The organism is Vibrio sp. RC586 (genome assembly GCF_000176715.1).
In the GTDB taxonomy this organism is placed as follows: domain Bacteria; phylum Pseudomonadota; class Gammaproteobacteria; order Enterobacterales; family Vibrionaceae; genus Vibrio.
The window spans coordinates 1-115,343 of sequence record NZ_ADBD01000007.1 but is presented as its reverse complement, the minus strand read 5'-3'; the positions used below and the strand labels follow the sequence as shown (position 1 = coordinate 115,343).

The following is a 115,343-nucleotide window of genomic DNA, read 5'->3' as shown; positions in this document are numbered from 1 at the left end:
AACGTTATTTTGAACGTGAAGCGATGCTGGCTTTGCGTAATTGGAAATACCAACCGAAAATTGTTGATGGTAAAGCAGTGGTTCAAACCGGGCTGACGGTTCGACTGGAGTTTAAGCTACAAAAATGAAACGACGAATCTTAAGTTATCTTCTTCTGTCCTGTTTATCCGTTGCAAGTCATGCCGCAGAGCTAAGCCCGTTTACGGCCAGTAAAGTCGTCAAGGCGAACCAGCTGGCACAAGAAAACAAGGTTAAAGAGGCGATTCAGGTTCTTAAGCAAACAGAACTGAGCAGAAGCTATGACCGTGCTTACGTTGCCCGTATGCTTGGTGTGTTCTACTGGCAGAATGAGCAAGTCCCTGCGGCGATTTCATCACTTAAATTGGCGGTAGAAAGTAATGAGCTGCAAGATGAGCAAGCTTGGTCAACTCGGAAAATGTTGGCTGATCTACAGACCAGCCAACAAGAGTATCGTCCGGCGCTGAAGCATTACTATGTGCTGTCAGAATCTATTCCAGCAAATCAAAAAGGCGATGAGCTTTGGCTGAGAATTTCTCAACTGCATTTTCAGTTGCAAGAGTGGAAATCTGTCCTGAAAGGGATTAAGCAGTACGCCCAGTTCCAATCGCAAGATGCCGTTTTGCCTCTTTCCCTACAATTGGGAGCAGAGCTCAATTTGGAGCTGTGGAAACCTGCGATCACCACTTTGAAACGTTTGTTGGTACTGGAGCCGCAAAATAGTGCTTGGTGGCGTCAACTGGTGAGCCTAGAGCTGCGTGTTGGGTTGAAGAAAGATGCACTCAGCACTTTAGCCCTCGCCAAAATGCAAAAGGTCGAACTCAATCAGCAAGATTTACGATTGCTGGCTCAGCTCTACGCGCAAAATGGGGTACCAGAGCGTGCAGCTCGAGTGATGGAAACCTTGGAAGAGGCGGAAAGCAATCTACAACTCATTACCGAACGAGCCATTTATTGGCAACGCGCTAAAGAGTGGGATCATGCCATTAAAACCTGGCGTTTAGCTTCCACGAAAGACGCGAAATATCACTGGTATGTAGCGCAGCTCTTATTGCAAGAAGGGGACTATGAGCAAGCTTTAGCTGAACTTGATCAAGTCAAAGAGCGTGATAGACAAGCGCAAGTCGCGTTAGCGAAAACTCGAGCACTCTACAAACTGAATCAATTAGAGGCAGCCTTACTACAGGCGAAGAGAGCGGAAAGCATTCAAGCTTCTGAAAGTGCCAAGCAATGGATTAAATACTTGTCCCAATTACGACAAACACAATCGATACAGGACTCTTAACTATTTCACTATGACTTGAACATTGTTCTGTAATTTGGTGTTTACTCTATAAGTAGATTTGATGAACTGTTTCGCATCGTCAAAACTTCACACTTTCACTGAGCCGCATCCCTAATGAAAATGTTTCAGCATTCTCATTAGGGACTTGACCATGCTGATTCGCTTAACTTTGACTGCTGTTGCAATACTCTCCTCGCAGCACACTATGGCTAATGACGGACCATTAGCTTTCATCCCCATTACCTTTGCTAACGACTATCAACATGGCATCAATATTTACGATTATTGGAAAAGTGAAAAGCTGGATGGCATTCGAGCTATTTGGACTGGAAAACAGCTCGTTACACGCAATGGCAATCCTATTTCAGCTCCCGCTTGGTTTATAGAGTCACTTCCGTCATATCCTCTTGAGGGCGAGTTATGGGCAGGACATGGAAATTTTTCGCTGGTACAACAGACCGTATTGGATAGTCAACCTTCGGAACAGGCATGGCGGAGAATCCAGTACATGCTATTTGATATGCCAGAAGCCGCAGGCGATTACAGCAAGCGTTACTACAACCTTGTGTATTTAGTCGGAAACCTGAATAAAAAACATATCAAATACATCGAGCACACGCCCATCAAGTCGGAGCAAGAATTGCTTAGCTACCTTGACAACATCAGTGGGAAATCGGGTGAGGGCGTGATGTTGCGCAAGATTGATGCTCGTTATCAAGCTGGACGTAGCAACGATCTCCTCAAACTAAAAAAATACCAAGATGCGGAAGCGACTGTGATTGGTTATCGCCTTGGCTCAGGCAAATACAAAGGGAAGATGGGTTCGATTTTAGTTCGCACGTCTGATGGGGTTGAGTTTTATATTGGCAGTGGTTTTAACGATGAGGAAAGGGAAAACCCACCTAAAATAGGTAGCTTGATTACTTATCGTTTCAATGGTCTAACAACAGAAGGTAAACCGCGATTTGCTCGCTATGTTCGAGAAAGAGTCAATTACTAATTTGCGCTCACAGTAATGTGGCAACGCTTGAAAAGTGGTTACCAATAACAAGAACAGTAAGCGTTTTAGGCACATTCATATCCATATCCCGTAGTAAAAAGGCCAGCATATCGCTGGCCTTCATTTTCATCGGTGACTATTTGGCCGCAAGGTGCAACTGTTTGTCATCACTCTGTTTTTGAATCCAATGCAGACGTTGGCCTAGCATCAAAGCTGCTGCAGAAAGCCCGATGATAAAGCCAAGCCAGAAGCCTTTCGCACCTAATGGCTGTTCTGTCAGCCAACTTGTCATACCTAAAATATAACCCGTTGGCAAACCTAAAACCCAGTAAGAGATAAAAGTGCGGTGGAAGATTGCTGTCATGTCCTTATAGCCACGCAATGACCCTGCCGCGACGACTTGTACTGCATCCATACATTGATAGATGGCTGCCAACAACAATAATTGCATTGCTAGAGCAACCACAACTTGGTTCTCTGTGTAGAGTAGTGCAATTTGTTCACGAAACAGCACAGTCAGCAAAGCTGTGATGCAAGCAGTTGCCAAGCCCGTCATCAAGCCAACATTGGCGGCAATGGCTGCGCCTTTGGTATCTTGCTCCCCCAGTTTGTGTCCTACACGAATGGATACAGCTGCCCCAATACTCATTGGAAACATAAACACAAGTGAAGAGAAGTTTAGGGCAACTTGGTGGGCGGCGACTACTGTTGAGCCTAAAGGTGCCACCATCAGTGCCACTACTGCAAATAGGGTCACTTCAAAGAACAGTGCTGCAGCAACGGGAAAGCCCAAACGGAACAAACGAATCAATTCTTTAGGCTGTGGTTTATGGAAAGTGGCAAACACTTTCACATGCGCTAAACGTTTAGAAGTCGTAATGTAAAAAAACAGCAAGAATAGCATGATCCAGTACACGATCGCGGTTGCTACACCACAACCCACACCACCTAGCGTGGGTGCGCCAAATTTGCCATACACAAAGATCCAGTTCAGTGGAATGTTAAGCAACAAACCAATAAAACCAATCACCATTGCAGGTTTAGTCAGTGACATACCATCGGTGAAACTGCGAAGTGCTTGAAACAGCAAATAGGCAGGTACGGCAAACATTACAGCGTGCATATAGCCAATGGTTTTGATCGCCATATCGGCTTCCACATTCATAAACTGAATGATGAACTGGGTTTGAAATAGTACCGCAACGATGGGAATTGAGACCAAAAGCGCAAGCACTAACCCTTGATGCACTTCGAATGGAATTTTATGTTGACGGCCAGCACCATTGAGCTGCGCAACGACAGGTACGAGTGCCATCAATAGACCCACACCAAACAGAATGGAAGGTAGCCAGATACTCGCTGCAATTGATACCGCAGCCATATCAATGGCACTCACACCGCCGGCCATAATGGTATCGACAAAGCCCATACCTGTTTGCGCGACTGAGGCAATCAGCACTGGAGTCGCTAATTTAATTAAATTTGATGCTTCTTTTTTGTAACGATGCACGAAGTTCTCCAAAGAGGAAGGAAAGCAAAGGAATTTTAGCTGCGGCGAGCTGGGGATACTCAACACATGGCAATGGAGGGAATGATAATGAAATGTCGCAATAAGCTCCATGAAAAACTGATGTAAATCACAGATTGTTTAATGATGACTGAGCTTACCAATCAGTGTATGCCAATACCTGTTGCCATACTGAATGGAAAAGAGCGCCTTAGTTGGCGCCCTTATGCTCTTTTTATCTTCTATTCGATAAAAAGTGGCTGATCAGAAAATTTGTTCATCGTCAGCATCAACAGAGAGTTCAATGGTGTCGTGTAACTCATCAACCATCATATTGAGATGTATAGCATGGCAGCACGCAGGGCAATCATCATAAAACTCCTGACTCCCGTTCGAAGCATCCAAAGTCAAACGAATACCGTGACCACAATGTGGGCAGTTAACTGACTTTTCCGTGAAGTTTCTCATATCTCTATTCCTTACGTCCTTTGAGATACAGTAATACTAAGCAGGGAAGTTTCTTAAAGAGAATAATTAAGTCTAAATTTTGAAGATAGACAAAAAAATCAATGGTTGGCATTCAGACTGCGAATGCCAGCTCGGGAAAGCAATTGCCACAACTGATGGTTTAGTAAGATAAGATTTTATCTAACAACTTCTGCGCTTCGTCTAAGTAATGTCCACCAAACTGATTGTAATGATTGAGTACATGATAGAGGTTGTAGATATCTTTACGTTCTTCATAGCCCCAATCCAGTGGCCAAACACTCTCATAACCTTGGAAAAACTCAGGCTGGAAACCACCAAACCATTCTGCAAGTGCAATATCACACTCTCGATCACCCCAATAACAAGCAGGATCAAAACACAAAGGCCCTTGAACTGAATTGGCAACATTACCAAACCAGAGATCGCCATGCAGAAGTGAGGGGCGAGGAGAGTGGTTGGATAGTCGAGTTTTTATCAGCTCCACAAACTCATCAATATCAATTAAATGAATGCCTTTCTCTTGCAGCAATTGCAACTGCCAACCGATGCGTTGTTCAGCAAAGAACAATGCCCACTTTTTGTGCCAAGGGTTCGGTTGAACGGTAGCGCCGATGTAGTTATCGAAATCGAAGCCATACTCTTTTTGATCCCCCCAGCGATGTAAACTGGCGAGCTGAACACCAAAATCGAAACTTTTCTCAGCGTCATCCAGTGGCTTGATGGCGAGGTAGTTAAGCACTAGGTAAGCATGAGTTTTGCTTGTACCGTGCACAATATAATCAGGAACTAGCACGGTATTGGAATCTCTCATTACACGTAAATTTTCCACTTCAGCTTCAAATTTACTTAAGAATTCACGCTGGTTGGTTTTCACAAAGTAACGATCAACACCGTCGCTGACCATAAAGCATTCATTAATGTCACCTCCATGCACTTTTTCCTTTTCAACTAGGTGAAAATCCTTGCCCATTTGTACGGACAATTGCTGAATAATTGCTGGCCACATAATTCAAGCCCTCGGCTTTTGGTAAGGGATACATGCTAGTGTATGTCAAGCTTGCCAATATGAAAGTTTATGAACGCACATAAATCCTATTTGATTAAAAATTGCAGAAACAGATGCAGTCAAGTGTGATTTAACTCATAAAATCATTAAGTTCACTTTCGTACTATCTTGAACAAGTTGAGTGATGAAAGCGTAAAAATATTTTTTTGATATTGAGTTAAACCGAGCCTCAATTTGTGGGTTTTAGCTCATAATTACTCAGGAATGAGCGATTTCATTGGACTTGTGATGGAAAGTGCAGCAACTGGCACCTGCCATCTGTGAAAATGGCTATTCATGTCTTAGTATTAAATAAGATAGTAACTAACTGGCGAACAGTAGCAGTAAAGCGGAGAACGAATGTGGTTGTAGAAACCGATGGATATCTGGCCCTGATTGAACATCTCTCTTTCAATATGGATGTTTTCACTCAGGAAGGGGATACGGGAAGCGAAAGTGTTGAAGATGTCATCACGGATATGGTGGCAAGCAACATTATGGCTATTTTTGAACAAAACCCAGAGCTTCATTCCAGTGTCCGCTTCCAATTACTCAAAGAAGCAGACTCCGTAGTTGAAGATCTGGGTGAAGTGCTTGCTGGTGTTTGGCATCGCCCAGCAACTAATGAGCAAATCGTGTTTTTGGACGAATATATCGCACTAGTGAAAAACTTGTTCGATTCAGCCGTCGCTCATTACGACTAATGCTTGTGCATTAATTGGACATCAAAGGCGGATTCTCAATCCGCCTGAAATGCCAGAATTTTGAAGCCCAATAAGGATTGTCGATACGTGAAATGATCACGCCCTTTGATGTTGAAGCGTGCATGAACTGCTTATCTCCCAAATAAACGCCAACGTGGATGTTGGTACGGGATGTCTTGAAGAAAACCAAATCCCCATATTGCGCTTGCTCATAGGTAATTTTCTGACCTGTTTGCGCTTGAGATTGTGTTGTACGTGGCAAATCGAGTTGCCACGCATCTCGGTAAGCAATTTGTACAAAAGCGGAACAATCAATCCCATTTTTACTTACACCACCCAAGCGGTACGGTACACCACTCCATTCGGTAAAAACATTTGAAAAACTCGGAGTAGAAGTATTACTGAAATCAGGAGTTACCGATGATGAGTCCGGTTCTGAAGGGGGCGTTGAAGTACATCCCACAAGCAGTAACAGAAAAAAAACAGAACAGGTTTGTTTCGCCGTCAACATGAATCACCTTATTGACAAAAAAATGGAATAAACAACCATTCCCTAAAAAACATTTGTCTTCAAATTGAAGAGGATAGTTAAGCTAAGGATGGTGTTTCTGGACATAACCATACTGATGATTAGCTTATCTGTCACCCGTTTACGTTGCATACAGCAGGTTAGCGCGCAATTTACTTCGGTTGCTGAGTAAGCTTTAGCCTATATAGAGTATGCCAATCTCCACTAGATTGATTTAGCGCTCACGAAAGGGCTGAGTCAGCATTTTATCCAACCACTGTTCCCGTGTTTTACGAAACAGTGGCAGACCTATTTTCATCTGTTCATGGCCCATTTCAGGCTGCGCAATATAAGTTCTAAACAGTCGATCCCATATGGAGAGGAAAAAGCCAAAGTTAGAGTGGGTTTCGTGCACTAATACGGAGTGGTGGACTCGGTGCATGTCCGGTGTTACCACCAATAACCGTAACCATTGATCGATTTTGTAGGGCAGCTTGGCGTTACTGTGGTTAAACATCGCGCTCGCATTCAGTAGCACTTCAAAAACTATTACCGCAATTGGGGATACACCCAATAACGTCACCGCACCAATTTTAATCCATGCGGAAATGATAATTTCGAGCGGATGAAAACGGCTACCAGTTGTCACGTCGATGTCTTGATCCGCGTGATGCATACGGTGCAGACGCCATAGCAAAGGAATGCGATGAAATAGCAAGTGTTGCCAATAAATCACAGCATCCAACAGGATAACGGAAACAATCACAGCTATTGTTGGCGGAATGTCTAACCAGTAGAGCAAACCGAATTGACGGTTTTCTGCCCACTGTGCGGCGCTAAAAGCGAGGAAAGGCATCAGCATAGAAAGCAAAACGCTATTAAAGCTTACTAATCCAAGGTTGTTTAACCACCGAACTAGCTTACTTTGTGAAAGGTTTTTCCGCGGATAATTGGATTCCCATAATGCGCAGATCACCAATACAGCGAAAAAAATGGCTAATCGAATAAGCTCTATAGATCCATTCATGTTGCTTTCCTCGCACATACTTTTTGCATGCAAACTTTACTGGCGCAAAACCCAAGTGGTCAGTAAAATCGCTGCCATTTTTGAGCCAGTCGTTTGCACCATGAGAATTCACGCGTTTCATCACTTATATCAATATCGTCTAGAACGTTCAACCAAGCCATTTTTAGCACGGGGTGGCAAGATAAAACGTTGTCCTTACTGTCTGGTTGAGTTGACACACTGTTTGTGTGCCCATCAGCCTGATATTGAAAGCCAAGTGGCGGTACTGCTGATTGTCTCTGAAAACGAAGTGTTTAAACCGAGCAACACAGGGCGTTTGATTGCGGATACGGTGAAAGAGACCCATGTGTATCAATGGAGTCGTACTGAGCCAAACCCAGAGATGCTTGCGCTACTCAGTCATCCGGCTTACTACCCAGTACTGATTTTTCCTGCTGATACGGAAGAGGACAAATCCCGCGTGTTAAGCCCGATCCCAACTGAGTTTGCCGGTAAAAAACCGCTGTTGGTGCTGATTGATGGTAGTTGGCGCGAAGCGAAACGCATCTTTCGCAAATCTTCGTATCTTGCACCATTACCTTTGGTATCGGTGGAACCGGAACGCTTATCGCAATACATCATGCGTAAATCGGAAAACGAACAGTACTTGGCAACCGCAGAAGTGGCCAGCTTAGTGTTGGAAATGTTTGGTGATCGACTCTCAGCAAACACTTTATCGCTGTGGTTCGATGCATTCAAAGAAACATACCTGACCTGTAAATCACGCAATAAGCCGAGTATTACTAAACCCGCATTGCAACGATGGATTGCACACCAGCAAAGCGAGAGCTGCCTCTAAACTTGATCGTGAAGCTGAATACTTATTGCGCAATTAGTGGCATTCGCAGGATAAATAAGTGGTTTGTCACGGACTGTTGGCACAGCCTTGTGGATAATATGCGTCACTTTTATGTTTTTTATTTTTCCCCAAGGCTGGGATAGGAAATTGAGGAGAGAAGGCCATGTATTACGGCTTTGATGTTGGCGGAACCAAAATTGAATTTGGTGCGTTCAACGAGCATTTAGAGCGTGTAGCAACTGAACGTGTACCAACACCGACCGATGATTATGCAAAATTAATCGACACTATCGCTGGACTGGTACAGAAATACGATGCTCAGTTTGGAGTGGAAGGCACTGTTGGTCTTGGTATTCCGGGAATGGAAGATGCCGATGATGGTTGCGTATTGACAGTGAACGTACCTGCTGCAAAAGGCAAACCGCTGCGCGCTGATCTGGAAGTGAAACTGGGTCGCACTGTAAAAGTAGAAAACGATGCTAACTGTTTTGCACTCTCTGAAGCTTGGGACGATGAGCTAAAAGAAGCCACCTCTGTCATGGGGCTGATTTTAGGTACCGGTTTTGGCGGCGGATTAGTCTACGAAGGCAAAGTATTTTCAGGCCGTAATCACGTTGCTGGTGAAATTGGTCACATGCGCCTACCGATTGATGCCTGGTTCCATCTTGGTGAAAAAGCACCATTGCTCAGCTGTGGTTGTGGTAACAAAGGTTGTATGGATAACTATCTTTCTGGCCGTGGTTTTGAGCTGTTGTATGAGCACTACTACGGCGAAAAGAAAAAGGCGATTGAGATCATCACCGCACAGAAAGAGGGTGAAGCCAAAGCCGTTGAGCACGTTGAGCGCTTTATGGAGCTGCTGGCGATCTGTTTCGGTAACATCTTTACCGCAAACGATCCACACGTTGTTGTGTTAGGTGGTGGTTTGTCAAACTACGATCTGATTTATGAAGAGATGCCAAAGCGTGTGCCTAAGCATCTGCTCTCTGTTGCGAAATGCCCGAAAATCGTTAAAGCCAAACATGGCGACTCAGGCGGTGTGCGCGGAGCGGCTTTCCTCAACATTAAATAAGTTGAAGATCAACAGAATAAATTAAGGGCTTGCACTGCAAGCCCTTTTCCCTTTCTACTTGAAGTTGCAGCGGTGTTGGCGGCGTTCATTCACCCCAATCACATAGTTTGTCTATGCTCATGGGGATTCACTCGCTTGCCGACTACCTGCAACTCCAAGTAGTTTGGGTATCAGTATTTTAAAATTACAGCTAAAGCATATTGGCTTAGCGAGTCGCTTTTGGTTTTTTGCCTACACCAAAATTCTCTTTCGGTTGTAGCGTGATGATGCCAAAACCGAGCTTTTTAAAGTGGTTATCACGGAAGTTGCGTACCGATTTGGTATCTGAAATCGCTTCCAGCTGCATCTCCATCTTCAGAAATTCAGTCAGGTCAATGCCCTCAGCTTCGGCAACCGCTTCATGAATGTTGTGATGCTTTTCGTATGAGAAAGTCAGCGTTTTCTCTTGGTTTTTGTAGGTGTAGATGATGGTACGAGCCATGTTTCTCTCTCAACGCTAAATAAACGGGCTAGATTCTGCCTTGAAGTGGGATGATTGTCACGCTTTCCCCGACTTTTACCGTGTCAATCGCCGGAGCAATTTCAATCAAGCAGTTCGCTTCACTCATTGAGCGCAAAATTCCCGAACCTTGTTTGCCCGTGGTACGTACTGTCAGTTGACCTTGCGTATTAAAAGCGTAAACCCCACGACTGAACTCAGTTCTGCCTTGGCGAGAACGCAAATCTTCCAACGCAATCGCATTGACTTTCAGTGGTTGCCAACCTTGTTCACCTTGCATTTTACGCAGGGCAGGTTCAACAAAATTGATGAAAGAAACCATTACCGCGACAGGGTTGCCCGGTAGACCGAAGAAAGGTTTTCCAGCAATCTGGCCAAACGCCAGTGGGCGTCCCGGACGCATATTGATGCGCCAAAAATCTATTTGCCCCAGTTTCTCTAGCGCGGATTTGATGAAATCGGCATCGCCCACAGAAACCCCGCCGGAGGTGATCACCACATCAGCCTGTTTTGCCGCTTGCTCAAGCACTTGCATCATTTTAGCCTCGTCATCTTCAATGATGCCGAGATCGATGACTTGGCAGCCGAGCTGTTTGAGTAACCCCGTCAGGGTGAAACGGTTGGAATCAAAAATAGAGTTGGGCTCAATGTCACCACCGGGCGCTTGTACTTCATCGCCGGTCGAAAAAATCGCGACTTTAAGCGAGCGAAATACGTCTGTGTGCGCAAAACCCAGTGACGCCAACATGCCCATTTCTGGAGAAAGCACACGCTGGCCAGAGTGAAACACCGCTTGGCCTTGCGCCAAATCTTCACTTGCTTGGCGTACGTTTTGTCCTGCTTTGATTTTGGCACCCGCAAAACTCACCACATCGCCGTTTTGCGTAGCTTGCTCACGCATAACCACTGTATCGGCACCTTGTGGCATGGGGGCGCCAGTCATAATCTTTACCGCTTCCCCGAGTCCAACCGTTTTCGAATATTGACTGCCCGCTAACACTTCCGCCACTACACGGTAGCTATCGCGTTCAAGATCATCACTGCGCAGCGCATAACCATCCATCGCTGAGTTGCGATAGGCGGGTACATTGATCGGAGAGTGTACTTTACGCGCCAGTACGCGTTGATAGCACTCTTGAATCGCTACCGATTCTGTCTCTGCCAAAGGCAAAATGAGCGAGAGGATCTTCTCGCTGCCTTGCTCCACAGAAAGAAAAGCAGGGGATAAGGTGTCGCAGCATGCCGCCGCACTGTTTTTTGAATCTGAACCTACAGATTGCTGCGTTTTCTGTTCATGCCACTTCTCAACATAATCCAAAACGAAATCAGCGATCGCATCGAGATCATTAATGTGCATTTGCGGCAGAGCCGTTTCTACCGTTTCATCGGCAGCAATCGCAATGATGTTTTCATCGTGAGGGTAAAGCCAAGGCTTACCCACTTCAGCGCGGTGCAGTTCAATTTTTGGAAAAGCGATATTTTTACAGCCTTCAACCAAAATGACATCCAGCTTCTCGGCATCAAATCGAGTCAGCAGATAATCAAGCTCCGCTTCGGCATCGGGTGTTTCGGTCATCAGTGCATGACGGTTACGTGAAGCAATCAGCATTTGAGATGCCCCCGCTTTACGTAAGCGATAGCTGTCTTTGCCCGGCTTATCTACATCAAAATCGTGATGTGCATGCTTCAGTAGGCCAATGCGCAAGCCAGCCGCCGTCAGTTTAGGCAGTAGGGCTTCTAGCAGCGTCGTTTTTCCGGTTCCAGAATAGGCAGCGAAACCGAGTAATGGCAGGTTAGGGCGTTGAGGATTCTGGTTTGCAGAAGGAATCATGGGTGTAACGCTCCAAATTGCGCCAACTCTTGTGGCGTATTCAAATTAAAAAAACAGCTCGGTGCATCGCTAAAATCGACATAAGAGGTATGGCATTCATCGTAAAGCAAGATGATTTTGCGATCGCCGCGGGCTAAAAAGGCGCTGAGTTTGGGTAACACGCGTTTACGAAATAGGGTAAATACGGGTTGCTGATGTTCACCATCATGGGCCACTAAGATATCGCTCTCAGGTTTGACAGCCTGACAGAAGCGGGCAACTAAATCATCGCAAATTAACGGGCTATCACAAGGGACAAAACCGACCCAATCGGTTGGAGCATGACTTAAACCTGCATGAATACCACCTAAAGGGCCGGGGTAATCAGGAAACTCATCGCTGATCACGGGCGCAAATTGCGCGTACAGATTTTGGTTGCGGTTAGCATTGATGAGCAAAGTAGGGGTTTGCGGTGCCAGTTTATCGATCACATGTTGAATCAGTGGCTGACCATTCAACTGGATCAGCCCTTTATCCTGTCCCCCCATGCGGCTGGCTTGCCCGCCAGCGAGAATAACCCAGCTAGTGTCCGAGGTTTGAAGAGTGGGAAGTGTCTGTGTGGTTGTCATTTTTTTCTTTCACAATCTGCAGCAAGGGCGACTCTGTCAGTTGGCGATCTTTAATCCACCACTGTTTTTTACACAGCGCCGTGAGGGCGTTGGTTTGGTGGCTAGTGATCACAAGGCTGGAGCCGCGCTCTAATAAATCTCGCGCCATTATAACTAATCTCTCAATAGATTCCTGATCCAATGACGCACTCGGCTCATCCATCAGCAAAATGGAAGGCTTGAGGATCCACGCTCGTGCCATCGCCACACGCTGTTTTTCTCCACCTGAGAGCACAGAAATATGCTCATCGGCCAGCGTTTCTAATCCCACCATACGCAGGGCTGTGATCACTTGCGCTCGTTTTTCATGCGCAGACAAGCCACTGAAACGAATGCCGTACACCACGTTTTGATAAACCGTGTCATCAAACAGATAGGGGCTTTGATGAAGATAGACAACTTCTGAGGTCGCGGAAGTCAAAAACAAGCGTTGCCACCAAGGTTTTCGGCCAAGTACCTTGCCGCTGCTCGGTTGTAATAGGCCTGCGAGAATTTTCAACAGGGTGGTTTTACCTACGCCATTGTCGCCCTTCAGGTAAATGGCATCATTGGGGCCAATGGAGATCTCTGGAATATGAAATAACACGCGATCTTTAAAACGCATGGAAAGCTGCTGTGCGGTAAGTTTGATCGTCATTATTTGCCTTATGTTCTCAAATAGCCTTTACCCCGTAGGGAAGAGAGCAGAAAATTTAGCCCTAATGCCAACGCGAGTAGTACCATACCAAGCGCAACGCCTTGAGCAAAAGCGCCTTTATTGCTTTCCAATGAGATAGCCGTTGGGATGTTGCGGGTCAAGCCCATGATATTCCCGCCCACCATCATTGAACAGCCGACTTCGGTCACGATACGGGAAAAACCCGCGATGGTGGCGGCCATTAAAGGAAAGCGCGCTTCCCAAACTAAGGTTGCAAAGAGTCTAGGAATGGAAGCGCCCAGCGTCATTGACGTTTCGAGTGAGCGACGATCGGTCGATTGCAACGCACCATGCATCATGGCAACCAGAATCGGAAAACAGATCAGTGCTTGGCCTAAAATCATCGCTTGCTGGGTAAACAACATCTTCCAATCACCCAACGGGCCTGCGCGCGAGAGCAACATGTACAGCAGCAAACCGATCACTACAGTCGGAACCGCTTGCAAGGTGTTGATCAGCGAAAGCAGAGTCCATTTACCGCGAAAGTTGGTGTACGCCAACACAAAAGAGAGCACCACGGCAGGCACAAGTACCAACGAAATCGCAGTCAGCGAAACGCTAAAGGAGACCGCAACGATCTCCCATAGTTTAGCGTCTAGACTCACCAACAGATGCAATGCATCTAGGGTTGTTTGCCAAAGACTCATGAGTGATTACTGTTTGTCCGCATTGGCAACAAAAAGTTGTTGGCCATTCACTTTGTAATCGTTAATCAACTGCTGACCTTTAGGGTTCACCAGCCAATCACTGAATACTTTAGCGGCTTGGTATTGAGTTGTAGGGTAACGCTCAGGGTTGACAATGATCACTTGGTAAGGGTTAAACAATTGCTCATCACCTTCAAACAGCACTTTGAGATCCAGCTTATTGTTGTAAGCCAGCCAAGTGCCACGGTCGGTTAGGGTATAAGCCTGCATTTCAGACGCCATGTTCAGCGTTGGACCCATGCCTTGACCAATCGAACGGTAGCCACCAAAGTTCGGTTCAATGTTGTTTTGTGCCCAAATGCCGAGCTCTTTTTTGTGTGTGCCGGAATCGTCACCGCGTGAAATAAACACCGCGCCGCTCTTAGCGATATTTTCAAACACTTTCGCGATGTTCTTTTCATCGGAGATTTTGGCAGGATCACTGTCTGGCCCAACCACCACGAAATCGTTGTACATAAGTTTACGTGGTAGGACACCGTAACCCGCTTCAACAAAACTGGCTTCGGCTTTAGGTGCATGGGTCATGACTAGATCCACATCGCCGTTTTCGCCCATTTTTAGTGCTTTACCTGTACCAGTAGCAATCACATCCACTTTATAGCCCGTATCTTGCTCAAATTTGGGGAGCAAGTAATCCAGCAGACCAGAATCGTAAGTGCTGGTCGTAGTCGCAAGACGGATGCGAGTGTCATCGGCACTGGAAGCTGAGTAACTGACTAAGATGAGTGAAGCAGCCGCGAGGGTAAAGGTCGTTTTTTTCATTGTGAATTCCATGACTGAGTTGATTGTAGGTTTAATCAAGTGACATTCGTGTGTCACCTAATGAAATCAATTGCTGTTTAGTGTATGCGAAAGGGGGATATAGCAAATGGGATGCCAACATCATTCTGAGTAATTCAGGATAAAATTCCCCCCCAAAAAGTAGGCTGATCAGGAAAATTTGTCTAAATTGAGTGACAGATAAATAGTGGTGGGACAAAATGTCGCAAATTAATCATAACCAATGTAAGGTTAATTGAGTCGTTCTGTCTCAATGCTTTATGGAATGTCCTTATGTCACAAGCCTTGGATCTCAACCAAACTCATTTATACCAACCATTTTCTGTTTTAGTCGTCGATGATGAAGTCGGCATGCAAATGGTGCTTAAAAAAGCACTGAGCAAATGGTTTTCGCGTGTGGATTCAGCAGGCAGCATTGAAGAGGCGGAAGTACTGCGTTGCCAGCAACATTACGACTTGCTGATTTTAGACATCAACTTGCCCGGACGCTCAGGCATTGAATGGGAAGAAGCCTTTACCGACCCAGATCACCGAGCGGATGTGATTTTTATGACGGGTTATGCGGATCTCGATACTGCCATCAGTGCTCTCAAATTGGGAGCGAGTGATTTTATCCTCAAGCCATTTAACCTTGAGCAGATGCTGCAAGCAGTACAACGCTGTATGAATAAGCGCCTGAATGAGCGTTTGCAATATGCTTTGCAGCGTGACTTTCAACGCCACTGTACTACGCAAATCATTGGCAGCTCGGTACAAACTGAGTTACTGAAACAGCATATTGTTCAGTTTGCTCCGTCACGCGCTTCCGTGCTGATTGAAGGTGAATCGGGGACTGGGAAAGAGTTGGTTGCGCGCGGCATCCATGAAGCAAGTGGTCGCCAAGGTCCTTTTGTGCCAATCAACTGTGGTGCGATTGCGCCAGAATTGCTGGAAAGTGAACTGTTTGGGCACACCTCTGGAGCATTTACCGGCGCGAAAAAGAGTCGTGAAGGGCTGTTTCGCGTTGCTAACGGGGGCACTCTGTTTTTGGATGAAATTGGCGAAATGCCACTGACCATGCAAGCTTCCTTATTACGAGTGCTAGAACAGCGTACTGTTCGTCCGGTTGGATCGGAAAAAGAGGTGAGTGTGGACGTGCGAGTGGTGGCCGCCACCAACCGCAATCTGCAACAAGAAGTCGAAAATGGCCGCTTTCGCGGCGACCTTTACTATCGGCTTAATGTGTTGAAAATCGAAGTGAGCCCACTGCGTGAGCGCAAGCAAGATCTGCATGAACTGTTGCCGTTTTTCACCAAAATGCTCTGTGCGGAACTGGGGATGCCAATGCCAAAATGGGCGTATGAAGATATCTCTTCGATGCAAGATTATGATTGGCCGGGCAATATTCGCGAGTTGAAAAACTTGATTGAACGCTGCTTGTTATTGGGTAAACCGCCAGCTCATTATTGGCGGGAGCTAAATGGCCTACCGATTCATGTAGAACTTGAGGTGACAATGTCACCAAGTGTCAGTGCAGAGGCATCTTCTGGTGACGATGTCACGGAGTCTAGCTTGGGATATCCCAATGACTGGCCTTTACGCGCTGTGGAAAAAGCACATATTCAGCAAATTGTGGCCTTGTATGACGGCAATAAATCTGCGGCGGCGCGTGATTTAGGTGTGGCACGCAAAACCTTAGAACGTAAATACAAAGAGTGGGAAAGCGAGGATATCAGCCATGAAAGCTAAATGGGCTTTGTGGCAAAAATGGCGACACCGTTTTAAAACGACAGTGCGCTATCGGCTGTGGATTTTGACGTCAGCGCCGATTTTTCTCACTTTGCTGGCGTTGATTGCGATCACTATTTACTGGTCACTGCACTACACCTGGAACAGCGCTTTAATTGATGTGTCTGAGCGGTTAGGTGTCGCACAAAATAGTGTTGCGTTGCTGCAACAAAAACAAGCTAATCATGTTCGTGCGTTTGCTGAGTCGTACGATTTTCGCAAGCGTCTACAAGATCCGGAAACCCTCAGTACATTGCCACGTTGGGTACAAATACAAAAAAGCCGCTATGGTTTAGATTTTTTGAATTTTGAGCGAGTAGATAGTATCGAACAGAAGTTTCGTTACCTCGATCTCACCAAGAGAGAATCCTTCTTCGATGTGCTTAATGCTGATGAACTAGAAAAGCTGGATCCAGACTTAGCGAAGCAAGCACAAATCCCGATTCTTAATTCTCAGCAGATCGAAACTCGGGGATTGGTTAGCCGTACAGTGATTCCAGTGCGCAACGAGTTCGGGGACATTATTGGTTTCTTGGATGGTGGTTTACTGCTTAATAACAGCACAACTTTAGTCGATCAAATTCGAGATCTCATCTACCCAAGCCATCAAGATCAACTTCGTCCGACTGGCACTTTAACTCTGTTTTTGGATGACTTACGCGTCAGTACCAACGTGCCACTGGATAGTTCAATTCACGCAGGTCGTGCCATTGGTACACGAGTCTCGGCTGAAGTGTTTAATCAAGTCCTTAAAGAAGGTGAACGATGGGTCAATTTAGCGTATGTGTATGATGCTTGGTACATCACCGCATATCAGCCAATTTGCGATCAATACAATAACGAAATCGGCATGCTGTACACCGGTTACTTAATGTGGCCATTTTTAAAAGCTTACGTGACCAATATTTTAGAAGTCGGGATCACTACGCTATTCCTGTTGGTGATTTCAGGTTTATTTGTTTATCGCGGCTCTCGCGATCTGTTTCGTCCTATCGAGCGCATTCACCGTGTAGTGAAAATGGTGCAACTTGGTAAAAACCAACGTATCGGGCAACTTGGGCTCAACGATAAACATGAACTTGCACAGCTTGCGAAGCAATTCGACAACATGTTGGATCAGTTGCAGCAACGAAATGAAGAAATCGTGCAAGCGGCGCATGTGTTAGAAGAAAAAGTGCAGTCACGCACGGCCAGTTTGCAAGAGAAAACCGCGCAGTTGGAACACCACATTACGTTGCTTAATCAAGCTCGCAATAAGTTGGTGGTGCATGAAAAGCTTGCGGCACTTGGTGAGCTTACGGCTGGGATTGCCCATGAAATTAACAACCCTACTGCGGTCATTCTTGGTAATACCGAGCTAATTCGCTTCCAGCTTGGGGATGACGCCAGCAAAGTTGAAGAAGAGATTGATGCCATATTGTTGCAAATCGAGCGGATCCGAAACATCACGCGCAGCTTGTTGCAATACAGTCGCCAAGGTGGAGTGCAGGACGAAATCACTTGGCAGCACGTCAACCCGATCATTGATGAAAGTATTACCTTAGTCAAAACCGGCTCTAAAAAGCGCGATATTGAATTTGTGCTTGAGCTGAAAGCGCATAATTCGGTGGAGGTGAATCGTCATCAACTACTGCAAATTTTGGTTAACTTGCAGATGAACGCGATTCACGCTATGAACGGCAAAGGCCGCATCACGATACGCAGTGAAGATTGGATTGAAGAGGGGCAAAACCGCGGGGCGGTGATCCACATTGAAGATCAAGGTTGTGGCATTAAGCCGGAAAACCTCAAACGCATTTTCGATCCGTTTTATACACCACCAAGCGTGAGGGAACCGGGCTAGGGCTTTCGGTTTCACAAAGTTTGCTCAGCCAATCCGGTGGAGAGATGAAAGTGAGTTCAGAATTGGGTGTCGGCAGTACATTCAGCATCTATTTACCTTCCAAAAATGAAGCCAAGCTTCGCGAGACGTTACTGATTCAGTAAGCCCAGATTAAAAAATGTCGGTTATTGTGTATGTGATAACCGACTTTCTGGCGAGTTATGCAAATCAGGGCTTGTAGTCTGGGCGCTGAACAAGTAACGTTGCGCAGATTTTTCTATTTGTGATCCCCGTCAGCTTAATTTGGCCACCGAAAGTGCGCCGTTTTACGTGGCGGGAATGTTAACGCACTAAGGTACAGGCTTTGATTTCTACAGCGAATATCACTCAACAATTTGGCGCTAAGCCACTGTTTGAAAACATTTCAGTTAAGTTTGGCGAAGGTAATCGCTACGGTTTAATCGGGGCAAATGGTTGTGGTAAATCCACCTTCATGAAAATCCTCAGTGGAGAGTTGGACCCAACTGGCGGTAACGTGAGCTACGATCCGAACGAGCGCGTCGCTAAACTGAATCAGGATCAGTTTGCGTACGAAGAGTTCACCGTAATTGACACCGTTATCATGGGTCACAAAGAGTTGTGGAAGGTAAAACAAGAGCGCGACCGCATTTACGCTCAGCCAGAAATGACTGAAGAAGATGGTATGCGTGTTGCCGATCTCGAAGTTGAATTCGCCGAGATGGATGGCTACATGGCGGAATCCAAAGCGGGTGAACTCCTGCTAGCGGTAGGTATTCCATTAGAGCAACATTACGGCCTGATGAGCAGTGTGGCTCCGGGTTGGAAACTGCGTGTGTTGCTGGCGCAAATCTTGTTTGCGGATCCAGACATCATGCTGCTCGACGAACCCACCAACAACTTGGACATCGACACCATTCGCTGGTTGGAAGATACGCTGAACGCACGTAACTGCACCATGATCATCATCTCGCATGACCGTCACTTCTTAAACTCAGTATGTACCCACATGGCGGACTTGGATTACGGTGAACTGCGTATTTACCCAGGCAACTACGACGAGTACATGACCGCAGCGACCCAAGCACGCGAGCGTCTGTTGTCTGATAATGCGAAGAAGAAAGCGCAAATTGCTGAGCTACAAACCTTCGTAGCGCGTTTCTCGGCGAACGCATCGAAAGCCAAACAAGCCACTTCTCGTGCAAGACAGATTGATAAGATCAAACTAGATGAAGTGAAGGCATCAAGCCGTCAGAACCCATTCATTCGTTTCGAGCAATCGAAAGAGCTATTCCGTAACGCCCTGATTGTTGAAAACCTCAGCCAAGGTTTTGATCATGACTTGTTCAGCAACTTCAACGCAATTTTTGAAGTGGGAGAGCGTGTTGCCATCATCGGTGAGAACGGTGTGGGTAAAACAACTCTGCTGAATACGCTTGCGGGCGCACTTGAGCCACGTAGCGGTATGTACAAGTGGTCTGAAAACTCGAATATTGGTTACTATGCGCAAGACCATGCTCACGAGTTCGCGGAAGAACTGAACCTGATGGAGTGGATGGGTCAGTGGCGTCAAGAAGGCGATGACGAGCAAGTCGTTCGTAGCTTCTTGGGTCGTATGCTGTTTGGCCAAGATGACATCAAGAAATCCGTGAAAGTACTATCGGGTGGTGAGCAAGGTCGTATGTTGCTTGGCAAACTGATGATGCACAAGCCAAACATGCTACTGCTCGATGAGCCAACCAACCACATGGATATGGAATCAATCGAGTCGCTGAACAATGCTCTAGAGCAGTACAAAGGTACTTTGTTCTTTGTATCGCATGACCGTGTATTCGTAGACTCACTGGCGACTCGCATCATTGAAATTCGTGATGGCAAAATCACTGACTTCAAAGGCTCTTACGCTGAATTCTTACGTTCACGTGGTGTTGAGGGTTAATTGCCATTACATTGTGCTTTATAAAAATAGTGAACTAAATAGCGTGTTTACTAATATGAACGGCCCCTATGTGGGGCCGTTTTTTATAATGAGGGCGCTCATTTTTAATGACCTGCTCTTAAAACCACTATGTGAAGTTTTATTCAAAGTGAATAGTAACGCAGTCAAGCCCTCCTTGTGTAGCGAGTAGTCTTTCAGCTTGATTTAGCTTTCCTCGGAAGCTAGCAGGTGCAGCTTCTTTACCAACAAAGTATACCGAGATTCCTGGTACAGTATGTTGGATCCATTGTTGAAAAGCATCATTCAAAACAGAAATGCTGGATGCATTGGTAATGTAAAACTTAGAGTTACCAGTTCCCATAATGCCATTCATCCAATTGACATTTTTATTACCATAACGGAATGCACCAGCTGTTCTTACCGGTGTTAGACCGGCCTCAGTAAGTTGTTGGCGAATTTTTTTATGTATTTCATTGTAATCTTTCGCTTGATTATCGAGATCAGTCAGTGCTTTTTGCAACTCGACTCGTTCTTCTTCAGTGATAGACGGACTATTCGCCGCATACTTAACAATGGCTTTGTTGTACTCATGATCATTAATTAATACTTTGCCTTTCTCTAGCGGACGAAGTTGCATATCAATATGGAAGCCTGGCTGTGTGATTATAATTAGATTATCTCGTGTTACTCCCAGTTCCTCAGCCATTTTCTCTTCAACAATTTTTGTCATTGCGATAAAACGCCTTGCAATGGTTCGAGCTTCTGAGTCAGGAAGACCTTTACGCATCTGCCCATTAGATTCCAACATTGGCACATAATGCTTTTCTAAAGCTGGATCACTTGCTATTGTTCCGACCTTGTCATCAATCAATGAAAGATCAAAGTCCGTAGTATGATTCGCTGCGGAGGTTAGCTGTTTATATGCATTTGTAACTGCAAGTTCCCAATCAAACTCTTTTGGCAGTGTTCTCCCCAATACCTGCTCGTAGCGAGACTTTATTTTCGCACGAACAATATTTAACTTTGATTCATCAATAATGATCTTTGACTCATCTTGAGAGTAGGGGAGAAGCTTATATTTAGCTCGTACAAATTTGGCATACTCAATTTGTTTTTCCAATGAATCGAGATTGGATGGAAGCAAGCCAAGTGCATCAAGCATCAGTCGATCTATTTCAGGATCATTGTTTAACTGAATATAGTGATCTTGTTCTGTACCATGAATCTTGGGCTTAACAATGATGAGGGTAAAACCACCGGTTTGTTCCATTTGTTGCTTCTTAGCTTCCACTCTTTCATTGTCATATCTGGTGTACAACAAAGCCGTTTGCAGAACAGAATCACGTCCGACAAGTACATATTGCGAACCATTCTCTCTATGTCCAACAAGCATGTTGCCACCATCGATGATTGAGAAAGTTTTAACAAGCTCTGCACCAGATCTTTCAGCATAACTATCTGCTAGGCGATACATACTGTCGTCTAATCCCTGAGTATCTAAAGAGCCATTGCTGTGATGCCCTTCAAGGATTGCCAAAGGTGAGTTCTTGTCTAAACCACGAAGAAAGTTATGGATTTCATCTTTTAATGAACCTAATGATTGGCTTGGCCGGAAGACTTTTGCTCCGTCTCTAGACAGCCACATATTATCTTCTGTCCACACATACATTGGGCTTTGGGTTAGTACGGTAAATCCCTGTTGAATACCAACTTCTGTCAATTCGGCAACTAATTCTGGTTGTATCTGATAATGCTCTGGTATGACAACGGTCTTAACTCTGTTACTCAGATCATCGACCGCTAGGCTGAAAGTGTTGCTAGTGGATTGCGAACCAACACGGAAGGTAGAGCTCTCATATTGAGCAGAATCTGTTGGAAATAGGATCGCTTGGTTTGCGACCGCATGACTAGAGACGGTTGCCAGTGCAACAAAAATAGCAAGAGGTTTTAATTTCACAATATATAATCCTGTAAATATCAAAGTTGACATTTACATTAACATGGTGAATCTATAATTCGGTCTTATTGTATGAGTATTCACACAACTCTGACTTTTTTATTCATTGTGAATTTGGTGTAAAGAACCAAGAAGATGTTAGTAGAAAGGAGCTCGGCCGATAGTGTTTTGGCTAAATCGCTTAGCCTAGATTGCAGTTGCTGATAGGTTTTATCGAATCTCTCAATGTACTGTTCATTTCGCCGAGCAAAATAATCTTTTTCATGCCGACGAAGCATGAGGAGATCAATCGCACTCAATAAATTCTCAGTAGCGGCATTTTCGAGAGTGGTGAGCCGATTAGCACTGACATTTTCATAGAATGAGTAAAAACCGACCCTGAGTAGCAATGTGAAGTTAATTAAAAAAGTTTTGCTCTGATCGATAGAGAAAAAATACGATCTTTTTTTACAGGTGATCCGGACATGGACACCTCCCATAAGCCTATGACGTTGATAACTGAGTGTTTTGCATGTTGCATTTTTGTTTCATTTTATTGCCACGACATTCAACTAATAGCTTATAGGAGGAGATTTACAAGTCAGTCCAGGTGCTCTGCTTGCCCTTTTACATCAAACACTACTTTGTTTGCGCCACTGTACACATGGAAGCGACGACCGGAAGCACGAGCAATTGTGGTAATGCCAAAACGTTGTGCCAGCTCAAGCCCCATTTGAGTGACGCCGGAGCGAGAGAGCAACACAGGAATGCCCATTTGCGCGACTTTAATCACCATCTCTGAGGTTAAACGCCCTGTGGTGTAGAAAATTTTGTCATCACCACGCATATCATTCAGCCACATTTCACCTGCCAAGGTATCCACGGCATTGTGTCGACCAACATCTTCCACAAAAGAGAGCACCCGATCCTCTTGGCAAATCGCACAGCCATGAACTGCGCCGGCTTTTTTGTAAGTGTCGTTGTAGTGGGTTAATGCCTCCAATGCAGCGTAGATTTGTGACTGTTTAATTGGCTGCTGTGGCACTTGGTAATTCTCAAGCTGCTTCATCACGTTGCCATACATGGTGCCTTGGCCACAGCCGGAGGTAACGGTTTTTTTCTTCAGCGCAGGCTCTAAATGGTCAATGTTTTCACGCGTAACCACGGCTGCCGAATGGGTTTCCCAATCGATGATGACTGAATCGAGCGCTTCAGGATCGGAAATGAAGCTTTGATTCTTCAAATAACCCAGTACCAAAGCTTCTGGTCGCGAGCCGAGCGTCATCAAGGTCACAATCTCTTTCCAATTTAGCAATACTGTGAGAGGGCGTTCACAGGCGATCGATTTCACCAGTTTTTCGCCGTATTCGTCATACACTTCAACTTCAATGGTTTGTAGAGGATTTTCGCTGGTTTTGATGATGGAAGGTTTAGCCACGCTGGATTCCTGTGTGCTGCTCGCTTTATCCTCGGTAGACCTGTCAGTGCAAATCTTGGGGTAGCGCGAATAAGAAAAAGTGTCGTCAATGTAGCAAAAAGGGTGCCGAATCAGAAACAACCTTGAACAAAAGTGATGATGTCTTTCTACTTAAATCTATGTATTGGCACCAAATGGCTCAATTATTGCTTTAATTTAAACTCTGATTGTTAATTTAGTATGTGTTATGACTGAACAAACTTCTCCTGAATCCTTAACGGATACCGCTCATAGCAAAACCGATAGCGCTTGGCCGCTGGCTTGTAACGTGGAACCTCGTCCTGTCTCGCGTGGCCGTTGGCAAACCACTCAGTGGGTGTTGCACGGTTTCAGTTTAACGCCAGAGGCGCAGAGTCAATATGTCGCAACATTGCAACTGTATCGCGATGAGCGAACCGACTATCGCTTTAACCTCAGTTCACAAGCGCCCAAACTGTTCTTTGTTGCGGAAGATCCCATTGAAGATCAGCCGCTTAAAATTGTGCAATTGACCGCATCGCAAGCCGTCGCCAGCCGTTATATGGATAGCGATTACCTGGTGCTTTCTGCCGATATGCCGCTGCCTGTGCAGGCGTGGATGGAAGCCTATATTGGCCGTCACGGTGAGTTACTTGAAATCCGCCGTAAGAAACGTGAAGGCGCGGGGAGGTCTTGTGGCAACTGAGCAGACGTTCTTTTCCCGTTGGTCACAACGTAAATTAGCCACCGAGCCAGACCAAGAGCCCCAACTTGATACTCCAGAGGGCTTAGCCTCAGAGCCTTTGGAAGAACAACCGCTTGCAAGCGAGTCCTCTGTAGAAACTGAAAGTGGATTGGAGAGTGACGCGGTCGAACAACCTCATTCAGCGGAGAATGAAGAACCCAGCGTAGCGAGTTTGTTGGTATCAGGTGCTTCGCAAGAACTGAAGAAAGCCGCATTGCGTAAGCTGTTTTTGAGCGGTGAGTTTAGTGAAGTGTGCATGCTGGATGATTACAACACGGATTTCAGCAATACCGCCACGCTCACAACGGAAGTCGCGCAAACCTTACGTCAATGGTGGAAAGAAACGGACTCCTCGCCGGATGAAAGCGAAGAAAAAATCGCGGTGGTTGAAGATACCGTTAAAGAAAATCCAATCGATGCTGAACTTGCGGATCCTAACCTCGCATCCACCGCCGAATTGGCTGATCCGCTCAATGAAAAACAACCTTCAGAAGCGTTGCCAACGAGTGAGACAAAATATACCTCATAGATATTAGGGACATTTTGACTTACCTCTCAATAGGTAGAGTGGGACATATTGTCCCACTCCTTGTGTTGACTTCAAATTACTGAGTCATTTCTCGATTAATTCTCTGTTTTTTCATCCGAATTTTTTGGAACGTTATTTGCTATAGCTTGTGTAAAACGAGTCAACGATGCACGTTGGCTCCAATAATGGAAGCAAGCAATGTTAAACAACCTACTACAACAAGCGACGTCTCCAAACGGTCGGGCGCGGCAGTATGCGATTGAGCATACGGTTGAGCTGACCAATCTTATTCCGCCTACCGTAAGCTACGAAAGTGGCGGTCACACCTTAATTGTTGGCCCCACCACACTGATTGAACGCATTGCTGAGCAGTTGAGCAGCATGGCTTCAATCACTCTACTTTCTGTCGATGGCGAGCCCAGCACGCAAAGCAATTTGTACTACGCCGACACGGTAGAAATCAGCGGTTTTCTCGGTGCATTCTCGGTGAACGTAGAAAACCACGGTAAGCGAGTCAATTTGGCGCAAGCCGCGATAGGAGGAAACACCTTTGATATCGTATTGGATATGTCACTCAACGGTTTAATGAGTGAAGAAGTCCCTGTGCCTGGTTATTTTCCAGTAGGACGCGGTTATCCAAAACTGGCTGATGCACTGGAAGAGATCCCAACTCTGATGGGTACCTTCGATAAACCTAAGTATTTCCGTCTTGAGACAGACTTGTGCGCGCACAGCTCACGTGGAGTGAAAGGGTGTGAACGCTGTGTGGATGCGTGTCCTGCTGGCGCGCTTTCCAGTGAAGGTTCAGAGCAAACAGGGCATCGCATTCAAATTAACCCTTATCTATGTCAGGGCGTAGGAACCTGTGCGACCGCTTGCCCGACGGAAGCGATTCACTACGCACTGCCTAATCCTACCGATACTCAAAAATTTATTGAGCGATTACTGGTGAATTACCACCAAGCCGGCGGTGAAAAGCCGATCGTTCTGATCTGCAGCTCTCGCCATGAAAGTTACAACGTCATGGCATTGAATGTCCTGCCAGACAATGTCATTCCGGTGGTGGTGGAAGAGCTGCCTTCCGTCGGTATCGACAGCTGGTTTGCTGCTTTAGTTAACGGTGCAACTCAAGTGTTGTTTGCAGCGAGTCGTCACATGCCACAAACCATTCAACGCATTCTCAACCAAGAAGTGAGTATGGCGCAGAGCTTACTGACTCACTTAGGTTTGGCCAAAGAGACGATTGATATTCTTTATCTCGAATCGTTACGCGAGGGAATGCCGTTACTGTGTGAACAGCCGCTTGGGCTTAAGTTGGGTGACTTAATCGGTAATAAGCGCCAACGCCTGTTTACCGCGCTGGATGCGTTAGCGGAAACACTCAATGCTGAACCTAGCGTTCAACCACTCAGTATCAGCGCGCCTTACGGCACCATTGAATGCCAAACAAGCGATTGTACTTTGTGCATGAGCTGTGTCGCGGTTTGCCCAACGCGAGCACTGCATCCGGCGGGTGATAGCCCAGCACTACGCTTTATTGAACAAGACTGCGTACAGTGTGGTTTGTGTGTCAAAGCTTGCCCTGAACAAGTGCTTAGCGCTACACCACAACTCAACTGGAACAAAGCGGCACGCCAAGGTGTGGTGACTTTGCATCAAGAAGAGCCCGCTAAGTGCCTGCGTTGCCATAAGCCTTTCGCGCCACAATCCATGATTACCATGTTGCAAACCAAGTTACGCGGTCACTCACATTTCGCCACGCCGGAAGCGCTCAATCGTATTGCGATGTGCGAAGACTGCCGAGTGGTCGACATGTTTGAAGCCATGGCTCATGACCCTGAGCAGCAGCTCAAGTATTAAGGAGAAAGTCATGCAAGAGCAATCTATGCATTCACAGTCAATGCGTTCAGACATTTACCTGCTGCTCGCCACACTGCTGCGTGATGTGCCCTCAGCAGAACTGTGTGCCTTTCTGGCTGAATTGGACTTTGAGGCCAATGGCACCGAAATGGCGCAAGCGTGGCAGGCGATATCCGCCGCCGCACAAAACGTTCAAGCGGACTCTTTGGCTGACGAGTATCAAGAGCTGTTTATTGGTATCGGTCGTGGTGAAGTCGTGCCTTTTGCCTCATGGCATTTGACTGGTTCATTGATGGAAAAGCCGCTGGCCGATATTCGTGATGATTTGAGCCGCTTAGGGCTAGAGCGTGATGAACAAGTGCGTGAGCCAGAAGACCATATCTCGGCGTTGTGCGAAACCATGGCTTATTTATGTGAGCAAAGTGGTGACGAGAACGCTGACGAAGAAATGCAACAAGTGTTTTTCAACCGTCACATCGCACCGTGGTTTGGCAAGCTAGTGAGCCAAATTCGTCAGGCTCCACATGCCCAATTTTATTTAGCCGTCGCGCAGCTTCTGGACGCTTTTTTGAGTTTAGAACAAGTGGCGATGACACAAGCACCAAGCAGTCGCAAGAATCGTTATCGGATCGAGGTGAAGAACCTGACCGATAAAGCCGAACAGTGAACAAACCGGAATTAGAAAACAGACGTCTTAAGACGCACAGCTAAGTTGCTAAAACTTAAGCAATAAGGAAGCAATCGATGAAAAAAGAGAACCAAGTAAACCAAAGCAGACGCGATCTGCTTAAAGGGTTAGGCACAGCGGCTGTCGCTGGCGCTGTCGTAGCGGGGGTAAGCACTCAAACGGTCGCAAGTGAATCAAGCACCGAGAGCAAAGAGCCGCTGAAAAAAGGCTATCACGAAACTCAACACATTCGTGATTACTACAACACGCTATAGGAGCCAACCCGATGAGACTCATCAAACGTTCAGACAGCGTGATCAAAGAGCAAAATCAGCTCGGTATTAGCCGTCGTGCATTTATGAAAAACACTTCACTGGCAGCGGGCGGAGCGGCGGTAGGTGCCTCTCTGTTTACGCCGGGCATGATCCGTAAAGCTCAGGCCAGCGAAGTGGATCGCAGCGCAAAAACGGAAGTGAAGCGTACCATCTGTTCACACTGCTCAGTCGGTTGCGGTATCTACGCTGAAGTACAAAACGGTGTATGGACTGGCCAAGAGCCGGCTTTTGATCACCCATTTAACGCGGGCGGTCACTGTGCGAAAGGCGCAGCATTGCGCGAACACGGCCACGGTGAACGTCGCCTGAAATACCCAATGAAATTAGAAGGCGGCAAGTGGAAGAAGATCTCTTGGGAACAAGCCATCAATGAAATTGGTGACAAAGCGCTGAAGATCCGTGAAGAGTCAGGCCCAGATTCGGTTTACTTCCTCGGCAGTGCTAAGCACAGTAACGAGCAAGCCTATTTGTTCCGTAAAATGGCTTCCCTGTGGGGCACCAACAACGTTGACCACCAAGCACGTATTTGCCACTCCACCACGGTAGCGGGTGTAGCAAACACTTGGGGCTATGGTGCAATGACCAACTCATTCAATGACATGCACAACTGTAAGTCGATGCTGTTCATTGGTTCTAACCCAGCAGAAGCTCACCCAGTCGCGATGCAGCATATTTTGATCGCGAAAGAGAAAAATAGCTGCAAAATCGTGGTTGCCGATCCTCGTCGTACCCGTACTGCAGCAAAAGCGGATTATTTTGTTTCCCTGCGTCCGGGTAGTGACGTTGCCTTTATTTGGGGCGTGCTGTGGCATGTGTTCAAAAATAATTGGGAAGACAAAGAGTACATCCGTCAACGTGTATTCGGTATGGATGAAATCCGCGCTGAAGTTGCCAAATGGACGCCAGCAGAAGTTGAGCGTGTCACAGGCGTAAGCGAAGAAGAAGTCTATAACACCGCGAAAATCCTTGCGGAAAACCGTCCGGGTTGTGTGGTTTGGTGTATGGGTGGTACTCAACACACCACAGGTAACAACAATACTCGTGCGTACTGCATTCTTGAGCTGGCACTGGGCAACATCGGTAAATCGGGCGGCGGTGCCAACATTTTCCGTGGTCACGATAACGTGCAAGGTGCAACCGACTTAGGCGTGCTTTCCGATACGCTGCCGGGTTACTACGGTTTGACCGAAGGTTCATGGAAACACTGGGCAAGCGTTTGGGGCGTGGATTTTGAATGGATCAAAAACCGCTTTGACCAAGGCACTTATAACGGCGCGTTGCCAATGGAAACCCCGGGGATCCCCGTATCTCGCTGGATCGATGGTGTACTGGAAAACAAAGACAATCTGCAGCAACGTGAAAACATTCGCGCCATGTTCTATTGGGGTCATGCGGTGAACTCGCAAACCCGCGGCGTAGAAATGAAAAAGGCGATGCAAAAGCTGGATATGATGGTGATTGTTGACCCATACCCAACGGTTGCGGCGGTGATGAACGATCGAACCGATGGAGTGTATTTGCTTCCTGCGACCACTCAGTTTGAAACCTACGGCAGTGTGACGGCGTCTAACCGCTCTATTCAGTGGCGTGATCAGGTGATTGAGCCGCTGTTTGAATCCAAACCTGACCACGAAATCATGTATCTGCTCAGTCAAAAACTGGGGATCGTCGATCAACTGTGTAAAAACATTCGTGTTGAGAACAATCAGCCACTGATTGAAGACATCACCCGTGAATTTAACCGTGGTATGTGGACGATTGGTTACACCGGACAAAGCCCAGAGCGCTTGAAAACGCACCAACAAAACTGGCACACCTTCCACAAAACTACGCTTGCTGCCGAAGGTGGTCCTGCGAATGGCGATACTTACGGTATGCCTTGGCCATGTTGGGGAACGCCAGAGATGAAACACCCCGGCACGCACATTCTTTACGATACCTCGAAAACCGTAGCCGAAGGTGGCGGTAACTTCCGTACCCGTTTTGGTGTGGAGTTTGAAGGTAAGAGTTTGCTGGCTGAAGACAGCTACTCGAAAGGATGTGAGCTGCAAGACGGCTATCCAGAATTTAGCGATAAGCTGCTGAAACAACTCGGATGGTGGGATGATTTAACCGCGGAAGAGAAAGCGGCTGCAGAAGGCAAAAACTGGAAAACTGACCTTTCTGGCGGTATTCAGCGTGTCGCGATCAAACACGGCTGTATTCCATTTGGTAACGCGAAAGCACGTGCGATTGTGTGGACATTCCCAGACCGCGTGCCGCTGCACCGTGAACCGCTGTATACACCACGCCGTGATCTGCTGGCTGATTACCCCACGTGGGACGATCAAGCGTTCATCTTCCGTGTTCCAACTCTGTATAAGTCGATTCAAGCGCAGGATAAATCCGTGGAATACCCGATCATCCTAACTTCTGGTCGCTTAGTGGAGTACGAAGGTGGTGGTGAAGAAACCCGTTCTAACCCTTGGCTGGCTGAACTGCAACAAGAGATGTTTGTTGAAGTGAACCCGAAAGATGCCAACGATTTAGGCTTTATTGATGGCGATATGGTTTGGGTTGAAGGTGCAGAGAAAGGCCGCATCAAAGTCAAAGCCATGGTGACACGTCGTGTGAAACCGGGTATGGCGTTCTTACCATTCCACTTTGGTGGCAAGTTCCAAGGTGAAGATCTGCGTCCGAAATATCCAGAAGGGACACAGCCTTATGTGGTTGGGGAAGCGGCAAACACCGCCACTACCTATGGTTACGATCCTGTCACCTTGATGCAGGAAACCAAAGTCACCCTCTGTAACATTCGTAAAGCGTAAGGAGCTTACCCATGGCAAGAATGAAATTCCTGTGTGACACCAAACGCTGTATTGAATGTAACGGCTGTGTCACTGCCTGTAAAAATGAAAACGATGATGCTCTGGAATGGGGCATCCAACGTCGCCGCGTGGTTACGCTAAACGATGGTGAACCGGGTGAAAACTCGATTTCCGTCGCCTGCATGCACTGTACCGATGCACCGTGTATGGCGGTGTGTCCGGCAGACTGCTTTGTCCATACCGAAGATGGCATTGTGCTGCATAACAAAGATCTCTGTATCGGTTGTGGTTACTGCTTGTTTGCTTGTCCGTTTGGTGCTCCGCAGTTTCCAAAACAAGCCTCATTTGGTGAGCGCGGCAAGATGGACAAATGTACCTTTTGTGCTGGCGGACCGAATACTGTACCGGGTTCTGAAGAGGAACGTCGTCAATACGGTGCCAACCGTATTGCGGAAGGCAAGCTGCCAATGTGTGCTTCTCTCTGTTCTACCAAAGCGCTGCTGGCGGGTGATGCGGAGAAAATCTCTGATGTCTTCCGTCAACGTGTGGTTGAACGTGGTGCGAAAGGTGCCGGTTGGACGAACGGTGAAGATCTCGCGTATGACGCAACTCGGAGTTAAGTGGCTATGAGACAACAAATTTCTCGCGCCGCTCGTTTTGTGCTGCCTTTATTGGCAGCACTGCTGTGCTGGTTGGCTCAACCCGTGATGGCAGAAGAGAACGCAAAACCGGATGTGGTGCAAAAAGAGATGACCCAACTGGCAGGAGCAGACTTTTGGCGTCAGGTACGACAAGGCGAAGCGGGGTACACCACTTCTCAGTCTCCTGAACATGGCGTGTTGATCAGTAAACCGGGTGAAACTTGGTTTATCCTCAAAGAGAAATGGATGTCTCCGGCTGGTGCGGTTGCGATTTTCGGTAGCATTGCGATGGTGGTGCTGGCGTATATCGCGGTTGGCCCGCTGATGCTGAGTAAGCCGCGCACCGGACGTAAGCTGAATCGCTGGTCACGTTGGGATAGGGCGCTGCACTGGAGTATGGCGTTTACTTTCCTGACCTTGGCGTTCAGTGGTCTGATGCTGGTGTATGGTAAACACTTCTTAAAACCGTATATCCCGAATGAACTATGGGGCTGGATCATCTATGCCGCGAAGCAGTATCACAACTACATGGGGCCACTGTTTTTCATTCTGCTGATGTTTGTACTGCTCAAATGGTGGCGTAAATCCATCTTCAATAAAGTGGATGTACAGTGGTTTATGAAGCTCGGTGGCATGGTGGGTAAACACAAGGGTTCACACCCTTCTGCAGGATTCTCCAACGGTGGTGAAAAGGCCATTTACTGGTTACTGATTGTGTTTGGAACCTTTGCGGCCATTAGTGGTTTGGTGCTCGACTTCCCGATTTTCGGTCAGACACGTCGTGATATGGAATTGTCGAATCTCATTCATATGTTTTCGGCACTGATCTTAATCTGTGGCTTTATCTTCCATATCTATATTGGTTTGTTTGGTATGGAAGGCGCATTAGAAGGCATGGTGACAGGCAAAGTAGATGAAACTTGGGCGAAAGAGCATCACGATCTTTGGTATGAAGAAGTGAAGCGCCGCGGTGAAATTGAAGAAGTGAGTGTGGAATCTCAACCAGCCTCATTCAATCAAACGAAAGGAGAGGTGAGCCATGAATCAAGATAGAACCCGCAAGTCAGTGTGGTTTGTCTACATTGCGAGCTTGCTGACTCCATTCACCTGCTTGCTCTCTGGGGTGATTGGTATCATCTATGCCGGTTATCGATTGGATAAAAACCAAGATGGTGAGATCGCGAATTCACACTACTATGGATTAATTCGCAGTTTCTTCCTCTATCTCACTTTCTTCGTGGTGTTGATTGTGACAGTGGCGACCACGAACGGCATCATCATGGGTGTGAATCGCTACTGGATGCCGGAGTCGTGGCTTGCCAAGCTAGGGCATGGCATCCCTTATGTGGGCGCTATCATTGCTGTAGGGGCCATCTCGATCTGGATCTGGAGGATGATCCAAGGCATGCAGCAGTACCAGCGCAACTTACCGCACGCCCCATCAACTGGGCCTAATTTGTAATCTCGTACCCGGCCATTGAGCCGGGTATTTTTTTGTTTCTACCGGCTTCCTTGCTTGATTTTTGTGCGCGTTGTTTTGGTGCTGTTACACCAATTTGGTGCAGAGTTATTGCAAACTGTAACTCCCCACGGTTGTACCTCTCTCGCTTTACAAACAAATACCTCAATTTATCAATACATTACCCATCTATTTCAAAACGTATTTTCTAATCGAAAAGCTGGAACAGCTTTTGCTCTGTCGAGCTTGAATCTTCTTTTCTCACCAACTTGGTGAAAATAACAACAAAGCACAGGATAAGTGCATAACAGACGATGGAGTATCACAACAATGAGCGATAGCGTAAGTCAGGTGCAAGGAGCCGTTCAAACCCTAACCCAAAGTTCGGACACTTTATTTTTGCTGCTCGGAGCCATCATGGTGTTCTTGATGCATGCAGGTTTTGCTTTCCTTGAAGTAGGTACGGTTCGGAAGAAAAATCAGGTTAACGCGCTGGTGAAAATCTTGGCTGATTTTGGGGTTTCCACGATTGCCTATTTCTTTATTGGCTATTGGATTGCTTATGGGCATCATTTCTTTACTGATGCTGCAACCTTGTCGCAAGGCAATGGTTATGACTTGGTGAAATTCTTTTTCCTCCTTACTTTTGCTGCCGCCATTCCTGCCATTGTTTCCGGTGGTATTGCTGAACGCGCGCGATTTTATCCGATCCTTTTCGCTACATTTTTTACGGTTGGGCTGGTTTACCCTTTCTTTGAAGGGATCATTTGGAATAGCAACTTTGGCGTACAAGACTGGTTTGCCGCCAATTTAGGCGCGCCATTTCACGACTTTGCTGGTTCCGTCGTTGTTCACGCCGTCGGTGGCTGGATTGCACTGGTTGCCGTTGCTTTCTTAGGAATGCGTCGTGGGCGCGTGCGCGCAGGCAAACACACTAACTTTGCTCCCTCTAACATTCCCTTTTTAGCGCTTGGTGCATGGATTCTAAGTGTCGGTTGGTTTGGCTTTAACGTGATGTCAGCGCAAACCTTGAATGGCATCAGTGGATTGGTGGCCATGAACTCTTTAATGGCGATGACGGGCGGTATTCTAGCGGCGTTAGTCGCTGGAAAAAATGACCCAGGTTTTATCCATAACGGTCCCTTAGCGGGCTTGGTTGCGGTGTGTGCTGGTTCTGACTTAATGCATCCACTGGGGGCCTTAGTCACTGGTGTGGTAGCGGGTGTGGTGTTTGTCTGGCTATTTACTGCCTTACAGAATAAAACCAAAATTGATGATGTACTCGGTGTATGGCCATTACATGGTGTGTGTGGCGCATGGGGTGGCATTGCAGCCGGAATTTTTGGCCAAACAGCCTTGGGAGGTCTAGGTGGTGTGAGCCTTGGTACTCAAATGATCGGCACTTTAATGGGAATTGCGATTGCATTGTGCGGAGCTTTGATTGTGTATGGTGTACTGCACAAAGTGATGGGCCTACGTTTATCACAAGAAGATGAATTTAATGGTGCCGACTTAGCGATTCACAAAATCTCCGCAACCAGCGAAGAGTAATACAGATTTTCATGGGCTTCTCAGTGGGGAAGCCCTCAATTCCTCTCTGACTCATTCTTCAACCGCTCCCTCGTTCTTCTAATCAATAGCCTTGTTACTACTATGGTCTAATCCCCGTTTTCTAGGGTTGATAACGCTTCGGTGTTAAGCTTAAACAAAAGCCGAGAAAAGGAATGGGGTATGAGCTTACCGTATCGAAATATAGTGATACTGACCGGAGCAGGGATCTCTGCTGAGTCTGGTATTCAAACTTTCCGCGCTCAGGACGGGCTGTGGGAAAATCATCGTATTGAAGATGTGGCGACACCAGAAGGGTTTCAGCGCGATCCAGATATGGTGCTGGAGTTTTATAACCAACGCCGCCGTAAATTGCTCTCTGATGCGATTGAGCCGAATCCGGCACATCTTGCCCTCGGTAAACTGGAAAGAGAATTGCAGGGTAGTGTCACTGTGATTACCCAGAACATTGATAACCTGCATGAACGTGGCGGCAGCCAGAACATTATTCATATGCATGGTGAGTTGCTGAAAGCACGCTGTCCTGAATCCAATCAAACAGTGGAGCAAAAAGAGGATATCCGTAACGGCGATTTTTGCCACTGCTGCCAAATGCCTGCACAAATGCGCCCACACATTGTTTGGTTTGGTGAAATGCCGCTGCGCATGGGGGATATTTATGCCGCGCTTGAACAAGCGGATCTGTTTGTCTCTATCGGTACGTCAGGGGTTGTTTATCCCGCGGCCGGTTTTGTGCATGACGCACGTATGCATGGAGCACACACGATAGAAATTAACTTGGAACCAAGCGCAGTCGAAAGTGAGTTTGCAGAGAAACGCTACGGTAAAGCCAGTATTGAAGTTCCAAGGTTAGTAGAAGAAATTCTGGCTGCACAAAAACGCGCGGTGCATAGTTCAGCCGCGAATAGCTCAGCAGGTAAACAATACAAACACGCTTAGTTAATAAGCGGATAAAAAAACGCCCCGATAATCGGGGCGTTTTTGTGATACTGCATCCTCTAGTGCGGGGCATACCCACTCAAGGAGTCTATCCAACGAAATGATTAATCTCGGAAGTTGTTGTATTGCAGTGGCTGTTCAAGATTCGCTTCACGCAACATCGCCATCACTTCTTGCAAATCATCCCGCTTTTTACCCGTCACGCGAACTTTGTCGCCTTGGATAGAAGCTTGAACTTTGATTTTGGCATCTTTGATCAATTTAACGATCTTCTTCGCGAGCAGAGCTTCCAGACCTTGCTTGAATTCTGCATCTTTGTGCCAGTGCTTACCGATATGAACAGAGTCTTTGGCATTCATGGCACGAGCATCAACACCGCGCTTGGCGAGGTTTCCGCGCAAAATGTCCATCATCTGACCAAGCTGAAAATCATCTTCAGCAGACAGTTTAACTGTCTCTTCTTTCAGCTCAAAACGGGCATCAACGTTACGAAAATCGAATCGAGTAGCCAATTCACGAGTTGAGTTTTCTACTGCGTTACGCAGTTCTACAGCATCAATTTCTGAAACAATATCAAAAGAAGGCATGGGTATTTCCTTAATTACGAGAGCGACGGACTTTGATGGATTGTGCCAACATGTCAAGCATGACGGCAGTATCATCCCATCCTAGGCAAGGGTCGGTGATCGACAGTCCGTATGTCAGGTTATTGAGGTCGTGCATTGGCTGGTTGCCTTCTACAATAAAGCTTTCTGCCATGATGCCAGCAATTTTGTGGCTTCCAGCTTCGATCTGTTGGCAAATATCGCGCGCTACATCTACTTGTTTACGGTGCTGCTTTTGGCAGTTAGCGTGGCTGAAATCCACCACCAAACGTTCTGGAAGGTTGAATTGCGCCAATTGCTGACAAGCTTCATCAATCGAAGCGGCATCAAAGTTAGGCCCTGTATCACCACCACGAAGAATGATGTGACCAAATGGGTTACCACTGGTGCGGTAAACCGTCATCCGGCCATTCTTATCTGGTGAATAGAAGTAGTGTGATGCTTTCGCTGCACGAATCGCGTCAATCGCAATTTTCACATTGCCGTTAGTACCGTTTTTGAATCCAACAGGGCAGGAGAGTGCAGAAGCCATCTCACGGTGAATTTGCGACTCAGTAGTGCGCGCACCAATAGCGCCCCAAGTGATTAGGTCAGCGATGTATTGACCGGTAATCATATCGAGAAATTCCGTCGCCGTTGCCAAGCCTAGCTTGTTAATGTCGAGCAGCAGTTGACGTGCTTTGTTTAAGCCCGTTTCTAAGGCGTAGGAGCCATCGAGATTTGGATCCGTAATTAAACCTTTCCAACCCACAACCGTGCGTGGTTTTTCGAAATAGGTACGCATTACGACAAAGAGTTCATCTTTGTAATTTTCTTGCAATGCTGCAAGGCGGCGGCCGTAATCTAGCGCAGCATCGGTATCGTGTACCGAACAAGGTCCAACAATCACTAAAAGGCGATCATCAGCACCAGTGAGAATATTTTCGATTTGACGACGAGACTGCGCAATCCTTAGCGCGACTTCATCAGTAATGGGGTGTGCGTGACTAAGTTCTGCCGGAGTAGGCATAGGTCCCAATGCTTGGGTTCTTAATTCATCGGTTTTCAGTGGCATAGGAGCGCCTGTCCTTTTGTTGCGAAGCGCTAAAGATAACGAATTTGTCAACGAGAATAAACCACTGCACAGTAAACAGATTGGGAAATGGGTGTAAATTGACTTGATGAAAGGTTGTTTGGCGAAACTTTCAGCACACACGAGTCACGCAGGATTAACTTCATCACACTTTCCGATTCAGAAAGTGTTGCCGCTTGGTGTTTTCTTAACAATTGTTTGACATTTATTCAGCAATCAATTGAAGTGGTCGGACAACTTACTGTTGCGGAGTTTTTATGCTGTCACCTTTAGCTAGAGCTAACCTCTATCTCAATCTCTTCGGTTTTTTCAAAGTACCTTTGATTTGGGCATGTCGCCCAAAAATACTCACACTTAATGATCACGCCGTAGAAGTACGCATTCCTCTGAAAAGACGCAACAAGAACCATCTCAATAGTATGTATTTTGGTGTGTTGGCCATCGGTGCTGATGTGGCTGGCGGCTATATGGCGATGCATAAAGCCAAACAAAGAGGCAGCAAGGTGTCATTAGCTTTCAAAGCGGTGAGGGGCGAATTCCATAAACGCCCAGAAGCAGCGGTGCATTTTCATTGTGTTGAGGGCGAGAAGATTGACCAGATGCTGGATGAAACGACTCGCACAGGCGAGCGGGTTAACCAAGAGGTGCATATTATTGCGACCTGCCCAAGTCTGCATGGCGATGAGCCTATGGCTGAGTTTTGGTTAACCCTTTCGCTGAAAGTCACTAAGTCTGAGGGATAGATTCAATATCCACAATTCGGCTTCGGTTAAGCACGATTTTCCAACGATAGTAAGTTGGTTCGCCTTTATGGTGGTTTTCTTTCACGATCAGGTTCAGTAAATGGCGTTTTTCCACTGATTCACGGCTCACTTGTCCATTATTGAGTTGGTAAATGTGATTCGAACCTTTGTCCATCTGACGCATGATCGAACGCAGATCGATCATCAAGGTTTCGCGCGTTTCCTCATAGCCACTCATAAAGCGAGACGTCGACATTTCAGTATGAGAGCGATAATGCAGGATCTGCTCTTCACGCTGCACAATCCGCTTTTTACGAATGGCTTGAATGCGATCGGGTAAATCACTCAACTTTTTGTAATCCAGCCACTCTTCTTTATCGCCGACTTGTTTACCTGTAGTAGGGTCGAAATAGTGACGACGCCACTTAGGCCGACCTTTGCGGATCCAACGCCACATCATGTCACGTAGATCATCTTTAAAAATTTCCCGTAGGGCATAGATAAAAGACATCGCAATGATGAACGAGGCGGTAATCTCCCCCCAGTAATCGCGCGCTGAAATAGCCGTTATAGTCACTGCGACCATCACCAAGCCTGTGGCTAAGCCCTTTACCGCCCGTTTGGTGTTATTCCCCAGAGAAGAGATCTTTTCATTTAGGATAACGGGATGCTCAATCAAACGACGAAGTAGGCGCATTTTATTACTCAGGCGAGTGATGTCTTGGTTGGCTTTATCGGAGTTGTACTGATTGAGAGCTCGATGTGCTTGCTCTTTCTCCACCAAGGTTATCAAACGCTCTTTATTCGTCTTGTATTCATTATCACGCGTCATGTGCGCAATCATGGATAAGAAACTCTGCTCGGTATACCAAGAGAGGTAGTTATCAATGTTGGCATAATAGCGCTTAAGCTGCTCTTCATAAGGAATGCTACGACGCAAACGGCGCAGAATATCCAATGATAACTCAATGACGCTATCCACTTCTTCGGTGGTAACTGTATCACTGGTGTTATTGAGTTGCGAAACCGCTTTGTCCAAAGCAATCACATACTGATAAGCAAACAAACTCAAACTTACCCGGTATTGCGTAGAAGAAAGATGTCCACGTTGAGCGAGGCGGCTGTGAACCAACGGCAAGAGGATCTGATCACTGTGATAAGCCCGCTGTTGGTGAATAGAGCTGTAAAAAAACTCAGACTCAGAGATCACTTCGGGTGAAATGTCCAATTCACCGGGAATAAAAAGGTAAAAGTTAAGATCGAGCTTCTTACTGCCCGTCATCTGACTGACAATCGTCAAGGTTGCCGCATCTTGCTGCTCTACGGTGATCAACGAAAACTCCTGTAAAAATTGCCGGATTTATTGCTCGAATGCGAGAAAGCATAACAGAGATAACGTATAATCTCTGCAAATTTGCTGTGAGACAGTTTTATATGATTAACATTGGTCAAATTAATAGTTTAGAAGTGGTGAAATTCGCCGAATTTGGTGTTTTTTTGGATGCGGGTGAATACGGTACGACCTTGCTGCCTAAGCGTTTTGTGCCAGAAGGTACTGAAATCGGGCAGTTTATCGACGTTTTCCTCTATTTCGATTCAGAGAACCAACTCGCAGCCACGACTGAAACGCCAATCGCTCAAGTGGGCGAGTGGGGCTTAATGAAAATCGAAGGGGTTAACAGCACTGGTGCATTTGCTAGCTGGGGAATCAAGGATAAAGATCTTTTGATCCCATACAGTGAACAGCGTGCTCGTTTTGTTGCAGGCCAAACTGTTTTGGTTTATGTCTACACCGATAAGGCTTCTGGTCGAATTGTAGGAACAACCAAGTTCAACAAATTATTGGATAAGACGCCCGCCAAATACACGCTAAACCAACAAGTCGATCTACTGATTGCCGAACGTTCTGATCTTGGTTTTAAAGCGATTGTTAATGGTACTCACTGGGGAATGATTTTTTCCTCAGACGTGTTTGGCAAACTGTTCATCGGTAAGAAGCTTAAAGGCTACATCAAGAGCGTTCGTGAAGATGGCAAAATCGATCTCTCACTGCAAAAAGTGGGGGTAGAAAAAATGGATGAATTAAGCACTAAGATCTTAGAAACCTTAGAAAAGAAAGGTGGTTTCTTGCCTCTGAGCGATAAATCAACTCCAGAAGCGATTTTCGCTACCTTCCGCACGAGCAAAGGAACGTTCAAAAAAACCATCGGTGGCCTATATAAGCAAGGCAAAATCGTGATAGAAAATGACGGAATTCGCTTAGCTTAATCCTGAAATTTCCCCAAAAAAAAGAGGCCCAAAACGTAAGGTTTTAGGGCCTAGGGGAATGGCTCCAAAGAGCCTGCGCTAATGGAAAATGTAGGAAGTTGCTTAACCCTAAGAATAGTACAGATACTGAAATTAGCGACAGGCTTTTAGAATTTCATACTATAGTTTAGCTACTCAAAATAGATTTTTATCTCTAACTAGCTCTCTTGGCAGTCCATTCTTCACTCGGTTACCTACCCATTTCCCTAACCCAATCACATTGTTAGCGTAACGGACGATCACCTCACCTTGACCACTTTTACCCTCTGGTCTGACATCTCTACCCATGAACCATTCTCGTGCTTGTGCAGTATCCAAATCCACACTGTGATTGATACTTTCAGCGGCCAAGCAGGTTGCCACTTGATGCTGCCAGCGGTATCCTGATTTATGTGCTTCAGCAATTTTTATCCCCATGCGAGAAAAACGCAGCTCACCCAACAATGGCTCTAATGCTTGGGGGAATAACCACACATCATTATCACGCAGCCAAACTTGTGAGTCCGATGGAAGCTCTACGCCAAGAGACTTATTAAGTTGCTGAGCAATTTCTGACTGCTGCTTTTGACTTGCTTTGTTAAAAGGAAATTTCCCCAGACGTTTATTCACTTCTGGAACGGGCACTGAAGCCAATTTACGGATTTTGGCCACAAAAAAGCCTTCACAATCGTACATTTGCGGGAAAATGTGCAGAAAGCCTTCGTCGGTCAACGCAATTGAAGCGTGCTCAAACAAATTACCCAGTGATTCAAAACTCACTGCATCCCCATAAGTCTGCTTTAAGTGCCAGCATACTTCCTGATTTTCTTCACGGCTCAGTGTGCAAGTCGAATAGACGAGGGTTCCGCCAACTTTCAAAGCTTGAAACGCGCTTTCAATCAACGCTTTCTGAGTGGATGCGATACTATTAATAGCATCCATGCTCCAATTCTTCATCGCATCGGGATCTTTACGGATCGTTCCTTCACCAGAGCAGGGCGCGTCGATCAACACCGCATCAAAACGCTCTGGAAGCCAGCCTCCAAATACACAGCCATCAAAATTGGTGAGCGCGGTGTTGCGAATTCCACAGCGTTCAATATTGGCGTGGAGCACTTTGACTCGGCTCGCGGAAAATTCGTTTGCCACCAACACACCTTGGTTTTCCATCAAGGCTGCCATTTGTGTGGTTTTAGAGCCTGGAGCGGCTGCCATATCTAATACGCAATCATACTCTGCATCTCCCATGAATAATGCGGAGACAGGCATCATCGAACTGGCTTCTTGGATATAGAAAAGTCCTGCCATATGTTCGGCAGTATTACCAAGAGGAACTTGGCTCTCATCTGCTTCTATCCAAAAACCATTCTCACACCAAGGTACAGGCGATAACTGCCAATTTTTCTCAGCTGCGCGTTGGCAAAATTCCGCGACAGAAATTTTGAGCGTATTCACTCGAATGCTTTTTCGTAATGGCCTTTGGCAAGCAGCGATGAAATCGGCAAGCGATGTTGAATCAGGCAGTATTTTCGCCATCGAAGCAATAAATTCTTCGGGAAGAGAAATGTTCGGATGCACAGACAGGTTCCGTTGATGAATAAGGTCGGCGATTATAACCAGATAGCCGCATGACATAAAGGTTAGCCTCAAAAGTAGAAAAGCAGCCTTAGGCTGCTTTTCGTCATGATCGATGTTCAATTATGGCTTGGGAATCGGTGTACGCCACTTATTCCATTCTTCCTGAGCTTGAGGGTAGAGATAAAAGGTATGACCCTCAGGGGCGGCAGCGGGGAGCTGTTTTTGCTCTGGCGTTGCGAAGGTGATGCCACCTCGCAACATGCTGTCAAAAGTACCCGCTTTAACGTTGGCACCGGTAAGCCCGATGGACATATCGAGCCCTGACACGTTCCAAAACACACTATTTTGACGAAGCAGATAAGTGTACTGAGGTGCTATGCGTATCGTGGTAATCACTCGATCCGCGAACTCTCCCAAACGCACATCAATCACTTTACCGACTTCGATATCACGGTAGAGAACCGGTGTTCCTACGCTTACAGAGCCGCGTTTTTCACTCTGCAATGTATAGGTTTTCCCTGCGCCACCATGACGTGCTTCTTTATGTAATTCAAACTCAAAGCGACTCTCGCCTGTTCCTGGTTGTACTTCGATACTGTGACCTAAAAGGTTTTGTACATTCTCAATCCCACTTAAGCCAATTTTGGCTTGTGAGAGCCAAAATTGTGAATTTTTCTTGGCAATTTTAGGGGCATATTGCGGCTCAATACGCGCAGAAAGTTTCACAAAATCAGACTCAAAATCGGGAGTGATTTCAAACACCTCACCAATTTGTACGCCTTGGTATTGTACTGGTGTGCCCACTTTGATTCCCAGTGTACCCAAGGCTGTCAGGGTGATTTTCTCGCCATAACGACGGGCATGATCATAGTCGTTATACAGTTTCCACATCGATCCCACTTTGTTTTCGATACCGGGTAAATTATCAAACGCAATCCCACCACGAATTAGTGTCTGCAGTGGTGCAGCTTTGACATCGACCCCGTCCATTGACGCCTTTATTTCGACACCAGAACGATTCCAAAACACGGTATCTGGCGTTAATAAATGCTGATATTGTTTTTCGATGGTGGCTGCAATCTGCACGCCTTTCGGTGTTAGTGTAAAACCTGAAATGCTGCCGACTTTTAAATTGCGATAAAGAATAGGGGAGCCAGCATTGATCGAGGGCAACTCATTGGCAAACAGGGTTAACGAACGCGAGCCCGACTGATTATATTTCGCCAACTCTGCTAACGATTGATTCGAGTAGAGGCGATATTGCTCAAGAGGTGTACTGCTGCCCTCACTGGCAAAGCTGATTGAGCCAAGTAAGAGTTGTTTAGCTGGTGGAATGGAAACAGAAAAGCCTGACTCCGTGAGTTCTGCTGAAGCGCTGCCCGTGACATAAAAGCGGTTTTGCGAGCGGATCAGCGAGCCATACTGTTCGTCAATCAGAACATTGAACTCAACATAATCGAGTTTGAGATTCACGGCGGTTACGCTACCCACGGCAACCCCACGATACAAAATCGGGGTTCCCGCTTCCAAACCAAATGAGTTATCCGCCACTAAGTTAAAGCTAATACTGTTCGAACGAGCGTATTTAAACTCGTTTTTGCGTACCGCATGAAAATTACGCGTGCGTTCACCTTCACCGGGGATCAGCGTCAGGTAATTCCCTTTAACAAAGTTTGCTAGGTTTTCTACACCTGCTAATGATACTTGGGCTTCTTCCAATACAAATTGGCTGCCACTATTGAGCATGTCACTAAATGCAGGCTGAATGGCGGCAGAGGCCGTGATGGCTTTGCGATCATCACTCAGTTGTAAATCGGTAATCTGGCCAATTTCAATACCGCGATACATGATTGGAGCGCCCGCAGCGGAGATGTTGTTGTCATCTGGTAGTGTGATTGATACAGCAATCCCGCGCCCTGCGGTTTTTAAATCTCGGTACAAGCGAAATTGGGCATTTTGTTCAACTGGCTTGCCTTCATCTGGGGAGTCAACAGCAATGGATCCTCCAATTAATGCGCTTAGGCTTTCTAAGCGAACGTCGACACCTTCAAAACCGATACTAGCGCCCACACCGCTCACATTCCAGAAACGACTTTCTGTATTAATAATGTGTCTATATTCCTCTTTAATTGAGGCTTGAATGATCACTGATTGAGCATCCTCATCCAATTGATAGTTGAACACTTCGCCAATTGGGATCTTTTTGTAGACAATTTGTGAGCCAACAGAAATGCCACCCAGATCTCGAGCTTTCAAAGAGATAGTGAGCCCCCGTTGTGCTAATAAATCAGAAGGGGCTGATTCTAAGGCTTGGTATTTGGTTGGATAGTCCTCCTGATGGAGAGCTCCTGGCTGAATAGCGATATAGTTGCCGGAAACCAGAGCATCTAACCCTGACACTCCCGACAAACTTGCAGTCGGTTTCACCATCCAGAACCGAGTTTGAGTGGAGAGTAGTTTGGTAGCCTCAGGATAAATATCGGCCTCAACATAAATACTGTTAAGGTCTTCGGATAACTTAATGTCGCGCACCATGCCGACTTCTAAGCCTTGATAGCGAATTGTGGTTCGACCGGCAATCAATCCTTGCGCATTATCAAAGTGAATTTGAATCCGCACTCCAGCATCATGCACCGCTTTAAACACTAACCAACCAGCTAAAATCATGGTCACAATCGGCAAAATCCACAACGGAGAAATTCCCCGATTTTTGCGAATATCCGGTGTGTACGAGTTTTGTGTTGTATTTTCTTGACTCATTCAAACAACCTATTGTTGAGTACGGGTAACATTGGGCTCATCCCAGAGTAGGCGAGGATCTAAACTTTCCGCTGCCAACATAGTGAGAACCACAACCATACCAAAAGCCACAGCCCCATAGCCGGGGGTAAAATCGAGGATCTGTCCTCGGTCGACCAAAGTGAGCATGATGGAGATAACAAAGAGATCCATCACAGACCATTTACCAATCCATTTAATGCCACGATAAATCATCATTCGCTGGCGTTGATGCACTTCATGCTTAAATTTTATTGCCAGTAACAAATAGCCAAGGCCTACGATCTTAATCACGGGTACCACAATACTGGCCACAAAAATAATGATGGCAATACCCCACATACCACTTTTCACTAATGAGGCCACTCCAGAGAAAATCGTATCCTCCAAACGTTGCCCATTGGTGATCAAAATGGAGATCGGGATTAGATTCGCCGGAAATATTGCCACGGTTGCGGCTAATACATAAGCCCATGTACGTTCGATAGAATTAGGCTTTCGGTGAAAAAGCTTATGCTGGCAGCGCACACAACGATCGCTTTCTGGCTGAGAAAGATGGCAGTTATGGCAGTGCACTTGCTTTAAAGGTAAATCGTAATCCGCTTCCTTCTGCCAAGTCTCCCAATAGCGGCGTGTACTGATCCGACTGAGTAAGAGCACAGTGAAGAGTTGTAGCAATACTAACCCCAACAAGCCTGGGCCAACATAGATATCAGAATAATCTTTGAGCTTAAAACAAGAGACTGCAACACTAACTAAAAAAACATCCAACATTACCCACGCTTTAAGATGATGTATCAGTTGCAGTGAATGGCGTAACGTTCGAAAGTGACGAAAATGCAAAGCCCAATGAGCACTAACCACACTCAAGCACAACATCAATGGTGCAATCGAGCTACAAAACAGAACTAACAGCGCGAGTGGCCAAAAGCCTTCTTCCCAAAGAGCGATAACCCCTTGAGGTAAGTTGGCAGGGATCATCATCCCAAATAAGCGAATATTGATGTAACTGAAAAAATGAGAGGGGATAAACAGTAGCAGGCAAGTAACGGCAAGCGCTAAGTTACCAGATAAAGAAGGAGTGCCCCCACGATAAAGTTGAGTGTCACAACGAGGGCAATACGCAGAATGCCCTTGAGCGACAGACAAAATATCGATCGGTAATTCGCAACCTGGGCACAAACGTATGTGGCTCGGCTGTGTTGCGTGCTCGTGGAGTTCTGCTGAAGGTGTTGTCATAGGCAAAATTTACCGAAACTGGTGACAATGTCACTCAAGCGGGTGTTATAGGGTTTGGTAAAGACCTTCTTGATCGCAATGCTCATTGTTCTTGCCTGAACGACTAACATATCCATCTTCCAATAGTATTGAATGTCGAAGTTGCTTTATCTCAAAATCACATATTTAAAGTGATTGTTCAATCATCCGCACGATTGCTCTGTGCGGCCAATGGCAACTAAGCACAAGATTATGCCGCAAAATGTCATTAAACAGTATAGGTCATTGTAAAACAACAGCTATTGTCATGAACCACACTAGGGCTTATATCATCAGAGTCTTACCCATTAAAGAGAATTACGCCACTTTATGGATCAATAAGCGTATATCGAATCTCAATCCTCTTACGGCATATATATAGATGGGCATTAGAGGGGACTACACCGGCCAGTGCTTCAATATTCACGGTCTAGTGAGTCACGCCTGTTTTGGGGATTTTTTACTTGAGTTATCAGTTGAGAGCAGATAATAGTGTCTTGGGAATACGTCATAGCAATGAATGTGTATCCTGTTTTTATGACTATAGGGTACGTCATTCAAAAAAGAAGTCTTTATTTTTCAAATGGAAGTTACTATGAATTTAGAGCAGTACCAGCGTTTAACCAAACAAGCCGTTGCTTTATTAGAGGGCGAAAGCAACCTCATCGCGAATCTGGCTAATCTTAGCGCTTTGCTGAATATGGAGCTTACCGATCTCAACTGGGTCGGTTTTTACTTGATGCAGCAGGATGAATTGGTCTTAGGCCCTTTTCAAGGCAAGCCTGCATGTGTTCGCATTCCGGTAGGTAAGGGTGTTTGTGGGACGGCTGCTGACGAAAACCGTGTTCAACGCGTGTATGATGTCCATCAATTTGAAGGACACATCGCATGCGATGCAGCCAGTAACTCTGAAATCGTTATCCCATTCTCGATTAACGGAAAAATTATCGGAGTGTTAGACATTGACAGCCCAAACATAGGCCGTTTCAATGAAATTGATGAACAAGGTCTGACCTATTTGATGAAAGAAGTAGAAAAGCTGCTCAATTCACAGGCTAATAAGGCATAATTTGCCCTTTGCCTGTGGTTTTTCCTTTGCAGGTCTTTATAATACCGCACATATTTACACTCAATGTTTGGCGGGCAGCCGCAATAACCAGGAATCCTCATGGAAAACACTGAAAAGTTAAAAAACAGCAAAGAAGTGATCGCGTACATTGCTGAATGTTTCCCTAACTGCTTTACTTTAGAAGGTGAAGCAAAGCCTCTGAAAATTGGTATTTTTCAGGATCTTGCTGATCGCTTGAATGACGACCCAAAAGTAAGCAAAACTCAGCTTCGTGCCGCGTTAAGACAATACACCTCTTCTTGGCGTTATTTACACGGTGTAAAACCTGGCGCAACTCGTGTTGACCTTGATGGTAACCCTTGTGGTGAACTAGAAGAGCAACATGTAGAACACGCACAAACGGCACTGGCTGAAAGCAAAGCTCGTGTAGAAGCTCGTCGTAAAGAACAAGCAAAAAAAGTGCGTGAAGAAGCAAAAGCGAGTAAACCAAAGGCCAAAAAGCCACAGCAAACTCGTCGTCCTCAAAACGCACAGAAAGTAGAGAAAAAGCCCGTAGAAACGCGCACATTAACTGCCGAAGAGCTCAATGTCGGCAAGCAGGTGAATGTGAATATGGGTAAAGGCAACATGGCTGCAACCATCGTTGAAATCAGTAAGGAAGATGTGCGTGTTCAACTTGCCAACGGCCTACAAATGGTTGTGAAAGCGGAGCACTTGCGCGCATAAGGGAGATACTCCTTCGCATGAAATGCCGTTCAAAACTATCTCTGATTGCTGCTAGCCTCTGGCTAGCAGCCTCTTCAGTTCAGGCTTTAGAAGCCAAACTCAAACCAGAAGACTTACCTCTTCTTACCCCAGAAGCTCAACACGAGACGGCAGCGAAACGTGTCACTTCGCGTTTTACCCGTTCTCACTACAAACAATTCAATCTGGATGATCAGTTTTCTCAAGCGATGTTTGAACGCTATCTTGAGATGCTTGATTACAGCCGCAACATTTTCACTCAAGCCGATATTGATTCATTCAAAGACTGGTCTTTGCAGTTAGATGATCAATTAAAAGCAGGCAATAATCAGATTGCATATGATCTATATAACTTATCGATGGAAAAGCGTTTCGAGCGCTTTGAATATGCTATCTCATTGCTAGATAAAGAGATGACGTTCGATAAAGACGAATCGATAGAGTTAGATCGTTCAAAATCGCCTTGGCCAAAAGATCTTAATGAAGTCAATGAGTTATGGCGTCAACGAGTAAAGTATGATGCGCTAAATTTGAAACTGGCTGGTAAAGAGTGGCCAGAAATCAAAGAAACACTTGAAAAACGCTACAACAATGCCATGAAACGGCTCACTCAAACTAAGAGTGAAGACGTCTTTCAAACCTATATGAACGCCTTTGCGCGTGAAGTTGACCCCCATACCAGTTATTTATCGCCGCGTAATGCAGAACAATTCCAATCGGAGATGAATCTTTCTTTAGAAGGAATTGGTGCCGTTTTACAGATGACCGATGATTACACCATTATCCGGTCACTCGTGGCTGGTGGCCCTGCGGCACTGAGTAAACAGATAGGTGAGGGGGATCGTATTATTGGTGTTGGCCAACAAGGCGAAGAAATGGTCGATGTAATTGGTTGGCGACTCGATGACGTTGTACAACTGATTAAAGGCCCAAAAGGCAGCAAGGTAAAACTGTTAGTTTTGCCTGAAGGTAAAGATGCTAAAAGTCACGTTGTCACAATTGTTCGCGATAAAATTCGTTTAGAAGATCGTGCAGTAAAAGCAGAAGTCATTGAAAAAGCAGGCAAAAAAATCGGTGTACTCGAAGTGCCGAGTTTTTATGTTGGCTTAGCTCAAGACACAGATAAATTACTCACTGAGCTGAAAGCGAAAAAAGTCGATGGGGTCATTGTTGACTTACGTAACAATGGTGGCGGTGCATTAACAGAAGCAACTGCGCTTTCTGGTCTATTCATCACAAGTGGCCCAGTGGTACAAGTTCGTGACAGTTACGGGCGAGTTAATGTTAATTCGGATACCGATGGAAACATTAGCTACAACGGACCAATGACGGTTTTGGTCAACCGTTACAGTGCATCTGCATCCGAAATTTTTGCTGCCGCAATGCAAGATTATGGGCGTGCGATTATTCTAGGTGAAAACTCCTTTGGTAAAGGTACTGTGCAGCAACACCGCTCTCTTAATCATATTTATGATTTATTTGATAAAGAGCTAGGCTATGTGCAATACACGATTCAGAAATTCTACAGAATCGATGGTGGTAGCACCCAAAATAAAGGTGTGATTCCGGATATCACTTACCCAACAGCGGTGGATCCCTCAGAAACTGGTGAAAGTGTAGAAGACAATGCACTGCCATGGGATAGTATTGATAAAGCGAAATACGAGCGTTTGAATAATTTCAAATCCATCATCGCAAGCCTTGATGCAAAACACCAAAAGCGGGTAGCAAATGATTTGGAGTTTGGGTTTATCGAGCAAGATATTGCAAAATATCGCGCAGAAAAAGATGACAATTTGCTGTCTTTGAATGAAAAAATCCGCAAAGATGAAAGCGCAAAAGCAGATGAAGAACGTCTAGCTCGAATCAACCTGCGTCAAAAAGCTTTGGGTAAATCGACCTTCGCTAATTTGCAGGATGTACCGAAAGATTATGAAGCGCCTGATGCGTATTTAGATGAATCTGTGAACATCATGCTTGACATGATAGCGCAGTAATTCATTAATTTTTCTTGAATATTTGATAAACGGACCCTTTGGTCCGTTTTTTTACACTTTTTTAACCATTAAAATTAATGTGATCCAATTCAAATAATTTCGCATTTCATCATCTCTCTGCCTACGCTTACAAAAAAGTGAGGAGAAGAGCTATGAAATGGATGTTCACATTCGTGATGAGTTTACTTTTTACTGCATCATCACCAGTACTGAGTGCTAGCAAAGGTGAGCGTGCCGACTTAACTCAATTTGATCAGCCTTTGTTACTTGGGGACTGGTATTTATTAAACCCGAATCCAGAACAGTCCAGTGAAAATTTCAGAGTGATCAAGTTGAGTTTGGCATCGGATTATCATTTCTCAATTGACATACAGAAGAAGGATTACAGTGTTGACCACTGGAATGGTGACTATTCAGCTGATGACAAGACCATGATTTTAGGTTTGGATAGTTCAGACCCACAAACCTATCAATACGAGAATAATCATCACCAATTAACACTAAATGGTGTGACCTTTACTAAGGGCTTACCCAATACTCTGGCTGGAAATTGGAGTAGCGATAAAATAAATAATCCTCAAGGTGAGGATTTTGATAACAGTTTAATTCAATTAACATTACAACCTGATTTTGTTTTTTTATTCCATATCGTTAACCCGAATGGTCATGAAGCGACACACCGTGGGGTTTATTACACCGAAGGAAATCGATTAGTTTTACTGTATGCAGAAGGTGAGCACGATACTCGATACGTTCTCGATGAAGATCAACTGACATTAGAGATTGATGACAGCATGACAGTTGTTATGAACCGTGTTCAATAGAGGACTACCGTAAAAGTCGCAGGGAGTTTACAGATAAACTCCCTGCTTTTTTGTCTCTAGGGCTTGTTATTCGCATTCTGCGGCCTAAGATCTTGGCTCAATAACAAAACTTTTAATCTCAAATCACTTAACGCATCTGCGTTGTCATCACAGAACATAAAGTCAAAAAGGATTACGACAATGGCTCACACTCCTCAAGCCAAATACCGCCTCGATTATCAATCGCCTTCACATACCATTACCGATATTGATCTAGTGTTTGATCTCTTCGATGAGGCCACTACGGTTACGGCGGTTTCTCAAGTAAAACAGCAGCAAGAAAGCAATACACTAATCTTAGATGGCGAAGCACTAGAGCTAAAAGCACTTAAGGTAAATGGCCAAGACTGGCAAGACTATAACGTAACGGAAGCAAGCCTTGAGCTCCGTGGTGTACCGAGCGAATTTACTCTTACCGTTGTCACTCAAATTAATCCGCAAGCGAATACTGCGTTAGAAGGATTGTATAAGTCAGGTGGTGCTTTTTGCACACAATGTGAAGCTGAAGGCTTCCGCCGCATTACATACTATTTGGATCGCCCTGATATACTGGCTCGATACACTACAACCGTTATTGCGGATAAAGCACAGAATCCGTATCTGTTGAGTAATGGGAACAAAATTGCACAGGGTGAGCTAGACGCTGGCCGTCACTGGGTGAAATGGCAAGATCCACACCCCAAACCCGCTTATTTATTTGCGCTTGTCGCTGGGGATTTTGATGTACTACGTGATCAGTACGTTACTCAGTCAGGCCGCCAAGTGGCATTAGAAATTTTTGTTGATAAAGGTAATTTGAATCGCGCTGGCCATGCAATGACCTCATTGATCAACTCTATGCGTTGGGATGAACAACGCTTTGGTCTTGAGTATGATCTCGACATCTATATGATTGTCGCGGTTGATTTCTTCAATATGGGTGCGATGGAAAACAAAGGTTTAAACATTTTCAACTCAAAATTTGTACTGGCTAATGAGAAAACAGCAACCGATACCGATTATCTTGGCATTGAAGCTGTGATTGGCCATGAATACTTCCATAACTGGACAGGAAATCGTGTAACCTGTCGCGATTGGTTCCAATTGAGTCTAAAAGAAGGTTTAACCGTATTCCGTGATCAAGAATTCTCATCAGATCTCGGTTCACGTGCCGTAAATCGAATTGGTAACGTGCGCATTATTCGTGGTCCACAATTTGCTGAAGACGCGAGCCCAATGTCGCATCCTATTCGTCCAGATAAAGTGATTGAAATGAATAACTTCTATACGCTGACCGTCTATGAAAAGGGTAGTGAAGTGATTCGTATGATGCATACATTGCTGGGCGAAGGTAATTTTCAACGCGGTATGAAGCTCTATTTTGAGCGCCATGATGGTACAGCAGCAACATGCGAAGATTTCGTAGCAGCGATGGAAGATGCATCCGGTATCGACCTACAACAGTTCCGTCTTTGGTACAGTCAATCTGGCACTCCAACTCTTAAAGTGAGTAGTATTTATGATGCGACAACACAAAGCTATGAACTGACGATCGAGCAAAATACAGAGCCAACTCACGAGCAGAAAGAGAAACAGCCACTGCATATTCCATTTGATATTGAGCTTTATGCACCAAATGGTGATGTCATTCCGCTACAGTGTAACGGAAAGGTGATGTCTAACATTCTAGATGTAAAACAAGCTAAGCAAACTTTTTGCTTTGAACAGGTAGCACAACAGCCAATTCCTTCATTACTGCGTGAGTTTTCTGCACCCGTTAAATTGGAATACGCCTACAGCGATGAAGAACTGATCTTCTTGATGGTTCAGGCTCGTAACAAATTTGCACGCTGGGATGCAGGGCAGATGTTACTTGCCAAATATATTCGTACTAACGTTAAACGGATTCAGCAAGGTCAGCCCGTTGAACTTGCTGAACCAGTGGTAGATGCTTTCCGCGGCGTGTTACTTAGCGACAGTTTAGAAGCTGAGTTTGTTGCAGAAATGCTTTCTTTACCAAGCCATAATGAAGTGTCTGGCTGGTATAAGCGCGTTGATGTTGATGCCATTGCCCAAGTACTGCAGTCAATCAAAACCATTTTGGCTAGCGAACTTGAAGATGAATTCAGCGCAACGTATCACACACTAAAACAAGACGCTTATTCCATTGAGCATGCGGCGATCGGTCAACGCACTCTGCGCAATGTTTGTTTAGGCTATCTTGCATATACTGAGAAAGGTAACCAGTTGGTGCAAAAACAGTATGCGCAAGCCAACAACATGACCGACACTATTGCGGCAATGACGGCGGCTAACCAAGCTCAATTAGCGTGCCGTGAAGCCTTGATGCAAGATTACAGTAACAAGTGGAAACACGATGGTTTGGTGATGGATAAGTGGTTCACACTGCAAGGCTCAAACCCATCACCACAAGTGTTGGATGTGATCCAACAAGCGATGCAGCATGACGCATTTAGTTTAAAAAACCCGAACCGTACTCGCAGCTTGATTGGGGCATTTTTGAATGCCAACCCAGTTAATTTCCACGCGAAAACAGGTGAGGGCTATCGTTTCGCTGGGCAAATTTTGCGTGAACTCAACAGCAGTAACCCGCAAGTTGCTTCTCGCTTGATCGATCCTCTCCTCAAGTTCCGACTCTACGATGAACAACGTCAAGAGCTGATCAAACAAGAGTTGGAGCAATTGAAAGGTATGGAAAATCTCGCTCGCGATCTATTTGAGAAAGTGAGTAAGGCACTCGAAGACTAACTCAACGAAAGGCAAACTAGGTGGCACTAATGTGCCACCTGATATACGCATGAATTACTATTTTTTTTCTCTCAATATCTCCTATCAAACCTTTCTAGCGCATTACTCTGGTGCAGCGAGTAACGTTATAGTGACAACCGAACAGGGTTTGAAGCTGCAACTGCCGGCGACTCGTTTGCGGCCATTTCTAAGCCATATTGGAGTAAAAGGTCGATTTCGCTTAACAACTGACCAAAATAATCGTTTCGTTAAGTTGGAAGTTCTGTAAAAGGATTATTTTGCAGTTGTTTAATTAGGAACTTTAGTCACATTCTCACACATTCACCGCAGTATTGCCCCAAAACAATTAACCATTTATCAATAAAACTCTTACAATACTCCCTGCATTATCAACAGTAAGCGCTATGCTTACAGCACACCCCCTACAAAAATAAGAATCAAATTCTGGAGTCGACCATGACTGCGCGTGAAACTTTGATGCCGGTTTTGCTTGAAAAAGTGTATCAACTGATTCAAGACAAACTAGAGCTTGCTCAACAACCCTTAGTGACTCAACTTGGACAACACCTGTTCAGCAATATTTCGCAAGATGACCTACTCGAACGTAACGAATCGGATCTCTATGGTGCCGTGCTCAGCTTATGGCACCACATCAATGAAAAAAAAGTTGATGAACGTTCTGTTCGAGTGTTTAACCCAACCGTCAGTCGTCAAGGTTGGCAATCGACTCATACCATTGTTGAAATCGTTCTGCCAGATAGTCCATTCCTGGTTGACTCGATCAAAATGGCATTAAGTCGCCTTGGATTGGCATCACACCTCATGCTCAATGGCCCAGCTCATATTGCACGACATGATGATGGTTCAGTGAAAAGCATCAACCAAGGTGAAGGGCAACTCACATCCATGTTCCATATCGAGGTAGATCGCCTCAGTAGCAAGGAAGAGATGACCGCGCTGAAAAACGAACTCTTGGATATTCTGCAAGATACAGCATTGGTTGTGAAAGATTGGAAGCCAATGGTCACTAAGCTTGAGCAAGTGATTCATCAGCTAGAAACAGAGCAAAAACACATTCCTATTGAAGCGGAGCGCATTCAAGAAACCATTCAATTCCTGCGTTGGTTGGGAAACCATAACTTCACCTTTATGGGGTACAAAGAGTTTGATTTAGTTGATCACCATGGTGATACCGAACTCATGCCAACCAAAGAAACAGGTTTCGGCTTATTTTCAGACAATGAACGGGTTCGTAGTGTAAAACTCTCACAATTCCCAGACTCAGCAAGGTTAGAGGCGAAAAAACCATTTCTACTGATCCTTACCAAAGGCAACAAGCAGAGCAGAATCCACCGACCTGCATATACCGACTATATTGGGATTAAAAAGTTTGATGCGAAAGGCAAAGTGATTGGTGAACATCGCTTTACTGGGTTATATACCTCGGCGGTATATAACCAAAGTGTGGAAAGCATCCCACTGATCCGTGAGAAAGTCGGCCGTATTCTAGCTGCAAGTGGCTATCGGCAAGGTTCATATGCTTACAAAGCATTACACAACATTCTGGAAAACTACCCGCGTGATGAACTTTTACAAGCACGTGAAGAAGAGCTGCTTGAGGTAGGAATGGGTGTAGTACAGATGCAAGATCGCGATCTACTCCGTCTGTTCATTCGAAAAGATCCGTTTGGTCGCTTCTTTAGCTGTATGGTTTATGTCGCCAAAGAGCGTCACAACACTGAGCTACGCCGTCAAAGTCAACGTATCTTTAAAGACTACTTCTCAAGCAATCAAGAAGTTGAATTTACTACATTTTTCTCCGAGAGCTCCTTAGCTCGTACCCACTATATTGTGCGGGTTGATAACAACAATATTGATGTCGATGTGAAAAAAATAGAGCAGAACTTAATGGAAGCCTCAACAACGTGGGACGATCGTCTTGCTGAAGCCATTATTGCAAATTTTGGCGAAAGCCGAGGATTGCCGCTATCAAAAGAATATCAACGCGCTTTCCCACGTTCTTATAAGGAAGATGTAATGCCGGGCTCTGCACTCGCGGATATTGAGCATCTCGAATCTTTGGATGAGCATAATAAACTGGGTATGCTCTTCTACCGCTTACAAGAAACTGCGAAAGATTCCAAAGCCGTACGCCTGAAGCTTTACCACAAAGATGAACCCATCCATCTATCTGATGTTATGCCGATGCTAGAAAACCTCGGCTTACGAGTGATTGGTGAATCGCCTTATGAAGTAGTGAAAGCCAATGGCCAAGTGTACTGGATCCTTGATTTCTCTATGCTACATAAGAGCGATAAGCAAGTTGATCTGCGTGAAGCTCGTGACCGATTCCAACAAGCTTTTGCTGCGATTTGGGCCGGTGAGTTAGAGAGTGATGGTTTTAACCGTTTGATTTTAGGTGCATCGCTTTCCGGACGCGAAGTATCTATCCTGCGCGCTTACGCGCGTTATATGCGCCAAGTGGGTTTCCCGTTTAGCCAACACTATATTGAAGATACACTCAGTCACCATCCTGATCTTGCCAAAGGACTGGTCGATCTATTCGTACATCGCTTTGATCCTAAACACAAAGGTCGTGAAAAAGGCCAAGCCGAACTGATCAAATTACTCACCGAGCAGTTAGATCAAGTGGAAAGCCTTGATGATGACCGGATCATCCGCCGCTACATGGAAATGATCAATGCGACTTTACGTACCAACTATTACCAATTGGATGAAAACAAACAGCCGAAACCTTGGCTATCACTCAAAATGAAACCAAGTGAAATCCCAGAGATTCCAGCTCCTGTACCGGCTTTTGAAATCTTCGTTTATGCGCCAGATATCGAAGGTGTGCATTTGCGCGGTGGTAAAGTTGCTCGTGGTGGCTTGCGCTGGTCTGATCGCCAAGAAGATTTCCGTACTGAAATTTTAGGCTTGGTCAAAGCACAACAAGTGAAGAATACGGTCATCGTGCCTGTTGGTGCAAAAGGTGGCTTTGTTTGTAAAAAGCAAAATCTGTATACCACACGAGATGAGATATTCGCTGAAGGCCAACGCTGCTACAAACGCTTTATCCGCGCTCTGTTAGACGTAACAGATAACATCCTTGAAGGGCAGGTTGTACCACCGAAGAACGTCATTCGCCACGATGAAGATGACCCATATTTAGTGGTTGCCGCCGACAAGGGTACTGCAACTTTCTCAGACTTGGCAAATTCAGTGTCTGCGGAATACCAATTCTGGTTGGGTGATGCATTTGCCTCAGGTGGCTCTAATGGTTATGACCACAAAGCCATGGGGATTACCGCCAAAGGCGGCTGGGAATCAGTGAAACGTCATTTCCGTGAGATTGGCATTGATTGCCAAACGACCGACTTTACCGCAATCGGTATCGGCGATATGGCGGGGGACGTTTTTGGTAATGGTATGCTGTTGTCGAAACACATTCGTCTACTAGCGGCCTTTAACCATATCCATATTTTCATTGACCCAACGCCAGATTCAGCCAGTAGTTGGGAAGAGCGTAACCGTTTGTTCAATCTACCTCGCTCCAGTTGGGAAGATTACAATCCTAAGCTCATTTCCAAAGGTGGCGGCGTCTTTTCACGGAAGGCAAAAGCCATCACGCTAACACCTGAAATGCAGAAAATGCTCAACACCAAGAAGGCATCTTTGGCTCCAAACGAGCTGATCAAGATGATCCTAAAGATGGAAGTTGATCTCCTCTGGAATGGCGGTATCGGTACCTACGTGAAATCGTCAATCGAAACCCATACTGATGTGGGAGATCGTGCAAACGATGGTTTACGTGTTGATGGACGTGAGCTGAATGCCAAGATTATCGGTGAAGGTGGCAACTTAGGTATGACCCAGCGTGGGCGTATTGAATTTGCGCTCAGAGGCGGCCGAGTCAACACCGACTTTGTTGATAACGTAGGTGGCGTGGATTGCTCAGATAACGAAGTTAACATTAAGATTTTCCTTAATGGCTTAGTGGCAAATGGTGATTTAACCATGAAGCAGCGTAACCAGATCCTTGAATCGATGAAAGATGAAGTCGGTGGCATTGTGATTGATGATGCTTATGGCCAATCTGAATCGATTTCTGTAACGGAAGCGCAGGGCGTTTCACTGATGAAGGAGCAAATCCGCTTTATCCATCACATGGAAAAAGCCGGTTATCTGGATCGTGCATTGGAATATATTCCGGATGACGAAACACTGCTTGAGCGTGAAAGACAAGGTATGGGGCTAACTCGTCCAGAGCTCGCTGTACTCACGGCCTATGGGAAAATGGCGTTGAAAGAAGAGCTTGCCACAGAAGAAATTGCGCAAGATGAATTTAATGCTAAACAGTTAGTCAATTACTTCCCATCTGCGTTACGTGGTCACTATGAAAAGCAAATGGCTAATCATCCGCTGCGAGTTGAAATTATAGCAACAGCCCTAGCAAATCAAATGGTTAACGAAATGGGTTGTAACTTTGCAACGCGACTACAAGAGGAAACAGGTTCTAGCGTTGTTGATATTGCCAATGCTTATGTGGCTGCACGCGAGATTTATGGCCTAGGTACCGTATTAGAAAAAGTACGCCAATTGGACAACATTGCTCAAACTAGCGCACAGTACGATGTAATGTTTCTTGTTCGCCGCACTCTGCGTCGCCTAACTCGTTGGTTACTGCGTAATCGAACAGGTAAACCTAGTGTTGTCAGCATGGTTGAGCGTTATCAAGAAGATGTGAAAGCAATTACAGAACAGCTTGATCATGTTTTGGTCAAAGAGGAGATTGCAGAGCATCAACTCATGGCAGAAAGCTGGATCGAAAAAGGTATAGAGAAAGAACTCGCGCATTACGTTGCTCGCTTATCTAGCCTTTATTCAGCCCTAGACATTTCTAGTGTTGCTAAAGAGAAGAGTACCGCTGTTACTCAAACCGCGAAGCTCTATTTCAATTTGGGAGATCGTTTGTCGCTGCACTGGTTCTTAAAACAAATTAACCAACAGGCTGTTGATAATCATTGGCAAGCATTAGCTCGTGCTTCATTCCGTGAAGATCTTGATTGGCAGCAACGCCAGTTAACGGCACAAGTGATTGTTGGGAACCTCAATGGTAATCCACTCGAAATTGAGCAGGCCCTTGATACTTGGTTGGATCGAAATAAAGCCTCGATTACTCGTTGGGAGAACATTCTTAACGAATTCAAAGTCGGTAACGTCCACGAATTTGCTAAGTTCTCAGTCGCACTACGAGAGTTGACTTTGCTCAACTTAAATTGCCTAACTGTAGAATAAGCATTGAATTGACTGACGAATGCGTCAATAATTACGCCCCGTTTATTCGGGGCTTTTTTCTTTCGGAGGCACTATGCTTTACCGCTTAGCCAGAGCTGGCTTTTTTCAATTGGATGCTGAAAAAGCACATGATTTAGCCATTTCTAATTTCAAACGTTTTACCGGCACTCCTCTCGATCTCTTCTATCGTCAACAACTTCCTCATCGTCCAGTCCAATGCATGGGCTTAACTTTTAAAAACCCAGTCGGTTTGGCGGCGGGGCTCGATAAAAATGGCGAATGTATTGAAGCATTTGGCGCAATGGGCTTTGGTTTTATTGAAGTAGGGACTGTGACACCAAGACCACAAGCAGGCAATGACAAACCACGTCTGTTCCGCTTAGTACACGCTGAAGGCATCATCAACCGTATGGGGTTCAATAACCTAGGCGTTGATCACTTGGTCGAGAATGTCAAACGCGCCAAATACGATGGAATCCTCGGGATCAACATTGGTAAAAACAAAGATACTCCGATCGAGAAAGGGGCAGAGGACTATTTGATCTGTATGGACAAAGTCTACCCTTATGCGGGTTATATTGCGGTGAACATCTCTTCACCTAACACGCCGGGGCTGCGCTCACTGCAATATGGTGAAGCGCTAGATGAATTGCTGTCTGCACTGAAAACACGCCAAGCAGAATTGGCGGCGAAACATGATAAGTATGTTCCATTAGCACTCAAGATTGCTCCAGATTTAAGTGATGATGAAATCAAGCAGATTTGCCAGTCTCTATTGAAAAACAAAATTGATGGGGTGATTGCGACCAACACCACTTTAGATCGTTCACTAGTAGAAGGCATGAAGTTTGCTGATGAAACGGGTGGCCTCAGTGGACGTCCTCTACAAACTCGTAGTACAGAAGTGATCAAATGTCTGTATAAAGAACTCGGTGAAGCCATTCCAATTATTGGTGTCGGTGGCGTTGATTCCTACATCTCCGCAAAAGAAAAACTGATGGCGGGAGCCAAACTCGTTCAAGTTTACAGCGGCTTTATTTATCAAGGCCCACGTTTAGTCGCCGATATCGTCAAAAACCTGTAATTTCTACAAATCTGTAGAATGGGCTACAAAGGAAATGCTTTACGCATTTCCTCTTTTTTTTTCTCCGCACACTCATAGAATTACCGATATTCATAGGCAAAGGTAATTTAAGCGTTTTTACCTAGTCCTCCCAAATATCGTTGAGAGTGGAACAATGCTTAAACCAAGTGACAAATGGAGTTGGTATTACTCAGATAGCGAAGGTTATCTGATGCTCAACCTTGGTGATGAAATGCTATTTCGTACAAACCTCAGTCGTAATCTTTTAGTCGACTGTGCGTTTACCGAAAACCACTTTACCGTTGATGACGCTTCCGATTTTCAGCTGTATAAAGAGCGTATTACTTGTTTACCACTAAGTGAACCTCGTAAAGCTGAGCTAGCGCTTTACTGTGTTGCCGCTAAGCGATTCCATAAACCCGTACAACCAAAAAGTTGGTTTTTTGAGTCACAAGGTATCGGTCATACACCAGAGCAAGGGGATCTCGTCAGCTTAAGCAATGTCCTCAATGACGGTGTTTTTATCGCATTGGAAGTGGGGGAGAATGCTACCCTTTGTGCCTATACCGATCTTGTTCCTTTTGCATTAAATGACAGCAAAACGTTGGAATTTGGCCAAGTGATTAAAGTGATGCATGACAGAATGTCTGATGCCAATACGCTTTTCTTCACACAGCAGATGGCCATGGTCGGCTAGTTTTCTTTTTAATATTTGTTCCTTTCCTATTTCGTTCCTTCATTTCTTATCGGCGTAAGCCGATTTTTTTTGCCTTTCATTTAAGTTGACCTAGCTCACATTGTGAACTTGGTACAAATTTTAGACATTCTTTTCAACATAGTTAATGACCCAATTCTCATTTCAAACTGGAAATTTCCATTAAAAATTCCCATTTTTAGGTCTTTTGTAACTTATTTACAGTGCAAAAGTCAATCTGGTATAGTCCAATTTGATAATGCATAAGTAGTCACTTCAAGGCAGGGAGCCTTAAATATCAGTTGCTAGAAAAGGAGTGTGTGCACACTGACCAAAATGATCAGGAGTGAAGTAGCTTGAGCGAAAAACAGAGATTTTTGGGCTTGTAGGTGAGTTAGCTTTAGGTATGGTTCACATTGTCAGTTATAATCGGAGACCATTTTTATCAGCAAAAGAACACTATGAATCAGTATCTAGCGGTGACGTCTAACGGCCTTGAAAATCTATTAGTTGAAGAATTAACCCAACTGGGTATCAGCGATGCAAAACCCGTTCAGGCCGGGGTTAAATTTAAAGCAACCAATGAGCAGATCTATCGCTGCTGTCTTTGGAGTCGTCTCGCATCAAGATTTGTTCGTATTGTGGCTGAATTTAAGTGCCAGAATGATTTAGATCTTTACCTATCAACGACCTCCGTTAACTGGGTAAACCATTTCCACAGTTCCAAGAAGTTGGTTGTTGATTTCAATGGTACTAACCGAGAAATTCGTAACAGCCAATATGGTGCGATGAAGGTAAAAGACGCCATTGTCGACTGCTTTACCAAGAAAAACCTACCTCGTCCTTCGATCAGTAAAGATCTTGCGGATCTTCATATTCACGTACGTTTGCACAAAGAAACCGCCTTGCTTGGTATCGATATGGTAGGTTCAGGCCTGCATGCTCGTGGCTATCGTACTGGATCAGGCAAAGCGCCACTAAGAGAAACATTAGCCGCAGCAATTATTCTGCGCAGCGGTTGGGATGCAACCAAGCCGTTGCTGGATCCTATGTGTGGTTCTGGTACGTTGCTGATTGAAGCCGCGATGATGGCCGCAAACATCGCTCCTGGATTACAACGCAAGAAGTGGGGCTTTGAGTCATTAGAAGATTTTGAGCCAGAGCTATGGGCGAGTGTGAAATCTGAAGCGAGCGTGCAAGGCAAACGTGGAGCCAAGAAAGTTGAAACGCATTTTTACGGTGTGGACAACGACAACCGAGTGCTACAAACAGCAAAAGATAACGCACGCCGTGCCGGTGTAGAGGAGTTGATCACCTTTACTTTAGGTGATGCTGCGAAGGTGAAACGTCCAGAGAACTTTGCTGAAGGTATTGTGATTTGTAACCCACCATATGGTGAGCGTTTAGGCACTCATCCCGGCTTGATTGCTCTTTACACTGCATTTGGTGCGCAACTCAAAGCGGAATTTGGCGGCTGCAAAGCCTCGATTTTCTCTAGTTCTGATGAATTGCTCAGCTGTCTACGCATGCGAGCTGACAAACAGTTCAAACTCAACAATGGTGCGTTACCTTGTCACCAAAAAAACTACACTATTTCGGTACGTGAAAACACTACAACCAATGAAGGTACTCAGGAAACACTAGTTGCCCCAGACTTTGCTAACCGTTTGAAGAAAAACTTCAACAAGATTGGCAAATGGGCCAAACGCGAAGGGCTAGATTGCTTCCGCCTCTATGATGCTGATCTGCCTGAATACAATGTTGCGATAGATGTCTATCAAGATCATCTGATGATTCAAGAATACGCGGCACCGAAAGATATTCCTGAAGAAAAAGCGAAGCGTCGTTTGACCGATATTATCCGTGCGGCTATCCAAGTCCTAGATGTAGATGCAAACAATGTCGTACTTAAAGTCCGTGAAAGACAAAAGGGTACTTCACAGTACGAGAAATTAGGACAACAAGCACAAACCATGCAGATTAATGAGTATGGTGTGAAGCTAATCGTTAACCTATACGATTATCTCGATACCGGTTTGTTCCTTGACCACAAAATTACTCGCCGCCGTTTAGGCCAAATGGCTAAAGGCAAAGATTTTCTCAATCTGTTCTCATATACAGGTTCTGCAACGGTTCATGCTGCTTGTGGTGGGGCAAAATCAACAACTACAGTTGATATGTCAAAAACCTATCTTGAGTGGGCGAAAGAAAACATGCAGCTCAATGGGCAAGTTGGTCGTCAGCACCAATATATTCAAGCTGACTGTTTACAGTGGCTTGCCAATGCACAAGGTCAGTACGATCTCATCTTTATTGACCCACCGACTTTCTCGAATTCCAAACGTATGGAGCAGACATTTGACGTTCAACGTGACCACGTCACCTTAATGACCAACCTCAAGCGTATGCTGCGTCCTGAAGGAACGATTGTGTTTTCTAACAACAAGCGTCATTTCAAGATGGACTTGGAAGCATTACAAGCTTTGGAACTTAATGCGCAGAATATCTCACATCAAACCTTGCCGATGGATTTTGAACGCAACAAACAGATCCACAACTGCTGGTTGATCACCCATCAAAGCTAGGATAGTCAATGATAACCTTGTATAGCACTGAAGGATGCCATCTCTGTGAGATGGCATATGCATTACTGGATAAAGTAGGGCTTAGCAAACAACTCAACGTAGTTGATATCGCATTTGATGACCAGCTATTTTCTCGTTACGCGGTCACTATACCTGTTGTTGCTTACCAAACTAGCGAATTAAATTGGCCTTTTGACTTACAAGAATTAATAGAGTGGTTACAGAACAATGGCATTAATTACCATCCATAACGGATTGTTGGCATTTGGTGATCATCCATTACTGGATAACGCCGATTTTGCGTTGCAAGAAAATGAAAGATTGTGTCTGGTTGGGCGTAATGGCGCTGGTAAATCAACACTGATGAAAGTGCTCGCGGGTGAGATTCTATTGGACGATGGCAAAATGCAAATTATGCAAGATGTCGTTGTGTCACGTTTAGAGCAAGATCCGCCACGTAACCAAGCTGGAACTGTGTTTGATTATGTATCCGGAGGCCTACAAGGCATTGGTGAGCAACTTAAGATCTACCAAGATCAATTAGATCTCATAGCAACGGAACCAACCGAATCCAACATCAACAAACTCGCGAACATTCAGGAACAGCTTGAGGTTTCCGGTGCTTGGCGCTTTGAGGATCGGATTAAAAACGTGCTAGCTTCGCTGAAATTAGACGGCCACACAAAGTTGACAGATCTTTCCGGCGGCTGGCAGCGTAAAGCTGCGTTAGCTCGAGCACTTGCGTGCGATCCCGATGTACTGCTTCTAGACGAGCCGACTAACCATCTTGATGTAACGACTATTGAATGGCTTGAAGGATTACTGAAAGATTTTCGTGGTTCCATCATTTTTATTTCTCACGATCGTGCTTTCATCAAATCCATGGCGACTCGAATTGTGGATTTAGATCGTGGCAAGCTCAGTTCATTCCCCGGTAATTATGAGAATTACCTGAATGAGAAAGAGGAGATGCTGCGCGTCGAAGAACTACAAAATGCAGAATTTGATAAAAAGCTCGCTCAAGAAGAAGTTTGGATCCGTCAAGGAATTAAAGCACGTAGAACTCGTAATGAAGGGCGAGTGCGTGCATTAAAACGCCTGCGCCAAGAACGTAGTGAACGCCGTGAAGTACAAGGCAAAGTCAATTTGCAAATTGACGACACCAATCGCTCAGGCAAAATTGTTTTTGAAGCTGAAAACCTGCACTACACAATTGACGGAAAAACGATTGTTGATGGCTTCAGTTTCAATATTATGCGCGGTGATCGTATCGCGTTAATCGGGCCAAATGGCTGCGGTAAAAGTACATTACTCAAAATTCTGCTTGGTGATTTACAAGCGGATAGCGGCAAATTGCATTGCGGCACTAAGCTTGAAGTCGCTTATTTCGATCAATATCGTGAGCTACTTGATCCGGAAAAAACGGTTATCGACAATCTAGCAGATGGAAAACAAGAAGTGATGGTAGGTGGACGTACTCGCCACGCTTTAAGTTATCTTCAAGATTTTCTGTTTTCACCGAAGCGAGCAAGAACTCCAGTTAAAGCGCTATCGGGCGGTGAGAAGAATCGCCTACTGCTTGCGCGTATTTTGCTCAAAGCCAACAATTTATTGGTTCTCGATGAACCAACCAACGATTTAGATATCGAAACTTTGGAACTTTTGGAAGAATTGCTTGCCAATTACCAAGGCACTTTGCTGCTCGTGAGCCATGATCGTGAATTTGTTGATAACACTGTCACTTCAAGCTGGATTTTTGAAGGCGATGGTAAGATTGAAGAGTTTGTCGGTGGCTATCACGATGCGCAGCAACAGCGCGCACAAGTTTTACAAAGCAGAGCTGTCGAAAATATCGTCAAAAAAGAAAAAGTGGTTGAGGAGTCTCCCAAATCCGCACCATCGAAAACTAAGCCTAAGAAGTTATCTTATAAACTGCAACGCGAACTCGAAGCTCTTCCTCAAACGTTAGAAGAGTTGGAAGTTGAGATCGCAGCATTACAGGATCTCGTCAATGGTCCGGACTTTTTCAGTCAGCCTGTCGATAAAACACAACCCATTTTAGACAAGTTAACTGCAACAGAGCAGGAACTCGAAATTGCTTTTGAGCGTTGGGAAGAGCTTGAAGCGATGCAACAGGAAAGTGAATAGAAAACATGAGTCGTATTACTTTTAAACGTTCGATCTTAGCAACTGCAGTGATGCTCGCTACCCAAACAGCTAACGCGGCACTTTACCAAGTAATGGAAGTGACACCGAGTACCGGGCAAAGTTACGGGAGTGCATGGGGGGTGGCAATTCAGCCAAGTGCTCCCGGAAGTTGCTTTGTGTCGGCGACTGTAGGTAGTGTTGATTGCCAAGACTTTGCACTGGCAGGTGAAACTCGTATCGAAAAAGCCAGCACTGGTAAAGCAGTTGATGGCTTAAGTTATCGTGATGAAGTCGCATTTGCTCTCGATAATGCTTTCATTTATGTACAAGAACGTGACGATGTTGAACGCTATTGCTATAACGAACTCCGTTACTCGACCTGTGATACATGGGCAGACCCTTATTGGAATCGTTGGCAAGCAGAAATCAACGCATCACAAGTTCCAAATTCAATTGCTTTTATAGGTGCCAACACGGTGGGTACATCTAAGAACGTGTTGATCAACAGCCTTACAACAGACGTTAAGCCGATTGGGATCAATGTAAAAACTGGAGACGTGACAGCGTATCGTCGAAATCTTGGAGCGATCAGTGCACATTTGCCGACCGGGATTGCGGTTCCTAACGTATCTGATGCGCTTTATACCCGCGCATGGAAAACCGATGGAACTTACACTGTAGGAAGCATTTCTCGAAGCTCCAACAATAACGAAGGCACTTATTTTTATTCTAAGCCTGCAATATGGAAAAACGTGAACGGTGAAGCGGTAGAACTAATTTGGACTACAGGAACTGAGCCAAATCGAAACGACCGTCTCGCACAGGGAAGCATGCGAGATGTAATAGTCAGCGGCAATAAAATTTATGCCGTTGGGTATAACTCTTTCGATGCTGATAATAACTATATGCAAGCTTCTGTTTTCCAGCTCGATGATGCGACTAATTTTACTAATACCAACAGTTGGGCAACAAAACCTATTGCTGGCGCAGAGGCTAAAATCGGGGGCGACTATATTCACAGCAATTCAGTCACAACCGATCTCAATAAAAACCTAATTGCTATTGGAGAAGCAAAGCTTGCAGGTAGCCGCCCAGAAAATGGGGCATCAGCAAATCGTCTTTTTGCAGTCAATAACATCTCTGTTGCAAATCCAACCGCCACTTTTTTCAGTGGTGGGATCTTCTTTACAGGTGCAGGTGGAAAAGCTGGCGGCATCAATAATTACAACGAAATTGTTGGGCAAGTTGATGCAGATAGTACTCGTGAAAATGACGGTAAACCACGTCGCAAAAGAGGATTTATCTACCCATACAACGCAAATGGTAGTGATGCTAGCCGTATGGCAGTTTTTGCTAACAAAGCATGGTGGTTAGATGATTTAACTAATGACGGTTCAGTAACAGGTAACAACCAGTTTCGCATTATTGATGCGAGCGATATTAATGATGCGGGTGTTATCTCAGCCACAGCTCTGAAATGTGAGGGGGGATATGACACAACTGCACACAACTCACTTTGTGGTGGTGGAAACCGTGAAGAAACCATCGTTGCTGTGAAGTTGATTCCAATTACCAATGCAACAAGTACAGATATTCAACAGCGTTCAACCGAAGAGCAAGCCTCTGAACGTAAAGGTGGTAGCCTTGGTTTAGGACTGCTGATCGTACTGGGATTCTTAGGGTTCCGTAGAAAATTGTAAATATTGTCAGGAAGGGCACAAGCTCACAGATTTGGGCTTGTGCCTTTTTTATTGCTTGAGAAAGGCGAAGAATTGATCGATTCTCTAATGGTGTGGTCATAAAAGTTCCACACAACTTTAATAGTTGTACGTTGCACAAATGTTACCGTATGAGGACAGAACTATGAAGAGACAAAAACGTGATCGCCTAGAAAGAGCTCAATCACAAGGATACAAAGCCGGTCTAAACGGCCGTTCCCATGATGAATGTCCCTATCAACAAACGGAAGTACGCTCTTATTGGTTAGGTGGTTGGCGTGATGCTAGAAATGACAAACTTTCTGGTCTCTGTAAATAATTTCCCATACAACAAGCCCCTTTTAGGGCTGATTAACAAGGAAAACAGCCCTAAAAGGGCTGTTATTCGTATATTAAAGCTCAATATGCATTTAGAACGCAGACGTATCTTGGAACAAGCCTACCTTAAGATCTTTGGCTACATAGATTTCTTTACCATCTACCAGAACACGCCCATCAGCTAATCCCATCACTAACTTACGATTAACGACACGCTTCATATTAATTTCATAAGTAACTTTCTTGGCTGTCGGCAGGATCTGACCTGTGAATTTCACTTCGCCCACACCAAGAGCTCGACCTTTACCTTTTCCGCCAACCCAACCAAGAAAGAATCCAACCAGTTGCCACATAGCATCTAAACCTAGGCAGCCAGGCATTACTGGATCGCCAGGGAAATGGCAATCAAAAAACCACAAATCAGGCGTAATATCGAGCTCTGCTAAGATCAAACCTTTACCAAATTCTCCCTCGGTTTCTGACATTTTGGTAATTCGATCCATCATCAGCATGTTAGGCGCAGGAAGTTGAGGATATCCCTCACCAAATAGCTTACCTTGACTTGATGCTAAAAGATCTTCTCTAGTATACGAATCACGTTTGTTCTGCATTATTGATTACTCCATTTTTTGTTGGGTGCATCTTAGTGAACAAGTGTACGCCAAACAACTCTGATCAGTGCTAGCTAAACCAGTTTTTGATCCGTTCCACAATTCCGTGTGGCTGTACAAGTTTTTCAAAATTATCAATTCGTTCTGCAATTTTAGCTATTACGCTATCTTCATCTTCGCCTCGGAAAGGCTTTCCTATCAAAAGGGGGATTGCCTCATCGACTGTTGATACTGGCCAGATATTAAACTCGCCATTTTTAATACTTTCTACAACCGAGTTATGGAGCGACAAATGTTTAAGGTTCGAACTAGGTAAAATAACGCCTTGTTCACCGGTTAAACCTTGATGGCAACAAACTCGGTAAAAGCCTTCAATTTTTTCATTCAAACCACCGACAGCCTGAACCCGGCCAAATTGATCAACAGCTCCAGTGACTGCGATTTGTTGGTCAATAGGATACTCAGATAGTGCACTAACCAGAGAACAAAGTTCAGCTAATGAAGCACTATCACCATCAACTTCACTATAAGACTGTTCAAAAACAATGGAAGCAGAGAAGGGCAGTGAACCATCCAAATCCAAAGCACTACTAACAAATGCTTGCATGATCATCATGCCTTTAGCATGTAAATTACCACCAAGATCAACTTTTCTTTCTACGTCAGAAATATCTCCATCACCAAAATGAATAACACATGAAATTCGTGCAGGCTCACCATACGCTAATGGGTGTCCCGCAACTTCTATCACCGTTAAGCCATTGACTTGGCCAACTTGTTCGCCTTGAGTTTCAATGATTACCTGTCCATCAAGAATATCATCTAACGCACGCTCAGGAAGATAGGACTCCCGCAAGTAACGCTTGCTCAATGCTTGTTCAATATGATCTTCCTCAATCGTTAGATTTTCAGATTCAAGGCGAGCCTCCTCAAGCAAAGCGCGGTGCCACATTAAACATAATGGAGCATAGTGTTGATCTTCGGTGAAACGGGCCCCTGCAGTCATTAATGATTTAATGGCTGATGCTGTCAGTTCAGGTAAATCATATTGCTCACACAACCAAAGCAAATAACCCAAATATTCTTCAATCGACTCTTCATCAATTTTCAGATCCAGCTCAAGCTCTGAAAATAGACACAGGCCAGAGTGAATATCAGCATCAAGGAAATCAAGATCACCCAACTGAGTTCGATCACCCACAACAACCAACTTTATGTCATAGCTCGCACCAATCCCATTTGGGAAAGGGGACTTAGGGTCACAGTTGACTGGAGAGATCACTTCTCCCAAGACGGCAGCCTTTAACGTTGGCCAATATCTTGGATTAGCCAAAAGCAAGTTGGCAGAGACAATAAGATATCCTCCATCGGCTTGCTCAAGATACCCAACAGTTTTCTGTATTACGCCACCTTGCTCAACTTTGATTTGTCCCAGTACTTCTGAAATATCTAACGTTTCTGTGCTCAAAACGGGCACATTAAGCGCTTCATCACATAGAGCATCCTTAAATAAGGCCCGATAAATCGAGTTATCAGGAGCATTAATCAATAGGATTCGACTAAACCCTTTGAGATGTACAAATTGCTCAAATGCACTGGCCAAGCGAGGTTGAATATCGATCAGTGAATTGAGAGCTAGGTTAGGGTAGTTTTCAAAGACTTTGTTAAACTGCTCAAATTGAGGCGTTACACTTCGCCAGATGCTTTGGGTCATTGAGATTTCGAACTGATTGAAAAGAGCCAAATTATATAGAAAAAGCCTTGAAGCGAACAGCACAACTCAACAATGATCTTACACGGTTTTTATTATGAGAGTTGCAGGTTACACAATGATGGGTTACGCTGTCACTATATAACAAGGGAAAGTGCTAGAGATGAAATATCAACAACTTGAAAATTTAGAATGTGGTTGGAAATGGCAATATCTCATCAACAAATGGAAAGATGGGGAACAAATCACTCACTACATTGATCGCAGTGAAATGGAGGCAGCGGTTCAGAAACTCAAAGCGATTGAGCATGAACCTACTCAAGTACTATCTTGGATTGAAGAACACATGTCTTTAGAGCTGGATAACAAGCTCAAACAAGCTATTCGAGCTAAACGAAAGCGTCATTTTAATGCTGAACAAATACATACTCGCAAAAAATCTATCGATTTGGACTATCGCGTTTGGGAAAAGTTATCCCTTAAGGCAAATGAGTTAGGCTGCACGTTATCAGATGCGATTGAATATCTACTTGGCGAAGCATCAAGAAGTGAAAAGGCGAGCAAAACCGTCAATAGTTTAAAAGAAGATCTCAGTCGATTATTGTCAGAATAAGGAGATGGGTATGCTATATGTCATATTGGTTGCGGCTGTCATTATTTTCTGGTTAGTTGTCATTGATAGACCAGCTTTAGTTGTGATTTTTAAGAATGGCCACATTACAAAGAGTAAAGGGCATTTTCCACATACTTTTAAACATAATCTTGTGGATATTGCTCAACATGAACCGTTCTCAGGACAACTTAAAGTTTACCAGCAAAGAACTGGAGCAAAACTTACCTTTACTAATCAAGTCCCAAAGAGAATTCAACAACGAATTCGTAATGTATTTCCTCATCAAAGCTTTACGCACTCGAATTCAACAGCTAAGAAAGGTCGCTGATATTCATCAACACACGACATGCAACTTGCAATAAAATCATTTCTTAGCTCCAAATACTGCAAAATCAGAGAAACCAAGGGCATAAATTTAGTAGATTGATTCCTTGGTTTTTCTACGAGTTAATTTTTATGCGGTCTCATAATCTAGCTACATTATTTATCATTTTTTTCCTTTGCAGCCATTCTGCGATAGCAGATGATGCAGAACTAAATCGGGTTGCCAAAAAGATCAAAAATCAAATTGAAAAGTCGATCAAGAAAAACAAAAAACCGCTTGAAGGTTACTGTGATGTATTCATTGATATGGATTACTCAAATGAAAACCAAGCGATTATAAAGAAGGTCTCTACGCTAGGTGATCATGAGTTATGCCTTGTTGCTAAGAAAGCCGTCAAAATTGGTAAGCAGTACAGTTATGATTGGCCTGAACGTTACTTAAGAATCCACATAACTGCCAGACAAAAAACTAGGCTGAGAGGCATCAAAAATTACCCATAAAACAAAACACATCAGTGCACATTAGGTGGTGCGGCATTATGTTGAGGGGCAGTCGTCAGTACCATTGCGTTAGCACTGACGGCCTCACTAGCAGCAGAACGTGGGCAGCTTGCTGAATCGTTCTGCAAGAGTGAGCCCGTAACATAATGGCGACTAATACGAATTCAGGTGTTTTCCCTTCTTAAAAACCCACAAAGAAAGCTTTTCTAAAATCCAGCCGTCCGCCGCAGTCATCAGCTTCGCTGATGCGAGGAGACGGAATTTCTACAGTTTCTATTGAGACAGCGGTCGCCGTGAACTTCATTGCCTCACTACGACTATTCGCTTATCTAACTCGATGACGACGGACGCACGACGACGAAGACTGAGGAGGAGGAGGAAGGAGGAAGCGGGTTAGACCCCCGTCTAGTATTACGAGGGTTAATTCCACTCCATGTATAGGCTTCACATTGCGTTTAGCGGTTGCAATCGTCTAATTGGCGAGTCTTGTCTGGATACTCCAGTACATAGCTAGCACCAAACTCTTTTTTTTGATTCGATGGATATAATTTAATTAATTTCATTTAGCAGTTATCTTTGTGATTCGATGTAGGCTTGCACACCATCCGCATAACCAAGAGCAAACGCCTGATGTACGCTCTTGTGTCTACCATCTCGTTCTGCTTGTGAATCCCCTAGAGCTGCAATGTTTAGAGAAATGTTGGCTAATAAATCTAGCCCTTGTTGATAACCTTGGTTATACGCACATTGACAACATTTATGACGTCCATTTCCATGCATTTGGTGCTCTTCTAGAGCTTCTAATCGTTGTTCATCTAATCTTTCTATGTGTTGGTTATTGCAAGGCATAATGTTTCCTTATGTTTGACGTTTCTAAAAAGTGAGTTGATAAAATACAGCAGTTGTTGGTTTCATTTTAAGGCAGTAATGTCATCGGCCAAAATGACCGCGAAGCGGTTCGGGTTCCTGTTACACCCGAACTAAGTCCGGAATTCCGGACTATTTTGATAGGCTTTCCTTCATATCTCTTTTCGCTTCATTCAGGTATTGATCGAAAAGATGATTCGCAACATCTGTCCATTTCACTTGCTTTCCTGTGGCATAGCTTATTTCGATTGCAGCTCTTTCTAGTTTTATTTTTCGCTCCTCACTAACCCTTAGCGAAGTGTATTGTTTGCTCATGCTTAACCCTTGAAATAATCGCATTAAGATTAGTGCATTCTAGTATGCATGCATGTGTTATTTTTATGCATAGTTGCATACATCTATAAAACATTGTATTTTGCATTCTAATAAACATGCATACATGGGTACATATGTTTTTTATTGACCAACTTTTCATGCAGCAAGATTATCCTGACGGTGGTCTTCCATTCGTTGGGACGCATGTTATTGAACGGGTCGATTTAGAAACAGGGGAGAAGCTTCCACCTAGCGTTAACCAAAAGCTTTTAGAAGGATCATACAGCACTAAATTGACCATTCGTTGTAATGGCAACCGCGTTAGAGTTGAGGGTAATCCATCACGCTGGCAACGCATGGATAACTTAGTTGGCCTAACCACTCTCGATGAATGTGTTGAAATCTATAACAACGTTCTCGCCAAGTACGACTTACCTCCATTCACCAAAAACACCCGCGTATTCCACCGCCAAGCACCAGATGGAAAATCGTCATCTCTTATCGGTAACGGCGCTGAAATCACCCTCATTGACTGGACTCGTAATCATACAGTCGGGCAGGGAAAGGAAGCCTCCTTTATCCGTGGTATGTCATCTGTGCAAATCGGCCGTGGCCGAGAGCCAAAGTTTTATCCAAACGGCATGACCTGTAACTGGGGTGAGGCATCCGAATGGATGATGACAAAACTCTATTGCAAAGCTTACGAACTCCGTAAGCACCTCAAAGAAGACAAGCGCAAAAAGAATCGCGTTGTCACTGAACAACTTGAATACCTTGAAAAGCTTATCGGCTACTGCGAAGAGCAGGGCGTTGTACGAGAAGAGCACAGTCTCAGACAAAAACTATTGAAACGATACAACTTACAGTTTTATGGCTTGGTTACTGAACAAGACTTTCACGCACACTTAAACGACATCGAGAACGCCATGAAGACACTACACGCCACACACGACACACATCAATCTATTGCTCATCAGTTACTAGAAGCAGGAGCCGTTGATACGCTACGCAAAGCCAACTCCACCATGAGTTACTTTACTCTTTGGCAACATGGTTCCGACTTGAGGCTTGTATTAACTCGCTCTCAATTTTTTGAGCACAAAGCCCGTTTAAAGCAAATCGGTATCGACATCTCTCGTCCCTTCGATGTGTCTCGCATGTGTCCCACACTCAAGCGTTCTGAAGTCATCGAGGTTAAACCGCTTTCCGTTCCCGACTGGTATCGATTACCCGTTGTGGCTCAATCCAATGTACTGCCGTTCCGCGCAGTCGCTTAATCAATAGAGGTACTTATGCTCAAAATCGAAGTGTTCAAAGAGAATGAACGAGTTGAAACTCGAACCATTAAAGGCAAAGAGGACAAGCCGTCCCGAGTTATCTATGAACAAACCGCTTACGTCTATCTGGGCGGTAAATTCCCCGTAGAAATGAAACTCGGCCTAGAAGAAGGACAACCACCTTATGCAGCCGGACTCTATACCCCTCATAGCTCTAGTTACGTTGTTAATGCTTTCGGCGGTCTGGAGCTCAAAAAATACGGATTAACCATTGAACCACTAGAAGTCGAACTATAAAACAGATAAGGCTAGGGTAATGTTATGGAAAACGTCAGTTCAATCATACCGGAGCAAGACTTTACTTGCTCCTTTGCCGACCTTTTAAAACGTCCACGCCATGCGCAAGAGCCACAAAAACTAGAGCCTAAACGCACGATCATTCGATGGACAGAAGAGGAGAAAACACAGCTTACCGCCTTGTTTAAGCAGGGCACTAATGTTGACGAAATCGCTTCTCAACTCAATCGTCCGGTCGATGGCGTTCTAGGTCAAATCCGCAAGCTCGGCTTAAGACGTTGCAAGATGCTAACGCTTGAGCAAGAGCAATTCTTAAAACGTGACTTCTGGCTTTTGGGTGTCGAGGGTTGCGCTAAAAAGCTCTGTCGTAATCGTAGCACCATCGCTTATTACGCCAAGCTCCTTAACCTCAAAAAACCCACTCGAGACGAAGTTGACCCACCAATTCCACGCTGTTTATTACCTTATGACATGGTTAAACGGGTAGCGATTCTACAGCGCAAATCACCGACATCGAGAAACCAAGTTGAAGATGCGGTGGTTATCTTTTACGACAAGAACGGCCCGTCAACCTCAATGATGGCCATGCACCTAGACGAACTCTGTGCAGCCTTAGACAGACACTTTAGACGTAAGCCAGGCGTGACCGCATCAGCTTTGATGTATGGGTATAAGGCGGTGTGATATGAGCACTCGTTATAGAACTCATCGGTTCAAACGCCGTGACCATTGTCCCCAATGTGGGGATATCGACTTCCTATGCACCGAGTACATTATGGATAATCAAGTTTACATGTACGAGGAGCAGTGTCCTAGGTGTTATGACTTCTGGCAAATAGGCCTTGAAGACTCACTCAAGGATTACCGCAAATTCAACAACATCACATCTGGAGGCAAATGTGAAAAAGATCTTCTACAAGGGCGGCGTCAGCATGGTTAATCGCCAAGATGATCCAACGCATCAATGCACATCTTGTTATAAACCGTGGTTCCAAGATGAAATCTTTACAGGCTTAGCCGTTATGCAGCCGCAATGTCCGTCATGTGGCGCAGTCATTCGCAAGCTCACCAAAGACCAACCATTAATCACCAAATGACAGGGAGCTAACTGCCATAAGGCTTAAGCTTTGTGGCAGTTGAAACCTGTAACACAAATCAAGCCGCTTGAAATCCGTTACAAAAATCATCCATAAATCAAAACACCTTAGTGCGTATTAGGTGGTGCGGCATTATGTTGAGGGGCAGTCGTCAGTACCATTGCGTTAGCACTGACGGCCTCACTAGCAGCAGAACGTGGGCAGCTTGCTGAATCGTTCTGCAAGAGTGAGCCCGTAACATAATGGCGACTAATACGAATTCAGGTGTTTTCCCTTCTTAAAAACCCACAAAGAAAGCTTTTCTAAAATCCAGCCGTCCGCCGCAGTCATCAGCTTCGCTGATGCGAGGAGACGGAATTTCTACAGTTTCTATTGAGACAGCGGTCGCCGTGAACTTCATTGCCTCACTACGACTATTCGCTTATCTAACTCGATGACGACGGACGCACGACGACGAAGACTGAGGAGGAGGAGGAAGGAGGAAGCGGGTTAGACCCCCGTCTAGTATTACGAGGGTTAATTCCACTCCATGTATAGGCTTCACATTGCGTTTAGCGGTTGCAATCGTCTAATTGGCGAGTCTTGTCTGGATACTCCAGTACATAGCTAGCACCAAACTCTTTTTTTTGATTCGATGGATATAATTTAATTAATTTCATTTAGCAGTTATCTTTGTGATTCGATGTAGGCTTGCACACCATCCGCATAACCAAGAGCAAACGCCTGATGTACGCTCTTGTGTCTACCATCTCGTTCTGCTTGTGAATCCCCTAGAGCTGCAATGTTTAGAGAAATGTTGGCTAATAAATCTAGCCCTTGTTGATAACCTTGGTTATACGCACATTGACAACATTTATGACGTCCATTTCCATGCATTTGGTGCTCTTCTAGAGCTTCTAATCGTTGTTCATCTAATCTTTCTATGTGTTGGTTATTGCAAGGCATAATGTTTCCTTATGTTTGACGTTTCTAAAAAGTGAGTTGATAAAATACAGCAGTTGTTGGTTTCATTTTAAGGCAGTAATGTCATCGGCCAAAATGACCGCGAAGCGGTTCGGGTTCCTGTTACACCCGAACTAAGTCCGGAATTCCGGACTATTTTGATAGGCTTTCCTTCATATCTCTTTTCGCTTCATTCAGGTATTGATCGAAAAGATGATTCGCAACATCTGTCCATTTCACTTGCTTTCCTGTGGCATAGCTTATTTCGATTGCAGCTCTTTCTAGTTTTATTTTTCGCTCCTCACTAACCCTTAGCGAAGTGTATTGTTTGCTCATGCTTAACCCTTGAAATAATCGCATTAAGATTAGTGCATTCTAGTATGCATGCATGTGTTATTTTTATGCATAGTTGCATACATCTATAAAACATTGTATTTTGCATTCTAATAAACATGCATACATGGGTACATATGTTTTTTATTGACCAACTTTTCATGCAGCAAGATTATCCTGACGGTGGTCTTCCATTCGTTGGGACGCATGTTATTGAACGGGTCGATTTAGAAACAGGGGAGAAGCTTCCACCTAGCGTTAACCAAAAGCTTTTAGAAGGATCATACAGCACTAAATTGACCATTCGTTGTAATGGCAACCGCGTTAGAGTTGAGGGTAATCCATCACGCTGGCAACGCATGGATAACTTAGTTGGCCTAACCACTCTCGATGAATGTGTTGAAATCTATAACAACGTTCTCGCCAAGTACGACTTACCTCCATTCACCAAAAACACCCGCGTATTCCACCGCCAAGCACCAGATGGAAAATCGTCATCTCTTATCGGTAACGGCGCTGAAATCACCCTCATTGACTGGACTCGTAATCATACAGTCGGGCAGGGAAAGGAAGCCTCCTTTATCCGTGGTATGTCATCTGTGCAAATCGGCCGTGGCCGAGAGCCAAAGTTTTATCCAAACGGCATGACCTGTAACTGGGGTGAGGCATCCGAATGGATGATGACAAAACTCTATTGCAAAGCTTACGAACTCCGTAAGCACCTCAAAGAAGACAAGCGCAAAAAGAATCGCGTTGTCACTGAACAACTTGAATACCTTGAAAAGCTTATCGGCTACTGCGAAGAGCAGGGCGTTGTACGAGAAGAGCACAGTCTCAGACAAAAACTATTGAAACGATACAACTTACAGTTTTATGGCTTGGTTACTGAACAAGACTTTCACGCACACTTAAACGACATCGAGAACGCCATGAAGACACTACACGCCACACACGACACACATCAATCTATTGCTCATCAGTTACTAGAAGCAGGAGCCGTTGATACGCTACGCAAAGCCAACTCCACCATGAGTTACTTTACTCTTTGGCAACATGGTTCCGACTTGAGGCTTGTATTAACTCGCTCTCAATTTTTTGAGCACAAAGCCCGTTTAAAGCAAATCGGTATCGACATCTCTCGTCCCTTCGATGTGTCTCGCATGTGTCCCACACTCAAGCGTTCTGAAGTCATCGAGGTTAAACCGCTTTCCGTTCCCGACTGGTATCGATTACCCGTTGTGGCTCAATCCAATGTACTGCCGTTCCGCGCAGTCGCTTAATCAATAGAGGTACTTATGCTCAAAATCGAAGTGTTCAAAGAGAATGAACGAGTTGAAACTCGAACCATTAAAGGCAAAGAGGACAAGCCGTCCCGAGTTATCTATGAACAAACCGCTTACGTCTATCTGGGCGGTAAATTCCCCGTAGAAATGAAACTCGGCCTAGAAGAAGGACAACCACCTTATGCAGCCGGACTCTATACCCCTCATAGCTCTAGTTACGTTGTTAATGCTTTCGGCGGTCTGGAGCTCAAAAAATACGGATTAACCATTGAACCACTAGAAGTCGAACTATAAAACAGATAAGGCTAGGGTAATGTTATGGAAAACGTCAGTTCAATCATACCGGAGCAAGACTTTACTTGCTCCTTTGCCGACCTTTTAAAACGTCCACGCCATGCGCAAGAGCCACAAAAACTAGAGCCTAAACGCACGATCATTCGATGGACAGAAGAGGAGAAAACACAGCTTACCGCCTTGTTTAAGCAGGGCACTAATGTTGACGAAATCGCTTCTCAACTCAATCGTCCGGTCGATGGCGTTCTAGGTCAAATCCGCAAGCTCGGCTTAAGACGTTGCAAGATGCTAACGCTTGAGCAAGAGCAATTCTTAAAACGTGACTTCTGGCTTTTGGGTGTCGAGGGTTGCGCTAAAAAGCTCTGTCGTAATCGTAGCACCATCGCTTATTACGCCAAGCTCCTTAACCTCAAAAAACCCACTCGAGACGAAGTTGACCCACCAATTCCACGCTGTTTATTACCTTATGACATGGTTAAACGGGTAGCGATTCTACAGCGCAAATCACCGACATCGAGAAACCAAGTTGAAGATGCGGTGGTTATCTTTTACGACAAGAACGGCCCGTCAACCTCAATGATGGCCATGCACCTAGACGAACTCTGTGCAGCCTTAGACAGACACTTTAGACGTAAGCCAGGCGTGACCGCATCAGCTTTGATGTATGGGTATAAGGCGGTGTGATATGAGCACTCGTTATAGAACTCATCGGTTCAAACGCCGTGACCATTGTCCCCAATGTGGGGATATCGACTTCCTATGCACCGAGTACATTATGGATAATCAAGTTTACATGTACGAGGAGCAGTGTCCTAGGTGTTATGACTTCTGGCAAATAGGCCTTGAAGACTCACTCAAGGATTACCGCAAATTCAACAACATCACATCTGGAGGCAAATGTGAAAAAGATCTTCTACAAGGGCGGCGTCAGCATGGTTAATCGCCAAGATGATCCAACGCATCAATGCACATCTTGTTATAAACCGTGGTTCCAAGATGAAATCTTTACAGGCTTAGCCGTTATGCAGCCGCAATGTCCGTCATGTGGCGCAGTCATTCGCAAGCTCACCAAAGACCAACCATTAATCACCAAATGACAGGGAGCTAACTGCCATAAGGCTTAAGCTTTGTGGCAGTTGAAACCTGTAACACAAATCAAGCCGCTTGAAATCCGTTACAAAAATCATCCATAAATCAAAACACCTTAGTGCGTATTAGGTGGTGCGGCATTATGTTGAGGGGCAGTCGTCAGTACCATTGCGTTAGCACTGACGGCCTCACTAGCAGCAGAACGTGGGCAGCTTGCTGAATCGTTCTGCAAGAGTGAGCCCGTAACATAATGGCGACTAATACGAATTCAGGTGTTTTCCCTTCTTAAAAACCCACAAAGAAAGCTTTTCTAAAATCCAGCCGTCCGCCGCAGTCATCAGCTTCGCTGATGCGAGGAGACGGAATTTCTACAGTTTCTATTGAGACAGCGGTCGCCGTGAACTTCATTGCCTCACTACGACTATTCGCTTATCTAACTCGATGACGACGGACGCACGACGACGAAGACTGAGGAGGAGGAGGAAGGAGGAAGCGGGTTAGACCCCCGTCTAGTATTACGAGGGTTAATTCCACTCCATGTATAGGCTTCACATTGCGTTTAGCGGTTGCAATCGTCTAATTGGCGAGTCTTGTCTGGATACTCCAGTACATAGCTAGCACCAAACTCTTTTTTTTGATTCGATGGATATAATTTAATTAATTTCATTTAGCAGTTATCTTTGTGATTCGATGTAGGCTTGCACACCATCCGCATAACCAAGAGCAAACGCCTGATGTACGCTCTTGTGTCTACCATCTCGTTCTGCTTGTGAATCCCCTAGAGCTGCAATGTTTAGAGAAATGTTGGCTAATAAATCTAGCCCTTGTTGATAACCTTGGTTATACGCACATTGACAACATTTATGACGTCCATTTCCATGCATTTGGTGCTCTTCTAGAGCTTCTAATCGTTGTTCATCTAATCTTTCTATGTGTTGGTTATTGCAAGGCATAATGTTTCCTTATGTTTGACGTTTCTAAAAAGTGAGTTGATAAAATACAGCAGTTGTTGGTTTCATTTTAAGGCAGTAATGTCATCGGCCAAAATGACCGCGAAGCGGTTCGGGTTCCTGTTACACCCGAACTAAGTCCGGAATTCCGGACTATTTTGATAGGCTTTCCTTCATATCTCTTTTCGCTTCATTCAGGTATTGATCGAAAAGATGATTCGCAACATCTGTCCATTTCACTTGCTTTCCTGTGGCATAGCTTATTTCGATTGCAGCTCTTTCTAGTTTTATTTTTCGCTCCTCACTAACCCTTAGCGAAGTGTATTGTTTGCTCATGCTTAACCCTTGAAATAATCGCATTAAGATTAGTGCATTCTAGTATGCATGCATGTGTTATTTTTATGCATAGTTGCATACATCTATAAAACATTGTATTTTGCATTCTAATAAACATGCATACATGGGTACATATGTTTTTTATTGACCAACTTTTCATGCAGCAAGATTATCCTGACGGTGGTCTTCCATTCGTTGGGACGCATGTTATTGAACGGGTCGATTTAGAAACAGGGGAGAAGCTTCCACCTAGCGTTAACCAAAAGCTTTTAGAAGGATCATACAGCACTAAATTGACCATTCGTTGTAATGGCAACCGCGTTAGAGTTGAGGGTAATCCATCACGCTGGCAACGCATGGATAACTTAGTTGGCCTAACCACTCTCGATGAATGTGTTGAAATCTATAACAACGTTCTCGCCAAGTACGACTTACCTCCATTCACCAAAAACACCCGCGTATTCCACCGCCAAGCACCAGATGGAAAATCGTCATCTCTTATCGGTAACGGCGCTGAAATCACCCTCATTGACTGGACTCGTAATCATACAGTCGGGCAGGGAAAGGAAGCCTCCTTTATCCGTGGTATGTCATCTGTGCAAATCGGCCGTGGCCGAGAGCCAAAGTTTTATCCAAACGGCATGACCTGTAACTGGGGTGAGGCATCCGAATGGATGATGACAAAACTCTATTGCAAAGCTTACGAACTCCGTAAGCACCTCAAAGAAGACAAGCGCAAAAAGAATCGCGTTGTCACTGAACAACTTGAATACCTTGAAAAGCTTATCGGCTACTGCGAAGAGCAGGGCGTTGTACGAGAAGAGCACAGTCTCAGACAAAAACTATTGAAACGATACAACTTACAGTTTTATGGCTTGGTTACTGAACAAGACTTTCACGCACACTTAAACGACATCGAGAACGCCATGAAGACACTACACGCCACACACGACACACATCAATCTATTGCTCATCAGTTACTAGAAGCAGGAGCCGTTGATACGCTACGCAAAGCCAACTCCACCATGAGTTACTTTACTCTTTGGCAACATGGTTCCGACTTGAGGCTTGTATTAACTCGCTCTCAATTTTTTGAGCACAAAGCCCGTTTAAAGCAAATCGGTATCGACATCTCTCGTCCCTTCGATGTGTCTCGCATGTGTCCCACACTCAAGCGTTCTGAAGTCATCGAGGTTAAACCGCTTTCCGTTCCCGACTGGTATCGATTACCCGTTGTGGCTCAATCCAATGTACTGCCGTTCCGCGCAGTCGCTTAATCAATAGAGGTACTTATGCTCAAAATCGAAGTGTTCAAAGAGAATGAACGAGTTGAAACTCGAACCATTAAAGGCAAAGAGGACAAGCCGTCCCGAGTTATCTATGAACAAACCGCTTACGTCTATCTGGGCGGTAAATTCCCCGTAGAAATGAAACTCGGCCTAGAAGAAGGACAACCACCTTATGCAGCCGGACTCTATACCCCTCATAGCTCTAGTTACGTTGTTAATGCTTTCGGCGGTCTGGAGCTCAAAAAATACGGATTAACCATTGAACCACTAGAAGTCGAACTATAAAACAGATAAGGCTAGGGTAATGTTATGGAAAACGTCAGTTCAATCATACCGGAGCAAGACTTTACTTGCTCCTTTGCCGACCTTTTAAAACGTCCACGCCATGCGCAAGAGCCACAAAAACTAGAGCCTAAACGCACGATCATTCGATGGACAGAAGAGGAGAAAACACAGCTTACCGCCTTGTTTAAGCAGGGCACTAATGTTGACGAAATCGCTTCTCAACTCAATCGTCCGGTCGATGGCGTTCTAGGTCAAATCCGCAAGCTCGGCTTAAGACGTTGCAAGATGCTAACGCTTGAGCAAGAGCAATTCTTAAAACGTGACTTCTGGCTTTTGGGTGTCGAGGGTTGCGCTAAAAAGCTCTGTCGTAATCGTAGCACCATCGCTTATTACGCCAAGCTCCTTAACCTCAAAAAACCCACTCGAGACGAAGTTGACCCACCAATTCCACGCTGTTTATTACCTTATGACATGGTTAAACGGGTAGCGATTCTACAGCGCAAATCACCGACATCGAGAAACCAAGTTGAAGATGCGGTGGTTATCTTTTACGACAAGAACGGCCCGTCAACCTCAATGATGGCCATGCACCTAGACGAACTCTGTGCAGCCTTAGACAGACACTTTAGACGTAAGCCAGGCGTGACCGCATCAGCTTTGATGTATGGGTATAAGGCGGTGTGATATGAGCACTCGTTATAGAACTCATCGGTTCAAACGCCGTGACCATTGTCCCCAATGTGGGGATATCGACTTCCTATGCACCGAGTACATTATGGATAATCAAGTTTACATGTACGAGGAGCAGTGTCCTAGGTGTTATGACTTCTGGCAAATAGGCCTTGAAGACTCACTCAAGGATTACCGCAAATTCAACAACATCACATCTGGAGGCAAATGTGAAAAAGATCTTCTACAAGGGCGGCGTCAGCATGGTTAATCGCCAAGATGATCCAACGCATCAATGCACATCTTGTTATAAACCGTGGTTCCAAGATGAAATCTTTACAGGCTTAGCCGTTATGCAGCCGCAATGTCCGTCATGTGGCGCAGTCATTCGCAAGCTCACCAAAGACCAACCATTAATCACCAAATGACAGGGAGCTAACTGCCATAAGGCTTAAGCTTTGTGGCAGTTGAAACCTGTAACACAAATCAAGCCGCTTGAAATCCGTTACAAAAATCATCCATAAATCAAAACACCTTAGTGCGTATTAGGTGGTGCGGCATTATGTTGAGGGGCAGTCGTCAGTACCATTGCGTTAGCACTGACGGCCTCACTAGCAGCAGAACGTGGGCAGCTTGCTGAATCGTTCTGCAAGAGTGAGCCCGTAACATAATGGCGACTAATACGAATTCAGGTGTTTTCCCTTCTTAAAAACCCACAAAGAAAGCTTTTCTAAAATCCAGCCGTCCGCCGCAGTCATCAGCTTCGCTGATGCGAGGAGACGGAATTTCTACAGTTTCTATTGAGACAGCGGTCGCCGTGAACTTCATTGCCTCACTACGACTATTCGCTTATCTAACTCGATGACGACGGACGCACGACGACGAAGACTGAGGAGGAGGAGGAAGGAGGAAGCGGGTTAGACCCCCGTCTAGTATTACGAGGGTTAATTCCACTCCATGTATAGGCTTCACATTGCGTTTAGCGGTTGCAATCGTCTAATTGGCGAGTCTTGTCTGGATACTCCAGTACATAGCTAGCACCAAACTCTTTTTTTTGATTCGATGGATATAATTTAATTAATTTCATTTAGCAGTTATCTTTGTGATTCGATGTAGGCTTGCACACCATCCGCATAACCAAGAGCAAACGCCTGATGTACGCTCTTGTGTCTACCATCTCGTTCTGCTTGTGAATCCCCTAGAGCTGCAATGTTTAGAGAAATGTTGGCTAATAAATCTAGCCCTTGTTGATAACCTTGGTTATACGCACATTGACAACATTTATGACGTCCATTTCCATGCATTTGGTGCTCTTCTAGAGCTTCTAATCGTTGTTCATCTAATCTTTCTATGTGTTGGTTATTGCAAGGCATAATGTTTCCTTATGTTTGACGTTTCTAAAAAGTGAGTTGATAAAATACAGCAGTTGTTGGTTTCATTTTAAGGCAGTAATGTCATCGGCCAAAATGACCGCGAAGCGGTTCGGGTTCCTGTTACACCCGAACTAAGTCCGGAATTCCGGACTATTTTGATAGGCTTTCCTTCATATCTCTTTTCGCTTCATTCAGGTATTGATCGAAAAGATGATTCGCAACATCTGTCCATTTCACTTGCTTTCCTGTGGCATAGCTTATTTCGATTGCAGCTCTTTCTAGTTTTATTTTTCGCTCCTCACTAACCCTTAGCGAAGTGTATTGTTTGCTCATGCTTAACCCTTGAAATAATCGCATTAAGATTAGTGCATTCTAGTATGCATGCATGTGTTATTTTTATGCATAGTTGCATACATCTATAAAACATTGTATTTTGCATTCTAATAAACATGCATACATGGGTACATATGTTTTTTATTGACCAACTTTTCATGCAGCAAGATTATCCTGACGGTGGTCTTCCATTCGTTGGGACGCATGTTATTGAACGGGTCGATTTAGAAACAGGGGAGAAGCTTCCACCTAGCGTTAACCAAAAGCTTTTAGAAGGATCATACAGCACTAAATTGACCATTCGTTGTAATGGCAACCGCGTTAGAGTTGAGGGTAATCCATCACGCTGGCAACGCATGGATAACTTAGTTGGCCTAACCACTCTCGATGAATGTGTTGAAATCTATAACAACGTTCTCGCCAAGTACGACTTACCTCCATTCACCAAAAACACCCGCGTATTCCACCGCCAAGCACCAGATGGAAAATCGTCATCTCTTATCGGTAACGGCGCTGAAATCACCCTCATTGACTGGACTCGTAATCATACAGTCGGGCAGGGAAAGGAAGCCTCCTTTATCCGTGGTATGTCATCTGTGCAAATCGGCCGTGGCCGAGAGCCAAAGTTTTATCCAAACGGCATGACCTGTAACTGGGGTGAGGCATCCGAATGGATGATGACAAAACTCTATTGCAAAGCTTACGAACTCCGTAAGCACCTCAAAGAAGACAAGCGCAAAAAGAATCGCGTTGTCACTGAACAACTTGAATACCTTGAAAAGCTTATCGGCTACTGCGAAGAGCAGGGCGTTGTACGAGAAGAGCACAGTCTCAGACAAAAACTATTGAAACGATACAACTTACAGTTTTATGGCTTGGTTACTGAACAAGACTTTCACGCACACTTAAACGACATCGAGAACGCCATGAAGACACTACACGCCACACACGACACACATCAATCTATTGCTCATCAGTTACTAGAAGCAGGAGCCGTTGATACGCTACGCAAAGCCAACTCCACCATGAGTTACTTTACTCTTTGGCAACATGGTTCCGACTTGAGGCTTGTATTAACTCGCTCTCAATTTTTTGAGCACAAAGCCCGTTTAAAGCAAATCGGTATCGACATCTCTCGTCCCTTCGATGTGTCTCGCATGTGTCCCACACTCAAGCGTTCTGAAGTCATCGAGGTTAAACCGCTTTCCGTTCCCGACTGGTATCGATTACCCGTTGTGGCTCAATCCAATGTACTGCCGTTCCGCGCAGTCGCTTAATCAATAGAGGTACTTATGCTCAAAATCGAAGTGTTCAAAGAGAATGAACGAGTTGAAACTCGAACCATTAAAGGCAAAGAGGACAAGCCGTCCCGAGTTATCTATGAACAAACCGCTTACGTCTATCTGGGCGGTAAATTCCCCGTAGAAATGAAACTCGGCCTAGAAGAAGGACAACCACCTTATGCAGCCGGACTCTATACCCCTCATAGCTCTAGTTACGTTGTTAATGCTTTCGGCGGTCTGGAGCTCAAAAAATACGGATTAACCATTGAACCACTAGAAGTCGAACTATAAAACAGATAAGGCTAGGGTAATGTTATGGAAAACGTCAGTTCAATCATACCGGAGCAAGACTTTACTTGCTCCTTTGCCGACCTTTTAAAACGTCCACGCCATGCGCAAGAGCCACAAAAACTAGAGCCTAAACGCACGATCATTCGATGGACAGAAGAGGAGAAAACACAGCTTACCGCCTTGTTTAAGCAGGGCACTAATGTTGACGAAATCGCTTCTCAACTCAATCGTCCGGTCGATGGCGTTCTAGGTCAAATCCGCAAGCTCGGCTTAAGACGTTGCAAGATGCTAACGCTTGAGCAAGAGCAATTCTTAAAACGTGACTTCTGGCTTTTGGGTGTCGAGGGTTGCGCTAAAAAGCTCTGTCGTAATCGTAGCACCATCGCTTATTACGCCAAGCTCCTTAACCTCAAAAAACCCACTCGAGACGAAGTTGACCCACCAATTCCACGCTGTTTATTACCTTATGACATGGTTAAACGGGTAGCGATTCTACAGCGCAAATCACCGACATCGAGAAACCAAGTTGAAGATGCGGTGGTTATCTTTTACGACAAGAACGGCCCGTCAACCTCAATGATGGCCATGCACCTAGACGAACTCTGTGCAGCCTTAGACAGACACTTTAGACGTAAGCCAGGCGTGACCGCATCAGCTTTGATGTATGGGTATAAGGCGGTGTGATATGAGCACTCGTTATAGAACTCATCGGTTCAAACGCCGTGACCATTGTCCCCAATGTGGGGATATCGACTTCCTATGCACCGAGTACATTATGGATAATCAAGTTTACATGTACGAGGAGCAGTGTCCTAGGTGTTATGACTTCTGGCAAATAGGCCTTGAAGACTCACTCAAGGATTACCGCAAATTCAACAACATCACATCTGGAGGCAAATGTGAAAAAGATCTTCTACAAGGGCGGCGTCAGCATGGTTAATCGCCAAGATGATCCAACGCATCAATGCACATCTTGTTATAAACCGTGGTTCCAAGATGAAATCTTTACAGGCTTAGCCGTTATGCAGCCGCAATGTCCGTCATGTGGCGCAGTCATTCGCAAGCTCACCAAAGACCAACCATTAATCACCAAATGACAGGGAGCTAACTGCCATAAGGCTTAAGCTTTGTGGCAGTTGAAACCTGTAACACAAATCAAGCCGCTTGAAATCCGTTACAAAAATCATCCATAAATCAAAACACCTTAGTGCGTATTAGGTGTATTATGTTAAATTTGAATTGAGTGTAAGTTAGTACACCAACTTTTAGGCTATTAATTCATTCAACATAAATCATTTACCATAAAATACCTAATAATCATACTTATCATTTCCAATGTTAAGTATGATTATTAGGTAATAAAACGATTAACAACATTTACTATATCTTTACCACGAATAGGCTTTAGTACAATGTCGTTCATTCCAGCATCAATACAATTCTGTTTATCACTTCCTGCAGTATGAGCGGTTAAAGCAATGATTGGGATATCGATATTTTTACTTCTGATCTTTTTAGTTGCTGCTATGCCATCCATTATCGGCATGGAAATGTCCATAAGAATAAGATCAAAAATACTATTCATCTCTAATAACTCAATTGCTTCTCGTCCATTTTCAGCAATCGTTACATCATACCCCATTTTATTAAGTAGAAGCTGGATAACCATTTGATTCGTTTTTGTATCTTCTACCACAAGAATATGTTGGTTTCTTGTGACTGAACTTTGCTCTGAATCAGCAACCCTTTGTTTCATTTGCTTTATACGTGAACTCAAAGGAATATGAAGAGTAAAGATTGTTCCAACATTAATTTCACTGTCCACATGGATTGTTCCCTGCATTAATTCAATGAGATGCTTTGTTATTGCAAGACCTAACCCTGTACCTCCATAATGCCTTGTTATCGAATTATCGGCCTGAACAAATGGCGTAAATAATTGTTGGATCCGTTTTCTTTCAATACCAATTCCAGTATCTTGAATCCGAAAACTTACTCCATCTTCAGCATAGTTTAACTGTACATCCACATGGCCTTTCTTAGTGAACTTAACGGCATTGCCAACAATATTAAATAAAATCTGAGTTAATCTAGCTGAGTCTGTGTAGTACTCTAATGTTTGATCTTTATTAATGATAATATTGAAGCGAATACCTTTATCCTGTGCGATCTGTCGGTGATAAACCAAAGATTGTTCTAGCTTCTTCTCAAGGTCTATCCAGTGACAGTGTAACGAGAAGTGACCAGACTCAATTCGGCTTAAATCTAAAATATCATTAATAATAATCAAAAGTAACTCAGCTGAACTCTCCATTTGCTCTAGCAACTCAACTTGGTAACTCGTTGAATCATTTCTTAAAATATCTATAAGTCCGAGCACTGCATTTAATGGAGTCCTAAGTTCATGGCTCATCATCGCAAGAAAATTTGATTTAGATTGACTAGCTTGTTCCGCTAGCTTTTGTGCTAGCTTCAGCTCTCTTGTTCTTATTTCCACAAGCCTTTGTAATTCTTCTTTATGCTCAATATCTGAGATTGCTCTTTCTAGCAAAGGACGAAAGCGTGACAGTGTATCTTTTGCTTCGAGAGAAAACTGCCCTTTCTCATGACCAAGAAGCATTAGGATAGAATCACTGATCTGGGCGCGAATTCCAATAATCAATACTGAATTAACGAGATTGTTTTTCGTTTTATCTAAACAAGAAAATTCATCTAGCTTGTAAGGTTCAAATAATAGTATGCAATCTCCATTAAGAACGCGTTGAAATTTACTATTATTTAAAAATCTCATGTTATTGAATATGGAGTTTGAACTCAAAAATGTTTGGAATTCATTATCATTTCTATCTTTAGATATAACGACAAAGTCATCAAATTTGATATATCTATGAAGCAATTTTTTCAATTCTTCGAAAATATTATTTTTATTAGCTGCCACACTAAACGCCGATATAGCTGACAAAATAACTCTATTTTCTTCCGATACCAATTTTCCTCGGTCAATGCTTCGATGTAGTTCTAAGGTTAACTCAGTGAGTTTTTCTGTGTATTCAGAGTTCATCAGTTATGCCTCATAAAATACAACTGAAGAAATCATTAAGTTGCCATGGGCATTTTCACCATTAATAAATCTTCCTTGCTCACCAAAAGTGAATGGACAAATAAAGTCACTCTCACCAAGTTGCTCAACCATTTTCTGATGAACTTTATATATATCTTCACCCAAGCGTAACATTGAGCCAGCACAAAAAATCGTTAAAGAACCAAAAACAGATCTATTTTGATAACTTTTATGACTAGCTTCTTGAACGACTCGAGATACTCGATCAATTAACTGATTTTTCGATCCTGTCATTAGACTAATACGCTCCCCAACTTCTACATTGGCAAAGACTTCTAGGCCACCATCCGATGTTCTTCTGACTGGATGTGTTAATTTATATTGCTGAGAGCCAAAATTTTCACCAACAACTCGCCCTAAAGGAAAACGAGTTACGAGATCAAAAATATATTGTTCGGCAATTTGAATTCCAGAGTGGTCGGCTACCCATTCCTTATATATTTTACTAGCAGATTCATTATCAATTTCTTGAATGACTCTTCCATTTGCTTTAGTGATTGTCCCCGAAAACTCGGTTGGTGAATATCCTGCACTAAACCCACTGAATACAGGTTGAGACGGGAATAATACTTGCAGAGCAACCCCCTCGCTTGTTACACCACTCTCAGTAAAAATTGACCACTTTTTGTTGATATAATTATCTGCAGCACTGCCACCAATAATTGGGACTTGCCCGCCAAATTTCCTATCAATATTTTCAATCAAACTTTCTTCAATGCCGGGTGTACCATGTAGTAAAACAATACTAGGCAACTCACCAACTCTATTTGCATTTTTCAAGGCATTGTCAATAACCTGGTCAACCAATCTAGCTATTGGTATAGATTCGCTTTGCAGTGCTATGGCGCTACCATATGCAGCCTGTGGATTATCATAAATTCCAAGCAAACCGATAACAGGGTTTGGAAAATAACCTTCTTGAGTCATGACCCCTCGGCATGAAGAACAACCAATGATGGGAATATTGGGGAAAGCATCGGTAAGTGCTGCACCTAAACTCTGTGCATCATACTCTTCGGTGAAATAACATACCAAATTTGACAAATTTCCATCACCTAAAGCGCCTTTGAGCTCAAGGATACAAGATGTCAAATCAGTCTTAGTGGAAACGGTTGTTTTTAGCCACATTACAAAAATTCATTACTCAATGAAGCACTCTTTATACCCGATATACCAAGGCGTTTAAATAGCGCCAAGCTATGGTTTAACTTTTAGATGACATCTTAGGACTCATACAACAGTTTTAATGTTATAGCCTGGTTAATGATAATGGCAACCCCATCATCATTTAGAGTAAATATAATGCTGTATTCCTGCTCTCTCCTTTTTAAGTGATATGGTAACCACTTGATCTTCAACACCAAATTGGCAGAACTTGTCTACATGACATGTCACAACAATATCACGCTCATACGTGAGTGTTCGCCAAACAAAAGCACCAATCAAAACTACCAATGTGATTAGAATTTGAACAAGTCGAGCTTTTGTCAGTTTTTCTGTTGCCATGAATGCGCATTCCTCGTGTAACAAACTTCAAATTTTTGAAATAAAAGGCCAAAACCTGATGGAGTGTAAGGTTACTACACTGTCATTGAATTGTTAATTGAAGTATAGTTACACGTTGAAAATGCCACTTTTTCATAAAGTCAGCAATAAGAATTATCACATTGAATGTCATTGTTTTTGTTGTGGATTTGGGTGGTGTTACGATGAAAGTCGTGTTGGAAGTAAAAAGTGTAGTTAATTAAACATTGGAAGCATGCAAATGAGCCAAGAAAAGCAGCTTGAACAAAACTACAACTATACCGTGGTTCGCCAATTTACCCTGGTGACAATTCTCTGGGGTATCGTCGGTATGGCTGTAGGAGTTTTAATTGCCGCTCAATTAGTTTGGCCACAGCTAAACTTTGATACGCCGTGGTTGACGTATAGTCGCTTACGTCCTCTGCATACTAATGCGGTAATTTTTGCGTTTGGTACTAGCGCCCTGTTTGCAACATCATACTATGTTGTGCAGCGCACTTGCCAAACTCGTCTATTCGGTGGACCGTTAGTTCCATTTACGTTTTGGGGATGGCAAGCCATCATTGTTTCTGCAGCTATCTCTTTACCTTTAGGTTACACCTCAGGTAAAGAGTATGCGGAATTAGAATGGCCAATCGACATTGCCATTGCAGCTGTATGGGTTGCGTATGCTGTCGTATTCTTTGGCACTTTAGTCAAACGTAAAACCTCACATATTTATGTCGCTAACTGGTTCTTTGGAGCCTTCATCATTACTGTTGCGATATTGCATATCGTTAATAGTATGGCGCTACCAATATATTGGGGTAAGTCATACTCTATTTATGCTGGAGCTGTCGATGCAATGGTGCAATGGTGGTATGGGCATAACGCCGTAGGTTTTCTGCTTACAGCCGGTTTCCTTGGCATGATGTATTACTTTGTTCCTAAGCAAGCTGAACGCCCAGTCTACTCTTACCGTCTGTCTATCGTTCACTTCTGGGCTTTGATTTCACTCTATATCTGGGCAGGTCCTCACCATCTGCACTACACTGCCCTACCTGACTGGACTCAGTCTCTCGGTATGGTGATGTCGCTTGTGTTGTTCGCTCCTTCTTGGGGGGGGATGATCAATGGTATCATGACTCTTTCTGGCGCATGGCATAAGTTACGTTATGATCCAATTCTACGTTTCTTGATCGTTTCTCTTTCCTTCTATGGCATGTCTACCTTTGAAGGTCCAATGATGTCGATCAAAACAGTTAACGCATTATCCCACTACACAGACTGGACGATTGGTCACGTTCACTCTGGTGCTTTAGGTTGGGTTGCTATGGTTTCGATTGGCTCTGTATATCATCTTATCCCACGTCTCTTTGGGCAAGAACGTATGTACTCAGTCAGCCTTATCAACGCTCACTTTTGGTTAGCGACAATTGGTACTGTTTTGTACATCGTTGCCATGTGGATTTCAGGTGTTATGCAAGGTTTGATGTGGCGTACAGTGAACTCGGACGGCACATTGACTTATAGCTTTGTAGAATCGGTACAAGCATCGTACCCGTTCTATACCGTACGTTTTATCGGTGGATTCATCTTCTTGTCGGGGATGTTCCTAATGGCCTACAACACCTATAAGACCATTTCTGCACCTAAAAATAGCTTAAAAGCTATTGTACAGCCGGCATAAGGAGAATTAAGCAATGAGTTCTAATTCTAATAATCGCCATGAATTCCTTGAGCGTAATGTCGGTTTGCTTGCCATTTTCATTGTTTTTGCAATCAGTTGGGGGGCTCTAGTTGAGATAACCCCTCTTATTTTCCAAAAGCAAACTACGGAAGCAGTACAAAACCTCAAGCCCTACACAGCCTTACAGTTGGAAGGTCGAGATGTATACATTCGTGAAGGTTGTAACGTCTGTCATAGCCAAATGGTTCGTCCATTTCGTTCAGAAACAGAGCGTTATGGTCACTACTCTGTTGCAGGTGAAAGTGTATGGGAACATCCATTCTTATGGGGTTCTAAGCGTACAGGGCCTGATTTAGCTCGTGTTGGCGGTCGTTATTCTGATGAATGGCATCGAGTTCATCTGTTGAATCCTCGTGAGCTTGTTCCTGAGTCAAATATGCCTGCGTTCCCGTGGTTGGCAAAAAACACTTTGGACGGCAAGTACACCCAACAAAAAATGACCTTGTTCCGTGACCAATTTGGTGTTCCATACACTGATGAACAAATTGCAAACGCGACAAAAGATGTAGAAGGTAAAACAGAGATGGATGCCATCATTGCTTATCTTCAGTCTCTTGGCCACGCAATGAAATAACAGAGGTAATTATGGATATCGGTACTATTCACAGTATTTGGACCATAGTGCTGTTCACATGCTTTATAGGCGTAGTTTGGTGGGCTTATGGAAAAAAACGCAAAGCGCGTTTTGATGAAGCCGCTAATCTTATTTTCGCTGATGAAGAGCAAAATACCTCTAAAAACAAGGAGTGACTAAGTAATGACTACATTCTGGAGTCTTTGGATCATCGTTATTACCGTTGGTACTTTGCTAGGTTGCGCTATTCTGCTCGTTTGGTGTCTGAAAGACAAAATGGGAGTTGAAGAAGGCGTTGACATGGGCCACGAGTACGATGGTATTCGCGAATTAAACAATCCGCTGCCAAAATGGTGGACCTATCTATTCATCGGTACTTTCATTTTTGCAGCTATTTATCTAACTCTATACCCTGGTTTAGGTAGCTTTACAGGCGTCCTTGGCTGGAAAAGCTCAGATCAAACCGTTCGTTCTCTTGAAGAGTCTCGCGCTTCGATTGCTGCTGCGCAGCAAAACAAGCAGCTTGTACAGTATTCAAAAGAACTCGATGATGCGGAAGCTTATTATGGAGAAGCATTTAAGCGTCTGGCATACCAAGATGGCACTACTAACCTACGTGATATCCCTGATATTGCAGCAGATAGTGAGGCACTCAAAGTCGGTCAACGTCTATTTTTGCAAAACTGTTCTCAATGCCATGGTTCTGATGCTCGTGGCCAAAAAGGCTTCCCTAACCTAACCGATGACGCTTGGTTATACGGTGGTGAACCACAAGCAATTGTGACCACTATTCGCCATGGACGTATTGGACAAATGCCAGCATGGAAAGATATTTTAGGAGAACAGGGCGTAAAAGAAGTTGTAAGTTATGCTTTGAGCCTATCAGGTCGTTCTGTCAATGCTAAAGAAGCGGAAGCGGGTAAAGCACGCTTTGCTGTTTGTTCAGCTTGTCATAGTACAGATGGTAAAGGAAACCCAGCCTTTGGAGCGCCAAACCTAACAGATAATGATTGGTTATTTGGTGATTCTCGTGCTGATGTAACCGAGACGGTTATGAACGGTCGCTCAGGTGTTATGCCTGCGTGGATCAATACTTTAGGTGAAGAAAAGATTCAATTGGTTGCCGCTTATGTATGGAGCTTAAGCAACTCAGAGAATAAGTAACATTCTAATAACAGCCCCTTCCCAAGGGGCTGTCTTTCTTATATTTTCTAGCCTATCTCCCTTGCTATTGAGAACTTTCTTATGGTAAAGCCTTGTTATAAGCAATTCTGGCCGTGGTTTCTGATTATTCTTCCACTCACGGTTGTCATTTGGACGGTTGTTACCGTTATCGTATTTACAAATAACTCAGTTTCGTTAGTCACAGAGGATTATTATAAAAAAGGCAAAGGCATTAATATTGACTTAACTAAAATTAACGTAGCTAAAGATCTGGGGCTACACGCTAAAGTTCACTCAGATGGAACGATGGTGATTATTGAATTCGATAAAGGACAGCTTGACCATTTCCCTGCAATCCAAGCTATGTTTGCTCATCGGACGCTACCTGATCGAGATTTTTCCCAACTCGTCACCGCCGATGCAAAAGGCATTTATCGTGTGAAACTTGAGAGTGAACTACAAGGCCCATGGTTTATCGAGTTAACTCCTCATGATGAACAGTGGCTAGTTCAAGGCCGAGTAACCTTCCCATCTTCTTCAACTGAATTAACGAACTAATATCATGAACAAAACGTGTTATCACTGCGGTGAAGATGTACCAGCCAACACGAACTTTCACGTTGATATCTTGGGCGAAAATCGCGATATGTGTTGTCCAGGCTGTCAAACCGTTGCCAAAACAATCGTCGACAGTGGCTTGGTCTCTTATTATCAATTTCGTACTGCTCCTGCTGAAAAAGTAGAATTGGTACCAGAGCAACTAAAAGCTTTAATTCATTATGATAATGCTGATGTTCAAGCAGAGTTTGTACGAAATACAGAAGATCGCTCAGAGGTGACATTGTCACTCGATGGTGTTTCTTGCGCAGCTTGTGCATGGTTGATAGAAAAACAACTGGATGCTGAGCCAGGCGTTGTTTCGATTCGTGTCAATACCACAACCAATCGCGCTTTACTCACTTGGAATCGTTCAAAAACACAATTAAGCCATGTCTTAGCTCAGATTCACAAATTGGGTTACAAAGCTGCTCCTTTTGAAGCTGACAAACATGAAGCACTATACCATGATGCAATGAAGACCTATCTCTATCGTCTTGGAATCGCTGGCTTGGCAAGTATGCAAGTTATGATGTTGGCCGTTGCATTGTATCTGGAGGCATTTGGCGATCTTGATGCAGAGTTTAGAAACTACTTTCGTTGGGTAAGCTTAATTTTTGCTACTCCTGTCCTGCTCTATTCTGCTCTCCCATTCTACATCAACGCATGGCGTAGTATTCGTGGACGAACATTAGGTATGGATGTACCTGTGTCATTGGCATTGATCTTTGCTTATGTGGCAAGTTTGGTCGCAACGATTACAGAGCAAGGGGAAGTATTCTTTGAATCCATTTCGATGTTTACATTTTTCCTGTTGGTCGGCCGATTTTTAGAAATGCGGGCGAGACGAAAAGCGGCTGCCGCTAGTGGTAATTTGCTAAAGCTTATCCCTGCAATTGCTACTACTTTGGACGGTCAACAAGTACCAGTAAAAACTCTCAAGCCTGATGATTGTGTACGAGTTCTTCCCGGTGAACATATCCCTGCGGATGGCGAAATCATATATGGCCGAGCTCATATTGATGAATCGATGCTCACTGGAGAATCATTGCCAGTAGTTAAATGCAGTGGCGATCAAGTATTTGCAGGCACTCTCAATGGTGATGAGTCCTTTGATTTACGAGTCACTGCCTCAAAAGCGGACTCTGTCATTTCTAACATTGTCAGACTGCAAGATGATGCTCAATCATCAAAACCCAAGATTGCTGAAATAGCCGATATTGTTGCACGCTACTTCGTTGCCGTTATTTTAGTGATTGCAGTTGGCACTTGGCTATTCTGGCATCAAGTTCGTCCTGAAGATGCATTTTGGATCATGCTCTCTGTCTTGGTGGCGACCTGTCCTTGTGCTTTGTCACTCGCGACCCCGACAGCGTTAACCTGTGCAACCTCTAGTATGGGCAGTGTTGGCGTGATGCTACGGAAGAATCATGTTTTTGAAACACTTTGTAAAATCAATCATTTAGTTATTGATAAAACAGGCACCCTCACTCACGGCAATATTGAAATCAGTTCTGTTGAAACATTAGCGCAATTCACCAAACAAGAATGCTTGAGTATTGCAGCAGAACTTGAGAGCCACGCCAATCACCCTATTGCGAAGGCTTTTCGCCCTTATAAAGTTGAAAATCTTCTACTCAATGATGTAAAAAACATTATCGGCAGTGGGATTGAAGGTGTTTTCCAAAATCAAACAATCAAAATTGGTAGTGCCAAATTTGTCTTGAATTCCAAGAACGACACTGCAACAAACTGTATCTTCCTCTCTCTAAACGAACAGCATATTGCCACTTTCCATTATCGCGACCCTATTCGTAAAGAGGCACAAGAATTTATTGATAAATTCCATGAGGCAGGCATAAAAATAACCTTATTGACGGGAGACTCACAAACCAATGCACAAAGCGTTGCTAAAGAGTTGCAAATCGATAAGGTTGTCGCCCAAGCAAAACCTGAAGACAAGTTAGCTTACCTGCGAGAGCTGAATAAGACCGAGGTTACTATGATGGTCGGAGATGGTATTAACGATGCGCCGACCCTAGCGGGTGCACACATTTCCGTTGCAATGGGTGGAGGAACTGATGTTGCTAAAGCCTCTGCTGACATGGTACTGATTGGTGATCGCTTGGATAGACTGCTTGAAGCAAGGGCCTTGGCCATTAAAACCCGTAAAATTATCCGCGAAAACCTTGCTTGGTCATTAGGCTATAACTTGCTGATTTTGCCTCTCGCTGTTGCTGGATTAGTGGCGCCTTATATTGCAGTTGTGGGAATGTCCGGAAGTTCGATAATTGTTGTCACCAATTCACTTCGTTTGCTTAAGAAGCAAGGGAGATAGATATGGAAAGCTTATATTTGCTCATTCCCATTGCCATCGTACTGGTTTGTGTCGCAGTCGGAATTTTCCTCTGGGCAGTGAAAAGTGAGCAATTCGAAGATCTTGAACGGCAAGGACATAATATTTTGTTTGAAGACGATGAAAAGCAGAATAAGGATAAGCAGTGAGCCCTGATTACTTGGGGGCTTGGATTGTGGGGTTACTCGGTGCAGGTCATTGCCTTGGAATGTGCGGGGGTATAAGTACCCTATTAACCCTCAATCAACCTAAAAGCTCTCCTGTTTTATTGCTCTACTACAATTTGGGTCGGTTACTTAGTTATGCACTGATTGGCGGAATTGTAGGGGGAATTACCTCTTCTATTACTGGTTTGGTCGATCTTCAGTCAGCACTAGTATGGCTCAGAATCATTGCGGCTATGTTAATGATTGTGTTAGGCCTCTATATAGGCCGTTGGTGGTTTGGCTTACTTCGCCTTGAAAAAATCGGCCAGAAGGTATGGTCATTGATTTCCCCGCTAGGTAAATCACTTTTACCACTGAAAAAGCAGTGGCATGCTTTGCCTTTTGGATTGATTTGGGGCTGGCTTCCTTGTGGTTTAGTCTACTCCATGCTCACTTGGTCAGCTGTGGCTGGAAGCTTCTCACAGGGAGCGTTTATCATGTTGGCGTTTGGCTTAGGCACCCTCCCTATCATGCTAGCAAGCGGTTGGGGAGTAAATAGGTTAAAGCATTGGCAAAATTCGATTTTTTTCCGCCGGTGCGCAGCAATACTATTAATAGCGTATGGCGTATACACAGCTTACGATGCCGTAAAGCTTATGATTAATCTTGGTTGATGGTTTAGTGATCGCTGATGTATTTTAACTACCCTTTAGGGTTAAGCGATGCTAAAATATTGACGTACATCAATTAGTGAAAGGTTGTTATGATTTCCGAAAAGCCTGCTGCGAAGCGCATTCAATCGGGTGGTTGTGCTATTCACTGTCAAGACTGCAGTATTAGCCAACTGTGTATTCCTTTTACCTTGAATGAATCTGAGCTTGATCAACTTGACCAGATCATCGAGCGTAAAAAACCGATTCAGAAAGGTCAGGAGCTGTTCAAAGCTGGGGACGAATTGCGCTCTCTCTATGCTATCCGTTCTGGCACCATTAAAAGCTACACCATTACTGAACAAGGGGATGAGCAGATCACCGCTTTCCACTTAGCTGGTGACTTGGTTGGTTTTGATGCTATTACTGAAGATCTGCACCCAAGCTTTGCTCAAGCTCTTGAAACCTCAATGGTTTGTGAGATTCCATATGAAATTTTGGATGATCTCTCTGGTAAAATGCCGAAACTTCGTCAGCAAATCATGCGTTTGATGAGCAGTGAAATTAAAGGCGATCAAGAAATGATCCTTTTGCTATCAAAGAAAAATGCCGAAGAGCGTCTTGCTGCTTTCCTATACAACCTTTCTACTCGTTTTTCTCAACGTGGTTTTAGCCCCCGAGAGTTTCGCTTAACGATGACTCGTGGTGACATTGGTAACTATCTTGGACTCACAGTTGAAACGATAAGCCGCTTGTTAGGCCGTTTCCAGAAATCAGAAATCCTTAGTGTTAAAGGCAAATACATCACTATCCTTAATCATGCTGAATTGATGGAATTAGCGGGCGTTTCTAAAGAAACTAAGTAACTTCAATGATGTAGCTCTTAATGAGCTACATCATACTTCTTCCAAATACCTATTTTTTTACTAAAACTCTGCCCATAACTAAGCTAAAGTAAAGCTAACAAACCTCCTCACTGAATAAGGAGTTTCTAATGAGCATTTACAGTAAGATTCTTGTTGTGGCTGATATCAACCATGATGAGCAGCCAGCGTTAGCTCGTGCGATGCAACTCGCGCAAAAGAGCACATCTATAAGCCACATCACTTTTTTCTTATCGATTTATGATTTCTCTTACGATATGACCTCAATGCTTTCTTTTGAAGAGCGTGATGCAATGCGTAAAGGTGTAATACATCAACGTGAACAGTGGATGCGTTCTATTGCAGAACCATACATTGATCAATCCGTTCAGTTTGAAATTAAAGTGGTGTGGCATAATCGACCTTACGAGGCAATCATTGGTGAAGTCTTTGCTGGCGAGCACGATATCCTGATCAAAGCAACACGTAAGCACGACATACTGGAGTCGGTTATTTTTACCCCTACTGACTGGCATCTAATGCGTAAATGTCCAACCCCCGTTTTGTTAGTAAAAAATACAGACTGGCCAGAAAATGCCAATATTATCGCTTCTGTACATGTAGGCTCGGAGGTTGATACGCATATAGATTTAAACGACCGAATGGTTGATCAACTGCTGAATCTAAGTCAACGTCTTGGGGCAAACCCTTATTTGGTCAATGCTTATCCAGTAACGCCAGCAAATATAACGATTGAGTTACCAGAATTTGATCCAACCACTTATACGGATGCGGTCCGTGGCCATCACCTCACTGCGATGAAAGCACTGCGTCAAAAGCATGGACTAAGTGAAGAGCAAACCCTTGTTCAACAAGGATTACCAGAAGATGTTATTCCGGACGCTGCGAAACAGCTGAATGCCGCGATGGTGATTTTGGGTACTACAGGTAGAACTGGACTTTCGGCGGTATTTATCGGCAACACGGCTGAACATGTTATCGACAAAATTAATTGTGACGTTTTAGCATTAAAACCAAATGGTTATGTAAGCCCTCTCGATCCTCAAACTGCAATCTAAATCGAATGTTTAATTATCCCTGCCTGAATGGCAGGGATTTTTTCTCTCTTCATGCTATAAATCTGGCATCTCTTCGATTTATCCGTATCATACGCACTTCATTTTGTTCTGAGATTTAAGATAGCAAGCAATGACAGTGCAAACTCAAGAGTTGACCAAAGCTCAACAATACAATTTCAATAAACTGCAAAAGCGTATTCGTCGTAATACTGGTCAAGCCATTGCGGACTTCAACATGATTGAAGATGGTGACCGTATCATGGTGTGCTTATCCGGTGGTAAAGACAGCTTTACCATGCTGGAAATTTTAATGAGCCTACAAAAAAGTGCGCCTATCTCTTTTGAATTGGTTGCTGTCAATCTCGATCAAAAACAACCAGGATTTCCTGAGCACGTACTGCCTGAGTATCTAGAAAGCTTGGGAGTTGAGTACAAAATCATTGAAGAAGATACCTATTCCATCGTTCAGGACAAGGTTCCTGAAGGTAAAACAACATGCGCACTATGCTCACGACTACGCCGCGGCATTCTATACCGTACAGCGAAAGAGCTAGGGGCAACTAAAATTGCTTTAGGTCACCACCGCGATGACATCTTAGAAACACTGTTTCTGAACATGTTCTATGGCGGCAAAATGAAAGGTATGCCTCCTAAATTGGTTTCTGACAATGGTGAGCATGTTGTGATTCGTCCACTTGCTTATTGCCGTGAGAAAGACATCATTAAGTACTCCGATATGCGTGCTTACCCGATCATTCCTTGCAATCTCTGTGGCTCACAGCCCAACTTGCAGCGTCAAGCGGTAAAAATGATGCTAAACGACTGGGATAAGCGCTTCCCAGGGCGCATTGAAACCATGTTCAGAGCGATGCAAAACGTGGTACCAAGCCATCTGGCAGATTTTGCGCTGTTTGATTTTAAGTCAATCAATAAAGATTCTGGCGTCATCAATGGCGGAGATATTGGTTTCGATAAAGAAGAAATGGCACCACAAGTGGTTGAAGATGAAGACTTGGTTGTAGAGTTCGACCCATCTCTTCAATTAAGTGTCACCAATCTCTAGTTACAAAGTAACTCAATAAAATAAAGGCTACCTATCCGGCAGCCTTTATTTATTTGGTTTAGTTCGCTAAGCTTATTTTTTTGCAGAAGGTAAATAAGGTAAAACTCGTAGAGTTGGAGCAGGCAGTTGCATCCACCCCTCTTCACCGATTTGCACTAACGCTACTTGTGCCTTGTGATTCTCGATGGCCATAGATTGACCATTACTGAACGTAATCATCCCCTCCGTTTCTGGCGCGAATTCTAAGGTGACGCCTTCCACCGCGGGCGTAAACCAACTGGAAAACATACCACCAAGCTGTTCAAGCATAACTTGCATTTGCGGTAGCAAGACGTCCACCTCTTGGTAGGTAACTTTGCCTTCAAAAGGTTTTTTGGCCATCACAACCATAGAAAAATCACAACGCTTATCCTGCGGCGTATCAACAAAAACCAGTGGATTTGCTTGACGCAAATTGTTATCCAAGGGGATTACTAGCTCATGACTAGGGCCAATCGGCAACTCTTCGTAGTGTTCTTCTTTTTCCATCCAAGCTTTTTCTATAACGCAGTTTTGCTTACTCTGTGCATCAACAAAGAAAATACCCATTTTTACATCCGGATGATCTTCTTTCGTGTTGCTTTTCATCTGTGAAAAAAGCTTGCTGTAAGTAAACATGTATTGCTGTGCCATCGCTGGAGCAGTTAGGCTTAATGCCAACGAGGCAATTAGTAGGTAAGATTTTGATTTCATTCTAATTATTGTTCCAATATTTTTGATTAACCGACATCATAGCTTGTAAATCCTGAACATACGCCTCTCCACGCTCTGAGTATTTCAAAAGTCTGTTACTCATCGCTTGTGCGCTTTTATCACTCGCTGGGTTAACCTTTTTTTTGCGTAGTTGGAAACGAATATCACGCAACTCACGATAGGCCTCATTTCGATTCACATTCATAAAATAACCATGAATCGAATCTTGGACACTATCGAATTTAGCAACCTCATGAAACGCTCCTGCTGAGCGTTCCAAAGGTACCAAACCACATCCCCAACTATAACACCACTGTCCAAAATAGTTATTCGCTTCTCGTGCAAATCGAGACGTTCCCCATGCCGACTCATTGGCAGCTTGCGTCAAAACCAAAGCTTGTGGGATCACATCAACTCGGCGAAACATTTCCTGAAGCCAAGCAATATCAACATTACCTTGGTTAAGCTCTACCGAATAGGCACTTGCCAACCATTGTGCTTGCGCTAAGTTGCTCGATGAAAGATGGTCATCTGCAAAGTCTTTTTTAATCCGTTTGAGAATGACTCGCTCTTGTAACACACGAGAGTTCTCATACATTACCCCAGGCTTTAGGTAGTTAAAAAAGGCTTCCTTTCTTTGCGAAATATCGATAATCGAAGAAAAATCTGGGGCGCTACCCACTACTTCACCTCGTAGTAATGGCAGCTTTACCCGCTTCGGTTTCTCGAAGCGGTAAACACCAAACAAGCTAATGACGAAAATCATCAGCCAAATGAGGCCAATGCTTACTTTCTTATGCATCAAACACTCCGGTTGATTTATGACTATCTTGTTGATCTGGAAATGATTGGTCTGTCGAAATGATTTTTAGGCGAATGCCAAACATGTTGCGATAAATAATGCCTTTAACATGAAAGAAGAAAGGCAAGAACAACACTAAACCAATACCGTACGGAAGTACGGCCATCATGAACAGCACCATCAAGATCGAATAGATAGCGATTAACGGGAAAATCTTTTTATTCACTGCTCGCAATGACAATAACAAAGATTGCATAGGTGGGACTTTCTTTTCACAAATCAGTAGTAATGAGTTACTAAAAGCCACAGAGAGGTACATAGAAAGGAATGGCAAAATCATCCCTGCCACACCTTGTAACAATAAACTGAACAGAGTGGCGAGGATAACCGGGATCGTAAACTGTAATCCTTTCGTGATATGCCGAGTTTGGTTTTTTAGCCCTGCCGCGTGACTCATCGCCATTAAACTGATGCCTGCATAAATCGGCGCGCTAATCACTTCATAGCTAAAGTTAACAATAAACATGGCTTGGACTAGGCCTTCGGGCAGCACACCGCCCTCCTGAAACACAGACAGAATCACGGAGAGATCGCCGATCTGCAATTTGAACGCAAAATAAAAAATCGCCAACTGCACCAAAATCAGCGCAAAAATGGCAGGCGTGAAATTAATAAAGTGCTTGACTGTAATACCCCAAGCTTCCTTGAGTACATCACCCACTTTTAATTCATAACTTCCCGATAGCGCTTTCTCTACCGAGCCGCCAAGATTGAACTCTCTTTCGATATCGTTATTCATAAAATGCCCTAGTTCGGTCAAATGCGCGGATAACGTCACGCTTCGACATGAAAATTGTGTTCATTATACTAAAATGCAGCTCAGGCTAAAATCTGATTACCAATCTGTCTTGCATTATTGTCGATATGATTGATAATTAACCGCTTGATAGCATTAAGAGTTAAGCAAAATCAGCATGCTAGACAAAATAGAATAAAACTGGCAAAAATTTTTATGTTTCAAGGTAAGAAAAAGACTTTGAAATCGTGCTCTTGGTGTTTATGATGCGCCCCTTATTTTTGTTTAACTACAGGTCCAACAAGTAGAATTGTCTACAGGCCGAGGTGGGAGAAATACAGACGTTGAACGAACAACATTCAGTAGGAAAGCCAGTCATTCGTTTATCTGGCATTAGCAAAAGTTTCGATGGTAAGGAAATCATTGGTAACCTCAATCTTGATGTGAATCACGGTGAATTCTTAACTATCCTAGGCCCATCAGGCTGTGGCAAGACAACTGTGTTAAGAATGATTGCCGGTTTTGAAACTGCAGATCAAGGTCAGATTCTGCTAGATGATCAAGACGTTACTCAAGTTCCTGCTGAACAACGACACGTCAATACGGTCTTCCAAAGCTATGCTCTTTTCCCTCACATGACTGTGTTCGAAAACGTTGCTTTTGGCTTACGTATGCAGAAAGTGCCAAACAGTGAAATCGAACCTCGAGTTATGGATGCACTGCGAATGGTACGCCTTGCTGAAATGGCACAGCGTAAACCGCATCAACTTTCTGGTGGCCAGCAACAGCGTATTGCTATCGCGCGCGCGGTGGTCAACAAACCTAAAGTACTGCTACTTGACGAATCGCTTTCTGCATTGGATTACAAACTGCGTAAACAAATGCAGAGTGAGCTCAAACAGCTGCAACGCCAATTAGGTATTACCTTTATCTTTGTCACTCACGATCAAGAAGAAGCACTGTCCATGTCAGACCGCATTATTGTTATGCGTTCAGGCAAAATTGAACAAGACGGCTCGCCTCGTGAAATCTACGAAGATCCTAAAAACCTCTTTGTTGCTCGTTTTATTGGCGAAATCAACGTCTTCCAAGCAACGACTTTAGACCGTATCGATGAAAAACGCATCCGCGTTGACATCGAGGGTATCGAGTCGATTGTTTACTATGAAGATGAAGTGAAAGCTGGTGACAAGCTACAAGTGCTCCTCCGTCCTGAAGACTTACGTATCGAAGAAATTAAAGAGTCAGAAGAAAAAGGCATTGTAGGCCACGTGACTGACCGTACCTACAAAGGCATGACTCTGGAATCAGTGGTAGAACTGGAATCCGGTATGTGTGTGATGGTTAGCGAATTCTTCAACGAAGATGATCCTGATGTGGATCACTCTATCGGGCAGAAGGTTGCCATCACTTGGGTTGAAAGCTGGGAGGTAGTACTCAATGATGAGCAAAAAGCTTAATCTACAAAACGCGATTATTACCTTAATCGTGGGGTGGTTAGTGCTGTTTGTGCTATTCCCTAACCTGATGATTATTGCTACTAGTTTTCTGACTCGTGACGAAGCAAACCTGATTAAGTTTGTTTTCACTTTTGAAAACTATACGCGTCTACTTGATCCACTATACGGCAAAGTGATGCTGCACTCGTTCTATATGGCGATTGTTGCAACCTTGATCTGCCTCGTGATTGGCTACCCATTTGCGTACATTGTGGCCAAAATGCCTGAAAAATGGCGTCCATTTATGCTTTTTTTGATCATTGTTCCTTTCTGGACCAATTCACTAATTCGCACCTATGGTTTGAAAATTGTACTCGGTACGCAAGGTATCCTGAACCAAGCACTGATGTCGCTTGGTTTGATTGATGCCCCATTACGCATCATGTTTACCGAAACAGCCGTCATGATTGGTCTGGTTTACATTTTGTTGCCATTTATGATCCTTCCGCTCTATTCAGCTATCGAGAAATTGGATGGCACTTATATTGAAGCGGCGCGCGATCTGGGTGCCAACAAGTTTCAAACCTTGGTTCGCGTAATTTTACCTCTGACTATGCCCGGCATTATTGGTGGTTGTTTACTGGTTCTACTCCCAGCCCTCGGCATGTTCTACATTGCTGACTTGCTTGGTGGTGCGAAAAACCTATTGATCGGTAACGTGATTAAGAGCCAAGTGCTTAATGCTCGTGACTGGCCATTTGGTGCCGCAACCAGTATTGCACTGACTCTGGCCATGGCGATCATGCTGTACGCTTACTATCGTGCAGGTAAACTCTTGAATAAGAAGGTGGAGCTAGACTAATGGGACGTTCAATTAGATTTAGCTTTATGAGTTTGGTGTACTTATTTTTGTACTTACCAATCATAGTTCTGATTGCAAACTCATTTAACGAAAACAAGTTTGGTATCAAATGGGGTGGGTTTACCACTAAGTGGTATCACGCGCTAATGAATAACGACAGCTTAATGCAAGCGGCTTGGCACTCCATCAATGTCGCAGTGTTTTCTGCTACTGCAGCGACACTGATTGGCAGTTTGACTGCGGTTGCCCTCTTCCGTTACCAGTTTAAAGGTAAGAAAGTGGTGAGCGGTATGCTGTTTGTGGTGATGATGTCACCTGATATTGTGATGGCCATTTCGCTGCTTGCTCTGTTCTTAGTGATGGGAGCAAAGTTAGGGTTCTTTACTCTACTGATTGCACACATCACCTTCTGTCTACCCTTCGTGGTTGTGACAGTTTATAGCCGCCTCAATGGCTTTGATGTAAAAATGTTGGAAGCAGCAAAAGATCTTGGTGCCGGAGAATGGGTTATACTGAAGAAGATCATTCTGCCTCTGGCAAAACCAGCGGTAGCAGCTGGCTGGTTACTCAGCTTTACCCTATCGCTGGATGACGTGATTATCAGTTCGTTTGTCACTGGTCCAACTTATGAAATTCTACCATTGAAAATTTACTCAATGGTTAAAGTAGGTATTTCACCAGAGGTCAACGCACTGGCAACGGTGATGCTGGTTGTTTCATTGGCTCTTGTTATTACTTCACAGTTGTTAGCAAGAGAAAAAATGAAGTAGAATCCACGTCCGTTTGGAAACACGCGAAACAGAATGACGGAAGTCATTCTGTTTTTCTTTGCAACGCCCATAAGGGCAACGTTTAGTTTGGAGCTAACGTCGATGAAAAAACTGGCTACTTTTTTAGCAGGTAGCGCATGTGCGCTTTCTCTGTTGTCTGGTACAGCGGCAGCGGAAGATAAGGAACTTGTGTTCATGAACTGGGGTCCGTATATCAATAGCGGTATCCTAGAACAATTTACCAAGGAAACTGGAATCAAAGTTATTTACTCTACTTATGAGTCAAACGAAACTTTGTATGCAAAGCTCAAAACGCACAATGAAGGTTATGACCTGGTAGTTCCATCTACCTACTTCGTGGCAAAAATGCGTGATGAAGGCATGCTGCAAAAGATTGATAAATCGAAGCTAAGTAACTTCAACAATCTTGATTCTAATTACCTAGATAAGCCTTTTGATCCAAATAACGACTACTCAATCCCACACGTTGTTGCTATCACGGGTTTAGCAGTAAACACAGATATGTATGATCCAAATGACTTCCAAAGCTGGGGCGACCTGTGGAAGCCAGAGCTTAAAGGTCAACTGATGTTGATGGATGATACTCGTGAAGTGTTCCACATCGCTCTGCGTAAGCTGGGTTACTCTGGTAACTCAACAGACGACAAACAGATCGATGAAGCCTATGCTGAACTGCAAAAACTGATGCCTAACGTATTGGTTTTCAACTCAGATAACCCTGCTGCTCCTTACCTTTCTGGTGAAGTTGGCTTAGGTATGTTGTGGAATGGTTCTGCGGCTGCTGCGCAAAAAGAAGGTTTGCCAATCAAGTTGGTATTCCCGAAAGAAGGCGGTATCGGTTGGGTTGATAACTTCGCTATCTCTTCTGGTGCGAAAAACGTTGATGCTGCACACAAGATGATTGACTTCTTGTTGCGCCCTGAAATTGCAGAGCAAATTTCACGTGATACTGGTTATCTGACTGGTGTTAAATCCTCAAACGACAAATTTAAAGGTGTGGCTCCACTGTTCCCATCTCAAGAAGATTTGGATCGTGTTGAGTGGCAATCTGCGGTTGGTGACAAGACGGTGAAGTATGAAGAATACTTCATGAAGTTGAAAGCTGGCCAATAAAGTCGCACAAAAGCATCAAATAGGCAGCATCTGCTGCCTATTTTTTTTTATCTTGTTATACTCCCCCTCCATCGCCTAGTTAGGTTCTTTCAATACACTATGGGAACGTAATGAAAAATAAACTGTTTGCGAGTGCTCTGTGCGCAGCAGCATTGTTCACCACCAATGCAATGGCTAAAGACCAAGAACTCTATTTCTACAATTGGTCTGAATATATCCCGAGCGAAGTCCTAGAAGACTTTACCAAAGAAACCGGAATCAAGGTGATCTACTCCACCTATGAATCCAACGAAAGCATGTATGCCAAGCTCAAAACGCAAGGTGCGGGTTATGACCTTGTCGTTCCTTCTACTTACTTTGTCTCTAAGATGCGCAAAGAAGGCATGCTGCAAGAGATTGATCATTCAAAGCTTTCTCACTTCAAAGACTTGGATCCCAACTATCTAAACAAGCCTTTTGATCCAGGCAATAAATATTCCATTCCTTATATTTGGGGGGCTACGGGCATCGGCATCAACACCGACATGCTCGATAAAAAATCGCTCAAGAACTGGGGTGACCTTTGGGATCCTAAGTGGGCCGGTCAGCTAATGTTGATGGATGACTCACGCGAAGTCTTTCACATTGCGTTGAGTAAATTAGGTTACTCACCAAACACCACCAATCCAAAAGAGATTAAAGCCGCTTACCGCGAGCTGAAAAAGCTCATGCCAAATGTACTGGTGTTTAACTCAGATTTCCCAGCCAATCCTTACCTCGCAGGTGAAGTCTCTCTCGGTATGTTATGGAACGGTTCTGCCTATATGGCTCGCCAAGAAGGCGCTCCAATTGAGATTATTTGGCCAGAAAAAGGAGCCATTTTCTGGATGGATAGTATCTCGATCCCTACTGGCGCAAAAAATATCGAAGCGGCTCATAAAATGATCGACTTCTTATTACGTCCAGAGAATGCCGCCAAGATCGCCCTTGAAATTGGCTACCCGACTCCAGTTAAGACTGCTCACGATCTGCTCCCTAAAGAGTTTGCTAACGATCCAAGCATCTATCCACCACAGTCCGTAATGGAAAAGGGTGAATGGCAAGATGAAGTGGGTGCGGCGAGTGCGCTGTACGATGAATACTTCCAAAAGCTCAAAGTAAACGACTAGTCTGCTTGAATGTCGAACGACTGAAATGTTTGAATAGCCACCTTCGGGTGGCTTTCTTTTTCCGCTCTTCATCATTCTGCCTGCTCTGATCATGGCTAGACTTGATAGCGAAAACGGCGCACCGCCATAACATTGAATAGCACACTTAACCCCAACACAATCATAAATGCCATGCCATTAAATTGCTGATAGAGCGCAAATCTAAGCAGTTCAACGGCATAGGTAAATGGGTTATAGACGCACAAAGTGTAGAGCAGCAAACTCGATTCCTGAATTTTCCACAATGGATAGAGAGCGGAGGAGATAAAAAACATTGGGAAAATCACGAAGTTCATTACACCCGCAAAGTTTTCTAACTGTTTGGTCTGCCCTGCTATCACAAGCCCAATGCCATTCAGTAATGAAGCAACCACCAAGCACATTAAAGCGAGTGAAACATACCCCTTCCACTCAAACGCAATCCCATAAAATGCCACTATCACTAAGAAAACGAAAACCAATAGCAGTGAGATCAAGCTGACGGCAACTAGTTTACTGCTCAGCAACATACCCAATGGATACGGACTGGTTAACAATATTCGCATACTGCCCATTTCACGGTCATACACGATTGAAAGCGCGCTTTGCATACTGTGAAACAACAAAATCATGCCGCACAAGCCAGGGAGCATATACTCCTCGTAGTTAATATAAGTGGAATAGGGTTCGGTAATGGACAGACCAAGCGTAGAACGAAACCCCGCCGAAAACATAAAAAACCACAGCAAAGGCCGCACTAAACTACTCAAAAAACGGGATTTTTGATTGAGTAACTTTTGCCACTCACGCCAAGTAATCCCCTTCATCACCATCAACCATGTGTACATGCGTAACTCCTACTTCATTCCCTCTCACAGCTCACTACGATGGCATTTTTGGCTCACCCAACCCAATGTTTGCCTGCGTTTCCGTTCCCGACACCATTTTACGAAATACGGCACTCACATTGTCACAACGTAACGTACTACAAAGTTCCTGTGCTGAACCTTGGGAAAGCATCGCCCTTTATGGAGTAAGATGATGTGATCATTCGATTCGATATCTTCGATGAGGTGTGTGGACCACAATACGCTGAGCTGATGTTGGCGTATCCAGTTTCTCAAACAGTGGTTCAGCGCTTCCCGCGCAGGAATATCAAGCGAAGAACTAGGCTCATCCAGCAAAAGTAATTTGGGGTGGTGGATCAAGGCACGTACAATTTCCAAACGCCGCCGATGTCCAATATTCAAGCTTCGAACGGTTCGGTTCAGGAGATCGGCCAGTGCGAAGGCATCCAACAAAGGTAGTGCCCTTTGGGTAACTTGCTTTTGGTTGAGTCCATGCAGGTGGCCGTAATACATCAAGTTTTGTTCAATCGTTAAATCGAGATCGAGAGAGCTGAGCTGGAAAACCACACCAAATTCTCGCAACAGGTTGCGGTGGTTTTTATCCAGTGGCTCACCATCAAGTACCATACTTCCACTGTGCGGGTTTTGTAATAGGGTTAGCAAGGCAAACAGAGTGCTCTTCCCTGCACCATTTGGGCCAAGTAACAGGTTCATGCCTTGTTTTATGGTTAGATTAATATGGCTAAGCGCTGCCTGTTTTCCATAAAAGTATGAAATATCCTCCAGTTGCAACAGCATCTTACTCTCCCCGTTTAGTCACCACGACTCCCCAAGGAAATCGTCCCACTTTAGTGGTTTTCACCACTTTCAGTTGTTTAACATCAATTAAGGAGACATCACCACTGACCCCATTGGTGGCGACTAGCCATTGCTGATCTGAATTTAATGCCATCTGCCACACTCGGCGTCCCACTAGCAAATACTTAATGACTTCAAACGATTGCTGATCGACTACAGCAATATGGTTAGCTGGGCCTAGCGCAATAAAAGCATAGCGGCCATCTTTGGTCAGTTGAATGCCAACGGGTTGGATTTTTGGAGCATAGACACCTGGAATGCTGAATTTCAGAGTGTGCAGCTCTTTTTGGGTTGCCACATCCAGCACTTTGACTGTGCCGCCGATTTCAGAGCTCACCCAAACCCGATCACCCGCATCATTAAAGGCAACATAGCGAGGCCGCTCATCCACCAACGAGTTGTGTACGACTTGATGGGTTTGAGTATCAATCCAATGTGCCATGTTAGACGTTTCCGATGTTACGATAACATAACGCCCATCGGGGCTGACCCCTACACCTTCCGGCTCAACCCCAACTTCAATTTGGGTAATTACAGAGCGCGTGGGAATATCAATGACGGTCAGTAGTGCATCATCCTCATTCGCCACATACAGTGTTTTACCATCGGGGTGCAGAGCAAACTGTTCGGGATCCTCGCCAGAGGGGAGTTCAAACGCTAGGCTGCCATCGTTCAAATTAAAAGCCTGTACCGTGTCCGACTCACTGGCACACACATACAGTTGCTTGCCATCCTTGCTTAGCGTGATACCTCGCGGCCGTGCCCCAGATTTAATAGTGTCGATCACCGTGAACGAGGCCAAATCCAGGATAGAGAGGGTGTCATCTTTTTCATTCGAAATATAAACCACTTCTCTTGCACTGGCTTGCGATGCAGACGACAAACTCAGCGCAAGCACAAGTAAAACGAATTTGAGTCGTTGATTCATGGTGTTTTCCTTTTTATCGATCCTGCCAATCGGCACTGACTGGCTGACTCATCCGTGCCTAAGGTATCTAAGTTATTAATAGGATGTAGATAACCATCAAGGGGTAAGCTCGCGACCAAAGCTTGCTCGGTTGAAAGCGGGATCGGTTGCCGTAGCTGACCATCCCATCCACGGAAACTGACTGCTCGCCCTTTATAAGCGGCAAATTCAAATTGTGGATCGATAAGAAAAGCCGTCAACTCACGATCGGAGAGTTGTGGTTGAGTGCGAAGTGCAGAATGTACCGTCTGAATCGCTACCCAAGCGTTATAATCTGCCGCTTCCATATAGCGTTGATTTTGGCGATAAAAACGCTCTTGCAACTGAGCTGCCGCCCACTCTTCAAGCGAACGATGCCAAGCATCTGCGCGCAGACCATGAGTACCAACCACGAAACGCGATAACCAAGTATTGTAGGCAATATATTGACCAAACAGATTTTGCGTATCATTGACCCATACCACGTCATACTCCTTACTTTGAGTAAAACGCTTCACTTCCACTGAGGCTTGACGCCGTAAATCGGTATCAAACGTCCATGTTTTATCGTCAATGAGTTTCAAACCGTATTTTTCAATACTGTGCAGCACCGCTTGCTTGAGTGCGAGATCCGGCTCGGATTGGCCACTAATCAGTAAAATGCGCAACAGTTTTTCCTGCCGCAACCATTGCGCTATCGCATCGCTTTTCATGCTATCGCTCGGGGCAGTATGCAGCGTATTAGCGAGGCAAAGAGTTACACGCAGGTTATCCGCGCTATTGTTGGTGTTTATCAGCAAGGCTACTTCGGGCAAGGCTTGGCGCACCGCAAGTAGCGTTGGGGTAGAAGCATCAATCAGAAAGATACTCACCCCTTGCTGCCACATCTGTTGTGCTGTTTTGACCAGTGCCGTTTGGTCTTCTTTTGCTACATTAAGCTGATAGTGCAGCTTTAAAAATTTGCCGGCTTGATTCGCGTCCAAAATCCCCAATTGCGCCCCTGCAATGCCTTGTGTCACCGGCGCACGAAGATACTGAGGCACCCCTGTGAGCGAAGGGACATTCTCCTTAAGTATACCGAGCAAGACTTCTCGACTAGCCAATGCCGGAGCACTAAACAAAAACAGTGCGAGCCATAAACGCCCGCAAAATAGAGCTAATCTCATCCTGACCGCTCGCCTCCATTCTTGCCTCACGTGCTTATCAATCTACGCAGCCTGAGCCGTAATTACCACGCTCGCTACACCAATGACAGCCGATTTCCTCCTAAAGGAGGAGAAGAGTTGCGGCTATAGGACGATGTCTACATGCGATAACCCTCCCTAAACTCAATGTCAATTTCGCTCACTTTCTTCACCCAATCTAGAGAGGCCACATGAAGCACCCTTTAACTCAATATCCAATCTCGATGTCTTTCATCGCGATTCCCGTTCACCTCAAGCTCGTTATTCTCATCACTTTTCTTGTCGCGGGAGGCCTAGTACCGAGACCTGTCTTGGCACACGGCAACGTCACACCACAAAGTGTGGATACTTCAACCTTGCCCCCCCTCGGTGAAACGTGGCGTGAAAGCAATCCGTACCGCACAGAGACAGGGCCCGCGCTGCAAGAAATCGAGCGTGTTGGTGCTTCCGCCTATAACCAAAACTGCGCTCGTTGCCACGGCCTTGAGGGAATTTCCGGAGGCATTGCCCCTGACTTACGCCAGCTTTCTCCCGACCTGGATGGTGATGAGTGGTTTATCTATCGAGTACAAAATGGCGCAGTTCGAGATGGTGCGGTTTATATGCCCAAAATGGCGGATTACTTAAATCAAGAAGCCTTGTGGGCCATTCGAACTTGGCTTGAATCGGTCGCTCCGAAGAGTTAATTCGGCGGTTGCTTTTCATCCTACCTTCCGTCAATTCGGAGTGAACTTATGCTGAGATATTGGCTACTCGCCCTGCTGTTTTACTTAGGCACGTTTACCCCATTACAAGCCAGAACGTATGACGACATCGTGGCGAGTGGGCAAATTACGATTGCGGTCTATCGTGATTTCCCACCCTATTCGTTCCTTTCTCAATCCGGAGAGCCACAGGGTTTGGACGTATGGTTAGCCAGTTTGATTGCCGAACAAATGGGGTTAAAGCTAGAACTCCTTTGGATGACCGCGGGCGAGCGCAGTGATGATGACCTACGCAATTACTTATGGAAGGGATTGAATCTCACCAGTGACGATGGGCGACGTCTCAAAGCCGATGTCATGCTGCGTGTTCCCTACGATCGTGAATGGCAATTGATGCGTGATGATGTGGGCGAACTCGCTCATGGACAAGTGTATATGTTCGCGCCATATCAAACGGAGCAATGGAAAGTCGCCTTTGACCCAGACAAAATTGCACAGATTGAAACTTTAGCACTGTTCCAATATGAACCGATTGGCGTGGTCGAAGACAGCCTTCCGCAGTTTTACTTTACTAGCGCATCAGACCGCTTTCGCCAGCAAACTCACACTTACCCTAATCTACAACTCGCCTTTTCTGACCTCATCACAAAAAAGTTAACTGCGATTATGGGCATGAGCGGACAGATAGATTGGCTTATCCACACCCAAGCCAATACAACTCAAGCCAGTACCAAGCCCACTATTCAAAGTTCGGATCGGCTTTACCCAATGCTCGGAAAGCCTAAATGGGAGATTGGTATTGCCGTCCACGAGAGCAACCGCCAGTTAGCGTATGTACTGGAAGACATTACCAACAACGCCGTAACTTCTGGTCAGATCGCACGTTGGGCCACTTCACTTGGTATGCATTGGCAAGCCCCAGAGCAATATCGCGATCTCGCTATCCCCGCCAATGCAGCCGAACAAACCACTCCCCCTAAGTGATGAGATAAATGCACCGAGAGTGTCATTTTCTCATCCGATTAATCAGACGACACTTACCCTAACGACAGGCTTAACAACCGTACATCGAACCGCAATCGCGTGATGCCATCACTCTAAAATGGTTCACGACAAGGAGCTAACCATGAAAGGAAATCCAACCTATCTCAGATGCACCCTGCTCAGTGCCTCTATTCTCACCAGCCTAACCGCATGGGCAGGCGTGACGGATAAAGACATATTGCAAGATGCTAGCACGCCCGAAGATGTGGTGAGCTATGGTATAGGGCCACAAGCACAGCGTTACAGCAGTATCGACTTGCTCAATACCGAAAATATTCAAGAGCTGCGTCCCGTCTGGGCGTTTTCTCTCGGTGGCGAGAAACAACGCGGCCAAGAGTCTCAGCCTATGATCCGTGATGGTGTGATGTACATCACCGGCTCCTATTCACGCGTTTATGCCATTAATGCCAAAACCGGCGATGAGATTTGGCAGTACGATGCAAGGCTCCCAGATGGCATTGTGCCATGCTGTGATGTGGTCAACCGCGGGGTTGCGATGTACGATGACTTGGTTATTTTCGGCACCTTGGATGCCAAATTAGTCGCGCTGGATGCCAAAACCGGCAATGTGCGCTGGAAAAAAACCGTTGAAGATTATCGCGCGGGTTACTCAATTACCGCCGCCCCAATTGTTGTGAAAGGCAAGGTGATCACCGGTGTTTCTGGTGGTGAGTTTGGTATTGTGGGAAAAGTACGAGCCTATGATGCCAAAACCGGTGAGCTGGTTTGGGAACGACCCACGGTTGAAGGCCATATGGGCTACGTTTGGAAAGATGGCAAACGAGTCGATAATGGCATTTCCGGCGGTAAAGCAGGTACAACATGGCCCGCAGATCTTTGGCAAACTGGCGGCGCAGCCCCTTGGCTTGGCGGTACGTACGACCCAGAAACCGATCTACTCTATTTCGGAACCGGTAACCCCGCGCCTTGGAACTCACATATGCGCCCAGGCGATAACCTTTTCTCCTCATCACGTTTAGCCATAGATCCTGACGATGGCAAAATTGTCTGGCATTTCCAAACTACTCCCCATGATGGATGGGACTTCGATGGTGTGAACGAGCTGATCCCCTTTGATTACCAGCAAAATGGTAAAACCGTACAAGCCGCGGCCAGTGCTGACCGCAATGGATTCTTCTATGTTCTGAATCGAACCAACGGCGACTTTATCCGCGGCTTTCCTTTTGTGGACAAAATTACTTGGGCGAAAGGACTCGATGAAAAAGGACGCCCTATCTACATCGACAGTAACCGTCCGGGAAATCCTCAAAACAGTAAAGATGGCAAACAGGGACAAACCGTAGTGGCTGCTCCATCATTCCTTGGTGGTAAAAACTGGATGCCAATGGCATTTAGCAAGCATACCGGCTATTTCTACGTTCCTTTCGTACACCCTTACACTTCATTATAACAAATTGGTGAGAGAGAAGAGGTAGTAAAAGGGTCTTCTCAACATTCACACATTATAGTGAAATTTGCCTCAAAACTTCTTAAAAGGTGAGAATCAGAAGCTACTCGAATTCACACCTTTTAGTATGTTAGGCACAGGCAAAATATAGAATAGCGACAGACTTCAAACTTTATGAAGCTCATTTTTGGACAAAACCTTGTCAGCGACTTTGCTAAATTAGAAACGCACGGATTACTCCACGTATCGCAAACTTGCTTTGCTGTGATAGTTTAGTTCCACTTTCTGAGTGACAAAAAGTTTACTTAATCTATTGAAAGGAACACAGCACTCCATACTATCGTGGCAATCATAAAGCTGACCAGCACACAAGCTGAGCCAATATCTTTTGCAAGCCCTGATAGTGGGTGATAATCAGTGCCAATGCGGTCAATCGCGGCTTCAATAGCGGTATTCGCCATCTCTGCAAACAAGATGAACAATAGGCTGCAAATGAGCAGTGCCTTCAGCAAAACTGATACTGGCAGCCATATGGCAACAGCAGTGAGCGGGAGAAAGAGCAATAATTCCTGTTGAAATGCAGCCTCATTCTGGATCATCCAGCGAATACCACGATAACTATTGACAAACGTATAAATAATTCGGTTAAGCCCTGTGCGTTTTTGTATAGTCTGCGATTTCATAGGTATTAGCTCATTGAAGTTCGGCATTGGT

The 115,343-nt window shown here is 44.6% G+C and carries 113 protein-coding genes and 1 pseudogene (1 of these 114 running past the window's edge); 74 read left to right on the top strand and 40 right to left on the bottom strand.

Annotated elements, in window-relative coordinates:
- The 3 genes from VOA_RS13470 to VOA_RS13480 all read left to right on the top strand — a co-directional run.
- Window positions 1–128, top strand: partial view of an energy transducer TonB gene (locus VOA_RS13470; protein ID WP_000533086.1) — the 3' portion only. The gene continues 493 nt to the left of window position 1, outside the view; the window shows 128 of its 621 coding nt (coding positions 494–621); its start codon lies beyond the left edge, outside the window; it ends in the stop codon at window positions 126–128.
- Window positions 125–1,303, top strand: a complete 1,179-nt coding sequence (locus VOA_RS13475; protein WP_000829058.1) for a tetratricopeptide repeat protein — start codon at window positions 125–127, stop codon at window positions 1,301–1,303. Before VOA_RS13470 ends, VOA_RS13475 begins: the two co-directional genes overlap by 4 nt.
- 151 nt (window positions 1,304–1,454) lie before the next feature.
- Window positions 1,455–2,303 carry a DNA ligase gene (locus VOA_RS13480; RefSeq protein WP_000908488.1) on the top strand — a complete coding sequence of 283 codons (849 nt, stop codon included), beginning with the start codon at window positions 1,455–1,457 and terminating at the stop codon, window positions 2,301–2,303.
- Between the two features lie 136 nt (window positions 2,304–2,439).
- On the opposite strand, the gene vcmA is transcribed toward VOA_RS13480, so the two are convergent.
- From vcmA to VOA_RS13495, 3 genes are all read right to left on the bottom strand, one after another.
- Complete coding sequence (gene vcmA, locus VOA_RS13485; RefSeq protein ID WP_000555137.1) at window positions 2,440–3,813, bottom strand: sodium-coupled multidrug efflux MATE transporter VcmA; 1,374 nt, start codon at window positions 3,811–3,813, stop codon at window positions 2,440–2,442.
- Between the two features lie 261 nt (window positions 3,814–4,074).
- Entirely contained in the window at window positions 4,075–4,278 is a 204-nt protein-coding gene (locus VOA_RS13490) for a CPXCG motif-containing cysteine-rich protein (protein ID WP_001243590.1), read from the bottom strand.
- Window positions 4,279–4,438: 160 nt separating this feature from the next.
- On the bottom strand, window positions 4,439–5,305 hold the full coding sequence (locus tag VOA_RS13495; RefSeq protein WP_000267468.1) for a fructosamine kinase family protein: 867 nt from the start codon (window positions 5,303–5,305) through the stop codon (window positions 4,439–4,441).
- Window positions 5,306–5,706: 401 nt separating this feature from the next.
- Between VOA_RS13495 and VOA_RS13500 the strand changes: the two genes are divergently transcribed.
- Window positions 5,707–6,048 carry a DUF3802 family protein gene (locus tag VOA_RS13500; RefSeq protein WP_000259892.1) on the top strand — a complete coding sequence of 114 codons (342 nt, stop codon included), beginning with the start codon at window positions 5,707–5,709 and terminating at the stop codon, window positions 6,046–6,048.
- 10 nt (window positions 6,049–6,058) lie between these two features.
- Here the strand turns inward: VOA_RS13500 and VOA_RS0117400 are convergent, their stop codons facing one another.
- A complete protein-coding gene (locus VOA_RS0117400; protein ID WP_000954385.1) occupies window positions 6,059–6,559 on the bottom strand; it encodes a C40 family peptidase in 501 nt (166 codons plus the stop codon).
- A 232-nt stretch (window positions 6,560–6,791) separates the two neighbouring features.
- On the bottom strand, window positions 6,792–7,583 hold the full coding sequence (locus VOA_RS13505; protein ID WP_001014482.1) for a sterol desaturase family protein: 792 nt from the start codon (window positions 7,581–7,583) through the stop codon (window positions 6,792–6,794).
- A 100-nt stretch (window positions 7,584–7,683) separates the two neighbouring features.
- Between VOA_RS13505 and VOA_RS13510 the strand changes: the two genes are divergently transcribed.
- Entirely contained in the window at window positions 7,684–8,421 is a 738-nt protein-coding gene (locus tag VOA_RS13510; protein ID WP_032468193.1) for a tRNA-uridine aminocarboxypropyltransferase, read from the top strand.
- A 163-nt stretch (window positions 8,422–8,584) separates the two neighbouring features.
- Window positions 8,585–9,493 carry an N-acetylglucosamine kinase gene (nagK, locus tag VOA_RS13515; protein ID WP_000291346.1) on the top strand — a complete coding sequence of 303 codons (909 nt, stop codon included), beginning with the start codon at window positions 8,585–8,587 and terminating at the stop codon, window positions 9,491–9,493.
- Between the two features lie 205 nt (window positions 9,494–9,698).
- Here nagK and VOA_RS13520 read toward each other — a convergent pair whose 3' ends face one another.
- The 6 genes from VOA_RS13520 to VOA_RS13545 are packed head-to-tail and all read right to left on the bottom strand — an operon-like array spanning window position 9,699 to window position 14,636.
- Window positions 9,699–9,974, bottom strand: coding sequence for a DUF2960 domain-containing protein (locus tag VOA_RS13520; protein WP_000124575.1), 276 nt, complete (start codon window positions 9,972–9,974; stop codon window positions 9,699–9,701).
- A gap of 28 nt (window positions 9,975–10,002) precedes the next feature.
- A complete protein-coding gene (locus tag VOA_RS13525) occupies window positions 10,003–11,823 on the bottom strand; it encodes a bifunctional molybdopterin-guanine dinucleotide biosynthesis adaptor protein MobB/molybdopterin molybdotransferase MoeA (protein WP_000613078.1) in 1,821 nt (606 codons plus the stop codon).
- The gene (mobA, locus tag VOA_RS13530; protein WP_000214113.1) at window positions 11,820–12,431 is read right to left on the bottom strand and encodes a molybdenum cofactor guanylyltransferase MobA; all 612 of its coding nucleotides are present in this window, start codon (window positions 12,429–12,431) and stop codon (window positions 11,820–11,822) included. The genes VOA_RS13525 and mobA overlap by 4 nt, the downstream gene beginning before the upstream one ends.
- A complete protein-coding gene (locus VOA_RS13535) occupies window positions 12,385–13,107 on the bottom strand; it encodes an energy-coupling factor ABC transporter ATP-binding protein (RefSeq protein WP_000153003.1) in 723 nt (240 codons plus the stop codon). The genes mobA and VOA_RS13535 overlap by 47 nt, the downstream gene beginning before the upstream one ends.
- An 8-nt stretch (window positions 13,108–13,115) precedes the next feature.
- A complete protein-coding gene (locus VOA_RS13540) occupies window positions 13,116–13,814 on the bottom strand; it encodes an ABC transporter permease (RefSeq protein ID WP_000061033.1) in 699 nt (232 codons plus the stop codon).
- A 6-nt stretch (window positions 13,815–13,820) separates the two neighbouring features.
- On the bottom strand, window positions 13,821–14,636 hold the full coding sequence (locus VOA_RS13545) for a substrate-binding domain-containing protein (RefSeq protein ID WP_000753832.1): 816 nt from the start codon (window positions 14,634–14,636) through the stop codon (window positions 13,821–13,823).
- A 291-nt stretch (window positions 14,637–14,927) separates the two neighbouring features.
- Here VOA_RS13545 and VOA_RS13550 point away from each other — a divergent pair, with 291 nt between their 5' ends.
- From VOA_RS13550 to VOA_RS13560, 3 genes and pseudogenes are all read left to right on the top strand, one after another.
- Window positions 14,928–16,382: a sigma-54-dependent transcriptional regulator gene (locus VOA_RS13550; protein WP_000075867.1), complete on the top strand. Its 1,455-nt coding sequence runs from the start codon at window positions 14,928–14,930 to the stop codon at window positions 16,380–16,382.
- Window positions 16,372–18,407, top strand: a pseudogene (locus VOA_RS13555) (cache domain-containing protein). Before VOA_RS13550 ends, VOA_RS13555 begins: the two are co-directional and overlap by 11 nt.
- A 200-nt stretch (window positions 18,408–18,607) precedes the next feature.
- Window positions 18,608–20,200 carry an ABC-F family ATPase gene (locus tag VOA_RS13560; RefSeq protein ID WP_000625968.1) on the top strand — a complete coding sequence of 531 codons (1,593 nt, stop codon included), beginning with the start codon at window positions 18,608–18,610 and terminating at the stop codon, window positions 20,198–20,200.
- Window positions 20,201–20,339: 139 nt separating this feature from the next.
- Here the strand turns inward: VOA_RS13560 and VOA_RS13565 are convergent, their stop codons facing one another.
- On the bottom strand, window positions 20,340–22,157 hold the full coding sequence (locus VOA_RS13565; RefSeq protein WP_000769441.1) for a hypothetical protein: 1,818 nt from the start codon (window positions 22,155–22,157) through the stop codon (window positions 20,340–20,342).
- A 580-nt stretch (window positions 22,158–22,737) separates the two neighbouring features.
- The gene (locus VOA_RS13570) at window positions 22,738–23,574 is read right to left on the bottom strand and encodes a formate dehydrogenase accessory sulfurtransferase FdhD (protein ID WP_001118361.1); all 837 of its coding nucleotides are present in this window, start codon (window positions 23,572–23,574) and stop codon (window positions 22,738–22,740) included.
- Window positions 23,575–23,800: 226 nt separating this feature from the next.
- On the opposite strand from VOA_RS13570, the gene VOA_RS13575 reads away from it, so the two are divergent.
- From VOA_RS13575 to cobB, 11 genes are all read left to right on the top strand, one after another.
- Window positions 23,801–24,277, top strand: a complete 477-nt coding sequence (locus VOA_RS13575; RefSeq protein WP_000139764.1) for a DUF3305 domain-containing protein — start codon at window positions 23,801–23,803, stop codon at window positions 24,275–24,277.
- Window positions 24,204–24,845 carry a DUF3306 domain-containing protein gene (locus VOA_RS0117390; protein WP_001884798.1) on the top strand — a complete coding sequence of 214 codons (642 nt, stop codon included), beginning with the start codon at window positions 24,204–24,206 and terminating at the stop codon, window positions 24,843–24,845. Before VOA_RS13575 ends, VOA_RS0117390 begins: the two co-directional genes overlap by 74 nt.
- A 198-nt stretch (window positions 24,846–25,043) precedes the next feature.
- Entirely contained in the window at window positions 25,044–26,705 is a 1,662-nt protein-coding gene (locus tag VOA_RS13580; RefSeq protein ID WP_000933853.1) for a 4Fe-4S dicluster domain-containing protein, read from the top strand.
- A 10-nt stretch (window positions 26,706–26,715) separates the two neighbouring features.
- Window positions 26,716–27,372, top strand: a complete 657-nt coding sequence (locus tag VOA_RS13585; protein ID WP_001157808.1) for a TorD/DmsD family molecular chaperone — start codon at window positions 26,716–26,718, stop codon at window positions 27,370–27,372.
- 77 nt (window positions 27,373–27,449) lie between these two features.
- Complete coding sequence (locus tag VOA_RS13590) at window positions 27,450–27,647, top strand: twin-arginine translocation signal domain-containing protein (RefSeq protein ID WP_000711979.1); 198 nt, start codon at window positions 27,450–27,452, stop codon at window positions 27,645–27,647.
- Window positions 27,648–27,658: 11 nt separating this feature from the next.
- The gene (locus tag VOA_RS13595; RefSeq protein WP_001236876.1) at window positions 27,659–30,514 is read left to right on the top strand and encodes a formate dehydrogenase subunit alpha; all 2,856 of its coding nucleotides are present in this window, start codon (window positions 27,659–27,661) and stop codon (window positions 30,512–30,514) included.
- Window positions 30,515–30,525: 11 nt separating this feature from the next.
- Window positions 30,526–31,134, top strand: a complete 609-nt coding sequence (gene fdh3B / locus VOA_RS13600; RefSeq protein WP_000113434.1) for a formate dehydrogenase FDH3 subunit beta — start codon at window positions 30,526–30,528, stop codon at window positions 31,132–31,134.
- A gap of 6 nt (window positions 31,135–31,140) precedes the next feature.
- Complete coding sequence (locus VOA_RS13605; protein WP_001249715.1) at window positions 31,141–32,208, top strand: formate dehydrogenase subunit gamma; 1,068 nt, start codon at window positions 31,141–31,143, stop codon at window positions 32,206–32,208.
- The gene (locus VOA_RS13610) at window positions 32,195–32,617 is read left to right on the top strand and encodes a hypothetical protein (protein WP_001070860.1); all 423 of its coding nucleotides are present in this window, start codon (window positions 32,195–32,197) and stop codon (window positions 32,615–32,617) included. The genes VOA_RS13605 and VOA_RS13610 overlap by 14 nt, the downstream gene beginning before the upstream one ends.
- A 327-nt stretch (window positions 32,618–32,944) precedes the next feature.
- Window positions 32,945–34,165 (top strand): ammonium transporter, encoded by a 1,221-nt coding sequence (locus VOA_RS13615; protein ID WP_001285373.1) that lies wholly within the window; start codon window positions 32,945–32,947, stop codon window positions 34,163–34,165.
- Between the two features lie 180 nt (window positions 34,166–34,345).
- A complete protein-coding gene (cobB, locus tag VOA_RS13620; protein ID WP_000056954.1) occupies window positions 34,346–35,122 on the top strand; it encodes a Sir2 family NAD+-dependent deacetylase in 777 nt (258 codons plus the stop codon).
- A 104-nt stretch (window positions 35,123–35,226) separates the two neighbouring features.
- Here cobB and VOA_RS13625 read toward each other — a convergent pair whose 3' ends face one another.
- Entirely contained in the window at window positions 35,227–35,709 is a 483-nt protein-coding gene (locus VOA_RS13625; RefSeq protein ID WP_001138889.1) for a YajQ family cyclic di-GMP-binding protein, read from the bottom strand.
- Window positions 35,710–35,719: 10 nt separating this feature from the next.
- Window positions 35,720–36,781 carry a 3-deoxy-7-phosphoheptulonate synthase gene (locus tag VOA_RS13630; protein WP_001128797.1) on the bottom strand — a complete coding sequence of 354 codons (1,062 nt, stop codon included), beginning with the start codon at window positions 36,779–36,781 and terminating at the stop codon, window positions 35,720–35,722.
- Window positions 36,782–37,056: 275 nt separating this feature from the next.
- On the opposite strand from VOA_RS13630, the gene VOA_RS0117385 reads away from it, so the two are divergent.
- On the top strand, window positions 37,057–37,542 hold the full coding sequence (locus tag VOA_RS0117385; protein WP_000950855.1) for a DUF4442 domain-containing protein: 486 nt from the start codon (window positions 37,057–37,059) through the stop codon (window positions 37,540–37,542).
- On the opposite strand, the gene VOA_RS13635 is transcribed toward VOA_RS0117385, so the two are convergent.
- Entirely contained in the window at window positions 37,526–38,875 is a 1,350-nt protein-coding gene (locus tag VOA_RS13635; protein ID WP_000633704.1) for a hypothetical protein, read from the bottom strand. The two genes, VOA_RS0117385 and VOA_RS13635, sit on opposite strands and share 17 nt — an antisense overlap.
- A 101-nt stretch (window positions 38,876–38,976) precedes the next feature.
- Between VOA_RS13635 and VOA_RS13640 the strand changes: the two genes are divergently transcribed.
- On the top strand, window positions 38,977–39,810 hold the full coding sequence (locus VOA_RS13640; protein WP_000608147.1) for a CvfB family protein: 834 nt from the start codon (window positions 38,977–38,979) through the stop codon (window positions 39,808–39,810).
- A gap of 174 nt (window positions 39,811–39,984) precedes the next feature.
- Here VOA_RS13640 and rsmF read toward each other — a convergent pair whose 3' ends face one another.
- From rsmF to VOA_RS13655, 3 genes are all read right to left on the bottom strand, one after another.
- Window positions 39,985–41,406, bottom strand: a complete 1,422-nt coding sequence (gene rsmF / locus VOA_RS13645) for a 16S rRNA (cytosine(1407)-C(5))-methyltransferase RsmF (protein WP_000553482.1) — start codon at window positions 41,404–41,406, stop codon at window positions 39,985–39,987.
- Window positions 41,407–41,526: 120 nt separating this feature from the next.
- Window positions 41,527–44,166, bottom strand: a complete 2,640-nt coding sequence (locus tag VOA_RS13650) for a PqiB family protein (RefSeq protein WP_000076854.1) — start codon at window positions 44,164–44,166, stop codon at window positions 41,527–41,529.
- 9 nt (window positions 44,167–44,175) lie between these two features.
- Window positions 44,176–45,423: a paraquat-inducible protein A gene (locus tag VOA_RS13655; protein WP_000211153.1), complete on the bottom strand. Its 1,248-nt coding sequence runs from the start codon at window positions 45,421–45,423 to the stop codon at window positions 44,176–44,178.
- Window positions 45,424–46,036: 613 nt separating this feature from the next.
- Here VOA_RS13655 and VOA_RS13660 point away from each other — a divergent pair.
- The 14 genes from VOA_RS13660 (at window position 46,037) to rmf (ending at window position 66,708) form a co-directional block, all read left to right on the top strand.
- Complete coding sequence (locus VOA_RS13660; RefSeq protein WP_001047601.1) at window positions 46,037–46,510, top strand: GAF domain-containing protein; 474 nt, start codon at window positions 46,037–46,039, stop codon at window positions 46,508–46,510.
- 99 nt (window positions 46,511–46,609) lie between these two features.
- Window positions 46,610–47,236 carry an RNA chaperone ProQ gene (proQ, locus tag VOA_RS13665; protein WP_000432041.1) on the top strand — a complete coding sequence of 209 codons (627 nt, stop codon included), beginning with the start codon at window positions 46,610–46,612 and terminating at the stop codon, window positions 47,234–47,236.
- A 17-nt stretch (window positions 47,237–47,253) separates the two neighbouring features.
- Window positions 47,254–49,251 (top strand): carboxy terminal-processing peptidase, encoded by a 1,998-nt coding sequence (prc, locus tag VOA_RS13670; protein WP_000650146.1) that lies wholly within the window; start codon window positions 47,254–47,256, stop codon window positions 49,249–49,251.
- Window positions 49,252–49,403: 152 nt separating this feature from the next.
- Window positions 49,404–50,075: a hypothetical protein gene (locus VOA_RS13675; protein ID WP_000871804.1), complete on the top strand. Its 672-nt coding sequence runs from the start codon at window positions 49,404–49,406 to the stop codon at window positions 50,073–50,075.
- Window positions 50,076–50,255: 180 nt separating this feature from the next.
- Window positions 50,256–52,862, top strand: coding sequence for an aminopeptidase N (gene pepN, locus VOA_RS13680; RefSeq protein ID WP_000951493.1), 2,607 nt, complete (start codon window positions 50,256–50,258; stop codon window positions 52,860–52,862).
- A gap of 49 nt (window positions 52,863–52,911) precedes the next feature.
- On the top strand, window positions 52,912–53,130 hold the full coding sequence (locus tag VOA_RS13685) for a DUF2835 domain-containing protein (protein WP_001110335.1): 219 nt from the start codon (window positions 52,912–52,914) through the stop codon (window positions 53,128–53,130).
- A 188-nt stretch (window positions 53,131–53,318) separates the two neighbouring features.
- Window positions 53,319–58,160, top strand: a complete 4,842-nt coding sequence (locus VOA_RS13690) for an NAD-glutamate dehydrogenase (RefSeq protein WP_000126918.1) — start codon at window positions 53,319–53,321, stop codon at window positions 58,158–58,160.
- A gap of 73 nt (window positions 58,161–58,233) precedes the next feature.
- On the top strand, window positions 58,234–59,244 hold the full coding sequence (gene pyrD, locus VOA_RS13695; protein WP_000966890.1) for a quinone-dependent dihydroorotate dehydrogenase: 1,011 nt from the start codon (window positions 58,234–58,236) through the stop codon (window positions 59,242–59,244).
- A gap of 154 nt (window positions 59,245–59,398) precedes the next feature.
- Entirely contained in the window at window positions 59,399–59,941 is a 543-nt protein-coding gene (locus tag VOA_RS13700) for a cell division protein ZapC (protein WP_000917535.1), read from the top strand.
- A 458-nt stretch (window positions 59,942–60,399) separates the two neighbouring features.
- Entirely contained in the window at window positions 60,400–62,523 is a 2,124-nt protein-coding gene (gene rlmKL / locus VOA_RS13705) for a bifunctional 23S rRNA (guanine(2069)-N(7))-methyltransferase RlmK/23S rRNA (guanine(2445)-N(2))-methyltransferase RlmL (protein WP_001077806.1), read from the top strand.
- An 8-nt stretch (window positions 62,524–62,531) separates the two neighbouring features.
- On the top strand, window positions 62,532–62,774 hold the full coding sequence (locus VOA_RS13710; protein ID WP_005523000.1) for a glutaredoxin family protein: 243 nt from the start codon (window positions 62,532–62,534) through the stop codon (window positions 62,772–62,774).
- On the top strand, window positions 62,752–64,671 hold the full coding sequence (locus VOA_RS13715) for an ABC transporter ATP-binding protein (protein WP_001174039.1): 1,920 nt from the start codon (window positions 62,752–62,754) through the stop codon (window positions 64,669–64,671). Before VOA_RS13710 ends, VOA_RS13715 begins: the two co-directional genes overlap by 23 nt.
- A 5-nt stretch (window positions 64,672–64,676) precedes the next feature.
- Window positions 64,677–66,371 (top strand): DUF3466 family protein, encoded by a 1,695-nt coding sequence (locus VOA_RS13720; protein ID WP_000087042.1) that lies wholly within the window; start codon window positions 64,677–64,679, stop codon window positions 66,369–66,371.
- A 163-nt stretch (window positions 66,372–66,534) separates the two neighbouring features.
- Window positions 66,535–66,708 carry a ribosome modulation factor gene (rmf, locus tag VOA_RS13725; RefSeq protein ID WP_001881287.1) on the top strand — a complete coding sequence of 58 codons (174 nt, stop codon included), beginning with the start codon at window positions 66,535–66,537 and terminating at the stop codon, window positions 66,706–66,708.
- Between the two features lie 91 nt (window positions 66,709–66,799).
- Here rmf and fabA read toward each other — a convergent pair whose 3' ends face one another.
- The gene (gene fabA, locus VOA_RS13730) at window positions 66,800–67,318 is read right to left on the bottom strand and encodes a bifunctional 3-hydroxydecanoyl-ACP dehydratase/trans-2-decenoyl-ACP isomerase (RefSeq protein ID WP_001180256.1); all 519 of its coding nucleotides are present in this window, start codon (window positions 67,316–67,318) and stop codon (window positions 66,800–66,802) included.
- A 70-nt stretch (window positions 67,319–67,388) separates the two neighbouring features.
- Complete coding sequence (locus VOA_RS13735) at window positions 67,389–69,032, bottom strand: S16 family serine protease (RefSeq protein ID WP_000194422.1); 1,644 nt, start codon at window positions 69,030–69,032, stop codon at window positions 67,389–67,391.
- 160 nt (window positions 69,033–69,192) lie between these two features.
- Here VOA_RS13735 and matP point away from each other — a divergent pair, with 160 nt between their 5' ends.
- The 3 genes from matP (at window position 69,193) to VOA_RS0117375 (ending at window position 70,467) form a co-directional block, all read left to right on the top strand.
- Window positions 69,193–69,642: a macrodomain Ter protein MatP gene (gene matP / locus VOA_RS13740; RefSeq protein ID WP_000877148.1), complete on the top strand. Its 450-nt coding sequence runs from the start codon at window positions 69,193–69,195 to the stop codon at window positions 69,640–69,642.
- Between the two features lie 10 nt (window positions 69,643–69,652).
- Window positions 69,653–69,970 carry a DUF3634 family protein gene (locus VOA_RS0117380; RefSeq protein ID WP_000967560.1) on the top strand — a complete coding sequence of 106 codons (318 nt, stop codon included), beginning with the start codon at window positions 69,653–69,655 and terminating at the stop codon, window positions 69,968–69,970.
- Window positions 69,971–70,098: 128 nt separating this feature from the next.
- Window positions 70,099–70,467: a hypothetical protein gene (locus tag VOA_RS0117375; protein ID WP_001256479.1), complete on the top strand. Its 369-nt coding sequence runs from the start codon at window positions 70,099–70,101 to the stop codon at window positions 70,465–70,467.
- A 570-nt stretch (window positions 70,468–71,037) separates the two neighbouring features.
- Here the strand turns inward: VOA_RS0117375 and VOA_RS13745 are convergent.
- A complete protein-coding gene (locus VOA_RS13745) occupies window positions 71,038–71,316 on the bottom strand; it encodes a hypothetical protein (RefSeq protein ID WP_001112229.1) in 279 nt (92 codons plus the stop codon).
- A gap of 150 nt (window positions 71,317–71,466) precedes the next feature.
- Complete coding sequence (locus VOA_RS0117370) at window positions 71,467–71,649, bottom strand: hypothetical protein (protein ID WP_000043895.1); 183 nt, start codon at window positions 71,647–71,649, stop codon at window positions 71,467–71,469.
- 134 nt (window positions 71,650–71,783) lie between these two features.
- On the opposite strand from VOA_RS0117370, the gene VOA_RS13750 reads away from it, so the two are divergent.
- The 4 genes from VOA_RS13750 (at window position 71,784) to VOA_RS13765 (ending at window position 74,320) form a co-directional block, all read left to right on the top strand.
- Window positions 71,784–72,926: a phage/plasmid replication protein, II/X family gene (locus VOA_RS13750; protein ID WP_000465031.1), complete on the top strand. Its 1,143-nt coding sequence runs from the start codon at window positions 71,784–71,786 to the stop codon at window positions 72,924–72,926.
- A gap of 15 nt (window positions 72,927–72,941) precedes the next feature.
- On the top strand, window positions 72,942–73,223 hold the full coding sequence (locus VOA_RS13755; protein WP_000912327.1) for a single-stranded DNA-binding protein: 282 nt from the start codon (window positions 72,942–72,944) through the stop codon (window positions 73,221–73,223).
- 24 nt (window positions 73,224–73,247) lie between these two features.
- Window positions 73,248–73,907 carry a hypothetical protein gene (locus VOA_RS13760; RefSeq protein WP_000432687.1) on the top strand — a complete coding sequence of 220 codons (660 nt, stop codon included), beginning with the start codon at window positions 73,248–73,250 and terminating at the stop codon, window positions 73,905–73,907.
- Between the two features lie 215 nt (window positions 73,908–74,122).
- Window positions 74,123–74,320 carry a hypothetical protein gene (locus VOA_RS13765; protein ID WP_000719387.1) on the top strand — a complete coding sequence of 66 codons (198 nt, stop codon included), beginning with the start codon at window positions 74,123–74,125 and terminating at the stop codon, window positions 74,318–74,320.
- 666 nt (window positions 74,321–74,986) lie between these two features.
- Here the strand turns inward: VOA_RS13765 and VOA_RS13770 are convergent.
- Entirely contained in the window at window positions 74,987–75,265 is a 279-nt protein-coding gene (locus tag VOA_RS13770; protein ID WP_001112229.1) for a hypothetical protein, read from the bottom strand.
- Between the two features lie 150 nt (window positions 75,266–75,415).
- The gene (locus VOA_RS0117365) at window positions 75,416–75,598 is read right to left on the bottom strand and encodes a hypothetical protein (protein WP_000043895.1); all 183 of its coding nucleotides are present in this window, start codon (window positions 75,596–75,598) and stop codon (window positions 75,416–75,418) included.
- 134 nt (window positions 75,599–75,732) lie between these two features.
- Here VOA_RS0117365 and VOA_RS13775 point away from each other — a divergent pair, with 134 nt between their 5' ends.
- From VOA_RS13775 to VOA_RS13790, 4 genes are all read left to right on the top strand, one after another.
- Window positions 75,733–76,875 carry a phage/plasmid replication protein, II/X family gene (locus tag VOA_RS13775; RefSeq protein ID WP_000465031.1) on the top strand — a complete coding sequence of 381 codons (1,143 nt, stop codon included), beginning with the start codon at window positions 75,733–75,735 and terminating at the stop codon, window positions 76,873–76,875.
- 15 nt (window positions 76,876–76,890) lie between these two features.
- Window positions 76,891–77,172: a single-stranded DNA-binding protein gene (locus VOA_RS13780; protein ID WP_000912327.1), complete on the top strand. Its 282-nt coding sequence runs from the start codon at window positions 76,891–76,893 to the stop codon at window positions 77,170–77,172.
- Between the two features lie 24 nt (window positions 77,173–77,196).
- Window positions 77,197–77,856, top strand: a complete 660-nt coding sequence (locus tag VOA_RS13785; RefSeq protein ID WP_000432687.1) for a hypothetical protein — start codon at window positions 77,197–77,199, stop codon at window positions 77,854–77,856.
- A gap of 215 nt (window positions 77,857–78,071) precedes the next feature.
- Window positions 78,072–78,269: a hypothetical protein gene (locus VOA_RS13790; RefSeq protein ID WP_000719387.1), complete on the top strand. Its 198-nt coding sequence runs from the start codon at window positions 78,072–78,074 to the stop codon at window positions 78,267–78,269.
- A 666-nt stretch (window positions 78,270–78,935) separates the two neighbouring features.
- Here VOA_RS13790 and VOA_RS13795 read toward each other — a convergent pair.
- Window positions 78,936–79,214: a hypothetical protein gene (locus tag VOA_RS13795; RefSeq protein ID WP_001112229.1), complete on the bottom strand. Its 279-nt coding sequence runs from the start codon at window positions 79,212–79,214 to the stop codon at window positions 78,936–78,938.
- 150 nt (window positions 79,215–79,364) lie between these two features.
- A complete protein-coding gene (locus tag VOA_RS0117360; RefSeq protein WP_000043895.1) occupies window positions 79,365–79,547 on the bottom strand; it encodes a hypothetical protein in 183 nt (60 codons plus the stop codon).
- Between the two features lie 134 nt (window positions 79,548–79,681).
- Here VOA_RS0117360 and VOA_RS13800 point away from each other — a divergent pair, with 134 nt between their 5' ends.
- From VOA_RS13800 to VOA_RS13815, 4 genes are all read left to right on the top strand, one after another.
- The gene (locus VOA_RS13800; RefSeq protein WP_000465031.1) at window positions 79,682–80,824 is read left to right on the top strand and encodes a phage/plasmid replication protein, II/X family; all 1,143 of its coding nucleotides are present in this window, start codon (window positions 79,682–79,684) and stop codon (window positions 80,822–80,824) included.
- A 15-nt stretch (window positions 80,825–80,839) separates the two neighbouring features.
- A complete protein-coding gene (locus VOA_RS13805; protein WP_000912327.1) occupies window positions 80,840–81,121 on the top strand; it encodes a single-stranded DNA-binding protein in 282 nt (93 codons plus the stop codon).
- 24 nt (window positions 81,122–81,145) lie between these two features.
- Complete coding sequence (locus VOA_RS13810; protein WP_000432687.1) at window positions 81,146–81,805, top strand: hypothetical protein; 660 nt, start codon at window positions 81,146–81,148, stop codon at window positions 81,803–81,805.
- Between the two features lie 215 nt (window positions 81,806–82,020).
- Window positions 82,021–82,218: a hypothetical protein gene (locus VOA_RS13815; RefSeq protein WP_000719387.1), complete on the top strand. Its 198-nt coding sequence runs from the start codon at window positions 82,021–82,023 to the stop codon at window positions 82,216–82,218.
- 666 nt (window positions 82,219–82,884) lie between these two features.
- Here the strand turns inward: VOA_RS13815 and VOA_RS13820 are convergent.
- Window positions 82,885–83,163: a hypothetical protein gene (locus tag VOA_RS13820; RefSeq protein WP_001112229.1), complete on the bottom strand. Its 279-nt coding sequence runs from the start codon at window positions 83,161–83,163 to the stop codon at window positions 82,885–82,887.
- A 150-nt stretch (window positions 83,164–83,313) separates the two neighbouring features.
- Window positions 83,314–83,496, bottom strand: a complete 183-nt coding sequence (locus tag VOA_RS0117355) for a hypothetical protein (protein ID WP_000043895.1) — start codon at window positions 83,494–83,496, stop codon at window positions 83,314–83,316.
- 134 nt (window positions 83,497–83,630) lie between these two features.
- Here VOA_RS0117355 and VOA_RS13825 point away from each other — a divergent pair, with 134 nt between their 5' ends.
- The 4 genes from VOA_RS13825 (at window position 83,631) to VOA_RS13840 (ending at window position 86,167) form a co-directional block, all read left to right on the top strand.
- On the top strand, window positions 83,631–84,773 hold the full coding sequence (locus VOA_RS13825; RefSeq protein WP_000465031.1) for a phage/plasmid replication protein, II/X family: 1,143 nt from the start codon (window positions 83,631–83,633) through the stop codon (window positions 84,771–84,773).
- 15 nt (window positions 84,774–84,788) lie between these two features.
- Window positions 84,789–85,070: a single-stranded DNA-binding protein gene (locus VOA_RS13830; RefSeq protein WP_000912327.1), complete on the top strand. Its 282-nt coding sequence runs from the start codon at window positions 84,789–84,791 to the stop codon at window positions 85,068–85,070.
- 24 nt (window positions 85,071–85,094) lie between these two features.
- Window positions 85,095–85,754, top strand: a complete 660-nt coding sequence (locus VOA_RS13835; RefSeq protein ID WP_000432687.1) for a hypothetical protein — start codon at window positions 85,095–85,097, stop codon at window positions 85,752–85,754.
- 215 nt (window positions 85,755–85,969) lie between these two features.
- Complete coding sequence (locus VOA_RS13840; protein WP_000719387.1) at window positions 85,970–86,167, top strand: hypothetical protein; 198 nt, start codon at window positions 85,970–85,972, stop codon at window positions 86,165–86,167.
- 254 nt (window positions 86,168–86,421) lie between these two features.
- Here VOA_RS13840 and VOA_RS13845 read toward each other — a convergent pair whose 3' ends face one another.
- The 3 genes from VOA_RS13845 to VOA_RS0117350 form a co-directional block, all read right to left on the bottom strand.
- Window positions 86,422–88,131: an ATP-binding protein gene (locus tag VOA_RS13845; RefSeq protein WP_001083807.1), complete on the bottom strand. Its 1,710-nt coding sequence runs from the start codon at window positions 88,129–88,131 to the stop codon at window positions 86,422–86,424.
- Between the two features lie 3 nt (window positions 88,132–88,134).
- Window positions 88,135–89,319, bottom strand: a complete 1,185-nt coding sequence (locus VOA_RS13850; RefSeq protein ID WP_000266446.1) for an FIST signal transduction protein — start codon at window positions 89,317–89,319, stop codon at window positions 88,135–88,137.
- Window positions 89,320–89,475: 156 nt separating this feature from the next.
- A complete protein-coding gene (locus VOA_RS0117350; protein ID WP_050413472.1) occupies window positions 89,476–89,697 on the bottom strand; it encodes a hypothetical protein in 222 nt (73 codons plus the stop codon).
- A gap of 259 nt (window positions 89,698–89,956) precedes the next feature.
- On the opposite strand from VOA_RS0117350, the gene ccoN reads away from it, so the two are divergent.
- The 11 genes from ccoN (at window position 89,957) to ttcA (ending at window position 99,936) form a co-directional block, all read left to right on the top strand.
- Window positions 89,957–91,384, top strand: coding sequence for a cytochrome-c oxidase, cbb3-type subunit I (gene ccoN, locus VOA_RS13855; RefSeq protein WP_000076723.1), 1,428 nt, complete (start codon window positions 89,957–89,959; stop codon window positions 91,382–91,384).
- A 13-nt stretch (window positions 91,385–91,397) separates the two neighbouring features.
- Window positions 91,398–92,018, top strand: a complete 621-nt coding sequence (ccoO, locus tag VOA_RS13860) for a cytochrome-c oxidase, cbb3-type subunit II (RefSeq protein ID WP_000097774.1) — start codon at window positions 91,398–91,400, stop codon at window positions 92,016–92,018.
- 11 nt (window positions 92,019–92,029) lie between these two features.
- Window positions 92,030–92,194 carry a CcoQ/FixQ family Cbb3-type cytochrome c oxidase assembly chaperone gene (locus VOA_RS13865; RefSeq protein WP_000351117.1) on the top strand — a complete coding sequence of 55 codons (165 nt, stop codon included), beginning with the start codon at window positions 92,030–92,032 and terminating at the stop codon, window positions 92,192–92,194.
- Window positions 92,195–92,201: 7 nt separating this feature from the next.
- Window positions 92,202–93,182, top strand: a complete 981-nt coding sequence (ccoP, locus tag VOA_RS13870) for a cytochrome-c oxidase, cbb3-type subunit III (protein ID WP_000206869.1) — start codon at window positions 92,202–92,204, stop codon at window positions 93,180–93,182.
- Between the two features lie 81 nt (window positions 93,183–93,263).
- Window positions 93,264–93,740, top strand: coding sequence for a FixH family protein (locus tag VOA_RS13875; RefSeq protein WP_000240525.1), 477 nt, complete (start codon window positions 93,264–93,266; stop codon window positions 93,738–93,740).
- Between the two features lie 4 nt (window positions 93,741–93,744).
- Window positions 93,745–96,117 carry a heavy metal translocating P-type ATPase gene (locus tag VOA_RS13880; protein WP_001043852.1) on the top strand — a complete coding sequence of 791 codons (2,373 nt, stop codon included), beginning with the start codon at window positions 93,745–93,747 and terminating at the stop codon, window positions 96,115–96,117.
- A 2-nt stretch (window positions 96,118–96,119) separates the two neighbouring features.
- Entirely contained in the window at window positions 96,120–96,284 is a 165-nt protein-coding gene (gene ccoS / locus VOA_RS13885; RefSeq protein ID WP_000445303.1) for a cbb3-type cytochrome oxidase assembly protein CcoS, read from the top strand.
- Complete coding sequence (locus VOA_RS13890; RefSeq protein WP_000074288.1) at window positions 96,281–96,955, top strand: sulfite exporter TauE/SafE family protein; 675 nt, start codon at window positions 96,281–96,283, stop codon at window positions 96,953–96,955. The genes ccoS and VOA_RS13890 overlap by 4 nt, the downstream gene beginning before the upstream one ends.
- An 89-nt stretch (window positions 96,956–97,044) precedes the next feature.
- Complete coding sequence (locus VOA_RS13895) at window positions 97,045–97,797, top strand: FNR family transcription factor (protein ID WP_000622574.1); 753 nt, start codon at window positions 97,045–97,047, stop codon at window positions 97,795–97,797.
- A gap of 128 nt (window positions 97,798–97,925) precedes the next feature.
- Complete coding sequence (gene uspE, locus VOA_RS13900; protein WP_000029907.1) at window positions 97,926–98,873, top strand: universal stress protein UspE; 948 nt, start codon at window positions 97,926–97,928, stop codon at window positions 98,871–98,873.
- 130 nt (window positions 98,874–99,003) lie between these two features.
- Window positions 99,004–99,936, top strand: a complete 933-nt coding sequence (ttcA, locus tag VOA_RS13905; protein WP_000218183.1) for a tRNA 2-thiocytidine(32) synthetase TtcA — start codon at window positions 99,004–99,006, stop codon at window positions 99,934–99,936.
- A 72-nt stretch (window positions 99,937–100,008) separates the two neighbouring features.
- Here ttcA and VOA_RS13910 read toward each other — a convergent pair whose 3' ends face one another.
- The 3 genes from VOA_RS13910 to VOA_RS0117345 are packed head-to-tail and all read right to left on the bottom strand — an operon-like array spanning window position 100,009 to window position 102,269.
- Window positions 100,009–100,668 (bottom strand): DUF2987 domain-containing protein, encoded by a 660-nt coding sequence (locus tag VOA_RS13910; protein ID WP_000837778.1) that lies wholly within the window; start codon window positions 100,666–100,668, stop codon window positions 100,009–100,011.
- Between the two features lies 1 nt (window position 100,669).
- Window positions 100,670–101,470 carry a glucosaminidase domain-containing protein gene (locus VOA_RS13915; RefSeq protein WP_000549199.1) on the bottom strand — a complete coding sequence of 267 codons (801 nt, stop codon included), beginning with the start codon at window positions 101,468–101,470 and terminating at the stop codon, window positions 100,670–100,672.
- The gene (locus VOA_RS0117345) at window positions 101,463–102,269 is read right to left on the bottom strand and encodes a hypothetical protein (protein ID WP_001058053.1); all 807 of its coding nucleotides are present in this window, start codon (window positions 102,267–102,269) and stop codon (window positions 101,463–101,465) included. Before VOA_RS0117345 ends, VOA_RS13915 begins: the two co-directional genes overlap by 8 nt.
- Window positions 102,270–102,592: 323 nt before the next feature.
- Here VOA_RS0117345 and potA point away from each other — a divergent pair, with 323 nt between their 5' ends.
- From potA to VOA_RS13940, 5 genes are all read left to right on the top strand, one after another.
- The gene (gene potA, locus VOA_RS13920) at window positions 102,593–103,726 is read left to right on the top strand and encodes a spermidine/putrescine ABC transporter ATP-binding protein PotA (protein WP_083806362.1); all 1,134 of its coding nucleotides are present in this window, start codon (window positions 102,593–102,595) and stop codon (window positions 103,724–103,726) included.
- Window positions 103,710–104,567: a spermidine/putrescine ABC transporter permease PotB gene (potB, locus tag VOA_RS13925; RefSeq protein WP_009355778.1), complete on the top strand. Its 858-nt coding sequence runs from the start codon at window positions 103,710–103,712 to the stop codon at window positions 104,565–104,567. Before potA ends, potB begins: the two co-directional genes overlap by 17 nt.
- Entirely contained in the window at window positions 104,567–105,337 is a 771-nt protein-coding gene (gene potC / locus VOA_RS13930; RefSeq protein WP_000533747.1) for a spermidine/putrescine ABC transporter permease PotC, read from the top strand. Before potB ends, potC begins: the two co-directional genes overlap by 1 nt.
- A gap of 102 nt (window positions 105,338–105,439) precedes the next feature.
- Window positions 105,440–106,471 carry an extracellular solute-binding protein gene (locus VOA_RS13935; protein ID WP_000731883.1) on the top strand — a complete coding sequence of 344 codons (1,032 nt, stop codon included), beginning with the start codon at window positions 105,440–105,442 and terminating at the stop codon, window positions 106,469–106,471.
- A gap of 110 nt (window positions 106,472–106,581) precedes the next feature.
- Complete coding sequence (locus VOA_RS13940; protein WP_000791558.1) at window positions 106,582–107,619, top strand: extracellular solute-binding protein; 1,038 nt, start codon at window positions 106,582–106,584, stop codon at window positions 107,617–107,619.
- Window positions 107,620–107,714: 95 nt separating this feature from the next.
- Here the strand turns inward: VOA_RS13940 and VOA_RS13945 are convergent, their stop codons facing one another.
- The 4 genes from VOA_RS13945 to VOA_RS13955 form a co-directional block, all read right to left on the bottom strand.
- A complete protein-coding gene (locus tag VOA_RS13945) occupies window positions 107,715–108,485 on the bottom strand; it encodes an ABC transporter permease (RefSeq protein WP_000288881.1) in 771 nt (256 codons plus the stop codon).
- A gap of 114 nt (window positions 108,486–108,599) precedes the next feature.
- Window positions 108,600–109,283, bottom strand: coding sequence for an ATP-binding cassette domain-containing protein (locus VOA_RS13950; RefSeq protein WP_009355777.1), 684 nt, complete (start codon window positions 109,281–109,283; stop codon window positions 108,600–108,602).
- 1 nt (window position 109,284) lies between these two features.
- On the bottom strand, window positions 109,285–110,271 hold the full coding sequence (locus VOA_RS0117340; RefSeq protein ID WP_001076171.1) for a PQQ-dependent catabolism-associated beta-propeller protein: 987 nt from the start codon (window positions 110,269–110,271) through the stop codon (window positions 109,285–109,287).
- On the bottom strand, window positions 110,268–111,455 hold the full coding sequence (locus VOA_RS13955; RefSeq protein ID WP_032468160.1) for an ABC transporter substrate-binding protein: 1,188 nt from the start codon (window positions 111,453–111,455) through the stop codon (window positions 110,268–110,270). The genes VOA_RS0117340 and VOA_RS13955 overlap by 4 nt, the downstream gene beginning before the upstream one ends.
- Before the next feature lie 209 nt (window positions 111,456–111,664).
- Between VOA_RS13955 and pedF the strand changes: the two genes are divergently transcribed.
- From pedF to VOA_RS13970, 3 genes are all read left to right on the top strand, one after another.
- A complete protein-coding gene (gene pedF, locus VOA_RS13960) occupies window positions 111,665–112,159 on the top strand; it encodes a cytochrome c-550 PedF (RefSeq protein WP_000682547.1) in 495 nt (164 codons plus the stop codon).
- Window positions 112,160–112,207: 48 nt separating this feature from the next.
- Window positions 112,208–113,161 carry a substrate-binding periplasmic protein gene (locus VOA_RS13965; RefSeq protein WP_000947093.1) on the top strand — a complete coding sequence of 318 codons (954 nt, stop codon included), beginning with the start codon at window positions 112,208–112,210 and terminating at the stop codon, window positions 113,159–113,161.
- A 142-nt stretch (window positions 113,162–113,303) separates the two neighbouring features.
- The gene (locus tag VOA_RS13970) at window positions 113,304–114,632 is read left to right on the top strand and encodes a PQQ-dependent dehydrogenase, methanol/ethanol family (RefSeq protein WP_000678062.1); all 1,329 of its coding nucleotides are present in this window, start codon (window positions 113,304–113,306) and stop codon (window positions 114,630–114,632) included.
- Between the two features lie 302 nt (window positions 114,633–114,934).
- Here VOA_RS13970 and VOA_RS0117335 read toward each other — a convergent pair.
- Window positions 114,935–115,343 (bottom strand): diacylglycerol kinase (locus VOA_RS0117335; protein WP_000298112.1); only part of this gene is annotated, 409 nt, incomplete at its 5' end.

What these genes read in the sequence shown, in the direction of transcription:
- VOA_RS13875 (WP_000240525.1), top strand. Translation starts at nt 93,264, where the DNA reads ATGGTAAAGCCTTGTTATAAGCAATTCTGGCCGTGGTTTCTGATTATT.
- VOA_RS13650 (WP_000076854.1), bottom strand. Translation starts at nt 44,166, where the DNA reads ATGAGTCAAGAAAATACAACACAAAACTCGTACACACCGGATATTCGC.
- VOA_RS13540 (WP_000061033.1), bottom strand. Translation starts at nt 13,814, where the DNA reads ATGAGTCTTTGGCAAACAACCCTAGATGCATTGCATCTGTTGGTGAGT.
- rlmKL (WP_001077806.1), top strand. Translation starts at nt 60,400, where the DNA reads ATGAATCAGTATCTAGCGGTGACGTCTAACGGCCTTGAAAATCTATTA.
- VOA_RS13770 (WP_001112229.1), bottom strand. Translation starts at nt 75,265, where the DNA reads ATGCCTTGCAATAACCAACACATAGAAAGATTAGATGAACAACGATTA.
- VOA_RS13585 (WP_001157808.1), top strand. Translation starts at nt 26,716, where the DNA reads ATGCAAGAGCAATCTATGCATTCACAGTCAATGCGTTCAGACATTTAC.
- VOA_RS13625 (WP_001138889.1), bottom strand. Translation starts at nt 35,709, where the DNA reads ATGCCTTCTTTTGATATTGTTTCAGAAATTGATGCTGTAGAACTGCGT.
- VOA_RS13915 (WP_000549199.1), bottom strand. Translation starts at nt 101,470, where the DNA reads ATGCATAAGAAAGTAAGCATTGGCCTCATTTGGCTGATGATTTTCGTC.
- VOA_RS13895 (WP_000622574.1), top strand. Translation starts at nt 97,045, where the DNA reads ATGATTTCCGAAAAGCCTGCTGCGAAGCGCATTCAATCGGGTGGTTGT.
- VOA_RS13595 (WP_001236876.1), top strand. Translation starts at nt 27,659, where the DNA reads ATGAGACTCATCAAACGTTCAGACAGCGTGATCAAAGAGCAAAATCAG.
- VOA_RS0117355 (WP_000043895.1), bottom strand. Translation starts at nt 83,496, where the DNA reads ATGAGCAAACAATACACTTCGCTAAGGGTTAGTGAGGAGCGAAAAATA.
- VOA_RS13510 (WP_032468193.1), top strand. Translation starts at nt 7,684, where the DNA reads ATGAGAATTCACGCGTTTCATCACTTATATCAATATCGTCTAGAACGT.
- VOA_RS13615 (WP_001285373.1), top strand. Translation starts at nt 32,945, where the DNA reads ATGAGCGATAGCGTAAGTCAGGTGCAAGGAGCCGTTCAAACCCTAACC.
- VOA_RS13910 (WP_000837778.1), bottom strand. Translation starts at nt 100,668, where the DNA reads ATGAAATCAAAATCTTACCTACTAATTGCCTCGTTGGCATTAAGCCTA.
- VOA_RS13690 (WP_000126918.1), top strand. Translation starts at nt 53,319, where the DNA reads ATGACTGCGCGTGAAACTTTGATGCCGGTTTTGCTTGAAAAAGTGTAT.
- VOA_RS13495 (WP_000267468.1), bottom strand. Translation starts at nt 5,305, where the DNA reads ATGTGGCCAGCAATTATTCAGCAATTGTCCGTACAAATGGGCAAGGAT.
- VOA_RS13955 (WP_032468160.1), bottom strand. Translation starts at nt 111,455, where the DNA reads ATGAGATTAGCTCTATTTTGCGGGCGTTTATGGCTCGCACTGTTTTTG.
- mobA (WP_000214113.1), bottom strand. Translation starts at nt 12,431, where the DNA reads ATGACAACCACACAGACACTTCCCACTCTTCAAACCTCGGACACTAGC.
- VOA_RS13575 (WP_000139764.1), top strand. Translation starts at nt 23,801, where the DNA reads ATGACTGAACAAACTTCTCCTGAATCCTTAACGGATACCGCTCATAGC.
- VOA_RS13520 (WP_000124575.1), bottom strand. Translation starts at nt 9,974, where the DNA reads ATGGCTCGTACCATCATCTACACCTACAAAAACCAAGAGAAAACGCTG.
- rmf (WP_001881287.1), top strand. Translation starts at nt 66,535, where the DNA reads ATGAAGAGACAAAAACGTGATCGCCTAGAAAGAGCTCAATCACAAGGA.
- VOA_RS13685 (WP_001110335.1), top strand. Translation starts at nt 52,912, where the DNA reads ATGAATTACTATTTTTTTTCTCTCAATATCTCCTATCAAACCTTTCTA.
- VOA_RS13525 (WP_000613078.1), bottom strand. Translation starts at nt 11,823, where the DNA reads ATGATTCCTTCTGCAAACCAGAATCCTCAACGCCCTAACCTGCCATTA.
- VOA_RS13865 (WP_000351117.1), top strand. Translation starts at nt 92,030, where the DNA reads ATGGATATCGGTACTATTCACAGTATTTGGACCATAGTGCTGTTCACA.
- VOA_RS13605 (WP_001249715.1), top strand. Translation starts at nt 31,141, where the DNA reads ATGAGACAACAAATTTCTCGCGCCGCTCGTTTTGTGCTGCCTTTATTG.
- VOA_RS13830 (WP_000912327.1), top strand. Translation starts at nt 84,789, where the DNA reads ATGCTCAAAATCGAAGTGTTCAAAGAGAATGAACGAGTTGAAACTCGA.
- VOA_RS13800 (WP_000465031.1), top strand. Translation starts at nt 79,682, where the DNA reads ATGTTTTTTATTGACCAACTTTTCATGCAGCAAGATTATCCTGACGGT.
- VOA_RS13505 (WP_001014482.1), bottom strand. Translation starts at nt 7,583, where the DNA reads ATGAATGGATCTATAGAGCTTATTCGATTAGCCATTTTTTTCGCTGTA.
- VOA_RS13950 (WP_009355777.1), bottom strand. Translation starts at nt 109,283, where the DNA reads ATGCTGTTGCAACTGGAGGATATTTCATACTTTTATGGAAAACAGGCA.
- nagK (WP_000291346.1), top strand. Translation starts at nt 8,585, where the DNA reads ATGTATTACGGCTTTGATGTTGGCGGAACCAAAATTGAATTTGGTGCG.
- VOA_RS13940 (WP_000791558.1), top strand. Translation starts at nt 106,582, where the DNA reads ATGAAAAATAAACTGTTTGCGAGTGCTCTGTGCGCAGCAGCATTGTTC.
- VOA_RS13755 (WP_000912327.1), top strand. Translation starts at nt 72,942, where the DNA reads ATGCTCAAAATCGAAGTGTTCAAAGAGAATGAACGAGTTGAAACTCGA.
- ccoS (WP_000445303.1), top strand. Translation starts at nt 96,120, where the DNA reads ATGGAAAGCTTATATTTGCTCATTCCCATTGCCATCGTACTGGTTTGT.
- VOA_RS13710 (WP_005523000.1), top strand. Translation starts at nt 62,532, where the DNA reads ATGATAACCTTGTATAGCACTGAAGGATGCCATCTCTGTGAGATGGCA.
- VOA_RS0117360 (WP_000043895.1), bottom strand. Translation starts at nt 79,547, where the DNA reads ATGAGCAAACAATACACTTCGCTAAGGGTTAGTGAGGAGCGAAAAATA.
- fabA (WP_001180256.1), bottom strand. Translation starts at nt 67,318, where the DNA reads ATGCAGAACAAACGTGATTCGTATACTAGAGAAGATCTTTTAGCATCA.
- VOA_RS13610 (WP_001070860.1), top strand. Translation starts at nt 32,195, where the DNA reads ATGAATCAAGATAGAACCCGCAAGTCAGTGTGGTTTGTCTACATTGCG.
- VOA_RS0117370 (WP_000043895.1), bottom strand. Translation starts at nt 71,649, where the DNA reads ATGAGCAAACAATACACTTCGCTAAGGGTTAGTGAGGAGCGAAAAATA.
- VOA_RS13760 (WP_000432687.1), top strand. Translation starts at nt 73,248, where the DNA reads ATGGAAAACGTCAGTTCAATCATACCGGAGCAAGACTTTACTTGCTCC.
- VOA_RS0117375 (WP_001256479.1), top strand. Translation starts at nt 70,099, where the DNA reads ATGCGGTCTCATAATCTAGCTACATTATTTATCATTTTTTTCCTTTGC.
- VOA_RS13795 (WP_001112229.1), bottom strand. Translation starts at nt 79,214, where the DNA reads ATGCCTTGCAATAACCAACACATAGAAAGATTAGATGAACAACGATTA.
- proQ (WP_000432041.1), top strand. Translation starts at nt 46,610, where the DNA reads ATGGAAAACACTGAAAAGTTAAAAAACAGCAAAGAAGTGATCGCGTAC.
- VOA_RS13970 (WP_000678062.1), top strand. Translation starts at nt 113,304, where the DNA reads ATGAAAGGAAATCCAACCTATCTCAGATGCACCCTGCTCAGTGCCTCT.
- VOA_RS13675 (WP_000871804.1), top strand. Translation starts at nt 49,404, where the DNA reads ATGAAATGGATGTTCACATTCGTGATGAGTTTACTTTTTACTGCATCA.
- VOA_RS13780 (WP_000912327.1), top strand. Translation starts at nt 76,891, where the DNA reads ATGCTCAAAATCGAAGTGTTCAAAGAGAATGAACGAGTTGAAACTCGA.
- cobB (WP_000056954.1), top strand. Translation starts at nt 34,346, where the DNA reads ATGAGCTTACCGTATCGAAATATAGTGATACTGACCGGAGCAGGGATC.
- VOA_RS13630 (WP_001128797.1), bottom strand. Translation starts at nt 36,781, where the DNA reads ATGCCACTGAAAACCGATGAATTAAGAACCCAAGCATTGGGACCTATG.
- pyrD (WP_000966890.1), top strand. Translation starts at nt 58,234, where the DNA reads ATGCTTTACCGCTTAGCCAGAGCTGGCTTTTTTCAATTGGATGCTGAA.
- fdh3B (WP_000113434.1), top strand. Translation starts at nt 30,526, where the DNA reads ATGGCAAGAATGAAATTCCTGTGTGACACCAAACGCTGTATTGAATGT.
- uspE (WP_000029907.1), top strand. Translation starts at nt 97,926, where the DNA reads ATGAGCATTTACAGTAAGATTCTTGTTGTGGCTGATATCAACCATGAT.
- VOA_RS13805 (WP_000912327.1), top strand. Translation starts at nt 80,840, where the DNA reads ATGCTCAAAATCGAAGTGTTCAAAGAGAATGAACGAGTTGAAACTCGA.
- VOA_RS13735 (WP_000194422.1), bottom strand. Translation starts at nt 69,032, where the DNA reads ATGACCCAAAGCATCTGGCGAAGTGTAACGCCTCAATTTGAGCAGTTT.
- VOA_RS13750 (WP_000465031.1), top strand. Translation starts at nt 71,784, where the DNA reads ATGTTTTTTATTGACCAACTTTTCATGCAGCAAGATTATCCTGACGGT.
- VOA_RS13535 (WP_000153003.1), bottom strand. Translation starts at nt 13,107, where the DNA reads ATGACGATCAAACTTACCGCACAGCAGCTTTCCATGCGTTTTAAAGAT.
- VOA_RS13835 (WP_000432687.1), top strand. Translation starts at nt 85,095, where the DNA reads ATGGAAAACGTCAGTTCAATCATACCGGAGCAAGACTTTACTTGCTCC.
- VOA_RS13825 (WP_000465031.1), top strand. Translation starts at nt 83,631, where the DNA reads ATGTTTTTTATTGACCAACTTTTCATGCAGCAAGATTATCCTGACGGT.
- VOA_RS13965 (WP_000947093.1), top strand. Translation starts at nt 112,208, where the DNA reads ATGCTGAGATATTGGCTACTCGCCCTGCTGTTTTACTTAGGCACGTTT.
- VOA_RS0117400 (WP_000954385.1), bottom strand. Translation starts at nt 6,559, where the DNA reads ATGTTGACGGCGAAACAAACCTGTTCTGTTTTTTTTCTGTTACTGCTT.
- VOA_RS13945 (WP_000288881.1), bottom strand. Translation starts at nt 108,485, where the DNA reads ATGTACACATGGTTGATGGTGATGAAGGGGATTACTTGGCGTGAGTGG.
- VOA_RS13475 (WP_000829058.1), top strand. Translation starts at nt 125, where the DNA reads ATGAAACGACGAATCTTAAGTTATCTTCTTCTGTCCTGTTTATCCGTT.
- VOA_RS13480 (WP_000908488.1), top strand. Translation starts at nt 1,455, where the DNA reads ATGCTGATTCGCTTAACTTTGACTGCTGTTGCAATACTCTCCTCGCAG.
- VOA_RS0117340 (WP_001076171.1), bottom strand. Translation starts at nt 110,271, where the DNA reads ATGAATCAACGACTCAAATTCGTTTTACTTGTGCTTGCGCTGAGTTTG.
- potC (WP_000533747.1), top strand. Translation starts at nt 104,567, where the DNA reads ATGGGACGTTCAATTAGATTTAGCTTTATGAGTTTGGTGTACTTATTT.
- VOA_RS13820 (WP_001112229.1), bottom strand. Translation starts at nt 83,163, where the DNA reads ATGCCTTGCAATAACCAACACATAGAAAGATTAGATGAACAACGATTA.
- ccoO (WP_000097774.1), top strand. Translation starts at nt 91,398, where the DNA reads ATGAGTTCTAATTCTAATAATCGCCATGAATTCCTTGAGCGTAATGTC.
- pedF (WP_000682547.1), top strand. Translation starts at nt 111,665, where the DNA reads ATGAAGCACCCTTTAACTCAATATCCAATCTCGATGTCTTTCATCGCG.
- prc (WP_000650146.1), top strand. Translation starts at nt 47,254, where the DNA reads ATGAAATGCCGTTCAAAACTATCTCTGATTGCTGCTAGCCTCTGGCTA.
- VOA_RS13590 (WP_000711979.1), top strand. Translation starts at nt 27,450, where the DNA reads ATGAAAAAAGAGAACCAAGTAAACCAAAGCAGACGCGATCTGCTTAAA.
- VOA_RS13550 (WP_000075867.1), top strand. Translation starts at nt 14,928, where the DNA reads ATGTCACAAGCCTTGGATCTCAACCAAACTCATTTATACCAACCATTT.
- VOA_RS13660 (WP_001047601.1), top strand. Translation starts at nt 46,037, where the DNA reads ATGAATTTAGAGCAGTACCAGCGTTTAACCAAACAAGCCGTTGCTTTA.
- VOA_RS13655 (WP_000211153.1), bottom strand. Translation starts at nt 45,423, where the DNA reads ATGACAACACCTTCAGCAGAACTCCACGAGCACGCAACACAGCCGAGC.
- ccoP (WP_000206869.1), top strand. Translation starts at nt 92,202, where the DNA reads ATGACTACATTCTGGAGTCTTTGGATCATCGTTATTACCGTTGGTACT.
- VOA_RS13775 (WP_000465031.1), top strand. Translation starts at nt 75,733, where the DNA reads ATGTTTTTTATTGACCAACTTTTCATGCAGCAAGATTATCCTGACGGT.
- VOA_RS13490 (WP_001243590.1), bottom strand. Translation starts at nt 4,278, where the DNA reads ATGAGAAACTTCACGGAAAAGTCAGTTAACTGCCCACATTGTGGTCAC.
- VOA_RS13810 (WP_000432687.1), top strand. Translation starts at nt 81,146, where the DNA reads ATGGAAAACGTCAGTTCAATCATACCGGAGCAAGACTTTACTTGCTCC.
- VOA_RS13745 (WP_001112229.1), bottom strand. Translation starts at nt 71,316, where the DNA reads ATGCCTTGCAATAACCAACACATAGAAAGATTAGATGAACAACGATTA.
- VOA_RS0117385 (WP_000950855.1), top strand. Translation starts at nt 37,057, where the DNA reads ATGCTGTCACCTTTAGCTAGAGCTAACCTCTATCTCAATCTCTTCGGT.
- VOA_RS0117345 (WP_001058053.1), bottom strand. Translation starts at nt 102,269, where the DNA reads ATGAATAACGATATCGAAAGAGAGTTCAATCTTGGCGGCTCGGTAGAG.
- VOA_RS13935 (WP_000731883.1), top strand. Translation starts at nt 105,440, where the DNA reads ATGAAAAAACTGGCTACTTTTTTAGCAGGTAGCGCATGTGCGCTTTCT.
- VOA_RS13580 (WP_000933853.1), top strand. Translation starts at nt 25,044, where the DNA reads ATGTTAAACAACCTACTACAACAAGCGACGTCTCCAAACGGTCGGGCG.
- VOA_RS0117380 (WP_000967560.1), top strand. Translation starts at nt 69,653, where the DNA reads ATGCTATATGTCATATTGGTTGCGGCTGTCATTATTTTCTGGTTAGTT.
- VOA_RS13715 (WP_001174039.1), top strand. Translation starts at nt 62,752, where the DNA reads ATGGCATTAATTACCATCCATAACGGATTGTTGGCATTTGGTGATCAT.
- ttcA (WP_000218183.1), top strand. Translation starts at nt 99,004, where the DNA reads ATGACAGTGCAAACTCAAGAGTTGACCAAAGCTCAACAATACAATTTC.
- VOA_RS13845 (WP_001083807.1), bottom strand. Translation starts at nt 88,131, where the DNA reads ATGAACTCTGAATACACAGAAAAACTCACTGAGTTAACCTTAGAACTA.
- matP (WP_000877148.1), top strand. Translation starts at nt 69,193, where the DNA reads ATGAAATATCAACAACTTGAAAATTTAGAATGTGGTTGGAAATGGCAA.
- VOA_RS13785 (WP_000432687.1), top strand. Translation starts at nt 77,197, where the DNA reads ATGGAAAACGTCAGTTCAATCATACCGGAGCAAGACTTTACTTGCTCC.
- ccoN (WP_000076723.1), top strand. Translation starts at nt 89,957, where the DNA reads ATGAGCCAAGAAAAGCAGCTTGAACAAAACTACAACTATACCGTGGTT.
- VOA_RS13850 (WP_000266446.1), bottom strand. Translation starts at nt 89,319, where the DNA reads ATGTGGCTAAAAACAACCGTTTCCACTAAGACTGATTTGACATCTTGT.
- pepN (WP_000951493.1), top strand. Translation starts at nt 50,256, where the DNA reads ATGGCTCACACTCCTCAAGCCAAATACCGCCTCGATTATCAATCGCCT.
- VOA_RS0117350 (WP_050413472.1), bottom strand. Translation starts at nt 89,697, where the DNA reads ATGGCAACAGAAAAACTGACAAAAGCTCGACTTGTTCAAATTCTAATC.
- VOA_RS13640 (WP_000608147.1), top strand. Translation starts at nt 38,977, where the DNA reads ATGATTAACATTGGTCAAATTAATAGTTTAGAAGTGGTGAAATTCGCC.
- VOA_RS0117365 (WP_000043895.1), bottom strand. Translation starts at nt 75,598, where the DNA reads ATGAGCAAACAATACACTTCGCTAAGGGTTAGTGAGGAGCGAAAAATA.
- VOA_RS13545 (WP_000753832.1), bottom strand. Translation starts at nt 14,636, where the DNA reads ATGAAAAAAACGACCTTTACCCTCGCGGCTGCTTCACTCATCTTAGTC.
- VOA_RS13700 (WP_000917535.1), top strand. Translation starts at nt 59,399, where the DNA reads ATGCTTAAACCAAGTGACAAATGGAGTTGGTATTACTCAGATAGCGAA.
- potB (WP_009355778.1), top strand. Translation starts at nt 103,710, where the DNA reads ATGAGCAAAAAGCTTAATCTACAAAACGCGATTATTACCTTAATCGTG.
- VOA_RS13720 (WP_000087042.1), top strand. Translation starts at nt 64,677, where the DNA reads ATGAGTCGTATTACTTTTAAACGTTCGATCTTAGCAACTGCAGTGATG.
- VOA_RS13880 (WP_001043852.1), top strand. Translation starts at nt 93,745, where the DNA reads ATGAACAAAACGTGTTATCACTGCGGTGAAGATGTACCAGCCAACACG.